Here is a 115,343-nt window from a genome sequence, read left to right on the forward strand (position 1 = left end):
TGATAATCAGTTATTCGACTCTTATGTAAGATTAAATCAGGAGAATTTTAAATTAGCTCAAAAACTGAAGGATACTTCCGCTTTACAAGCATCTACCAAAAATCTTGGTTCTTATTATCTCTATACAGAGCAAATAGACAGTTCATATTATTATTACACTAAGAAATTAGATTATTTTTCGTTCAATGATATTTCTATAGAAAAAGCGGAGACCCTAACAGCTCTAGCAGATATTCAGCAAGAAGAAAAGGCGTATACCGGAGCAGAAGAGGATGTGATAAGTGCAATAAGAATCCTAAATCAATTACCTGAAAATGAAGACTCTCTGTACCTTAATTGGAGTTTATACAACCTTTTAGCTATCATCGCAAAAAATACTCTAAATAAGCAGAAGGCAATTGAGTATTATGATAAATCCATCTCTTTTTCAAAAAAAATGGAAGATGGCTTTGGTTATGAGATATATTCAATTAACAACAAAGCAAACGCCTACAGAGAATTTGGAGAGTATTCTAAAGCTCTCGAGCTTTTCAATGGCTTAGTAGATTTAAAAGTCAAATATGAAAAAGACGAACCCGACTTTTATCCTGCAGTTTTACTAAATATAGCTAAAACAAAGTTTGAATCTAATAAGTATGATTTCAAAGACATAGAAAATCGATTAAAAGAAGCGTATAATTTATTTGTAAAAATCGAAGATAATTACGGGAGAATGGCAACAGCACTCGAGTTCACTCGTTTGTACAAAAAACATTCTTACCTTGATTTAGCAATAAAATTTGGTAATGAAACTTTAGAAATATCGAACGAGGTTTCTAATAACGAATATAAAATGGATGCCCTAATAGAGCTTTCGTATTTATATGACGATGGTAAAGGGAAAGACTTTCTTAGACAACATATTAAACTTCAAGATAGTCTTCAAAAAGAAGAGCGGTTAGTTAAAAATAAGTTCGCCAGAGTTAAATTTGACACAGATCAGATAGAGGCAGAAAATAAGCAAATATCTAGAGAAAATCTTATCCTTTTTATATCGCTTTTAGGGTTATTCGTAGCGGGTGTTTTGATATATATAATTTTATCGCAAAGGGCAAAAAATAAAGAATTACGTCTTATACAAGAGCAGCAGAAGGCTAATGAAGAGATTTATAATTTAATGCTAGGCCAGCAAGATAAGGTAGAAGAAGCGCGAGCGCAAGAAAAGATTAGGGTATCTAAAGAATTGCATGATGGCGTTCTTGGCCGACTGTTTGGAGCGCGATTAAGCCTAGATAGTTTAAATTTTTCAGAAGGAAAAGAGGCCATCATGAATCGTGCAAACTACATTAGTCAGCTTAAAACTATAGAAGACGATATTCGTAAAATTTCTCACGAGATGAATGCCGACTTTGTTTCTGGTTCTGGGTTTATGGATATCGTTTCAGAATTAATCGAAAATCAGACCAAAGCCTACGGTTTCACTTATAACTTTAATTACACAGACGATTTTAGTTGGGAGTTTGTACCAAACAAAACAAAAATTAATATTTATAGAATATTACAAGAGTCCATGCAGAATATCTATAAACATGCAGAGGCAAAACATGTTAAAATTGATATTTTAAGAAATAATGATGAGATTAATATTTACATTGTAGATGATGGTAAAGGCTTCGACACCACTAAATCGAAAAGAGGAATAGGACTAAAAAATATGACATCGCGAGTTACAGAGATTGATGGAAAAATTTCGTTTCGTTCTAAACCAGGAGAAGGCACATCAGTAAAAGTTAAAATCCCCTATAAAGTATAATTAACCTACAAACAATGCAGAAACTTAAAATTCTTATGGTCGACGATCACCCTATTATAATAGAGGGTTATATGAACGTTTTAATGGCTACAAAAAAGGACGACCAAGAATTAACTATAGATACTGCCAATAATTGTGATATGGCAGAAATTATGATTAATAGAGCTTCAAAAGAAGAACATTATGATATCTGTTTTTTCGATATTAGTTTGCCACCATCCCAAGATGGAAAATACACCTCAGGAGAAGACTTAGCCAAACTGGCAAAGAGGGTTTTACCAGATACAAAGATTATAATTTTAACGATGTTTAATGAGTCTTTTAGAATTCATAATATTATTCGAGAAATTAATCCTGATGGTTTTTTAATTAAAAGTGATTTAACCTCGATGGAGTTGGCAGACGCTTTTCAGCATATTCTTAAATCACCACCATATTATAGTAGTACGGTACATAATTTTGTAAAGCAGACCTTTACAAGTGACATTTATGTAGATGATATCAACAGAAAAATATTGTACTTACTATCGCAAGGTATTAAAACCAAAAGCTTACTAGACCACATACCATTGTCTATGAGCGCTATAGAAAAACGAAAAAAGCAACTTAAACTTTTATTTTCTGTTGAAGACGGAAAAGACGAAACATTGCTTGAGGAAGCAAAGCAGAAAGGATTTATCTAAAATAGTTGCTGTTTTTTTAGTCTTAAAAACTACCCGAAAGGTCTGTTATTATTGAAAACTACGGTTTTTCCGCATCATGTTTACGGTTTTTCCGTAACAAAATATTAATACGCTTTACTACATTTACACCAGTCAACAAGAATTAATTAATCCCTCTTAAGCAATTGTTGAATTAATAGCTTTAAAACCTAGTAGTAAATCGACCGATGATTAACTGCTAGGTTTTTTAATACCTTTTACTTTCTTTTTTAACTAAAAAATTAGTTTAAACTAAAATTTTAGTTATATTTACAACATATTCTAATCAAACATTTAGTTCTAATGAAGCAACTTACAAAGGCAGAAGAGGAGATTATGCAGACATTATGGCAATTAAAAAAAGCCAATGTAAAATCTATTATAGATAAGCTACCAGAGCCAAAACCGGCATATAATACAGTGTCTACAATTGTTAGAATTTTAGAATCTAAAGGGTTTGTAGATTATGAAAAACAGGGAAAAGGACATGTTTACTTCCCAATCGTAGATAAAGAGGTTTATAGCAACCAGTCTATAAATAAGTTGGTAGATAATTATTTTCAAGGCTCTTTTAAAAGTATGGTATCGTTTTTTGTAAAAAAGAACGATGTCGATGTTAACGATATTGAAGCTTTATTAAAGGAAATTAATAAACCAGACTAGTCATGCTACATTATATATTACAAATCATAGCGTTTCAGGTTGTATTTCTATTGGTTTACGATTTGTTTTTAAAACGCGAAACGTTTTTTAATTACAACAGAGTTTATTTGTTGGGTACAGCAATACTTTCATTTGTGCTTCCTTTTATAAAGTTAGAAACTATTAAAGCAGTTGTTCCAGACGAGTTTGTAGTGGTATTGCCAGAAGTTATTATTGGCAATATTAACCCACCAACAGAGTTAGATACTCACATAGCCCTACAAACAGGTATTGTTTTGGACGAGCCAAGCATGCCTATCTGGCAAATGGTCTTTTATGCAGGAGCGATTTTAGCAACATTACTTTTTGTCTTCAAATTTATGAAGTTGTATTGGTTAAAATTCAATAATCCAAAACGATGGCGAGGTAATGTACTTATTGTAAAACTGCTTAAAAGTTCCGCTGCATTTTCATTTTTCAACACCATTTTTTTAGGCGAGAAAATTTCTGAAGACGAGCAGCCTACAATATTAAAACATGAGTTAGTACATGTTAAACAACTGCATAGTATCGATTTATTAGTCTTCGAGGTTATGCGAATTCTACTTTGGTTCAATCCTTTGGTTTATATGTATCAAAATAGAATAAAGGTGTTACACGAATATATAGCAGATGACATTGCCGTAAAACAAGGCGGTAAGAAATCCTATTATCAAGATTTGCTTAATCAAGTTTTTGAAACACAAAGTCTTTCCTTTACCAATACTTTTTTTAAATCATCATTAATCAAAAAACGAATAGCTATGTTACAAAAATCAAAATCAAAACAAATAGCATTAGTCAAATACACTTTGCTTATTCCAATAGTATTTGGGATGCTTATTTATACCTCTGCTGAGGTAAAAGCACAGGAACCGGAAAGTAAAACGATTACAGAAGTTATTGAAGTACAAGAGATTTCAGAGAAAGAATTAATAGATAAGTATTACAAGCAAATGAAAGCTATTGAGAAATCAGATGGTATTTCAAAAGTTATGGATCTGATAAATTTTGACATTAGTAAATTTAGAATGTCTTTAGATGAATATGCTAGACTAAGTGCTTTGAATAGAGTTATGCTTATTGATAAAATTGAGAAAAAAATTCTAGAAAAAACAGCTACAAAAAGTGATAAAGAAGCATTAAAGCAGCTTAAGGGTGATTATAAAACTTATGCTGAATATGTGGAAAGAACCAAAACAGAAGATTATGGGCGTAAGTGGGAGACTTTTAGTGACGAAAGCACATTAAGACTTTATGTAAAAGATGTAAAGAACCTTGATGAGTCTGAAAAAGATAGAATGGCAGAAAAGATAGAGTTAATAAATAAAGACAGCTACTGGGACGAACTATTAATTTCCGACGGTAATCAATCGCAACGAATGACATTTCATAAAGAGAATGATGAAGTCGTTTCTGTAGATAATGTAGTTAATAAACCTATAGTTACCGATGCTACTGAAACTGTTGAAGTACCTTATGCAGTTGTAGAAAATATACCAACTTTTGAAGAGTGCAAGGACTTACCTTCTACAGACCGAAAAAAATGTACCTCGCAAAAGATAGCTTCTTTTGTAAATAAAAATTTTAATACAGATTTAGCAACTAAATTAGGTTTGGTAGGTAGACAGCGCATTTCGGTATTCTTTAAAATAAATAAAGAAGGTGATGTCAGTTCTATTGCAGCAAGAGCACCGCATCCAAGATTAGAAGAAGAAGCTAAACGTGTTATTGCCATGCTACCGCAATTTATTCCCGGAACACAAAAAGGAAAGCCTGTGGTTGTACCGTACAGTTTGCCTATACTTTTCCAGGTAAATAATACTCCTATTAATCCGGCACTAAACCCAAATCCAGAAAAAAAAGTTTTAGACTATGACGATGTCGTAGGCAGTGGTGTTGCATACTCTGTTATAGACAAAGCACCTGTATCTATCGAATGCCAAAACCTTGAAAAAGCAGAGGAAAAAAAGAAGTGCACCAGCCAATCCGTTGCAAAGTTTGTCAACAGAAATTTTAATATGGGTATAGCATCAGAACTAGGGTTAGAAGATTGGCAGCGTATTTTTGTTGGTTTTAAAATAGGCACGGATGGGAAAGTGCATTCTGCTTATGCAAGAGCAGTACATCCACGATTAGAAGAAGAGGCAGTTCGAGTGGTTAATGCTTTACCAGCATTTATTCCTGGAGAACAAGAAGGCCAAAAAGTAGATGTATTATACTCTTTGCCAATAATGTTTCAAGTTGCACCAAAAACCACGAAAAACTAAATGCTCAAAAGACTCACAATTCTAATTATATTTATACAATTCAATGCCGAAGCTCAGTCTTCGGCATTACAGCTTGGAGATAGTTTGTACGCCAACGGTAATTATTCTAAAGCCATAAAAGCTTACGAGAAGCACACAAATCAAGATGAAGTTTACGATAAAATAGCCAAAGCATATCTAGCTATAGGGAATAATGGAAAAGCATTAGACAATTATAAAAAAGGTGTCGAAGCCAATCCTAAAGACGCATTAATAAAGTTTGAATATGCCAAGTTATTATCTCGCTCAAAAAAGTATGCCGAAGCTTCAGACTTGTTTGAAGAGCTTATCTATGTCGATTATAAAAATCCTAACTATCACTATCAGAAAGGTGTAGTGTTAGAAAAGTTAAAGGATTCCACCTTTTTAAATCGCTATCTCTCGGCTTATCAATTAGACCCAACACATCAGAAAGCCATTTTCAAAATTGCTAAATATTATCTCATAAAACGCAAGCATCAAACCTCCCATAAGTATATCGATAAGGGTTTGGAGAGTTATGCTGAGAATGTAGAATTAATAAGTCTAAAAGCGCAAAATTACTATCATCAAGATTACATAAAAGAGGCCATTATCTGGTTCAATAAGTTATTAGATTTAGGGGAATCTTCAGAATTTATTCATGAAAAACTAAGTATTTGTTATGCAAAAAACTATGATTACGAGAAAGCCATTTTTCATCGAAAAAAAGTGCTAGACTACAATCCGTACGATGCGACATCAATGTATGTTATAGGAACTTATTATGAGGAGTTGAAAGACTATGAAAAGGCGGAGGAATACATAAGTAAATCATTAAAACTGCAAGACAAACCACTAAATGACGAATACGTTAAACTAGGAAGACTATATAATTTTCAGAAGCAATACGAGAAAGCTATTTCAGCTTTTCAAAAAGCTGTAAAAGAAGATTCGAAGGATATTTTTGCAAAGTTCGCTATTATCCGAACAAAGGACGAATATTACGCAGACAGGAACGCCGTTATAAAACTATATGAAGATTTTATCGAACGAAATTCTGCAAACGAAGTCTATACGCGCTTTGCACAAATTAGACTAAAAGAACTCAAGGAAGAGGGGTTTATGAAAAAAGACTAGTGCGTCTCAGAGTTTTAGCATCTTTTAAGGATTTATTGTACTTTTCGGTTTCACAATTTTATAAATGAAACGATTAGTTGTTTGTGTTTTTATTCTTCTAATTTCTTGTAACTATTTTGAAAATAAAAAAGTCAAGACAGAAGATATTGTTACGCAAGAATTAGAGACTATAGATTGGAAATCGGTAGATGAGTACCCAAGTTTCTCGGTCTGCGATTCTGTTACGGGAAAACAGGCACGCAAGCAGTGTTTCGAAAGTACTATTTTAACCCACGTAAACAACTATCTTTCCAAACAAAGTATTGTAGTCTCTCAAGATGTAGAAGATACCATAGCCATAAAACTCAAGATTGATAATTTTGGTAAAATCTCTATTCTTAACATTAAAACAAAGCAGGAAACTCAAGACATCATCCCTGAGATTGATACGTTGTTAAGAGGAAGTATAAGGTCACTTCCAAAAATATTCCCTGCCGTAAAAAGAAGTCAGAACGTAACTACAGAGTTTGTTCTTCCTGTAGTTGTCTCAATTAAATAGTTGAATTTACCGAAACTTTATAGCAAACTTTTGAAGCAGTCGCAAGGCTTCAACATAGAGCCATATTAGTGTAGCTAATAATCCCCAAGTAGCTAACCACTCTTTTTGTTTAGGTGCCTTATTTTTATAACGCTCTATGTAATCAAAATCTAACAGCAGGGCAAATGAAGCAACTATAGCTGCAAAAATATTAAAGCCAATAGCCCACCAAGATGTACCCCAGATAAAAGTTCTAATGCCAAAAAAACCAAGAATCCATGAAACGATGTAAACAACCATAATGCTTACCGTGGCTGTAATAATAACACTTCTCACTTGTTTAGTTACAACTATAATTCGTGTTTGGTAGAGCAAAAGCATTACAAAAAATGTAATTATAGTTACGCCTATAGCCTGATACGGTAATTCTGGAAAATGCTTATGTGCATAGGCCGAAAAACCACCAAGAAAAAACCCTTTGGCTATGATATAAAGCGGAACTAAAAAACCAGCCCATTGGGTCTTAAAAGAAATGATAATACTAATGATGGCCGCGCCAAGCATACCGCCTAGAGTAAACCAACCAGTGTCCCAACCTTGGGTACTTAATTTCCAGATGTAACCAGTAATGGCAGCAATGACTAAAATGCCAAAAAAAGATTTAACGAAAATTCCAAAAACGGTCATTTTTTTTGATGAATTTCTTCCATCATCCCAAAAGTAATTGTTAAAAATAGGGTTGGACGTTCTAGAAGTGCGTAGACTCATATATTATAAATTGAATTTATAACCCACCATTATATCCATAGGAAAATCGTCGCTATTGTCTAATCCTAAGGCAAAAAAGCGGTCGTAAAGTATGGTTAAATAGCTGTTAGCAGAAATTTTTATATCAGCTCCAATCCCAAAGATAAATGGCACGTCAAATTCTGATTCATTACGTGTTTGAAACTCTATTATAGAGGAAGTTTCGTCAGTAAAAACGGGTCTTTCAATAGAAAAGAAATTAACCGAAGCAAATCTATTCTGTACATACAGATTAAAGCGTTCTTTTCTTAAAATTCTAAACCTGTAACCAAGAGAAAATTCAGTACTTCTGTAATCGTCTTTAGCACCTAGTGTTTGTCTCGCTTGTAACAAGCCAGAATGTCTAGGGTTGTCGGTGTCACCAAATAATTCTAATTCTGTAGCTAATTGAAATGATGAGGTATTATCAATATTTTCGACAAGTGGATGATTGGTAGTACCACCAAAAAAAGCAAGCCTAAAATTAACTTTACTATCGGTATTTCTAATTTTGTAATCAGAATCTTTACGCTTATTGTAGTTGTCTATAAAACGCTTTAGACTGCCTGTTGTTAAACTTACGCGGTCCGGAGATACATTGCTATCAGAAGTTAGATTTTTTAAAACGTCGAGATATTCTTTTTTGTATTTACCATTACTATCTCTTGTGCTTTTAAGTTCAGTAATGGTGCCTTCAGAGGTTCTAACAAAATAACGGTATTTGCCATAAGTTACTGTCCATAGTAAATCAAGTTCGCCTTCAACCTCGGTTTTTAGTTCAAGAGTTTCACCATTTACAGTGTAAGTATTTTGCGCAAATCCTATGGAGATAGAAGCAAAAATAAAGCAGATAAGACCTATTTTTTTCATGGTTTAGTTGTTTTCGGTTTGGGACTTTTGTTAAAGCTACCAAAAATATCTGTAAATCTCTAGTTTTTAAAAGAGCGTCCTTTCCATTTGTATCTAGAAAACGGAAAGCGCAAAGCAATATATATGGTCATAAACGGATGCAGTAAACTCACAAAAACATAAGATAATAATACAGGTTCTTGTTTGTAAAAACGTGCTGTTTTAAAAATAATAAGCAAATCTATACCAAATTTTACAAGGAATAATAGCGTGGCAGTTTTTAAGGTTAAAAATCCTGTTAGGTATAAAGGAATTAAAGTAACAATAATTAAGTTAGTCAGTAATACAATTAATCCTAAAAGCTTTGGAAACCACAACGTATATCGACTAGATTTAGACGCCCATCGTAATCTTTGCTGAATATAACGCGATAAGCTGTCGGTAACTTTAGTAGAAACAATTGCTTTTTCAGATTTTAAAAAATGAACCTGTTCTTTATATGCTTTTACTAATTTTTGAAGTAAAAATACATCATCTCCACTCGAAGACGAATCATTCCCTTTAAAACCGTTAACAGCAAAAAAAGCTGATTTTTTGTAGGCAAAATTGGCACCATTGCACATAAAAGGCTTTTTAATCCCAAAGCCACCAATAGTTGCACCTTGTAAACTCAGCGTGTCTATGATTTGAAACCGATTAAAAAAAGAAGAGAGCCCAGTAAATTTCACTGGACCAGCAATTGCAATAGTATTTTTGGTTTGGATAAACTCATCTAAAGTATCTAACCAATATTTTGGTAACATACAATCGGCATCGGTAGTAACAATCCAATCAAATTGCGCTATTTGTATTGCCGAAGAAATAGCATCTTTTTTTGGGGAGTTTGAAGTTCTGATATTTGAAATAACTCTAATATAATCAGTTCGAGTGTTTCGACGTTTTCGTCGGAATGTATCGAGAACAGATTCCCAATCATCACTAGATTCATCATCTACCAGGATGACTTCAAAATGCGAATTAGGATAATTCAATGCTTTAATTGAATTCAATAAATACGGCAAGTTTTCAGCTTCATTTCTAAACGGAATCACTACCGAAAATTTAGTTTTAGGCTCTAAATCTTGCAGTTTAAAATCTTCAACCTTATTAAACCCATAATTCAGCCACCCTATTACTATGAGGTATATTAAAACAATGATGAAACAAATAATTAATAGCATTAATCTTGAACTTTTGGGAGTCTAAAATTTAGTACAAAGTAACTTCCAAAAATACTTGGAAGCACAAAATTGAGTAACCACATTAATGTTGAAACTGAAAGTATGGTTAACTCATCAATTCCTAAATGACTAAACAGAAATACTGCGGCACTCGTTTTAATTAAGACATCAAATACAGCAAGCGATGGTACAATTGAACTTAAAAAATACATGCTGCTAATAGCAATCATAGCCGTTTTGTAGTCAAGGCTAGTTCCAAAAATCTGCAACAAAAAATAAAACTGAAACGAGAATATAGCATAACGCACCAGCGATAAGATAAACGTTTTTATATGGGTTCTTTGAGGAAGCTGTTTTACAAAATTGATGATTTGTTCTATGGAAAAACCTTTAATCCTAAACCGAGATTGCTTTAGGCCAAACGCTGTGAAAACGGCTAAGACAATTAGTATTACTAGTAGTCTTGAAACTTTATAGAAATTTATTTCTAAATCGTAATTTTTATAAAAGAGTATAAGGCCTATAATCCCAATTATAGTTGTTACTGCCATTTGGTTAACATTCCCAATTAGGTTAAGCAGTATTACCCGCTTCCTGTATTGCTTTGCAAAGTAAATAGCTTTTGCACCATAATCGCCGATGCGGTTTGGTGTAATTAATGATGCAGTTAAACCACCAAGACTTTGTTCTAAGGCTTCAAAAAATGAGATTTTTTTGATTGTTTTTACCAAATTTTTCCATTTTAAGATTTCAAAAAACCAATTAAAAACACTCAAAATGAGTAGAAAAAAGATGTTTTTGGCTGAAAAAACGTTGTTTTTGGTTAAAAGCGAGGTAAATTCAGTAAAATTTAAATTCTCATTGTTTAGCAGTCTGTTATAGATATAATAAGATGCACCAACTATTATACTTAGTTTAATTATTGCAATAAAGAATTGCTTAGTTTTGTATGGAAGGCTTCCTAGCACAATACAAATTAAACCAAATTATTACACTATGCGTTTTAAGTTTGCAAAATACAGCTTAGCTCTACTCTTTTTATTAAGTTCTTTCAATGTGTTTGCGCAAAGAAAAGAAATTAGCACCTGGTCTGCTCAAATTTCTTTGGGACTTAATTCGCCATCCAAAGGTGGATTTGTAGATGGTTTCCCAGCACAGACTTTAAATTTACCAACGGTAAACTTAGGTATTCAGCGCATGTTTAACAGGCAATTTGGGGTTAAATTAGATTACGGGTTTAATAGATTTAAAGGCGAAGATACTTCGCAAGAGTTTAAGGTAAATTATAATAGAATAAACGCTCAGCTAGTATACAATCCATCTGAATCTCTACTTTTTTTGCCACAACCTATGCAATTAGTGGCGCATGCTGGTCCTGGTTTTTCCATAGCAACACCATTGGGTACTTTAGATGAAAATAAGCAGTCTTATCTTAATTTTAATTTAGGGTTTGAGGTGCATTATTCAATTAACAGAAAAGTAAATTTGTTTACCGATATATCTTACATCTACGGCTTTACAAGTTTAGACGATTACAATCCAGAAATTAATGGATTAGGAGCGTTTAACGGAAGTGTTTTTAATGTGTCTTTAGGCGTGTCAATTGCTTTAAGTGGCTGTTATTATTGCGAATAATTTATGGCGACAGAAAAAATAATTTTAGGGATTGACCCAGGAACGACCATAATGGGTTTTGGACTCATAAAAGTTGTGGGAAAGAAGATGGAGTTTATGCAATTAAATGAATTGCAGCTCAAAAAATACGACGACCATTATCTAAAGCTAAAACTCATTTTCGAGCGAACGGTAGAACTGATTGATACGCATCACCCAGATGAAATTGCAATTGAAGCACCCTTCTTTGGAAAGAATGTGCAAAGTATGCTAAAACTTGGTCGTGCTCAAGGTGTAGCGATGGCTGCAGGCTTGTCTCGTGAGGTGCCAATTACTGAGTATTCCCCTAAAAAAATAAAGATGGCCATTACTGGTAACGGTAATGCAACAAAGGAGCAAGTTGCAAAAATGCTACAGAGTTTACTAGACTTAAAAGAGTTACCAAAAAATCTCGATTCTACAGATGGTTTAGCAGCGGCGGTTTGCCATTTTTATAATCAAGGTCGTGTACAAATAGGAAAAAGTTATACGGGTTGGGCGAGTTTTGTAAAGCAGAATAGCCTCCAAACCTCCAAAGGAGGCTTAAAAAAGAATAACCCAATTGTAGATTTACGCAAAAAGAAAAAGCTTTAATCTTCAATAATTTTTGGAATTGAGTCAGCACGCAAGAGTGAGAAAGTAATTAATACATGAGTAAGCAGAGCAGTTCACGGATGAGTAAGCAAAGCAAGAGTAAGCATTCCTCTCCTTCGGAGAGGTTAGGAGAGGCTATTGGCATCTACATCCATATCCCATTTTGTAAGCAAGCTTGTCATTATTGCGATTTTCATTTTTCCACATCTCTTAAGAAGCGTGATGATATGGTTAAAGCTCTGGCCAAAGAAATTGAATTACGTAAAGATGAATTTAAAAATGTGGTCGTCGAAACTATCTATTTTGGAGGTGGTACACCATCTGTATTGACGATTGATGAGTTAAGATTTTTGATTGAGAGTGTATATAATAATTACAATATTTCCGAAAACCCAGAGATTACTTTAGAAGCTAATCCAGATGATTTATCTGAAGACAAAATTATTGAGCTTTCAGAAAGTCCTATTAACCGTCTTTCCATCGGCATTCAATCGTTTTTTGAAGACGATTTAAAACTTATGAATCGCGCCCATAACGCCGAAGAGGCAAAAGCGTGTTTGTCCTTGGCGACACGCTACTTCGATAACATTTCAGTGGATTTAATTTATGGCATTCAAAATTCAACTAACGAAAAATGGCTTCAAAATATAGAAACAGCATTAAGTTTTGGTATTCCACATATTAGTAGTTATGCACTTACGGTAGAGCCTAAAACGGCATTAGCATCCTTTATAAAAAAAGGCGTTGTTGACGATGTTGACGATGAGTTGGCTAATGAGCAATTCAATATTTTAAAAGATAAATTAGAGACAGAAGGCTTTGTGCATTACGAGTTGTCAAATTTTGGCAAGGAAGGCTATTTTAGTAAAAACAATACAGCCTATTGGCAAGGTAAACCGTACATAGGCATAGGTCCTTCGGCACATTCGTTTAATGGTAAACAACGCGGTTGGAATATTAGAAATAATAGCAAATACATTAAGTCAATCGAAGAAGGTGTTTTGCCAATTGAGATTGAAAATTTAACCAAAACAGACCGTTATAACGAGTATGTAATGACGGGTCTTAGAACCATGTTTGGTGTCTCTATCGAGAAAGTTGAAACTGAATTTGGTGAAAGCTACAAAGACTATCTTTTGAAAAATGCTGAAATTTTTATTCAGCAACAATTGTTGTATATTGAAAATAATCATTTAAAAACCACGAAAAAAGGTATGTTTTTAAGTGATGGAATTTCTTCTGAATTATTTAAACTCAATTAATCTTGATAGCAACAATACAATACAATTCTAGAAAATTAAATATAGATTTATCCAAACCCTTAGATATTTCTATCCCCATACGTCACGGCGTAAAAAACGTCAACGCTTGGTATATCGGTCCTCCAAAGATTGAAGCAGAAGTTTTTGATAATGAAACAATTAGCGTTGCTGAAGGCGCTTCAGTTAATTTTAATACAATTACGTTTAATCCGCATGCTCACGGCACACATACCGAAACGGTTGGGCATATTACAGAAAAACCGTATCCGATTACCAAAGTGTTTAAATCGTCTTTTTTTCTAGCTGAAGTCATTAGTGTAGCACCAGAAAAACTAATGAAAGACCACATTATTTCGGCAAAACAATTACAATTTGCTATTGGTAATAAGAAACTAGACGCCTTAATTGTTAGGACATTGCCAAATATAAAAGACAAAAAGACCATGCAATATTCTAATACAAATTGGGTCTATTTTACAGAAGATGCTATTAAGTTATTAGTAAAAAAAGGAATTAAGCATTTGCTTATAGATTTACCAAGTATAGATAGAGAAAGAGATGGTGGTGAACTTAAAGGGCACAATGCTTTTTGGAATACAGCAGGCGAACTCCGATTAGATGCAACAATTACAGAATTTATCTATGTGCCAAACAAAATAGAAGACGGGACTTATATGCTTAATCTTCAAATTGCTCCGTTTGAAAATGATGCGTCCCCAAGTCGTCCAGTTTTGTACAAAATAATTGAGTAAATTAACTTCAAATATAAACCTGTCACCTCGAGCGTAGTCGAGAGGTCTCAATTTTAATAAAAATCTTGGAAACATTTTTCATCATAATCATAAGTATTTTAGTCACTCTAGGCATAGTGACACTGATAAAACAATGGCGAAGTAAAAAGAAAACAAACGAACAGTCTATCATTCTTTTAGATAAGATAAAGCGCGTTTGTAAGTTTATTACGGTCGAAGGCGATTTTGCAGAAATTTACCACTACGAAGACGTAAAAGAGAAGTTTTTGAAGTTAATTTCTAGTAAGAAAAAAGCCCTCGTTGTCATCAATGCTAAAGCGCATGTTGGGTTTGATTTAAGTAAACTTAAAATGAATGCTGATGCGAACTCAAAACGCGTAGTGCTTACCCACTTTCCTCAACCAGAGGTATTGTCTATCGAAACCAACATTAATTATTATGACAAAAAAGACGGTATGTTTAACAAATTTGAAGCTTCAGATTTAACAGACTTACATGTGCAAGCTAAAGCCCATATACAAGAAAAAATACCAGAGAGTGGTTTGTTTAATGTAGCTAGAGGTGAAGCTCTAGAAGCCATTCAACTTATAGAGTCTATTGTAGAAACTATTGGTTGGAAGCTGGATTATTCAGCATTAAAGATTGAAACTGAAGACAAAAAGCTTTTAGAATGAATATCGAGCAATTCCGAAATTATTGTATGAATAAAAAGGAAGTCACTGAGCATTTTCCGTTTGATGAAGATACGCTAGTGTTTAAAGTCTGCAACAAAATGTTTGCCTTAGCGTCATTAAAAAAATGGGAAGAGGGCAATGCGTTTATAAACCTTAAGTGCGACCCAGATTATGCGCAAGAACTTCGTTCGGAATATGACGGCGTTCGGCCAGGTTATCATATGCATAAGCAACAATGGAATTCCGTTTACGTAAATAATGATGTGCCTACAAAACTAATTGCATCGTTGATTGACCACTCTTACGACCTGATAGTTCAGAAATTACCAAAGAAGGATAGAACACGAATACAGTAGCTGTCTTATGTCTTTCGACATAACTGTACTTATTTTTAAGATAAGTAAATGCAATTAAGAAATTGCTTAGTTTCACTACTCAAAAAACAAATAGTATGAGTTCTAAATGGGATGGCGTAATGCCTGCAGTATTTACATGGCTAAAAGAGTCAAAATCTGGTGCTCTTGAGATTGACTTTGGTACAACACAGAAACAGGCAGCAGATGTTTTAAAAACTCAAGGAAATGGTGGTAGCAGAATGAGCGGACTTGTTGGTTCAGGTACGTTAGGAGAGAATAGTTACTTGAGCACAAAACAGCGTCTGTCTTTACTGGAAGCACTTTCTGAGGTTTCTAAAGAATATAATGTTCCTTTAATCAGCGGTGCTGCAGCAGAAACTAAAGAAGAACTTGCCAAAATCGTAGAAGGACTTGCAGAAGTTGGCGTTGATACCGTTATGGTCATGCCACCAAAAACGAAGGCGATTCCTTCTGATAAAGAAATGTATGAGTATTATGCACTTTCTGAAGCAACTGCAAATGATGTTGGTGTAACAATTATGCCTTATAACAATCCTGATGCCGCAGGTTATCACCCGCTATCAACAGACCTCCTTTTAAGGCTTTCTGTTCTTCCTAAGGTAACTGCGCTTAAAATATCGACCATCGATGTTTCAATTATTGAAACGTTGATGTTAGAAAACAAAGATTTAAAAATTTTGGCCGGAGTAGATACAGTTACTGTGCATGCAGGACTTGCTGGAGCTTGTGGGGGAATTACAGGTGTAGGTGTTATTTTCCCAAAAGCAAGTGTTACGATGCAAGAACATATTTCAAACGGCGAATGGGATAAAGCAAACAAAATTTCTCAGGCTTTAAATTCCTTATCTTATCTAGATGCTCAGCCACTGCTGATGGAATATCTTAAGCTTGCTATGGGAATACATCATAACGATATTGCTGGAGGACTGCGTACCTTTGGTAAGAAATTAACTCAAAAGCAAATTGATGATGTCCGAGCTAGATATATTCTGGCAAAAGAAAGGCTTGAAGTTCTGGACTTAATATCTTGATGTTTTCAAATATCCAAATATTAAAAATTAGTAAATATGATTACAGGAAAAAACTATATAGGCTCAAAGCTATCAGCAAAAGGAAGTAAAACGTATAAAACGTTTAATCCAGAATTAAATATTGAAAATGAACCTATTTATACCGAGGCAACGATAAGTGAAATTAATGAAGCAACCCAATTAGCTACAGAAGCTTTTGCAGTGTATAAGACTTATTTAGGACAGCAAAAAGCAAAGTTTTTAAGAGCTATTGCTGATGAAATTTTAGCATTAGATGATACTTTAATTAAGACGTATTGTTCTGAAACAGGTCTCCCAGAAGGAAGAGCAAAAGGCGAAAGAGGAAGAACTGTCGGTCAACTAAGAAGTTTTGCCGATTTGGTAGAAGAAGGCTCTTGGGTAGAAGCATCCATCGATACAGCTCAGCCTAATAGAGAACCAATGCCAAAACCAGACCTCCGAAAACTACTAGTGCCTCTAGGACCAGTCGTGGTCTTTGGAGCAAGTAATTTCCCATTAGCCTATTCAACTGCTGGTGGCGATACAGCCGCAGCACTGGCGTCTGGCTGTCCAGTAATCGTAAAATCGCACCCAATGCATGCAGGAACAGGAGAGTTGGTAGCAAGTGCTATTATTAAAGCAGCTGAGGCCACTGGTATGCCAAACGGGGTGTTTTCTAATATTAATAGCAGTGGTATTGACGTTGGGGCACAACTTGTAAAACATCCGCAGGTAAAGGCAGTTGGTTTTACAGGAAGTATAAAAGGAGGTCGAGCTTTATATGATTTAGCAGCTCAGCGTGAAGAACCTATACCCGTTTTTGCAGAAATGGGAAGTATAAACCCTGTAGTAATGCTGCCCGAAGCACTTAATAACCGAAATGAAGCACTTGCAGAAACTTATGCTAATTCTATCACTTTGGGAACTGGACAGTTTTGTACGAATCCAGGTCTCATTCTTGGAATTAAAAGTCAGTCGCTTTCTGATTTTGTGTCAAGTTTATCCAATGCTATATTAGAAAAAGAACCAACCTGTATGCTGCATCCTAATATTCATGAGGCTTATCAAACTAAAAAAGAAAAAGTAATGTCTCAGACCGATACAGCAATTACGGCTAATCTTAATTCAGATACAAAACCTAATTATGCTAGTCAGGCAGTCGTAACAGTAGATGGCGGAACATTTTTAAAGAATCCAGTATTGCATCAAGAAGTTTTTGGGCCATTTTCTATGGTTGTACAGTGTGATGACGTTGACCAATTAGAAGCCGTGATTTCTAATTTAGAAGGACAACTCACAGGTACGTTAATAGCAGATTCGGACGAAGCTTCAGAATATTCAGGAGTTATTTCTGCGTTACAAAATAGGGTTGGACGTATCATTTATAACGGCGTTCCAACTGGAGTTGAGGTTTGTCCGTCAATGGTACATGGTGGGCCATATCCATCTTCAACAGACAGTCGTTTTACAGCTGTAGGTATTCATTCTATAAAACGATGGGTAAGACCGTTTAGCTACCAAGATTGGCCAAATGAATTACTTCCAGACGAATTAAAAAATGAAAATCCTTTAGGTATTTCTAGATTGGTAAATAATAGTCAAACTAAAGCAGAGATTGAGTAAATGGCTAAAAATACTTTTGTTTGTATAGATGCGCATACCTGCGGAAATCCGGTTAGAGTTGTTAAAAGTGGAGGTCCAGAGCTTGTTGGTGATACAATGAGTGAGAAGCGTCAACATTTTTTAGAAGAATACGATTGGATTCGTAAAGGCTTGATGTTCGAGCCTCGTGGTCATGACATGATGAGTGGCAGTATTTTATATCCACCGCACAATCCAGAAAATGATTTTGCCATTCTATTTATAGAAACTTCGGGTTGTTTGCCAATGTGTGGTCATGGAACTATTGGTACTATTACTATCTCAATTGAAGAAGGTTTAATTAAGCCAAAAACGCCAGGAAAGATAAGAATGGAAGCACCAGCAGGTCTGGTAGAAATCGAATACCAACAAACCGGTGAAAAAGTAGATTGGGTAAAATTAACGAACGTAAAAAGTTATTTGGCAGCAGAAGGATTATCTGTAGATTGCCCAAGTTTGGGTGCGCTTAAATTCGACGTGGCTTACGGTGGTAATTTTTATGCGATAATAGACCCGCAGGAAAATTTTTCAGGTATTCAGGATTATACAGCAAGCGAAATTATTGGTTTTTCTCAAAAACTCAGACCACTTATTAACGAGAAGTATCCTAACTATTTTATTCATCCAGAAAATGAAACCATTAGAGATGTTTCACATCTATTATGGACAGGCACACCTTTAGACAAAAGCTCTAATGGAAGAAATGCCGTATTTTATGGCGATAAAGCCATAGACAGAAGTCCTTGCGGAACAGGGACATCTGCGCGTTTAGCACAACTTTTCGCCAAAGGTCAATTAAAGGTTGGAGAACCCTTTATCCACGAAAGTTTTATAGGAAGTAAATTTATCGGACGTGTTGAAGAGGTTACTAGTCTAGGCGATAAAAAAGCAATAATACCAAGTATTCAAGGTTGGGCAAAAATTTATGGGCATAATACTATTACTATTGATGATGAGGATGACCCATATGCTCATGGTTTTCAAGTGATATAAATATGTCTAAACAAGTAATTATTATTGGTGGTGGAATCATAGGATTATGTTCTGCATATTATCTTCAAAAAGAAGGCTGTAATGTCACGGTAATCGATAAATCAGATTTTTCGTCAGGAGCATCGTACGTTAATGCCGGATACATTACACCAAGTCATTTTATTCCATTAGCACAACCAGGAATTATTACAAAAGGCTTAAAATGGATGTTTAATTCGGCAAGTCCTTTTTATGTAAAACCTCGGCTTGATGTCGATTTTTTAAAATGGGCATGGGCGTTCAAATCCTCTTCAACAAAAGCAAAAGTTGAAAAAGCAATACCAGTAATTAAAGACCTAAATTTATTAAGCCGAAGGCTTTATGAAGATTTAAAAGATTCGGGAGATTTTAATTTTCATTATGACCATAAAGGATTGTTAATGTGCTATAAGTCCGAAAAGGCCGGAGAAGAAGAATGGCAAGTTGGGCAACGTGGCATAAAAGAAGGTCTCAAAGTTGAAAATCTTTCAGTTTCAGAAGTCAAAAAACTAGAGCCAGATGTAGATTTAGATATCAAAGGCGCCGTTTATTTTCATTCTGATGCGCATATGACACCTAATAATTTTATGCGGGATATGTTGAGTTATTTAAAATCAGTTGGTGTCACGTTTTTTGAAAATGAAACCTTAGTTGATATAAAGACAACTGCGAATTCAATAAGCAAAATTATTACAAATAAGCAAGAGCTAGAAACTGATGAGGTTGTGATGGCTGCAGGAAGCTGGAGCCAAAATCTATCTAAAAAACTGGGTATTAAAATTCCGCTTCAAGCAGGAAAAGGCTATTCAATAAATGTTGAAAAAGATACTGGAATTACAATACCTTCAATTCTTTGTGAGGCTAAAGTTGCCGTAACACCTATGGATGGTTTTACGCGCTTCGCAGGGACTATGGAAATTGCTGGCATAAATCATAATATAAATCCTGTACGTGTTAAAGCCATTGCAAAAGCAGCCAAGGCCTATTACCCAAATATTACTATTAGTCCAGACGCTATTGATAATGCCAAATGCGGTTTAAGACCATGTTCACCAGACGGTTTGCCATATATTGGTAAATCTTCAAAATGCGAAAATTTAACTATAGCTACTGGCCATGCTATGATGGGTTGGAGTTTAGGACCAGCCACAGGAAAATTAGTTACTGAGATAATTATGAAAGAGAAATATTCAATGCCAATTGATGCGTTTCATCCGGATAGAAAATTTTAAGATTTCCGCCTTATTATTATATTAAAATTATCTTTGAAGCTTTTAGTAGTTATATGACTTCAGCAAAAGACTTAAAACAGCGTAGCAATAATCAATGCGAGTTGTGTAGTGCAACAGAAGATCTATCGGTTTACGATATTCCCAATGCAAAGGAAAAAGTAATTTATGCCTGTAATAATTGCATAGCGCAAATGGAAGATTCTGAAAAGATAGACCCAAACCATTGGCGCTGTCTTAACGATAGTATGTGGAGCGAGTACGATGCTGTAAAGATTATGGCTTGGCGTATGCTAAATCGTGTAAATCAACCTTGGGCAGAAGATATGTTGGCTATGATGTATTTAGAAGATGAAACACTAGAATTGGCTAAAGCCGCTGGAGATGGAGAGGCTGACGAAAACCAGATTATTCATCGTGATGTCAATGGCGTTGTTTTAGATACTGGCGACTCTGTGGTTTTGGTAAAAGACTTAAAGGTGAAAGGCTCTAGTATGGTTGCTAAACAAGGTACAGCTGTTAGAAACATAAGGCTCGACAGAGAAAATTCAGAATATATTGAAGGTAAAGTCGATGGACAGCACATTGTGATAATCACTAAGTACGTAAAGAAACTATAATGCTAGAAATTAGACCTACTTGCTAGAACTGTAATAAGCGTTAGCCTTTTGATTCTAATTAATATCAAAATTATGTCGATAGTTTTTTTTAAGATGAGAATTCTTCCCCTTAGGGGAAGTTAGATGGGGCTTTGGGCTTCTAACAACTCATATCCGCCACAATCTTCCATTCGCCATTAATCATTTTAAAAATGATGATAAATACACCATCTGCATCACCAACCTCTCGTTTTAAGTGGTACTCACCCATAACCCAGTAATTATTACCGTCAATTTTAGAGACGTCATTAATTACAAAGTTAAGCGTTCCAGTTTCCGCCTTTGTAAGGTAACCACGTTTGTAATTATCTAACGTGTTTTGCCAACCTTTGGTAAGTCCATTGCTGCCATAGAATTTAAGTGAATCGCTTTTCCAATACCCTTGCATAAAACCTTCGAGGTCGCCTTTGTTCCACGCATTTTGTTGGTCATCCATAACTTTTAAAATAGCAGCTTTTGCTGTATTGTAATCTGTTTCTTCGATAACAGTAACGTCGCCAACATCTGCTCTAACACTAATACAAGCGTAAGTTATAAGTGCTAATCCTAGGGCAATAATATACTTTTTCATAAGGTTGAGTTTTATTCAACCTAAAAGTAGTAACTAAATTTTAAAGCGCTTCTTTCTGATTTTTAAAAAATGCATCAGCTTGTAGCTGCATCAACTCGCGCGCTTTTTTGTGCTTATAATTAATAACCTCTTCTTCATCGGCAATGTCGTTATAAACCTTATTGTTAATGTCATTGTCTGTTTTAAGTAACAGTTTACGCTCATTAACCTTCTGCATGGTCCAAGTTTTAATTGTAGTTTCTTGGTCTTGAAGGCGGTAATCAAATTCGCCTTTAGGAGATAATAGTTTAGCAAAAATTGGTGATGTTTCTATAGCTAGAAATAGCAGAAATATAAAAAACGATGGTAGCCATGGCAATTTACCTAGCGCATTAACACGCGCCATTAAACCATCAAAATTATCAATAATGGGTTGCGAATCTGCAACGTTAGTTCTTTGTGTAGTTTGTAGGTCAGCAATCTCAGTCTGTAGAGCTTCTATTTTAGCTTTGTTATCTGTTTTTAGTTGTTGTAATTCAGCAAGTGCAGCATCATGTTTTTCACGCTTTTCTTTATAAACGGGCCCTTTTCCCAAGAGTTGCGTGCCTGCTGTGCCTTCAGCTTCAGAAATGTAAGTATCGTAAAGCATATTAACTTCCGCCTCTTTAGTATCAATTTCAGTTTGAAGTCCAGTAATAGTATTTTGTAATTCAGTAATTTTAGGGATAAACTGTTGCGCAATCTGATTTTGATTGGCTAAGGTTAAATCGTTTTTTTGCTCCAGAAGTACCTGATTGATTTCTTTTTCGAAAATCTTTAATTCTAAAGGCTTAGATATAACAACGGCAATAATCACAGCTAACAAGATACGAGGTGTTGCTTGAAGTATTTCATCTATAACATTATCTCGTTTTTTAATGGTAGAAACGATATAACGGTCTAGATTAAAAATGAGCAAACCCCAAATAATCCCAAAAAATATGGCTGAATAGAGTGTATCAAAAACAGTGTAAAGCGCGTAACTCGCTGCTATAGTAGCCATAAGTGCCGTAAAAAAAACAGTAGCGCCTATTCCTGCATATTTGTTTTGTTCGCCTATGGAACAGTCTTTAAGTATATCGGTGTCTGCACCTGAGCAGATAATAAAAAATTGTTTTAGCATCTGAATTGTTTTTTGATTGATTGTCTATTAGAACGCTAAAAGTTTAGTTTTGTTACAGTTTGAAGGCATAAAAAAACCTCGAGTGATGTCGAGGTTTTGTTATGGTGAAAAATAGATTTAGTTTTTAGTGTTTATATTTTCTGCATTAATTATTAAAAAACCAGCTTTTTCTTTTTTTAAGTTAGGCGAAGAAAATACATAGTAATAAGTACCAGAGATTGGTTTGTCACTACCATCTTGTGCAAAAGATTTTTCTACTGTCCCATCCCAATTATTGTTGTAGTTTTCTTTGGAGTAAATAAGATTTCCCCATCTGTTAAAAACCTGAAATTTGTTTTCTGAATGGTTTTCTATACAATTAATGTTAAGGGTATTTCTGTTTTTTGTAATAAATGATTTTGGGATTACTAGACAGTCATTATAATCTGAAACTATTTCATCTGCATTTGGCCCACCTTTACTTTTGTCCGCTTTTTTTGGAGCAGGTGGCGGAGGTGGTGGTGGCAAAACGTTTCCTTTGTCATCTGTTATGTAACCATCTTTGTTATAATAGATTTTATAGCCTTTGTAAATTCTATAAAAGTGTGATTCTCCATTATCTAAAACCTCATAACCAGATTTAACATCTTTTGGAGTCTCATTAATTATTTGCTGTAACGATTTTCTATCTCCTTTTTTATAGGATTTGGCTTCTATTGGCGGAGGTGGTGGTGGAATATTGCTTTCACTTTTTTGATTTTTTAAGGCCTTCGGAGCAGGAGGTGGCGGAGGTGGAGGCGGAAAGTTAGGCCAGGCTTCTGCCTTACTTTTTTGTGCCTTTGTCATTCTATCGTAAATAGCTTTGTATTTTAGGACTTCTTTATGCTTTACAATTGCATATTCACCGGTTGATTCAGCCGCCTTATTTTTAGTATTTATCTTTTTTGCCCAAGCGTTATAAGCCGTAACTTCTTTTGCGGTTGGTGGGTTTTGTTGCTTGAAAAGAATTAATTTGCTAAAAGTCTCTTTACTTCCATTTAACTTTATATTTAAAATTTGAGCAGGTGAATTTTCAGTGTATTGAGAAACAATCGCCTTGGTTTTTTTATTCAATGTGTTGCCTTGGTTAACTTGTGTCGGATAGCCTTTAAATTTTATAGCAAAACTGGTTACTTCACTTCCAGTGTTTGAGGTTAATTTCATATTAACAAGATCATCCTTAGTTAATTCGCAAGGATCACAATTTTTACCATTGACCAATATAGAAACAGGATTTGTGATTGAAGTTTCAGTGCCTTTAACGTATTCAAATCCTGGAAATGGCATTTCCTCTGCCTTTTGTTTTTGTTCTGCAGACATACTATTATAAATGCCTGCATATTTTATTAAGTTTTGCTCGTCTACCGGAGGAAGTAGTTTCTCACCTGTAGCAAATGTCGTGCTTTTAGCATTTATCTTTTTTGCCCAAGCATTGTAAGCTGCTATTTCTTTAGCTGTAGGTAGTTTTTGTTGTTTTTCGGATTTTTTATTATCCAAGAAAGGTGTATTTCCTTTACTCTTAATAACCTCTTGATTTTTAGTTACTAAACGATGAAATCCGTAATCTTTTAAAGCGTTGTATATAAACCACACTTCTTCATTTGATTCTTCGCCTTCAAACATCAAATGAATATTGATAATTTTATTGCGTACCTCAGTTGATATATCTTGATGTAATTTATTAACTGTAGAGGCCAAAGATGCTTTTTTGGTCTTCATTCCATCTACTTCATAGTTGTTATTGCCTAAAACCTTTATGCTAATACTTCGCGCTGTATGTTCCTTTTCAAGGACTGAAGCATTTTTTTCTGAAATTTCATTTTGTAAAGGAACTTCAACAATTGTACGTTCGCTAAAGCCGTAAAATAAAACCCCTAAAACGGGTAGAATTAATAGGCCAAGTAGCCACTTTCTTTTTTGTGATGTTTGTGTTTTCATAACTGTAAATCGTTTTTTGATGGATGAATAATCTATAGCATTTGCAAGGCTGTAGTCTTGATGTGATGAATAGGATAATAAGGTGTTTTGATAATTAGCAGGTTCAAAGCCTTTATCTATAACGGCTTGGTCTGCTAAAAATTCGTGATTGAGTTTTATACGTTTTTTATAGAGCCAAATAAAAGGCTGAAACCAAAATACAATCTGCATTAACTCTATAAACAAAATGTCTAAACTATGCTTTTGTTTGGCATGCACTTCTTCGTGAAGAAGAACTTCTTTTGGGACTTCGTTTTTCTGGAATTTCAATTTATTCAGAAAAATAAAATTGAAAAACGTATGCGGATTTATCAAACTTTTTAGCAATACGAAGGTGATAGACGATTGCTTTTGTTTTTCGTTAGTGTTTATGGTTTTTACAATGCTGAACAGGTTTTTAATAAACCTTAAACTGAATATAGCTACACCTAGAATATAGACTGACCAAAGAATGTGTTCTAGCGTCAAAAATGGTGTTTCAACAACTTTTAACGACTCATTTATAGAGAAAGGTATAGCGGCATTGCTAAAGTTTAAACCATTAATAGACTCTACATAAACATATTGCGTAATACTTAAAAGAGGAATACAAAATGCAGCAACTATCGAGGTTAGTAAATAAAACCGCTTAAAACGATGCATGTTTTCTTTTTCTAAAAACAAAACATAGAGCATCCAGAATATAGCTAGAATGGCTGTTGATTTTATAAGATAGATTCCCATGGCTATTTCTTTTTAATTTCGTTATCTATCAACTTTTTTAAATCCTCTAATTCAGACTTCGATAAGTCTGTTTTAGTGGTAAAAAACGATGCAAATTGCGAGGCGCTGTCATTAAAAAAGTTCTTTATTAACCCATTTACATGCCTAGAGAAATAATCTTCTTTTTTAACCAAAGGATAGTATTCGCGCGACTTCCCAAAGGTGTTATAGTCAACAAAACCTTTGTCAATCATACGTTTTAAAAGTGTGGCTACAGTAGTCGTTGCAGGTTTTGGTTCTGGATAACTGTCCAACAAATCTTTCATAAAGGCTTTGTTTAACTTCCAGAGGTATTGCATAAGTTGTTCTTCAGTTTTTGAGAGTTGCATGTTCTATATTTTCAGATTAACTTCTACAAATGTAGAAATAAAATTCAATTCTACAAGTGTAGAGTTAATATTTTTTCATATTTGAATTCTTATATTTGAAAAGAATGAACCCAAATCATTTGTTATGAAACGATTTTACATCACTTTATTTGCCGTAATTTTTTCGGCTTTATTTGCCAATGCACAATTCGTTCAAGATGTTGTTAATGCCATAAGACAAGATAGTTTAGAGCGAAAAGTTGCCGAATTATCCGGAGAAACGTCTTCTTTAATAAATGGCACATTGGCTACTATAACTACAAGAATACAAAGCAATAACGATTTGGCTGCAGAGTATATAAAAGACCATTTTGAGGCTTTAAGCAACATAAATATAAACGACCAAAGTTTTAATGCCGGTGCAGGAATTGGAAGAAATATTATAGCCACTCAAATAGGTACAGTAACACCAAATAACATCTATCTCATTTGTGCGCATTACGATTCTGTTGCAGCGTTTTGTGCAGATGATAACGCCACTGGAACATCAGCAGTATTAGAAATCGCAAGAATTTTATCTCAATACGAAACCGAGAATACTATTGTTTATGCACTTTGGGATCAAGAGGAAAATGGACTCCGCGGTTCTAATTTTTATGCCGAACAAGCCAGTGCAAATGGCGATAATATTGTTGCTGTTGTAAACATGGATATGATGGGTTATCAAAACCAAACAGCAAATGATAATAATTTTGATATCGATTTACGTAATATTGGTACTTCTGTACAAATCAAAGACGATTTGTTAGCACTCCAACCAACGTATGCGCCAAACTTGAATCCCATTGTCGTTAACCCAGGAACGCCCGCCAGTGACCATAAACCGTTTTGGGATGAAGGTTATGGCGCGGTTCTAGTTGGTGAATCTTGGGAAACTAATGACCAAACACCTTTTTACCATATGTCATCAGATCGATTGTCTACATTAGATATACCATACTTTTATGAAATGGTAAAACTTGTTGCGGCGTACACGGCAACAAAAGCTGATATTGTACGAGTGCTTTCTAATGATGAATTTAACCGAAATACATTCAGAGTTTTTCCTAATCCAGTCGTTTCAGAATTATATATAGAATCTAATTTATCTGAAACACTAGAACTGGAGTTCTATAATATTGAAGGGAAATTGGTTAAAAAGATGAATTTGAACTCCGATAGGTCAAAATTAGATGTCTCTAGTTTTTCTAGCGGCGTTTATTTTGTAAACATCAAATCTAGCCTAGGAGATAGTACTTATAAGTTTGTGAAGCAATAAGTAGGATACTATTTGTTGTAAGGGCGTTCGTTTATCCAATTAAATCCACGCGAATGTAAATGGAATTCGTTTAAATCCTTTTTCTTTAAGGTTACAAAAATACTATCACTTTCAATTTTACCCCATAATTTAAGAAGATTAGGTTTGGGCAAATCAAACTCAAAATTAAGACTGTCTTTGATGCTGTATTGACTGTAAATAGAAATTTTATTTTCAGTGGTATCTGTTTCAAAAGTGTGTCTTACCAGCTTATCGGTCATAGTCTTTACAACAGCTTTGCCTTTCCGTTCAATTAATAGATAGCGCCAACGATGAGAATCTGTAGTCAATGGCGGAATCGTGTCATTATTTTTTATAAAGGTTTTAGTTTCCCAAATCCCATAGAGTGCAGGTCTATGATTTTGGTCACTAATATTTAGCTGCCCTAAATAACCTAATGCACACCCGGCAATAAGAAGAATAGGAAGTGTTATTTTCTTTATAATAGAAATAGTTTTATGATAACTTTTCGAAGTTTCAGGATGGTAAAAATCATAAGCTTCGGTACTTTTATTTTTTATAAAAACGGCTAGAAACCGTTTAATATCTGTCATAAAAATGATGCTTGCCATCAATATTAAATGAATAGAAAATAGTTTAACAGGTATATCGAACATCAAGTTCATCATAGCTACCTGAGTCATCACACCAATGACAATAAAAGCTCCGAGTGTTGATGTGCGTCTCCAGATTAGTAAAACTCCGCCGAGTATTTCCATAACACCTGCAAACATTCCAAAACCTTTAGAATATCCCATATACGTCCAGGCTAGTCCCATTGGCGAAAACTCACCTAAGGGCTGAAGTAATTTTACAAATGATGGCGGTTGAAACTGGATTTGAAAGACTTTTACAAATCCATATAATAGCATAGCTAGTATTATAAAAACTCTAAGCACAACTAAGAACCAATAAAAGGCTTTATTGTATTCCTTTCTGTTAGGTTTTAGTACTGACCATAAAAAAGTTATAATTACTGCTAGAACAAAATTAACAAATAGTGTTATATAAGCATAGGTGTTATCTCCACTGCCATAACCACTTACATCAAAGTTATAAGAAAACCCAAGCAGCGACTTACCAATCCATTTAAAAGGTGTTTCAAACAAACTACTGGTAAACATCAATAAAATATAGAGTAGAAAGTATGAGAAGATAAACCTGAAAACTAGTTTACTTCTCAGTGACCAAACTTCTCTATACGATTGACTTAGCAGCATTTATTGTTTTAACTCTGTAAAGTATTTATAAAAGTAAGGAATGGTTTCGATACCTTTTAAGTAATTCCAAATACCAAAATGCTCATTTGGCGAATGGATTGCATCACTATCTAAACCAAATCCCATTAGTATAGTTTTGCTTTTTAATTCTTGCTCAAATAGAGATACAATTGGTATGCTTCCTCCGCTACGTTGCGGTATGGGTGTTTTTCCGAATGTTTGCTCGTAAGCTTTCGCAGCTGCTTTATAACCGATACTATCTATTGGTGTCACATAACCTTGACCGCCGTGATGTGGAGTTACTTTTACACTAACTCCTGCAGGAGCAATACTTTCAAAGTGTGTTTTGAATAGTTCCGTAATCTCTTCCCAATCTTGGTTGGGTACCAAGCGCATTGAGATTTTTGCATAGGCTTTACTAGTGATGACTGTTTTTGCACCTTCACCAGTGTAGCCGCCCCAAATTCCGTTAACATCTAAAGTTGGTCTAATAGAGTTACGCTCATTCGTAGTATAGCCTTCTTCACCATAAACAGCATCGATGTCCAAGGCTTTTTTGTAGTCTTCTAAAGAGAATGGCGCTTTTGCCATTTCGGCACGTTCAGCGTCCGAAAGATTTTCTACTTTATCATAAAATCCCGGAATGGTAATATGATTATTTTCGTCATGGAGTGAGGCAATCATCTTCGTTAAAACATTAATCGGATTTGCCACAGCGCCACCATACAAACCAGAATGTAAATCGCGGTTTGGCCCAGTAACTTCAACTTCTACATAGCTTAAACCACGAAGTCCAGTTGTAATAGATGGAACGTCCTTGGCAATCATTCCCGTATCGGAAATGAGAATGACATCGTTCTTTAATTTTTCACGATTTGCTTTTACAAAATGCGATAGATTAACACTGCCGACTTCTTCTTCTCCTTCAATCATAAACTTAACGTTACATGGCAATTCACCATGAGACGTCATATATTCTAAGGCTTTCACGTGCATGTACATTTGGCCTTTATCATCGCAAGCACCTCGAGCAAAAATGGCGCCTTCAGGATGTAAATCTGTATTTTTAATTACAGGCTCAAAAGGAGGTGAATGCCATAAATCTAATGGGTCTGGTGGTTGCACATCGTAATGGCCGTAAACCAATACTGTTGGCAGTTTAGGGTTTATAATTTTTTCGCCATATACAATTGGGTAGCCATCAGTTTTACAAATTTCTACATGCTCGCAACCTGCTTTTTCTAGGCTGGTCTTGATAACTTCTGCAGTTTGAATCGTTTGCTTTTCGTATGCAGAATCTGCACTAATAGACGGGATTTTTAAAAGCTCGATGAGCTCGTCTATAAAGCGTTGTTTATTTGAAGAAATATAAGATTGAATACCAGACATAATTTATAATTTGTGTGTCTAACAAAAATAAGAAAAGCTAAAGGACTATTTATTGTTTTAAAGCTATTTGATTATTGAAAACATTGTTTATATTTGCATCCCGATTTTAAACATAATCGGTCTTATTGCGGGCGTGGTGGAATTGGTAGACACGCTAGACTTAGGATCTAGTGCCGCGAGGTGTGGGAGTTCGAGTCTCCCCGCCCGCACAATAAAAAAGAGCTGACTTATAGAGTTGGCTCTTTTTTTTTTTAGAAGATTTGTAATCATATCAGACGAGAAGTTTACCCTGAGCGCAGTCGAAGGGAGTCTCCCTACGCGCACAAACAAAAAAGCTTCTCATTTGAGAAGCCTTTTTCTACTATATGAACTTGACATTAAAGTTTAATTAGTTTTGAAGTGCTTATTTGATTACTTTCATTTTTCGCCCTTAAAATATAAACGCCAGTTTTTAAACTAGAAATGTCGAACGAATCTGAGCTATTAAAATAACCTTTATACCATTTTATTAACTTGCCTGATAAATCATAGATTTCTACATCAGATATATTTGAGTTTATTTGAAATGATGTATTCGCCGGATTAGGATAAATATTAAAAGTATTAAATGATACATCATTAGTGCTTAATGCAGCTACCGATTGGTTACCAAAGATTCTAAATTGTCCAGCAGGTACAGTTATAGAAGTCGTAGAACCAGGAACAGTTGTTGTTCCAGTTTCGTCCATTAAATCATACCAAGTCGTAACTCCAGCTGTAAATACTGGATCTATATTTTGAGATACAACATCGAAATTAGCGATGATAAAAACATCATTAAGTTCTGTGTTTGCAATACTATTATCAAATACACGAATTGAAGGTGTAAAATCTGTAGAATTCGAGAAAATAGTATAATCGCCTTCAAAAACGTCTTCTGTAGTTTTAAGAGCATGTAGGCGTGCCCAATCACTATAGATTTGAGAGCGCAACGCATCAGAAAGCCAATTATTTGTCCATTGTGGTTGTGGCTTTGTATCTAATTTACAATCACCAGGAGCGGCATCACCTTCTGTATTTACTGTTCCATTTGTGCAAGTAAATATTGAGTTTTCCATACCTAACTCTCCAAAATGCCAAATCATTTTAGGGCCAGGCACCATTACAGAAACTGCTCCTAATGCGGACATTCTAGAAAGTGCTGTATTAAGGTCAGTGACATTATAACCACCAAAATTTTTACCGTTGATAATGTTGTTATACATTAAACGTTCTTCGTCATGACTTTCTGGGTATCCGATAACTCTTGGACCATTAAAACCAGCTCTGTCTTTATGTCCCATGCGTCTTATATCCTTATTTAAATCCTGTCCCATAGTAAGCTCGTTGTAAGGTCCAGTCATTTTACCCCACATCATAACACCTTTACCTTCATCAAGACGGTAATTTGCCCATTCTTTTTCTTCATTATCAGAACCTAAATGCTCAAAAATTGAATAGTGGTCTGGGTCAATTGCCCACAGATGGTCGATATATTCTTTTAAAACGTCTATTCGGTCTTGCTGGTAGTTTTGCGTACAACCAAAATCACCATCAAAAGTGCCATTTCCGCAGTTTTGTGTAAAGCCTTTTGTTAAATCCCAACGGTATCCATCTATTTTGTATTCTTCTATCCAGTAGGCAGTAACTTGCTTAACGTAATCTCTAGTTAATGTATTACTATGATCAAAATCACTACCAACATTAAAAGAATGCGTAGGAAAAACGTTAAAGTAAGGGTTTTCTGTTGATGGGCCACCCCAACCGTCGCCGTCTGGATCATCCATCCACATACGGACGAGAGGATTACGACCAAAAGCATGATTAAAAGCAATATCTAAGATAACGGCAATTCCATTTTGATGACAAACATCAACTAATTCCTTAAATTTTTCTGGTGTGCCATAAAACTTATCTAATGCCATATGGAAGGCTGTATTGTAGCCCCAACTTTCGTTGCCTTCAAACTCCATAACTGGCATTAATTCGATAGCATTCACACCAAGATTTTTGAAATAATCTATCCTGTCTATTATGTCTTGGTAATTTCTGTTAGCATCGAAATCTCTAACTAAAAGTTCGTAAACAATAAGGTCTTCTTCTTTTGGTTTGTTAAAGTTTGTAACAACCCAATTATAAGGTGTTTGTCCCGTTTGTAATACGGTTACTTCGCGTTCTTGCCCAGTAGGATAAGCTGGTAAATTAGGATAAGACGACGCAGGAATAAATGGGTCGTCAAATGGAGATAATACAAGCGTTGAATAAGGATCTGCTACTTTGACTAATACTGGAGAGCCACTAATAGGTGTGGTGTCGTATACCCAATATTGATAAGTTTCAATTTGTCCTGAAGTAAGTCCTGTAATTTCTAACCAATATTTACCAGTAACAGGATCCCGTTTCATAACATCGGATGCTTGAGGTTGGTAATTGTTAAAGCTTCCAGCGACTTCAACAAAATCTTTATTAGGTGCTGTAAGCACTAATGTCGCCTTAGTTGCATCAGTGGAGTCATAATTAATTCCGTCAACTAAACCTGCTGGCAATGCTTCTTCTACAACTGTTGGACTTACTATTACTTCTATGGTACCTTCTATATCGATATTGTTGTTAGAAGGCGGATTGCCTGTAAAAGTAACAGTACCGCTAGATGTTATATTAGTAATTGTATTGGAGCATCTAGGAAAACCACAAGTTCCACTTAAAGGGGTGTTACTTGCTGTACCAGAATAAGAAATAGAATATGTCGCTCCAAATTGGGTGTTTCCTTCAAATTCTATTTCTGTTTCTATAAATAAATCGTCACCAGAATTAAGAATAACGGTATTTTGCGTCGGATTTATAAAAACAATTTTCCCGAGTCCTAAGTCTTTAAAATTATCGCCACTTTGATTACTTCCATCTTGAGATTTTATAAGGAAACCTATTGTTGCTATACCGGTATTGTTAAAAAAATCGGTTGGTATACCAAAATTAAAAGAATATGTACCGTCGTTATTGTTTGTAAATTTTGCAGTTTCAGGAGAGTTACTAAAATCCGTACCTGTAGCTGTAGGGTTGTTTATTTGAGTACCATTATCGGTGATATGCCAAGCCCATAAATAAATATCAGACACACCCCATTCCGTTATTGGATTAAATCCAGAAACAGTTAAAGTAACGTTGTTATCCGTTTCTTCAAAAAATTCAGGAGACCAAGTAAAGGTTTGTGCCTTTACTGTTGCAGATGTATAAATTATACCAATTAGTAATAGTAAAGTTTTTTTCATTTTCATTTTTTTAAAAGAAAAGGCTATGATATCATAGCCTTTTCAGATTCTAATTATTTAGCATAATTATATTTTAATAAACTAAAATTACTCTAGAGTAATTGTTTTATTTACAGTGTCAATAATTGTAAAATATTGGCCAGTTTCTCCAATAAACATGAAGTTATTATCGCCATCCATTGCATTAGTTAATTTAGGATCAATTGTATATCCTGCATCAGCATAGTGAGGATAGTTTAATCCAGACCCCCAATCTGCATTGGCTGTAAAGAATCTAAAGTTAGCATCACCTTCGTTACGGTAATTAACCCATCCTTGGTAAATACCGTTACCTTCGCAAACTAATTGCACAGGAGTTTCCCAAGACCAATCTGCGTCGGTTAATCCAAATCCAACACCATAAAGGATGTCTAAATCACATTCTCCAGTTGCAGTAGGAGCATCTAAAGTTATAGTTTTGTTTACTGTGTCGATAACTAAATAGTACAATCCTGAATCTCCTGTAAACAAGAAATTCTGGTCGCCATCCATAGCATTTTCAAATCTAGAGTCTATTGTATACCCTGCATCAGCAAAGAATGGATAGTTTTGTCCAGAACCCCAATCTGCATTAGCTGTAAAAAATCTAAAGTTCGCGTCATTATCACTTGTAAAAGCAATATTTCCTGAGTATACGCCGTTACCAGAACATTTTGCTTGCTGAGGTGTTTCCCATGACCAGTTTGCAAAAGTTACTCCAGCACCTACTAACCATAGTTGATCTAAATCGCATACCGCAGCATCAGCTCCTGTATTTTCTAACCAAGTTATGGTTATAGTTTGAGTAGGAGAAAAATTAGCTTCTCCACTGCCCACAGTAGATTGTAATCTAAAGTAAACATCCACAGAATTTGGAGCATCTGTGTTTGGGTCATCATCAGAACCAGCTTCAACTGCGTAAGCAACAAAATCACCTACTGTTAGTGCAATCTCGTTACCAGAAGAAGTTCCAACGTTTTCTGCGTCAGTAAAGTCACCTGTAATTGACTTTTGCAATGTATAAACAACATTTGTTGGAACACCAACATCTGCTGATTGCCATGTGAAACGTTCAGCTATGTTAGATGATGTTGCAAAAGAAATTAAATATTCAGATAAAAATGAATTTGTAAAAACTAATTCATCATTGTTATTGGCTATAAAAACTACGTCATCTTCAGACTTACAGCCGTTAAAATTTAATAAGGCAAAGATGAAAAGGCCTATAATTGATAATTTTTTCATTTTATAATCGTGTTTTGTTAATTAGTATCCTGGATTTTGTTGTAAGTTGGTATTAACACCTAAATCATTTGCTGGCAGTGGCATTAAATCTCTAAATGCACTAGTTGTAGTACCTTGTGGAACTCCACCTTTCCATGCCCATGTTCCTTGAGTAGAGAAGCGACCGTATCTTATTAAGTCGGTTCTTCTATGTCCTTCCCAATATAATTCTCTCGAACGCTCGTCTAGAATAAAATCTAAAGTCAAATCAGAAGCTGATATATTGCCACTTGAGTCGCCATATGCGCGTTCTCTTATTTCGTTTACAAAGCCTAAAGCAGTAGACATATCACCGCCGCCACCTCTTAGATGGGCTTCAGCATACATTAAATACACGTCTGCTAGTCTAAACATAGGGAAATCTATATCTGCGTGCTCGCCTGATGGATCGTTACCTTGGTTACCATTTACATCGACGTTTTTCCATTTTGTTACAGCGTATCCATTAGTAAATGAGCCTATGTCTTCAATTTCTTTGGATTGTCCACTAGTGAAAAATAAAGCTCGCTGATCGGCTGAGTTTTCTTCACCTGGAAATTGTTCTACAAAAGTTGGCGTAGTTCTTAGACCACCCCAGCCTCCATTGATACCAAATTCAGAAGGAGACATTGTTCCACCAACAGGTGCATGAACCAAGAAAGTAGTTCCTGCATAGGACTGAATATTTAAGCCGTCAAATGGCACAGTAAAAATAACTTCTTCTTCGGCTCCGTTTCGGTCGTTATCTGCCAAGAAAGAATATTGATATGGGATTTGAGGAATGGTATATCCAGAACCTATAATTTGATTTGCATAGGTAATAACATCACTATATCTAGCGGTTCCAGTATATACTTCGGCATTCATGTATAGCTTAGCTAAAAGCATCCAAACTGCTGCTCTGTCTGCTCTTCCGTATGCGTTAGATCGTGGTGCTGGGATTTCAGATTCGATAGCTAACAATTCAGATTCAATAAAATCGAATAAATCTGAACGCATAATTTGTGGAGGTAAGAAACTTCCAACAGGGTCGTCCTCTGTAACAAAAGGAACATTACCAAATAAATCCATAGCATGATAGTAGGCAAGTGCTCTTAAGAAACGAGCCTCCACTCTATATCCGTTTACAACAGCTTTAAATTCATCTGTTTCACCACGTGCGTCTAATTTTTCAGGAGTAGTCTGTCTTAAGAACTCATTGACCAAAGTTACTTGGAATATAGTTCTATTATAAGCTGCTCTAGTAAAGTCATTACCAGCTGTCCAAGTTTGGGTGTTTAAAGCTCTAATACCACCATCATTCCAACCAATAATAGCTTCATCTGTTGGTAATTCTTGACATTTCCATATGGATCTGATGTATCCAGAGGCACCTTCGTCATCAGAGACAATATCTGGTTGCCCTGTAGTATTCTGCCCAGTCACAGCCAAACCTGCATATAATTTAGCAAAAGCTTGTTCGTAGCCTTCTTCTGTGGCAAATGCAGCTTCCGCAGTAAGACGGTTGTCTTCTGGGACTAAATCTAAACGACTTTCACACGATTGCATAAAGGCAATAATGGTCAAAGACATAAAGATTGTCTTAATTGATTTTAATCTTAACATAGCATTTTCAATTTATAATTAGTCTTCATTTTTTTTAGAATGTAAGGTTTAATCCAAACACAACACTTCTTGCTCTTGGATAAAAGTTGTTATCGATACCGTTAGCAATTTCCGGGTCTAATCCATCATAATCTGTAATCACAAAAAGGTTTGTTCCCGTAAGAGATGCTCTAACTTTAAGATTTTCGAATGGTAATTGGTATCCCAAAGAAAGGTTGTCTAACCTAACAAAATCAGCACGTCTTACGTAGTAATCAGAGAATAATTGCTGATTCGCAAACCCTGTGTATAAATAGCTTGCATTAACATTTGGTTGAAAGGCTCCTGGTGCATTTATGGCAGTCGCAAGAGCGCCATTACTAGAAGCTACGTTATTATATACATAGTTTCCAAAACTTCCTCTAAAAGTAAAGCTTAAATCAAAAGCCTTATAACTAAAATTATTGGTGAAACCAATAAACGCATCTGGAGTCGCTTTTTTATAAGCTTGTCTGTCTGCAGTAGTGATTTGGTTATCTCCATTAACATCAACATAAGCACCTTCTATAGGGTTTCCATCGGTGTCGTATACTTGCCTGAAAACAAAAAATGTAGATGGATCAAAACCTGGTCTTAAAATTTGAATAGTATTTCCTGTACCACCAGAAATACCTCCAGTTGGTATAGAAAAATCTGGATTATCAGTTAAACTTAGATTTTCAACCTCTACGTCTTGGAATGTTATATTGAAGTTAGTATCCCAATTTAAATTGTCTGATTGAATAATTTTACCATTCAAATTTAATTCTATACCTCTACTTGTTAATTCACCAACATTTGTAAGAATTTGGTCGGTAAGGTTTGAGCCAGCAGGTACTGGTACAAAAGATAATAAGTCCTTTGTTTCATTATAATAAGCATCTACTGAACCTGTTAATCGGTCATTGAATAATCCAAAATCTAAAGCGAGGTTGTAGTTTGTAGTTTCTTCCCATTTTAAATTTTCATCGAATCCATTTGGACGTAATGTAGGAATAAACTGCCCGTTGTTGAAGAAGCTTACTTGGTCATTAATAGCAGGCGTATAAACACCCAAGTATGCGTAGTTATTACCTACTTCTTGGTTACCGGTTACACCCCAACCACCTCTAAGTTTTAAGTTAGAAATAAATGAGTCTTTCATAAAGTCTTCGTTGCTGATTTTCCAACCAAATGATGCTCCAGGGAAATAACCTGTACGATTATCCGGAGAGAAGCGAGAAGAAATATCCGCTCTGTAACTTAAAGATAATAAGTATTTATCATCGTGATCAAAACTAGCTCTTGCAAAATAAGATTCTAAGCCGTTTCTATTAATTATTTCTGGATTAGTAATTAAAGCACCACCAGCACCAGTTAAGGTTTGATTAGAACTAATGTAAAACTCTTGATAAGCATGTCCAGCTGTAAGGTCTACCACAGTATTTATCGACTCAACATCTTTCTTATAGTTAAAATAAAAGTCAAGTGACGTATTTCTGTTTAATCCAGAATAGAAATTTTGAAAAGCAAAAGCGTTAGGATTATTAGGATTAGCTATATTAAATTGTTTTCCGTCATTCTCTGCGTAATCAATACCAGCATTTAAGTTAAAACGTAAATCTTTTAAAAACCAAAATTTATAATCGATGTTGAAGTTTGATATTAAACGCTTCGAGCGGTTATTATTTTGATTATCTTCTAATAGAGATAGAGGATTTCTAGGAGCCAAGTTGTCTCCTAATTCCGTGAAATTACCATTTTGATCAAAAATCGGTTGCGTTGGATCAAAGGCTACAGCAGCCCCGATGGCACCTGTATCTGCATAAGAATACTCATCAATAATACCTTTTGCAGTTAATGTTAATTTTAAATCATTATCTAATAGGCGCTGTACAAATGCAGTATTTAAAGCATTTCTTTCGTATAAATCCGTTCTAAGTGTACCTTGTTGAGATACGTGGTTAAGATTAACTCTAAAATTAAAGTTTTCGTAACCCTTAGAGGCAGTAACATTGTGTATTGCTCCTGTAGCTCTTTGATAAATTTCATCTTGCCAGTCGGTATTAGCATTGCCTGTCAAAGAAGTATCAAAAGCGGGTGAGATGTTAGCTAAGTTTCTGTACTGATCAGCACTTAAAACGTCTACTGTGTTGGTGACCTCTTGTACAGAAGCTTTTAAATCATACTCGATTTCTAATGGAGAATTTGTCTTACCCTTTTTGGTTGTAATTAAAATTACACCGTTAGAGGCTCTAGATCCATAAATAGCTGTAGCAGATGCGTCTTTAAGAACCACAAAATCTTCAATATCTGCTGGGTTAATAGCATTCAATGCGTTTCTTACACCTTGAACACCTCTTTGGTCTAAAGGTAATCCATCGACGACAATTAGTGGAGATTGATTAGCCGATAAAGACGATATACCACGGATTTGAATTTGAGAACCTTCACCTGCGGCACCACCGTTATTTGTAATCCTAACACCTGCAGATTTACCAGCTAATAATTGTTCTGGAGCCACAATTGCTCCACGGTTAAAGTCTTCGTCAGAAACTTTGTCTACGGCTCCAGTAGCATCTTGCTTGGTAGTAGAACCATAACCTATTAATACAATTTCATCTAGTTGTGCAGCGTCCTCTTGTAACACCACGTCAATTTTAGATTGTCCATTGTAAACTATTTCTTGATTAACGAAACCAACGAAAGAAAATACTAAAGTATCGCCGTTATTTACACTTAGGCTATACTTACCATCGAAATCTGTCGACGTTCCAGTGGTAGTTCCTTTAATAATGACATTTACTCCAGGTAATGGCATTGAGTTAGAACCATCTGTTACAGTTCCTGATACAGTGGATTGTGCAAACAGAGTTGCAGGTACCAAAAGAACACAAAACAAAATGGCATTTAAAAATGTTTTCATAAATTATTTTTAAGTTAATTGCTTTAGTTTATTTAACCATATTTTCACTTCTCGGGTTAAATTTATGTAAATTTAGAGCGTCGATTGTGTTAAAAAACATGACAAGCATCACGAAAACGTTTTCGTGTTAAAAACTTTTTGATAAAAGAAACTTGATGCATAATTTCAGAAAAAAATAAGAATTTCACAATAGCGAATATGTTAAATTATCAGGTCTACATTTATAAAATGGAAATAGAAAGGCTGATTTCGTAAATTTGAAATCTAAAAGTTAACTTAATGAAAAGAAAAATTACGCTTAAACAAATAGCTAAAGAATTAGATGTTTCTATATCTACTGTTTCTAAAGCATTACGTAATAGTGTTGAAATTAGCGAGGATACCAAGCAAAAGGTCCAAGCTTTTGCCAAGCTCTACAACTACAGACCAAATAACATTGCTTTAAGTCTTAAAAACCGCAAAACAAATACTATAGGTATAATTATACCCGAAATTGTGCATCATTTCTTTTCTAAAGTTATCCGAGGTGTAGAACTTGTGGCAAATCAACGTGGCTATAACGTAATTGTAGGTTTATCTAATGAGTCTTTTGCTAAAGAGGTTATTAATATGGAAATGTTGGCTAACGGAAGTATAGACGGCTTTATAATCTCACTCTCTAAAGAAACATTACGTCAACAAGATTACCATCATTTTAATGAAACAATCAATCAAGGAATGCCTATTGTTATGTTTGATAGAGTGGTGAATGAAATTCAGTGCGATAAGGTAATTGTTGATGATTTTGAAGGCGCGAAAAACGCCGTTGATAAGCTTGTAAATAACGGTTGCAACAACGTAGCGTTAATAACAACTAAAGATTATGTAAGCGTTGGAAGATTAAGAACACAAGGGTATATAGAATCTCTTAAAAATCATAATTTAGAATTAAAATCAGAGTTAATTCTAAAATTAGACGACAATATAGACTACGAAGTTAATCTTGATGCGTTAGAAAAAGAGATTCAACAGCTGTTTAAGGCTAACAAAACTATTGATGGTATTTTTGCTGTTAACGAATTATATGCACTTACTGCAATGCGAGTAGCAAGCAGGTTAGGTTTTAATGTTCCTAACGATATACAGGTAGTTGGTTTTACAGATGGTGTTTTATCTAAGCATTCTACCCCAAGTCTTTCTACAGTAAGTCAGCATGCACAATTAATGGGTGAAAAAGCGGCTACGTTGTTAATTGACCGATTAGAAAATGATGATGATTATGAAAACTACCAAACACAGATTATAGCCTCAGAACTTATTGAGCGTGAATCGACGAAGTAATGTTAACTTATTTGGCTGTTTCATATTCTTTACTACCTTTGTAACCATATCAAAACTAATATTTTCACTTCTCAAACGAAAAGTTTTGATAAGATAAGCTTATCAGAATAGTATTAATTTAAACATGCTATTAATGAAAAAGCGTATGCTAGGTTTCTGGGAAATTTGGAACATGAGTTTCGGTTTCTTAGGAATTCAATTTGGCTTTGCCCTTCAAGGCGGCTTTATGTCTCGAATATTTCAAACCCTTGATGCTAGTAAGGAAGATATCCCATTACTATGGATTGCGGCACCTTTAACGGGTTTAATTGTACAGCCAATTATAGGTTATTTAAGCGACCGTACTTGGCACAGAAAATGGGGACGAAGACGGCCTTATTTTTTAATTGGTGCAATTCTTAGTTCATTAGCATTATTTTTCGTGCCGTATTCTCCAGCACTTTGGATGGCCGCAGGTTTTCTTTGGATTCTTGATGCTTCCATTAATATTTCAATGGAGCCGTTTAGGGCTTTAGTAGCTGATAAGTTGAACGAAGCGCAGCGTACTTATGGTTTTGTAGTGCAAACTCTAATTATTGGCATCGGTACTTGGGTAGCGAGTAACTTACCTTGGTTGGTTTCGCAACTCGGTGTTAGTGATTCTGCAGATTTAGGTGTTGTGCCAAATTCTGTAAAAGTTGCTTTTGCTATTGGTGCTTTTGTCTTTTTAATCAGTATTCTTTACACAGTCTTTACAACTTCGGAATATCCTCCAGAAGATATGGAAGCCTTTGAAAGAGAACGCAAGCAGAAAAGCAGTTTCGTCTCAGACATTATAAATAATATTGGCAATATGCCAACCACAATGAAAAAACTTGGAGTGATTCAATTTTTTAGTTGGTTCGCCTTTTTCACAATGTGGAGTTTGGCAAATCCATCGTTGACAGAGCATATCTTTAAAACACCTGCGCCAGTACAATCAGATTTTAATATGGAAATTTCAGAGGATAAAGAGGCTTTTAATATCCAGAATACTGCATTCCAAAAATCATCAAATTTAGTAGGTTCTGCAATGGGTGTTTACGGATTATCTTCAATGGCATTCGCATTGATTTTAGTGGTTTACACTTCGAAAAGAAGATTGAATAGAAAGTATACACACATGATTGCACTCGCCATTGGTGGTGTTGGCTTTTTAATGATGAAATACGTTTCGCCAGAACAACTGAAATACTGTTTTATTTTAATAGGAATTTCTTGGGGAAGTATTCTATCTATGCCTTACGCCATGTTATCAAGTTCGGTAGATGAGAAAAAAATGGGAATGTTTATGGGATTATTCAATATGTTTATTGTAATTCCACAAATTATCGCAGCTCTTGGCGGCGTAAATTTTGTTTCCGGTCTATTAGGTGAAGAAGCTATTAATGCCATGACTGTCGCAGGAATTAGTTTAATTATTGCTGGCTTATGTAATTTCTTAATTACTAACAAATCGGCGATATCATATCAGCCAACAGAAGCTTAAAAATGAATAAAAAAGGATTCATATTTGACCTAGACGGTGTTATTGTAGACACAGCTAAATACCATTTCCTCGCATGGCGAAAACTTGCTAATGGACTAGGTATAGATTTTACTCATGAAGAAAACGAACAACTTAAAGGCGTAAGCCGTGTTCGCTCTCTCGAAAAAATATTAGAATGGGGCGGAAAAACCCTAAGCGAAGAAGAGTTTACAAGACTAATGGCAAAAAAGAACGAAGAGTATCTGGGATACATCAATAAGATGGACGCTTCAGAAATTCTTCCAGATGTCAATCGTGTATTAGAATTCTTATCTGAAAAAAATCAGGGTGTTGCATTGGGTTCTGCTAGTAAAAATGCTAGACCAATTTTAGAGAAAGTTAATCTCCTAGATAAATTTAATGCTATTGTAGATGGTAATGACGTATCTAAAGCCAAACCAGACCCAGAAGTTTTTCTCATAGGAGCAAAACTATTGAATATGAGACCAGAGGATTGTGTGGTTTTCGAAGATTCAGTTGCTGGTATTCAAGCTGCAAATAAGGCCGATATGATATCTATTGGTATTGGAGAAAAAGACGTTCTGCACGAAGCAGATTATGTATTTAAAGATTTTACAGAAATGTCTGAAGAGTTTATAGAGGCTATTGTTTCTGATAAAGTGACTAAAAAAATCAATTAAATCAGTTCATCACTGATATTACAATTAAGACAATGAATAATAATTATATAAAAGCGAATCCTTGGTCTATCATCGAAGAAGGATGGGATGCAAGCCGAGTAAAATCATCGGAAAGCCTAATGAGTTTAGGGAACGGAGCGATGGGTCAGCGTGCTAACTTCGAGGAATATTACTCAGGTGAAACCTTTCAAGGAAGTTACGTTGCAGGTGTTTATTATCCAGATAAAACACGTGTAGGTTGGTGGAAAAACGGATATCCAGAATATTTTGCAAAAGTACTCAACGCTCCTAATTGGATTGGAATTAATGTACACATTAACGACAAGCGTTTAGATTTAGCAACCTGTAAATCCGTAGAAAATTTTAGAAGGGAGCTCAACATGAAAGAAGGTTGGTTATCTCGAAGCTTTACGGCGACACTTCAGAACGATATTACAGTTAAAGTCGAAACAAGACGATTCCTAAGTTTAGATATCGACGAAATTGGTGCAATAGAATACAACGTTACACCCTTAAATGCAGATGTAAAGATAGAATATGCACCATACCTAGATAATGGCATCACCAATGAAGATTCTAACTGGGACGATAAGTTTTGGGATGTGCTAAGTGTAGATTTTGAAGACAATCAAGCGTTTATCGTGTCTCGTACCATGAAGACAGATTTCTACGTCTGTACCTATATGCAAGCCGAATTAGCCTTAAATGGTAAGACTATCAATACTGCTCCAGAAGTAGATGCCTACAAAGACATGATTTCTTTCGCTTACAGTCAAAATGTTTCGGCAAATCAAACCTTTACCATTACAAAATATGGTGGATACAATTCAGATAGAAATCACGATAGAAACCAATTAGTAGACGTTGCAAAAAAGACGCTTAATCATGTTTCAGAATTAGGGTTCAACACGCTTTTAGATAATCAAAAACAGGCTTGGGCAGAAATCTGGAATATGTCCGATATTACTATCGATGGCGATGTTGCAGCACAGCAAGGTATTCGTTTTAATATCTTTCAATTAAATCAGACTTATCTAGGAAAAGATGCGCGATTAAACATCGGACCTAAAGGATTTACTGGCGAAAAATATGGCGGAAGCACCTATTGGGATACAGAAGCCTATTGTATTCCGTTTTATATGGCAACCAAAGATCAGAGTGTTGCCAAAAGTTTGTTAGAATACCGTTACAAACACTTAGATAGAGCTATAGAAAATGCCGAAAAGCTAGGTTTCACTAACGGAGCAGCGCTATATCCAATGGTAACTATGAATGGTGAAGAATGCCACAACGAGTGGGAAATTACGTTTGAAGAAATACACCGAAACGGCGCCATTGCATTTGCTATTTTTAATTATCACAGATATACAGGTGATTATAGTTATATTCCTGAAAAAGGTCTTGAGGTGCTTATAGGAATTGCTCGTTTTTGGCAGCAACGTGCTAATTTTTCTACCGCAAAGAATAAGTATGTTATTCTTGGTGTTACAGGACCAAATGAATACGAGAATAATATTAATAACAATTGGTACACTAACTATATCGCAAAATGGTGTATTGATTATGCGATAGAAAATATTGAAAAGGTGAAGTCTGAATGCGCTTCAGATTATAACCGAATCATGGCAAAAGTTAATTTGTCTGAAGACGAATTGTCAAAATGGAAAGCCGTTGCTGGCAATATGTATTTTCCTTATGATGAAGAACGAAATATCTACTTACAGCAAGATGGATTTTTAGATAAAGAATTAATAACTGTAGCAGATTTACCAAAATCAGAAAGACCAATTAATCAAAAATGGTCATGGGATAGAATTCTACGTTCACCATATATAAAGCAAGCGGATACACTTCAAGGATTTTATTTCTTCGAAAACCATTTTACAGATGAAGAATTAGAGCGTCATTTTGATTTTTACGAACCATTTACACTTCACGAAAGTTCGTTATCACCTTGTGTACATAGTATTCAAGCAGCTAAACTTGGGCGTATGGACCAAGCATATGAGTTTTATTTAAGAACGTCTCGCTTAGATTTAGACGATTACAATCACGAAGTAGAAGAAGGATTGCACATTACGTCTATGGCAGGAACTTGGATGAGTATTGTTGAAGGTTTTGGTGGTATGCGTATTATAAATGATACCTTGTCTTTTGAGCCTAAAATTCCTGAGCAATGGGAAGCGTATTCCTTTAAAGTGAATTTTAGAAACCAAATACTTAGAGTTAATGCTTGTAAAGGACATACCCACTTTGAGTTAGAAGGTGACCATGACCTTAATATATTGGTAAACGGAAAACCAATTACAATTACAGCTAATAGCTTAGTTACAGTGTAAATAATTATAAGCCTTACAAGAAATTCTTGTGAGGCTTTTTTAATACAACTTCATATGAAATCATCTAATTCTCACTTTCTAATCATAATGTTTTTGTCGCTGTTAGTATGTGTGTCATGTAAGAAAAACAAGACCGAAGAAACTATTGAAAACCAAACTGAAGTTGTAGACCAAAACGATATAGAACGTGTAGAGCCGCCACATTGGTGGGTTGGTTTTAAAAGTGATAGTCTACAGTTAATGATTCATCACGATAATATTGCTGATTTTTCACCAAGTATTTCTTACGAAGGTGTAACCGTAGAAAAAGTTTCGAAAGGCGATAATAGCAATAACTATTTGTTTATTGATTTAGATATTTCAAAAGCAAATTCGGGGAAATTCAATATAAAATTTGAAAACGAAAATGCTGAAACCTTATTAGCAACATACGAGTTAAAAGAACGATTAAGGCCATCTGAGGATTATGTAGGTTTTAATAGCAGTGATGCTATTTACCTAATTACACCAGACCGTTTTGCAAATGGCAATGTGGCTAACGATTCACCTTCAGGTATCGAAGGACAGCCAGAACTTTTAGAGCGTACCGTTGATAGAACAAATAGTTATGCTAGACATGGCGGCGATATTTCAGGAGTTATTCAGCATATAGATTACATTAAAAATCTTGGTTTTACAGCTGTTTGGCCTCAGCCACTATTAACTAATGATATGCAAGAAGGGTCTTATCATGGGTATGCCATCACAGATTTATACCAAATAGATCCGCGTTTTGGAACCAATGAAGAGTATCAGCTATTATCTAAAAAACTACAAGAAAATGGCATGAAACTCATTATGGACCAAGTGGCAAACCATTGCGGCTTGTACCATTGGTGGATGAAAGATTTACCTTTTAAAGACTGGCTAAATCTTCAACAAAATTTTGAAGAAAATAGAGAAAACTGGGGAAATTCCTTCACAACATATTCCAACCACAGGCGTACAACTAATCAAGATATTTATGCCTCCGAAGCGGATAGAAAAGGAAATAACCAAGGTTGGTTTGTGGCAACCATGCCAGACTTGAATCAGCGTAATCCGTTTATGGCAAGATACATTATTCAAAATAGTATTTGGTGGATTGAGACCGCTCAGTTAGGAGGCATCCGTCAAGACACGTATCCTTACCCAGACAAACAGTTTATGAGTGATTGGGCTGGCGCGATTATGACAGAATATCCTAATTTTTCTATTGTTGGTGAAGAATGGAGCTATAATCCGTTACTTATTGGCTATTGGCAAGAAGGCGCAAAAAATAACGATGGTTACGATTCTAACCTCAAATCTACTATGGATTTTGCTATGCAGCAAAAAGTGGTTGATGCCATTAAAGAAGAAGAATCTTGGGATAAAGGTTTGGTTAAAATCTACGAAGGCCTAGCTAATGACTTTCATTATGCCAATCCAAAAGACATTATGATTTTTGAAGGCAATCATGATATGAGTCGCATTTTTACACAAATGGATGGCGACGTAACCAATACAAAAATGGCTATGGCAACGTATGCTGTTATGCCGCGTATCATTCAAATGTACTACGGAACAGAAATCTTAATGGATGATTTTGAAATTCCGGGAGACCACGGTTTAATTCGTACTGATTTTCCTGGTGGTTGGCAAGGCGATACGGTAAATGCATTTACTGGCGAAGGTTTAACGGAGGACCAAAAGGATATGCAAGCGTTTATTACCAAATTATTCAATTTTAGAAAAAATAGTAAAGCCATTCATGATGGTAAAACCGTTCATTTTGCACCTTTTGTAGGAACATACTTTTTGTATAGAACTCTAGGCGATGAGACCGTTGTTTTAATCCTAAATAAAAACGAAAAGCCAATTACGATAGACCTTAATTACCAATCTGAAATGGGATTAAAAGGAAAAACGCTTACAAATGTAATAACAGGAGAGTCTCAACTTTGGGGAGATGTTTTGGAGCTAAAGCAAAAAGGCGTAACGCTTTTAACCACTAAAATGAATTAAAAATTAAAGCGTCATGCTAAACTGTCACACTGAGCGCAGTCGAAGTGTTGTTTCAGCATCACATAATTTAGAACAAAATATGAAATACATCATCTACATTTTTACGTTTCTATTTTTTGCGATAAGTGTTAATGCACAAGAAAGCTTAGAATTTAAAAAACTCGAAAACGCAGTTTTAGCTGGCGGTACTTTACTTCGTGTTGAAGCATTTCCTTCAGAAAATATAAAGCCAAGGCCAGTTGACGTTTGGTTGCCAGAAAACTATACTGCGGATAAAAAATATGCCGTGCTTTATATGCACGATGGGCAAAATTTATTTGATGCCACCACCACTTGGAACAAGCAAGAATGGATGGTAGACGAATGGGCAACAAAATTGATGAATAGTGGCGAAGTTAAAGATTTTATTGTAGTAGGTGTTCACAACATTCCGCAAATACGTTGGCAAGATTTATACCCAGAAAAAGCTATGAATTTTATGCCAACTAAGGTTAGAGATTCATTAATAACTATAGCAAAGGAAAGTAACTTTAATGTCAATTTTAAGGGCGATGAGTATTTAAGTTTTCTCGTTGATGAACTAAAGCCAGTAATAGATAATCAGTTTTCTGTACTGAGCGATAAAGAAAACACATTTGTTGCAGGCTCTAGTATGGGCGGCTTAATGTCTATGTATGCAATATCAGAATATCCAGATGTTTTTGGCGGTGCTGGGTGTTTGTCAACGCATTGGCCAGGCGCAATGCCATCACCAAATAATCCGCATCCTGTAGCCATTTTTGATTATATGAAAAAAAATCTACCAGAAGCAGGAACGCATAAGTTGTATTTCGATTATGGTAACAAAACCTTAGACCAATATTATCCGAAGTATGCGCCAAATGTAGATGAGATTTTAAAGGAAAAAGGGTACACAGATAACGATTCTAAAAATTTGTTTTTTGAAGGTACAAACCACTCAGAGCAGTCTTGGAATCAACGTTTAAACCAACCATTAGTATTCCTATTAGGGAAGTAATTTAATTTTTTTGTCATGCTGAATTTAATTCAGCATCTCATCGTTCTTATGAAGAAATCAATATATACACTTTTAGCGCTTTTACTATTCCACTTTGTAAGTGCCCAAAACCCAAACCGAGTTTACCAATCACATAACGAAGAAAACGATGTATTTTCTGTGGTAACAAATGATGGCGAATACCAGTTTCGATTCTATTCTCAAACTATTATTGAAACGACATTTATACCGAGTGGAGAAAATCAGAATCTAAACTCTCATGCTGTGGTTTTAAAGCCGCAAAATATTGATGCAAAATACAAGTATGTTGGTAACGTCATTTCATATTCGAGTAAATCGCTCTCAGTAAATGTAACAACCGAACCATTTCAGGTTTCCTATTCTTATCAAGGTAAACCAATCATCTCCGAAAAAAGAGGTTATTACAAAAGCGCTCACCAACCCATGGAAATGGTCAAAGGCAACATCATCGCCGATGAAACGGAAAAAATAGAATTTAATCTTACGCCAGACGAAGTGTTGTACGGTGGCGGCGCTCGAGCTTTAGGTATGAATCGTCGAGGACATCGTTTACCACTTTTCAACAGAGCACATTACGGCTACGAAACCGAATCTAAATTGATGAATTTCACCATGCCTATTGTAGCATCATCTAATCAATACATGATTCATTTCGATAACGCACCAATTGGCTATCTAGATTTAGACAGCAAAAAGGATAATACACTAACTTACGAAACGGTTTCTGGACGTAAAACTTATCAAATCATAGCTGGAAATTCTTGGTACGACATCATCGAAAACTACACCAACTTAACAGGTAAGCAGCCCATGCTTCCACGTTGGGCTTTAGGGAATTTTTCAAGCCGATTTGGTTATCATTCCCAAAAAGAGGTCGAAGCAACTATAGCCAAGTTTAAAGAAGAGAAAATTCCTGTAGATGCTATAATCTTAGATTTGTATTGGTTTGGTAAGGACATAAAAGGCACAATGGGTAATTTGGAAGTATTTAGAGATTCCTTCCCAGATTTTGAAGGCATGGTAGCGCGACTTAAAACTAAAGGCGTAAAAACCATTCCTATTACAGAGCCTTTTGTATTAACCACATCCAAAAAATGGGACGAAGCTGTACAGAAAGATATTTTAGCAAAAGACTCCATTGGTAATCCTGCGCGTTACGATTTTTACTTTGGCAATACAGGCATCATCGATATTTACAAACCAGAGGGCGAGGCTTGGTTTTGGGATATTTATAAAGGTTTGGCTGATAAAGGTGTTTCAGGTGTTTGGGGTGATTTAGGCGAACCAGAAGCACATCCAAACTGGGTACAACATCATACGGGTTCGGCTGCAGAAGTTCATAATATTTATGGTCACGATTGGGCTAGATTGGTCTATGAAGGTTATAAAAGAGATTTCCCTAACCAGCGGCCATTCATTTTAATGCGTGCGGGATATTCGGGTTCACAACGCTACGGCATTGTGCCTTGGTCTGGCGATGTTAATCGTACTTGGGGTGGATTGCAAAGTCAACCCGAAATTGCCTTACAAATGGGACTACAAGGTCTAGCTTATATGCACAGCGATTTAGGTGGTTTTGCAGGAGCAAACTTAGACGACGAGCTATATGCGCGTTGGTTACAATACGGCGTTTTTCAACCAATTTTTAGACCTCATGCACAAGAAGATGTGCCTAGTGAGCCAATTTACAGAAGCGAAAAAGTAAGGCGTTTAGCCTCTTTTGCCATAGAAATCCGCTATAGATTATTGCCTTACAATTATCATTTAATGGCTTTAAATCATATTGAAGGGACACCGTTAATGCGGCCGCTGTTCTTCGAAGAGCCAGAGAATATAGAGTTATACACATACTCCAAAACCTATTTATGGGGACAAGATATTTTGGTGTCTCCTGTTTTGGAAGCAGGACTAAAAACGCAAGAGGTTTATTTTCCAAAAACTGCTAATTGGTTTAATATAGAAACTGATGAAATTATTGAAGGCGGACAAACCAAAGCCATAGAGTTACATCCTGCATATATCCCAACTTATGTGCGTGCTGGTTCTTTTATACCATTAGCTAAGACCATGCAATCTACGGAAGACTATGATGTTAATACGTTTCAACTTCAGTATTATCATGACGCATCTGTAAAAGAATCAGAACGTGAGTTTTATTTCGATGATGGAAAAACAGCAAATGCAATTGAGAAAGGAATGTATGAACTTTTAGAATTTGAAGCTGAGCAAAAAGGGGCTTGGCTAAACATCGAATTTGAAGCTGAGATAGGAGACAATTATAATTCAGAAGCAAAACAGATTTCGCTAACAGTTCACAATATTCAGAAACAACCAAAGCGAATTAAAATTGATGGCAAAAAGCTTGAAGGTAAATATAATTCAGAATACAAAACCTTAACATTAGATGTTGTTTGGGATACGTCGAAAGAAAAAGAAATTAGAATAAAGTTGAATAAATAATTCAAGAATGAAAAAACTAAAAGTTATTATAGCTACTATAGTTTTAATAGGTTTTTACAGCTGTAAAAATGAAACTGAAGAGGCATCTCAGACAAAAACTAATGTTGAAGATATCAAAACAAATATGAAGAAAAAAGAAGTCGTTTATCAAGTTTTTACAAGACTTTTTGGAAATACAAACACTACAAACAAGCCATGGGGAACTATTGAGGAAAATGGCGTTGGGAAGTTTAACGATTTTACCGAAAAGGCATTAAAAGAGATTAAGGATTTAGGCGTCACTCATATTTGGTATACAGGCGTGCCGCATCATGATGTCATTACCGATTACACTAAATATGGCATTTCTAACGACGACCCAGATATTGTAAAAGGTCGAGCAGGTTCACCTTATGCCGTTAAAGATTATTACAATGTTAATCCAGATTTGGCAGTAGATGTTAACAACCGCTTGCAAGAGTTTGAAGCCTTAATTGAAAGAACACACAAAGCGGGACTTAAGGTTATCATAGATATTGTTCCTAATCATGTTGCACGAAACTATAAAAGTATTACAAATCCAGATGCTTCAACAGATTTCGGAGCTGAAGATGATACATCCGTTGCGTATCATGTTAACAACAACTTTTATTACAATCCTGGTGAAGCATTTAAAGTACCCGAGTGGAAAAATGGGTATCAACCTTTAGGAGGTGAAAATCATCCAATGGCAGATGGTAAGTTTGAAGAAGTGCCTGCAAAATGGACAGGTAATGGTTCTAGGGCATCACAGCCAGATATGTACGATTGGTACGAAACGGTGAAGGTTAATTACGGTGTTTCGCCAGATGGAAAAAAGGATTTTGATGAATTGCCAGAAGGTTATGATAATGAAGGCTACAGAATACATTTTGAATTTTGGAGTAATAAAAATGTGCCGCATTCTTGGATAAAATTCAAAGATATTGCGTTGTATTGGACCGCTAAAGGTGTTGATGGTTTCCGATTTGATATGGCAGAAATGGTGCCCGTTGAGTTTTGGAGTTATATGAACTCAGCTATTAAAATGAAAAATCCCAATGCCTTTTTATTGGCAGAAGTTTACAATCCAAGTTTATATCGTGATTATATCAAAAAAGGAAAGATGGACTATTTGTACGATAAAGTTCAATTGTATGACACTTTGAAACACGTTATGCAAGGGCATGGAAAGACAGATAATATTCCACCAATTTTCGAGGACTTATCAGATATTGAGCATCACATGCTTCATTTTTTAGAAAACCATGACGAGCAACGTATTGCGAGCCCAGATTTTGCCGGCAATGCTGAAAAAGGAAAGCCTGCTATGGTGGTTTCTGCAACAGCAACAACAGCGCCTACGATGGTTTATTTTGGTCAAGAATTTGGAGAGCCAGGCGCAGAAGATTTAGGTTTTGGCGACCCAACCCGAACTTCAATTTTCGATTATGGAAGCGTTCCAAGTCTAGTGCGTTGGGTAAATGATAAAAATTTTGACGGCGGACAATCTACAAAAGAGGAGTTAGAGTTACGAGATTTCTACAAAAGGCTACTCAACTTTACGATTAATAGCTCAGCGCTAATGGGCGAGTATTACGATATTCATTTGTATAACCGGCAGAATACTGAGTGGTATAATGACAAGGTGTTGAGTTTTGTGCGTTGGTCCGATGAAGAAAAACTGATTATTGTCTCAAATTTTAATGATGAAAACACCTATGGTTTTGACTTGCAATTACCAGAAGATTTAATTTCAAAATTAAAATTAACTGATGGTTTGTATGAAGTAGAAGACCAATTGTACGGTAATTATGCTTCAAAATTAAAAGTCGAAAACGGAAAGGCTTCAGTACGCATAGATATTAAGCCTTTAGAATCGTTTGTATTAAAAATTAAACAGTAAACAGATGAAAAAATTAATCCTGGTTATAGTTGCCATTACAGCATTTAGTTGCAATAATTCAAAAACAGAAGCAAATAAATCTGAAACTTCAACAGCAAAATCTGAGACAGAAACAGTAAGTGAAAATGTGTTTCCTTGGGAAGCAGCTAACATCTATTTTCTGTTAACCGACCGTTTTAATAACGCTGATACGTCTAACGATTTAATGTACGGAAGACAAGATGATGCCGCGGTTTTACGCGGATATAAAGGTGGCGACTTAAAAGGTGTTACTCAAAAAATTAACGAAGGCTATTTTACAGACTTGGGTATTAATGCCATTTGGATGACACCGATTGTAGAGCAAATTCACGGCAGCACAGATGAAGGTACCGGAAAAAGTTATGGCTTTCATGGGTATTGGACAAAAGACTGGACGGCTATCGATGCTAATTTAGGAACGCGAGAAGATTTAAAAGCATTGGTGGATGCTGCGCATAGCAAAGGTATCCGCGTTGTATTAGATGCTGTAATTAATCACACTGGACCAGTCACCGAAAAAGACCCTGTTTGGCCAAGCGATTGGGTGCGTACAGAGCCGCAATGCCAATACACAAATTACGAAAATACCACATCGTGTACGCTCGTTAAAAATCTTCCAGACATAAGAACTGATAGTAACGAAAATGTAGAATTACCACCACAACTTGTAGCTAAATGGAAAGCCGAAGGGCGCTATGAGCAAGAGGTAAAAGAACTTGATGCCTTTTTTGAGCGCACAGGTCATCCACGTGCGCCGCGTTTTTACATCATGAAATGGTTAACGGATTACATTACCGATTTTGGAATTGATGGTTACCGTTGTGATACTGTAAAACATACGGAGCCTTATGTGTGGCAAGAATTCAAAACCGAGTGTGATTATGCATTTGCACAATACAAGACTAATAATCCTGATAAGGTTTTAGATGATACAAACTTTTATTTGGTAGGCGAAATTTATAACTACGGGATTAGTGGCGGAAAACTATTCGATTTTGGAGATAAAAAAGTGAACTTTTACGACGATAAGTTTTCGAGTCAAATAAATTTTGAATTTAAATGGAACGCCAAACAAATGCCTGCAAATGACGTATTTAAAAAGTATGATGATATCCTTCAAAATGAATTAAAAGGGTACAGTGTACTCAATTACATGTCATCTCATGACGACGGACAACCATTTGATAAAACTCGCGAAAAACCATACGAAACAGCAACCTTACTTTTCTTAACGCCAGGCGCGTCACAAGTGTACTATGGTGATGAAATTGCCAGAGAGCTTGTTGTTGATGGCGCCACAGGAGATGCCAATTTACGCTCGTTAATGGATTGGGATAAAGCAACAAATAATCCTGAAACTCAAAAGATTTTAACCCATTGGCAAAAGTTAGGGCAGTTTACAGCAACACACCCAGCGGTTGGTGCAGGGAAGCATCAATTAATATCTGATGATAACGGATTGATTTTCTCTCGTGTAAGACATGATGATAAAATTATAGCAGGAATTAACCTTTCTAAAGGTAACAAATCAATTAAAGTGTCTTCGATATTTGAAGACGGTACTAATTTGAAAGATTTTTATTCGGGTAAAGAGATGAAAGTTGAAAACGGCGCTGTTACTGTAGATTCCCCATTCGATATCGTATTATTAGAAGAGAAATAACGATGAAACTACAAGCCTTTTCCATAGCATTAATTGCTTTATTGTGTTTCTCCTGTAATTTGAGAAATGATAATTCAGCAAAATTAAAAGTTGAATCACCAAATGGTAAAATAGCTGTTCAGCTTGAATTAGATAAACTAGGGCAACCATTTTATCAAGTACAATTCAATAATAAAAAAGTTGTAGATACGTCTTATTTAGGATTTGAATTTGTAGATGCAGAACCATTAAAAGGTAATCTAAAAGTCATTAGCGCTAAGGTGAATAGCTTCAATGAAACATGGGAAATGCCATGGGGCGAACAAGGAAAAGTTGAGAATAATTACAGATATCTTACGATTCAACTTGAAGAAACTGTAGCACCAAACCGAAAAATCGGATTAACCTTTAAAGTTTACGATGACGGTATTGGCTTTAGATACGAGTTTCCAGAACAAGACGGTTGGGATGAAGTTTTAATTAAAGAGGAAGAAACTCAATTCAATCTTACAGAAGACTACACAACATTTTGGATTCCTGGCGATTGGGATATTTACGAGCACTTATACAGTACAACAAAATTATCAGAAATTGATGCGCCTCAATACGCAGAGCATGTCAATTTAGCTCAAACATATATCCCAGAAAATGCCGTAAATACGCCTGTAACACTGGTAGGCAAAGATGGTGTGCATTTAAGCTTTCATGAGGCAGCTTTGGTGGATTACTCTGGTATGACTCTAAAAGTTGACACAGAGAATTTAAGTTTAAAAAGCCACCTAGTTGGCTCTGAAAATACAGATTACAAAGTAAAACGACAATTGCCCTTCAATACACCTTGGCGTACTATTCAAATTACAGATAATGCACCAAATCTAATAGCGTCTAAACTCATTGTTAACCTTAATGAGCCAAATAAGTTAGGTGATGTTTCTTGGTTTAAACCTATGAAATATACAGGTGTTTGGTGGGAAATGCATCTTGGTAAATCGTCTTGGGATTACGGCATGGAAATGGTTGATGGCCAATGGACAGATACAGGAAAAGCACATGGACGCCATGGCGCAACAACAGAAAATGTAAAGCGTTTTATAGATTTTTCTGCCAAGAATAATATTGGTGGTGTTTTAGTCGAAGGTTGGAATACAGGTTGGGAACGTTGGATTGGTTTTGATGACCGCGAAGGTGTTTTCGATTTTGTAACACCTTATCCAGACTATGATTTGGATGAGGTTACCAGATATGCTAAGGAAAAAGGCGTTGAGATTATAATGCATCACGAAACTTCTGCGGCAACTGAAACCTACGAAAAACAACAAGATACGGCATATGCGCTTATGCAGAAATACGGAATGCACGCTGTTAAATCGGGTTATGTTGGTAAGATTCTACCAAAAGGCGAATACCATCACGGACAATACATGGTCAACCAATATAATAATGCGGCAATTAAAGCAGCAAAATATGAAGTTGCCGTAAACGCGCATGAGCCTATAAAAGCTACAGGACTTCGCAGAACCTACCCGAATATAATTTCTAGAGAAGGTTTGCGAGGTCAAGAGTTTAATGCTTGGGCAGAAGATGGTGGTAATCCGCCAGAGCATTTGCCAATTGTTGCATTCACTAGGATGTTAGCTGGGCCAATAGATTTTACACCTGGTATTTTCAATATTAAATTCAACGAGTATAAGACTCAAAATCAAGTTAATACAACTCTAGCTCAGCAATTAGCGTTGTATGTTGTGATTTATAGTCCAATACAAATGGCTGCAGATTTGGTTGAGCATTACGAAGCAAATCCAGAGCCACTTCAATTTATAAAAGATGTTGGTGTAGATTGGAGCGACACCAAGGTTTTAAATGGTGTTGTTGGCGATTATGTGACGATAGCTCGAAAAGAAAAAAACACTGGTAATTGGTTTGTTGGTGGCATTACAGACGAAAATGCTAGGGATATTGATATAGATTTTAGTTTTTTAGATAAAAACGAAGATTACGACGTTCGTATTTATAAAGATGGGGCTAATGCACACTGGGATAAAAACCCATTAGATATCAAAATTGAAAAACTAAAAATCGACTCAACTTCAACTTTAAAAATTCATCTCGCAGAAGGTGGCGGTTTTGCAATCTCTTTAATTAAAAAATAATTATCTAAATCTCGTAACAAATTGAAACTAAGATAGTCTTAGTATAAACGACTATTTTAATTATTCGTAACTTTGCGCTTAGAAATTATTTACGGTTTTGGATATAAACGAACATATAGAATCGCCTTTTGTGATTAAAATTAGCTTCGAGAAGCTACTTGATCAGTACAAAACGCTTATCAATGCAGATAATGATTTTATTGCTGCCAACGCAAAGCGCGTACTTAAAATTGCAGAGAAAAACCCAGTATTAAGAGATGGTTTTAGCGATATTACTTATTTCAAAACCTATGAAACTGAGATTGAAGGAATTTTACAAGACGCTTTTAGTCCACTTCTTACGCACAATGAAATAAAAACGGCAACTGTCCCTTTTCAGGATATTATTTTTAACGCGTCAGAGCGTTTTAAGTCTATTTTAGCAACGGCAGGTAAAGATTTTGATTTAAAAATCAAAAACATGCCCGAAGACCAGACTTACATTATTGCCTGTACTATAATTCTTAATTTTTGCTACGGATATAACATCAATTTTAAGCGACCGTTTCTTTACGAAATCCCTGATGAAAAAGGAGTTATGCGCTATTATAAGATATTGTACAATGGCGATTTTATAAATATAGTTCCTAAGCCAGAGGCACCAAAGATTACTCAAGACGATTTTGAAGAACTCCTAGATAATTTTGAAAATATCGAATTATGGAAATCTAAATTCCCTCCAAATAGTTACGAATTTAAGGGTTTTATAATATCTAATATGTTCGATGTTACGGACGACCAATCCATTTCGAACATAAAATCTTCACTTATTGGAGAAGATAAGCGAAAAAACGAAGGTTTTATGGAAGAATTTCATGAAGTCTTTAGATCATTACTCGGTTTAAAAAATATTAAAGTAGGTTTCTCTATTTACAATAAAGACGAGGATACGTTCGAGCGAGTTTATGGCGCAGGAATGACCAGCTATTTACTCAACGATTTAGAAGCAAAACAATGTACCGATGCGTTATGTAAATGGTCTTACAGTAGATTATTAAAAGAAAATAAATACTTCTCTATTTCTGATGTAGAAAAAGCATATGCCAAAGGCCAATCCTGTGCTCCGCATATAAAAGTGCTTCAAAAGCAAGGGATTAAAAGCGCCATTTTTGCGCCGATAGCCAATGACGAAGGTCTTATGGGTATTTTAGAAATTGTTTCAGAAAAACCCAAAGTTCTTAACAGTATTAACGCTAACAAGTTAATAGATGTAATGCCGTTTATAGTATCGGCTGTAGAACGAAGCAAGAAAGAGGAAGAAAATTTAATTGAGGCTATAATTCAGAAAGAATGTACCTCTATACATTCTAGTGTTCACTGGCGTTTTGTAAAAGAGGCTAGAAATTTCATTAAAGATCAACTAAATGGAATAGAGCCTAATTTTAGTCAAATAGCATTTAACGATGTCTATCCGCTTTATGGACAAATAGATATCAAAGGGTCATCACAAGCTAGGAATTCTGCTACTCAAAAAGATTTAACACTTCAGCTTAATAAAATCAAAGCGTTAATTCAAACAGCCTCAGATTTAGATAATTTACCGGTGTACGAGCAGTATATTTATCAGATTGGACGATTTTTAGACGACTTAAATACAAATTTCCAAGTAGATAGCGAACAACGTATATCGCGATTTATAAAAGAAGACATAAAACCAATTCTTAAGCACCTTCAAACAAAAGATAGCCTGAGTGAGCTTGTGGACGATTATTATAAGTCTATCGATAAGCAAACAAATACAATCTATCACTACAGGAAGAATTACGATGATGCTATTTCTATGATTAATAGAGAAATGGCATCGCTTCTAGACCAAAAACAAATTGAAGCACAAAAAATGTATCCACATTATTTTGAGCGTTACAAGACAGATGGTGTAGAGCATAATATGTACATTGGAGAGTCTATTACTAAAGAAAATAGTTTTAATCCTATTTACCTTTATAATCTAAGGTTGTGGCAACTCCAGATTATGTGTGAAATGGAGAACACCTATTATCAGATGCAAACACGTTCTAAGTTTCCAATACATCTAGATGTGGCCTCTATGATATTAGTATTTAGTCAACCATTGTCTATAAGCTTTAGAATGGACGAAAAGCAATTTGATGTAGATGGTACTTATAATGCCCGATACGAAATTGTAAAGAAACGTGTGGACAAAGCTTTTATAAAAGGCACTAACGAGCGCGTTACTCAAAAAGGAAAGATAACCATCGTTTATTCGCAAAAAGATGATGAACGTGAGTATCTAAGATATATAAGATTCTTACAGTCCAAAAATTATTTAGATACTGATGTTGAAATTGTAGAGTTAGAAGATTTACAAGCTGTCACAGGTTTAAAAGCCATACGTGTTAGTGTCCTGTATCACAAGAGTGATAACGATAAGTCATATTATACATACGACGATTTAATGAAGGAAATTAACGCTTAATCTAAGCGACTTCTGCAATCGAAAATGACACAGCAAAAGCAATAACACTGATTACTAAACCCACAATAAATACAGTGTAAGTCGTTCGTAAAAGATTGTATTTTCGGTTAAGAACAAGCCCTAGGAAATATAAATCTTTAGTCAGTGAACCGTAGAGGTATTCTTTGTCTTTCATCATTTCTTGCATAGCCCATTCGAATTCATCGAGTTTCATTTGATGAAAATTTCCAAAGAATAAGAGATTAACCTTTCTGTCAGCAACATCTTCTTTAGTAAACTTTCCTTTGGTTACATTTGGCCGCGTCGCCATAACCGAAAGGATTATAGAAGCAACTGTAGATATCATAAAGATAAGTGTTGGGTAAATTAGATAGGTATTCGATGGATTATCTAATTTAGGCAGCAAGTTAGAAATTGCTACAGATATAATAATAGCATTCACAGAGAGTAAAATATTGGCTTTGGTATCTGCAATATCACTTAAAGTAATATGATTTCTAAGCGCCACTCTAAACATCGTTTCAATACCTCTGTCTGGTAATTCTAGTTTTTCTTGCTTAAACTTAAGCTCTGCTTTTTTCTGTTTTAGCTTTTCTGTTCTAGACTTAATCTTGTTTTGACTCTGAATAAGCTTAGCCAAATTTTTACCTTTTCGGCTTTCCCATTTGCTTGTAGCAATAGCTGTATAAAACGTATGATTACTTAAAAATTTAATGTTTTCTTCTAACCATTCAGATTTCGAAAATTTTTTGTTCGAAGTAAGCTCCCACTCTTTTCGCAACAAGGATGCATAGTTTGCATAATTCTTACTTGATATATGGGCGGAGTCAGCATCTCTAATTAAGCCTTCTAGTTCATTTTTAGGCTCATAACTCATTTCCGTAGCCATAATAATAGCAGCTACTCCATCAATATTTTCTTGTGAAACATCTTTCGATACTAAAAATTTTGTAGCAATTTTTACGCTCTCTTTTTCATGATTTTTTATCTGTTTCGTAAAGCCAACATCGTGAAACCAAGCCGCAATTCTTAGCTGTAATTTTTCATTTTCAGAAAGCTTACTGTCTTCTATAAGTTCTTCAACTTTACTAACTACACGTTGCGTATGTGCTAAATTATGATAGACAAAATTAGGGTCAAGATGGTCGTTTAAATAGTGTGTAACAAAGCTTTCAGCATCTTTAATAAGTGTCTCCATAAAAATAAATTATACACGAATTTAAGAATTATTTGTGAGCAAAAAATGTGGTATTATCATAACTTTAGATTTGGTGCTATTTTGAAAGGTTTTGAGGAGTAAATCGACCAAGTAAGTATCATTAATTTTAGAGTGAAATGAAAGCAATTTGGAATAACACAATAATAGCCGAAAGCGAGGATACTGTTGTCATAGAAGGCAACCATTATTTTCCGCACGAAAGTATAAAGTCAGAATATTTTAAGCCAAGCAATACACATACAATTTGTCCTTGGAAAGGTACGGCGTCTTACTACACTTTAAATGTAGAAGGAAGCGAAAATAAAGATGCGGCATGGTACTATCCAGAAGTTTCAGAGCTGGCAAAAGGTATTAAAAATAGGGTAGCATTTTGGCGAGGTGTTACAATTGAGAAATAACTTGCACCAACATGAAAAATCAAAGACTTAAAATAAAAAATAGAAAGGGATTGTTGCTTAATGCACAGTTAGAATTGCCAGCTAATCAGAAACCAAATTACTTTGCCATTTTTGCACACTGCTTCACATGTAATAGTAACCTAAATGCCGTAAGACATATTAGTCGTGCATTAACCCAAGATGGTTTTGCGGTAGTAAGATTTGATTTTACGGGCTTGGGTCGAAGTGAAGGTGAGTTTGCTGATAGTCATTTTTCGGCTAATGTAGAAGATTTAGTAGATGTGCATAATTACATTTCACATAATTTTATAGCCCCAAGTTTACTTGTAGGTCATTCCCTCGGAGGTGCGGCCGTTTTGGTAGCGGCTTCCCAGATTGAAGCTGTAAAAGCGGTTGCAACTATTGGTGCACCTGCAGATGTATCTCATGTAAAGCATCATTTTTCTCATGGTTTAGAGGCTGTAAAAGAAAAAGGCGAGGTAGAAATAAATATCGGAGGCAGACCCTTCAAAATTAATAAAGATTTTGTCAAAGCTTTTGACGATACAGATTTACCAAAAGTTGTAAAATCATTACGAAAGCCTATTCTTGTAATGCACTCACCACTAGATAAAATTGTAGCTATAGAGAATGCAAAAAAAATATATGATAGTGCAATGCATCCAAAGAGTTTTGTGTCTTTGGATGATGCAAATCATTTACTCACCGAAGAAAAAGATAGTAAGTATGCGGGCGAAGTAATTGGAACATGGGCAAAACGCTATTTCCCTAAAGCCGAAAATAAAATGCTAGATACCCAAGGCGAACAACTTGTAGGGCATCTAAATATTATAGAAGATAACTTTACGACGTCTATTCAAACCAAAAACCATACAATGATTGCTGATGAACCTGCAAGTATAGGTGGTGCCGATTTTGGGCCATCACCATACGAATATCTTAATGCAGCTTTAGCAGCGTGTACAGTCATGACCTTAAAGATGTATGCCGAAAGAAAAAAATGGGATTTACAAGAAGTATTTGTCTATATATCACATTCTAGAAAACACAGCCAGGACTTAAACATCGAGTTAGAAAAACCAAAATATTTAGACCACATAACTAAGAAATTAAAATTTGTTGGTAACTTAGAAGACCAGCAAAAAGAAAGATTAAAAGAAATTGCATCCCGTTGTCCAGTCCACAAGACTATAGAAAACGAAGTAATTTTCGACACTACAATACTAGACGAATAACCAGTGCACGTACTAACAAAACAACCCAACATAAAAAAGAGATTTTTAGAAATTAGAAAGCATACAGAGTCGATATGTGTTTCATTAGAAAAAGATGATTTCTCAGTGCAACCTGTGGCATTTGTATCACCACCAAAATGGCATTTGGGTCATACCACTTGGTTTTTTGAGCAATTTGTACTTTCTATTTACAAAGAAGGTTACACACTGTTTAGTGATGATTTTGCCTTCTATTTTAATAGTTACTATAATAGTCTAGGCGACCGCATTTTACGAGTTAACAGAGGTAACATGACGCGACCTACAATAGATGAGGTTCTAAAATATAGAACATACGTCAATGCGCATTTATCTGAGTTTCTTTCCAACGACGTTGCCCAGGAGATTTTAGATAGCGTTGAAATTGGTTTACAACACGAGCAACAGCATCAGGAGCTTTTGATGTATGATATTAAATACATATTTGGCAATCAGCCTGCTTTTCCAACCCTAGAAACAGATAGTTGTTTAAAGCCTGAAAAAGAGAACGGATTTGTGGACATCAAAGAAGGTGTTTACGACATTGGACATAAAGAAGATACGTTCTGCTTTGATAACGAATTAGGTCTTCATAAGGTTTATCTTCAAGAATGTAAGATTTCAAAAAACTTAGTTACCAATGGTGATTATTTAGAATTTATCGAGGCTGGAGGCTATAACAATTTTAATCTTTGGCATGCCGATGGTTGGGATTGGGTGCAAAACAACAAAATTCAAGCACCCTTATATTGGCATAAGGTTAAAGACACATGGAAGCAATACACCTTAAAAGGACTACGAATATTAGATTTAAACTTGCCTGTTAGCCACGTAAGTTTTTACGAGGCTTGGGCATTTGCAGAATGGAAAGGTATGCGGTTACCAACAGAATTCGAGTGGGAAATTGCTTCGAGAAATCTAAACTACGGTCAGCTCTGGGAGTGGACAAATAGTGCGTATTTGCCTTATCCAAACTACCAGAAAGCCGAAGGTGCCTTGGGCGAATATAATGGTAAGTTTATGATAAATACTATGGTTATGCGAGGCGCATCGATAGCCACTCCAAAACACCACTCAAGACCAACATACCGAAACTTTTTTACACCAGAAACCAGATGGCAATTCTCTGGTATAAGATTAGCCAAATAAAATGACAAATACATTTGCAAAAGACGTACTTGCTGGACTAACAGCAGAAAAAAAGTACTTGTCTTCTAAATATTTTTATGACGATAACGGAAGTCGCATATTCCAAGAAATAATGAATATGCCTGAGTATTATCTCACCGATGCCGAGTTCGAGATTCTCTCTATGCAATCCAAACAAATTATAGATGCACTTAATTTCTCCCAACCATTTAATATTATAGAACTTGGTGCTGGAGATGGTCTTAAAACATTTAAGCTACTAGAATATCTCTTAAATAACAACATCGATTTTAAGTATGTGCCAATAGATATATCTCAAGAAGCTATGGATATTCTAACTGCTCGCTTAAAAGAGCGTTTACCCAATATAAATATCAGACCTAAAGTTGGTGATTATTTTGAAATTTTAAAGGTGAATAAAGAAAGTGATTATCCCAGTTTGTTACTCTTTTTAGGGTCTAATATTGGTAATTATAAACAAGAAAGAGCTGTAGAACTTTTAGGGCTTTTTAACGAGAATATGAAAGATGGCGATAAGCTTCTATTGGGTATGGATTTAAAGAAAAATCCAATTTCAATTCACAATGCATATTTCGATAAACATGGCGTTACAAAGCGATTTAACCTTAATCTTTTATTACGAATAAACCGTGAGCTGGATGCCGATTTTAAAATAGACGATTTCGATTTCTACTGTCATTACAACCCGGATACAGGTGAAGTAAAAAGCTATATTGTAAGCCTAAGAAATCAAAAGGTACATATAAAAAAGCTAGATGCCATTATAGACCTTGGATACGGAGAATTAATTTGGACGGAGCTTTCAAAAAAGTATGATGTCCCTGAGATTGAAGACTTAGCGATGGCTTCAAATTTTAAAGTTAATCACAATTTTATGGATTGTAAACATTTATTTACAGACAGCCTTTGGGAAAAATGAATTTAAAAATGTAGTATCTTCGGGATGAAAAAAAAGAATTAATGAAGCAATATAACACCTCATTCTTATCAATTCTAATATTAATATTGCTTAGCAGTTGTGCAACCTTTAACCTTCAAAAGGAAGCATCGAAAGAAATGTCTTTTCCTGTTAACAAGGAAATTTTACATACGTTTTATTTATTAGGCGATGCCGGAAATTCAGAACTTGGAGAAACCGATAAAGCTATCGTAGATTTTGGTAAGGCATTAAGCAAGGCAGATGAAAATAGTACAGCAATTTTCTTAGGCGACAACATTTATCCAGTAGGGTTTAATTCTAAAAATAAAAAGAAAGAGGAATTATCAGAACATCGAATTAAGGTTCAAACAGATATCGCAAAAGATTTTAAAGGACGACCAATTTTTATTCCTGGTAATCACGATTGGTATAGCAAAGTGAAAGGCTTAAAAAAACAAGAGAAATTTGTTGAGGATGAGCTTGGCAAAAACACCTTTTTGCCAGAAGATGGATGCCCAATCGAAGATATAGAGATTTCAGACGATATTGTGTTGATTATAATAGATTCGCATTGGTATATTACCAATTGGGATAATCATCCGACCATAAATGATGATTGCGAAATTAAAACACGTGCAGATTTTTTAGAAGAATTAGGAAGCGAAATAAAGAAAGCTAGAGGGAAAACAACGATAATCGCTTTGCACCATCCAATGTTTAATAACGGTTCTCATGGCGGGCAATATTCGCTAAAAAGCAACTTAAAACCTGTCCCTGTTATTGGTACTCTTAAAAACTTAGCAAAAAAAACAGGAGGTATTATCAATGTAGACTTGCAAAACAAGATGTACAATGAGCTTAAAAAACGAGTGGTTAGTCTAGCACGACAAAACGATAAAGCTATTTTTGTATCTGGTCACGAGCATAATCTTCAGTATATCGTTAATAATAATCTACCACAGATAATTAGTGGTTCTGGCTCAAAAAAAAGTGCAACACGTCTAATTGGCAATGGACAATTTGCTTATGGTGCCAATGGCTATGCTAGATTAGATGTGTTTAAAGACGGCTCGTCATTTGTGCGTTTTTACGAAGCAGAAAATGAAGATGTTGTGTTTCAAACACAAGTGCTAAAACCCAATAGAGATATTGACTTAAGCCAATATCCCGATACGTTTCCTCAACAAAAAACAGCGTCGATTTATACAGATGAAGAAGTAGAAAAATCTGGATTTCATAAGTTTTTATGGGGCGACAGATATAGAAAACAATTTGGAACAAAAGTTAAAGCGCCTACTGTTAACTTAGATACGCTTTTTGGTGGTGTTATTCCTGTAAGAAAAGGTGGAGGAAATCAATCTAAATCGTTACGTTTAGAAGATAAACAAGGTCGACAATACGTAATGAGGGCTTTAAAAAAACAAGCATCTCAATACCTGCAAGCCATTGTTTTTAAGGATAAATACATAGACGATAAGCTAGATGGCGGTTTTGCCGAATCGTTATTGTTAGATGTATTTACCGGAGCTCACCCTTATGCGCCATTTGTTGTGGGAGATTTAGCAGATGCCATAGGCGTATACCATACAAATCCGGTGTTGTATTATGTGCCTAAGCAAAAGGCTTTGGCTGGATTTAATAACGATTTTGGTGATGAGTTGTATATGATTGAAGAACATACCTCTGAAGGGCACGACGACAAAGCCAGTTTTGGTTTCCAAAACGAGCTAGAGGATACTAGAGATATGATAAAAAAGCGTCATAAAGACGAAGATATTGTTATAGACGAAGCCTCGTACATAAAGGCACGGTTATTCGACATGCTCATTGGCGATTGGGATAGGCATCAAGACCAATGGCGTTGGATAGAATTTAAAGAGAACGGAAAAAAAGTGTATCGACCATTACCAAGAGACAGAGACCAAGCATTTTCTAAAATGAGTGATGGATTTTTGCTTACTGCTGCCGTTAATCTCATTCCGACTGCTGGATTGCTTCGAGAATACGACGAAGAACTTAAAAATGTAAGACGTATCAATGTGGAGCCCTATCCGCTGGATATGGAATTAATTCAGCAATCAGATAAATCAGTCTGGGATGCCCAAGTAAAATACATTCAAGATAATATTACAGATGAGGTCATCGAAAAAGCATTTTTAAATTTTCCTCCAGAAGTAAGAGATAACGATGCCGAAGAAATTAAAAGATTATTAAAAGCGAGACGAAAAAATCTTCAAAATATTTCAGACAGGTATTACGATGTTATTAATAGATATGCGGTAATCAAAGGAACAAACAAGGATGATTGGTTTGATATTGAAAGACTGCCAGAAGGAAAAACCAAAATAACAGCGTACAGAATTAAAGATGATAAGAAGGCAGACATCTTTCACGAGCGTACATATAGTAAGGATGAAACTAAGGAAATATGGGTTTATGCCTTAGACGACGATGACGTGTTTCATGTCCATGGCGATGGCGACCGCCTTATAAAAATTAGACTTATCGGTGGGCAAAATAACGATGTCTATGATATTCAAAACGGAAAGAAAATCAAATTTTACGATTATAAATCCAAAAAGAATACGATAGTAACTAATAAAGGACTCAAGAAAATAACGGACGACTATGAGACCAATGTTTATAACTATAAAAAATTAAAAAATAATACGTTACAGTCATTGCCATCTCTTGGTTTTAATCCCGACGATGGTCTTAGCTTTGGTTTTACAAGTACCTTTACAAACTACGCTTTTGAGCGTAATCCGTTTTCGTCTCAGCATACCTTCTCAGCAGGATATTTCTTAGCAACTAACGGTTTTGATTTTAGATATACTGGCGAATTCGCCAATATTGTTAAGTCGTCGAACTTAAGAATTGAAGCTAAATTTACAAGTCCAAATTTCGCAAGAAACTTTTTTGGTTTTGGTAACAGTACGCCAAATCTAGAGCCAGATAATGATGCTATTGATATGGATTTTAATCGTGTAAAGATTAGAACACTATCAATTGCACCGTCTTTAGTTTGGAAATCTCAATATGGCTCTGAGTTTGAGATTGGCGCAAGTTACGAGTCTAATGAGGTAGAACGCACATCTGGGCGTTTTCTCGAAACAATAACAGCTCCTACTGATGCAGTGTTCGATAAACAAGATTTTTATGGCGCCCATGCGAAATTTGTATATGATGTTAAAGATGATGCTAACTTCCCCACCTTAGGAATGTTACTGTCAATTGAGGCAGGCTTTAAGAATAATCTTAGTACATCCAAAGGCTTTAGCTATTTAATCCCGGAGCTTGGGTTCGACTATAAGCTAACCAATAGAGGCACAGTGGTTTTGGCGACTAAACTGAGAAGTCAGCTAAATTTTGGAAATAATTTTGAATTTTTTCAAGCAGCAACACTCGGTGATACCGAAGGACTTCGAGGATATAGAAGAGAACGTTTTGCTGGTAAACGCTCGTTTGTTCAGAGTACGGATGTACGCTTTAATTTAAGACGGAAATCTTCTAATTTTTTACCATTTAATATCGGTTTTTACGGTGGCTTTGATTATGGTCGAGTCTGGGTAGACGATAGCAGAATTAGTTCTGGCGACCCAATAATTTTTAATCAAGATACTTGGAATACATCAGTCGGAGGTGGCTTGTTTTTTAGTGCTTACAGCATGATTACAGGAAATTTATCAGCCTTTAGTAGTGATGATGGTTTACGTTTAGCGTTTAGGCTAGGTTTTGGGTTTTAGTTGATTTTAAACTCATACAAATTACCGCCTTGAGTGCCTAAATATTCATCGGCAATATAAAGCGTACTGTCGTTTTTAAAAAGCACACTTTCTTTTTGTGAATTATAGTCAAATTCATAACGCTTAAACTTAGACTTAAAAAAATCCTTTTTGTTCAATTCTGAAAAAACAAATACTGAGTTTTCAGTTAAGAGCGCCAATTTATCTCCATTTTCATTGATGTCTGCCGAGGTTACCCAACATTCCGACTTATCACAAGTATTAAAGGTGTCTAATAATTTAGCTTTGTAGGTGCCTGATTTAGAAGGGAGTAGATATAAATTTGTTTTTCCTTCTTCTTTAGGCGAGCGACTTTTGGTAAATAGATAAAGATTGTTTTCAAAGAAGAAAAACGCCTCACAATCAAAATGACGGTCTTTCTTTTTTGGTGGAAATTTTTCCTGTTCAGGATAATTAAACCTGATAACTTCTGGGGTAATTTCTGACTTATTACTTGCTATGGAATCTGCATGAATTTTTAGTATTGAAAGATTTTCGCTGTCATTGTCGTTATTCCCAAAATTACCTATGTAGACCGTTCCTTCTGCATCTGTAGTTAAATCCTCCCAATCGCGATTTTTTGCTTTTATTTTTATTTCACGTTTAATAGAGCCATCTAAATCCAATCCGTATAAGATAGGTTTATTGCCACTATCGTTGACCATCCAAATTAGACCAGTTTTTTTATCAATTTCAATGCCCGAAACTTCATAGAGTGCCATAGGTATATCCATAATTACTTTTAGGTCACCTGTATCGCAGCTAAATATTAAAAGTATGGCAATTAAAAAAAAACGTCGCATTAATAGTTTAAATTTTCAAAAGGTTAAATTTACAGTGCTAAAATTAATACTATAACTTTTTTGCCCAATTTTAAGACAGATTTAGACATAATTATCGTCGGTGGCGGCGCAGCAGGCTTTTTTGCAGCAATAAATATTGCTAAAACCAATCCAGAACGTTCAGTGGCTATTTTAGAACGTGGAAAAACTGGATTGCAAAAGGTAAAGGTATCTGGCGGTGGTCGTTGTAATGTAACACATGCCGAGTTTATACCTTCTGAATTAGTGACGAACTATCCTCGTGGGGAAAAAGAATTGCTCGGACCGTTTCATACGTTTATGACAGGTGATACTATCTCTTGGTTCGAGGAGCGTGGTGTAGAACTAAAGATTGAAGACGATGGGCGTATGTTTCCTGTATCCAATTCGTCTCAGACCATAATAGATTGTTTCCTGTCTGAAGCTAAAAGGCATGGAGTTGAGGTTTTGTACAATTATAGTTTGAAAAATATTGAGCTGTCACCTCGAGCGGCGTCGAGAGGTTTTGAATCAAACTTCAAATTAGAAACGAGCCAAGGGAATTTTAGATGCAAAAAATTAATCATTGCCACCGGAAGCAATCCTAAAATCTGGAATCTTTTAGAAGACTTAGGACACACCATTGTTCCGCCTGTACCGTCTTTATTTACATTTGACATTAAAGACGAGCGTATAAAAGATATTCCCGGTGTAGTTGTAAAACATGTAGCGATTAAGGTTCTTGGCACCCATTTAGAATCTGATGGTCCACTTTTGGTAACACATGTTGGGATGAGTGCGCCTTCAATTTTAAAACTATCAGCTTTTGGTGCTGTAGAATTAGCAAAGCTGAATTATAATTTTAAAATTAGTATCAATTTTATGCAGCAAGACACTGATGATTGTATTGATAGTTTGAAGACATTAAAGCTAGATTTGGCGAAGAAATTGGTTTATAATGCACCGCAATTCGATTTGCCAAAACGCCTTTGGAAGAAATTGGTTTTAGCAGCAAAAATTAAGGAAGATTCACGTTGGGCAGATTTAAATAAAACACAGTTAGAAGCTTTGGCTGAGCAGTTGACCAATGCTATTTTTCAAGTCACTGGTAAAAGTACATTTAAAGAAGAATTTGTCACAGCTGGCGGCGTAGATTTAAAAGAAATTAACTTTAAAACCTTTGAGAGTAGACGTATTCCTAATCTGTTCTTTGCTGGGGAAGTTATTAATGTAGATGCTGTTACTGGTGGATTTAATTTTCAAAATGCGTGGACAAGTGCTTATATTGTTTCTCAATCAATTAATAGCTGACTATGAAATATATTGTATTAACGCTCCTTTTTTCGAGTTGTCTTTTTGCTTAAGACACTAAGGCGCATCTTTGGAAAGAGCGTGTTATTGTTATTTCTGGTAATGAAGTTGCCCGCGGTACTATTGATGCTCAATTTCAACTGTTCGAGAATCAATTACAAAAATTAAAAGATAGGAAATTGGTCATTTATAGATGCATTGGTAAAAAATGTACTTACTATGATTCAAAATCAAAACAAAAAATGTTTAATCGTGAAGAAACATCTGAAAACTTCAGCATTAGTTTATTTGGTTTAGATGGTGGAAAGAAATTTTCTTCAACTGAAATTGTAGAGTCCAATGTGATTTTTAACCTCGTCGATAGTATGCCAATGCGAAGACAAGAACTTAGAAATAAACAAAATTGACATGAGTATTTTTGTTGTTTTACTCAGAGGTATCAATGTTGGTGGTCATAGAAAAGTACCAATGTCTGAGTTACGAGAATTACTCGCAAATTCTGGTTATGCCAATGTGCAGACTTACATTCAAAGCGGAAATGTGGTTTTGCAATCTACCTTAAATTCTGAAGAAATAAAGCTTCAAATTGAAGAAACCATCTTAAATCATTTTGGTTTTGAAGTCACCGTTTTGGTAAAAACTAATGATGAATTAAAAGCCATTTTTAATGCTTGCCCTTTTCAGAATGAAGAAAAAGAGAAAAGCTATTTTATGATTTTAGATGCTGCTCCAAATGCTGAAGGATTTGACGAAGTTTTAAACTTAGAATACTGTGGTGAGAAAGTTCACATCACTGAAAGTTGTATTTACTTCTTTAGCGCCAATGGTTACGGACGTACAAAATTCAACTCCAACTTCTTTGAACGAAAGCTGAAAATAAATGCTACAGCCAGAAATCATAAAACCATGCTAAAATTATTAGCAATGGCAGAAGAAGCAGAAACTAAGCTCTAGAATTTACCTATTTTTGCATCAGAATTTAAACGCATGACAGAGCAAGATTTTATTCTTAAAGATTATAAAACCAACGTTGAAAGCGGAAAAGTAAAATGGGAATCGCCAAGTAATATCGCCTTGGTGAAATATTGGGGAAAGCGCGAAAACCAAATTCCAGAAAACCCTTCAATTAGTTTTACATTAAGTAATTGCAAAACCATTACAGAGCTGATTTACCGAAAAAAGGCGGGAAACGACTTTAGTTTTGATGTCATTTTTGAAGGCAAAAAAAATGAAGCTTTTAAACCAAAAATTCAAACGTTTTTTGAGCGTATTGAAGCATATGTTCCATTTTTAAGAGATTATCATTTCACGATTGAAACATCCAATACCTTTCCGCATAGTTCAGGCATTGCGTCTTCTGCTTCTGGAATGAGTGCTTTAGCTTTGTGTTTAATGAGTATTGAGCAAGAGGTGAAAGAAAATGTCACCTTGAGCGCAGTCGAAAGGTCTTCATATTTCAACCAAAAATCCTCATTTTTAGCGCGATTAGGTTCAGGAAGCGCATGTCGTAGTATCGAGGGAGAGCTTGTGGTTTGGGGAAAAAACGCATCCACTGAAAGTTCGGATTTGTTCGGAGTTAGATTAGCAGAAGATATTCATCCCAATTTTAAAAATTATCAAGACGCCATACTACTTGTAGATAAAGGCGAAAAGCAGGTAAGTAGTACTGTTGGTCATAAATTGATGTTTGGTCATCCGTTTGCTGAAAAACGTTTTCAACAGGCTCATGAAAATCTGGCCGAATTAAAAGATGTGCTCATTTCAGGCAATCAAAAACGATTTATCGAAATTGTTGAGAGTGAGGCATTGACCTTACATGCCATGATGATGACGAGCATGCCGTATTTCATTTTAATGAAGCCAAATACACTACAAATCATCAACAAAATATGGGAGTTTAGAGCAAAAACAGACGCTAATATTTGTTTTACTTTAGATGCAGGAGCCAACGTGCATGTCTTATTCCCTGAGGGTGAGCGAGAGAAAGTTTATGAATTCATTAAGACCCAGTTGGTTGCGTATTGCCAAAATGGTCACTATATTTGTGATACGGTTGGTAAAGGTGCTAAAAAATTAGTTTAAGTTTTCCAATCCTAAGATAGCTATGAAAGGTCCCCTATTTTATTCCAAGATTTTATTATTCGGAGAATACGGAATTATTAAAGATTCTAAAGGTTTATCAATTCCCTATAACTTTTACAACGGCGCTCTTAAATTAGATGGCAATACGTCTGAAAGTGCGAAGAAGTCAAACGAAAGTTTAAAGAAGTTTACGGAATATTTAAAGAACCTAGATGCCGATTTAGTAATCTACGATATAGAAAAACTTCAGGCAGATGTTGACGCTGGTATGTATTTTGATTCGTCAATTCCTCAAGGGTATGGTGTAGGTAGCAGTGGCGCTTTAGTTGCTGCGATTTACGATAAATATGCGACAGATAAAATTACGGTTTTAGAAAATTTAACGCGGGAAAAACTATTAAAGTTAAAGTCGATTTTCTCAGCAATGGAGTCGTTTTTCCATGGAAAGTCTTCAGGTTTAGACCCATTAAATAGTTACTTAAGTTTACCTATTTTAATTAATTCAAAAGATAATATTGAGGCAACAGGGATTCCTTCTCAGAAAAGTGATGGAAAAGGCGCTGTATTTCTTCTAGATAGTGGTATCGTAGGCGAAACAGCTCCGATGGTAAGTATCTTTATGGAAAACATGAAGAACGAAGGTTTTAGAAGTATGCTTAAGGAACAATTTATAAAGCATACAGATGCTTGTGTCGATGATTTCCTTAAAGGCGATATTAAATCTTTATTTAAAAATACAAAACAACTTTCTAAAGTCGTATTAAATAATTTTAAGCCCATGATACCTCAACAATTCCATGACTTATGGAAGAAAGGTATTGAAACGAACGACTATTATTTAAAACTATGTGGTTCAGGTGGCGGTGGCTATATTCTTGGATTTACAGAAGATATAGATAAAGCCAAAGAAGCACTTAAAGGTCAAAAATTAGAGGTTGTATATAACTTCTAATTTGTCATGCTGAACTTGACTCAGCATCTCATCATTTTTTCAACCAATGCTATCGAGACAACAAAAACATATTTTTTTAAAGGTTTTTAGTCTTTTTTCTATTGTTCGTGGTTACAATATCCTAGTCGTAATTTTAGCGCAATATTTAGCGTCGATTTATATTTTTGCTCCAGACTTACTTCCTAAAAATGTATTATTCGATATAAACTTACTTATGCTAGTGCTAGCATCGTCTGCAACAATCGCTTCAGGCTATATTATCAATAATTTTTATGACTCTGAGAAGGATTTAATCAATCGACCAAATAAAAGTATGTTAGATAGATTGGTCAGTCAAAACACCAAGTTATCGATTTACTTTACTTTAAATTTTTTGGCGGTAATATTTGCAAGTTATGTCTCGTTTAGAGCCGTACTATTTTTTGCACTTTATATTTTTGCCATTTGGTTTTATTCGCACAAACTAAAAAAAATGCCCATTACTGGGAATTTAGTGTCTGCCATCTTAACGGTGACACCATTTTTTGTGATTTTTATTTATTACAAAAATTTCGACTTAGTGGTATTTATACATGCCTTGTTCTTGTTCCTTTTAATATCAATGCGAGAACTAACTAAGGATTTAGAAAATATTAAGGGAGACTTGGCGCTTAATTATAGAACAGTTCCTGTGGTATATGGCGAAAAAATTTCAAAATATTTATTGACGGGTGCTTTAATAATTACCTGTGTTACAGCAATGATACTTGTCTTTTATTTTGAAATAGGACAGATGTATTATTTCTTCTACGCGAGTGTAATTTTACTATTTGTTTTCCTACTACTACTTTGGAAATCCAACAACAAAACACATTACTTATGGCTTCATAATATTTTGAAGTTTATAATTGTGGCAGGTGTTTTTTCCATTGTACTCATAAATATAAATCTTGTTTTAAACCGACTCTAAAAATGAATACGACTCTAAAAATCGCGATGGCGCAAATAGCACCAGTTTGGTTAAATAAATCAGCAACACTTCAAAAAATTGAAAATTCTATTATTGATGCTGCAAAAGAAAATGCCGAACTTATTGTTTTTGGAGAAGCATTATTACCGGGTTATCCATTTTGGTTGGCCTTAACAGGTGGTGCCGAATGGAACACAGACGTCAATAAAAAGTTGCATGCACATTATGTAAGCAATTCTATTTGTATTGAGAAAGGCGAATTAGATTCGGTTTGTAAATTGGCAAAAGAACATAATATTGCGATTTATTTGGGCATTATGGAACGTCCTGAAAATCGCGGTGGACATAGTATTTATGCATCATTAGTTTACATAAATCCAAAAGGTAGTATAGAATCGGTACACAGAAAGTTACAACCAACATATGATGAACGCTTAACTTGGGCGCCAGGCGATGGAAACGGTTTAAAGGTTCATCCATTAAAAGCGTTTACAGTTGGTGGGCTAAATTGTTGGGAAAATTGGATGCCACTGCCAAGAACAGCGTTGTATGGTCAAGGCGAAAATCTTCACATTGCAGTTTGGCCAGGAAGTGACCATAATACAAAAGATATTACACGATTTATAGCAAGGGAGTCGCGGTCTTACGTGGTTTCTGTATCAAGTTTAATGTCTAAAACTGACTTTCCAAAACAGACTCCATATTTCGAGGATATTGTAAAAAATGCACCCGAAACCTTAGCAAACGGAGGAAGTTGTATTGCTGGTCCGGATGGCGAGTGGATTGTAGAACCTGTGCTTCACAAAGAGGGTTTAATTTACCAAACCATTGATTTTAATCGTGTGCTAGAAGAACGTCAAAACTTTGACGTAGTTGGTCATTACTCTAGACCCGATGTGACTAAATTAACTGTAAACACAGAACGCCAAACTACTGTAGAAATTAAGTAGTTAGTGTTAACTATTGTATTACCTTTGCAAAAAATTTAAGTATGTCAAAACAGCAAGGTAAAAAAGGGCAAGGAAAGAGAGACGGAAAGCAAAAATCCGATGGAGGACAGAGACCTTTTTCTAAAAGACATTCTGCGCCTAAGAAAAAAACTACTCCTAAAAAAGCGTCTAATTCAGATGAAATTCGTCTTAATAAATATATAGCCAATTCTGGGATGTGCTCTCGTCGTGAGGCAGACGAAAATATTTCTATTGGTTTGGTAACTGTAAATGGCTCTGTGGTTACAGAAATGGGTTATAAGGTAAAACCAACAGACGAAGTCCGTTTCGATGGTCGCCGTATCAATCCAGAGCCAAAAACATATGTACTCTTAAATAAGCCTAAAGGATTTGCTACAACAACAGCAGAAGGAAAGGGAAGAACAGTAATGGATTTGGTTGCTAATGCAACTTCTGCAAGAATTAAGCCTATTGGCCGTTTAGGACGGAACTCCTTAGGATTATTATTGTTTACCAATGACGATGAGATTATTCAGAAATTTACAAATTCTAAGAACGGAGTGGCACGCCTATTTCAAGTTGAACTTGATAAAAATTTAAAATTTGAAGACTTAAAGAAAATACAAGAAGGCTTTAAAGTACAAGGAAAACTAATTACCGTAGAAGAAATAAGTTATATCGAAGGTGAACCTAAAAATAAAATAGGTATAAAAATCAAAAACACTGGGAATACCATTCTACGTACTATTTTTGACGAATTAAAATACGATTTGGTTAAAATAGACTGTGTTGCTATAGGTCATTTAACAAAAAAAGATATTCCAAGAGGGCATTGGAAACATCTAACAATACAAGAAGTAAACACGCTTAAAATGCTTTAAGCCTGTCTTAAAATTTTATCCATTTTTCTTCCTTTTGCTAATTCATCAACTAATTTATCCATATATCTAGCATATTTAGTGACTGGTGTTTCAATGTCTTCTATTCTGTAGCCACAGATTACGCCTTTTATTAAATGTGCATTGGGATTGATGTTTGCATTAGCGAAAAACGCTTCCATTGTTGCTTTTTTTTCAATAAGGTTTTCTAGTTGGTTCTCATCATAACCAGTTAACCAGGTTAATACTTGGTGTAATTCTTCTTTTGTCCTACCTTTTTTCACTATTTTGGTTATATAATGCGGATAGACAGAACCAAAAATTAGTTTTGCCACGCGGGCATCGTGTTCTGGTGTTGTACTCATGATTTAGAATTTTTAGTTAGTGTTATAGTTCAAAAATATCGTTGATTTTTGCGATTTTATAACCTTTTTCATTAACTAATTTACTCGCTTCACTCAGCGGATTTAATAATGGATTGGTATGATTAAAGTGAATAAATATAACCTTCTCTTTTTCGGTACGAGGAAGATTATCAAATAAATCCAAACTCTCAATTACAAAAGGATGAGGGATTTCGCTGATATCCCTATTATTAATTTCCTTTCCGCTAAAAAACGTTGCATCAACGAAAGCATAATCTACTTTTTTAATTTCATCAATTATATTTTTGTTCCATTTATCCCATTTGTCGATGTCTGGAATAAACAAAGCTGTTTTATTCGGCCCTTTTATTCTGTAACCAACAGTTTCAGAAAACTCATCTCTATGCGGCACAAGTATTGGGGTTACTTCAATAGTTTTGGAGAGCTTTACAGGTTTTTCATTTTCAATTTCAATTAGTGTAATGTTTTCTCTCGTAACAAGCTGACTCCATGGTCCGTTATCTGTTAAAAAACGCTTCATTTGCGGCATGGTATAAACAGGTGTTTTTGTAGCATCTATTGCTTCTTTTCCTAAATACATAAGTCCTGTGTAATGTCCTATGTGGGCATGAGTTAGAAAGATGCCATCAACCAATTCGTTTTCATTTTGTGTTTCGTAGGTTGTAATCATTTTCATTTGCGAGGTTATATCAGGAGTGGCTTCAAATAAATAGGTTTTATGATATTCAGTATCAATGAGTCCAAGTGAAACAACTTTTCGAATAGCTTCAGGGTTTTTGAATAGCTTAGAACAACACCTTTTTTTACAGCCTATTTGTGGAGAACCGGCATCTTGTGCTGTGCCCAGAATAACAATGGAGGTATTTTCGATAGAGATATTAGAATCCATTGCCGCTAGTTCTTTCGAATATGGTTTTTTAGAACATGATATAATTATTAAAATCAAGCATATAGTTATAAATCTCTTCATTGTAGTTTAATAAATTAGGAGTTGATTATTCTAGCCGAGTGCAATACGCATTTTCATAAAATTACAACAAATAATTAAAGAGTAGTATGGTAAGTTTTTGGCTGACGCAATAAATAAAAGTGAAGTAACCTACCAATCATTAATAGAGTTTATTAAATTTACCCTTCTAATAATTTTAATCGTGATTTCGCAAAATACCATAGCTCAAGTTTTTGAAACAGCCCGTGTAGAGGAGGTTATAGGCGATTTTGTGCAATTAAAAAAATCGGGAAGTAATTTTAAAGGCCTAAGTCCTTTTAGTGAGGAAAGAACGCCAAGCTTCATGGTGTCTCCCGTAAAACAAATTTGGAAAGATTTTTCTACAGGCAAAGGCGGTAATGCAGTTACCTTTTTAATGGAGCACGAGCATTTTACTTATCCTGAAGCCATAAAATATTTGGCAAAAAAGTATAACATTGAAATTGAAGAGACCGAGCGTACTAACGAAGAAAAGGAAAAAGCAGATACAAGAGAAAGTCTATATCTAGTTAGTGAGTATGCAAACGACTATTTTCAGAAAATTTTACATAAAACAGATAAAGGAAGAGCTATTGGCTTAAGCTATTTTAAAGAACGTGGTTTTACAGAGGAAACTATCAAGAAATTTCAATTGGGCTACGCTTTGGACGAGTGGCAAGCCTTTACAGATGAAGCCTTAAAAAATGGTTATAAAATTGAGTTTTTAGAAGGTACTGGTTTAACCATTGTTAAACCAGAAAAACATTTCGATAGATTTAAAGGCCGCGTGATGTTCCCCATACATAGTATGAGTGGGCGTGTTTTAGGTTTCGGAGGTCGAATCTTAGGAAATGACAAAAAAGCTGCCAAGTATCTAAACTCTCCAGAAAGCGAAATTTACCATAAAAGTAAGGTACTTTATGGCTTGTATTTTGCTAAACAATCTATAGCCAAGGAAGACAATTGTTATCTGGTCGAAGGTTATACAGATGTTATCCAGTTTTATCAAAGAGGAATAACAAATGTTGTTTCATCCTCGGGTACCGCGCTAACATCAGAGCAAATACGTCTTATAAAAAGACTAACAAATAATATTACTGTACTTTTCGACGGCGATGCAGCAGGAATGCGCGCTTCTATACGTGGAATAGATTTAATACTCGAGCAAGGCATGAACGTTCGGGTATGTACGTTTCCGGATGGAGAAGATCCGGACAGCTTTTCTAAAAACAACACCTTACAAGACGTAACGGATTACCTAAAGGAAAATTCTAAAGATTTTATTCAGTTTAAAGCATCATTACTTTTTGAAGACAGTAAAAACGACCCTATAAAAAAGGCAGAAACTATAAGAGATATTGTAAATAGTATTGCTAAAATTCCAGACCAGATAAAAAAAGAGGTTTACATACAAGAGTGCGCTCGTATTATGGATATAAGCGAATCTGTATTGTTTAGTACACTTGCTCAAATAAATAAAAAGGCGAATAGCGATGCTAATAAAAAGTTTGGCCAGGAACAGAAAGCATTTAATGTTATAAAAGCTGAGCCTAAGCCATTAAAAAAGGTAGATATTCAGTATGAGTTGGAGAAAAAAATCATTGAAATCTTATTACTCTACGGTAATAAAACCGAAAAGTTTGAAGACTTAGTGCTTAAAGAAGATGAGGTTACGGGAGATTTAGTTTTGGAACCTGTAGTACAAGAAGCACGAGTTTTCGAAAAAGTGTATTTGGATTTACAAGAGGATGAAATGCAGTTTTCTGACGAACGATTTAAAACCTTATACTATTCAATTGTTGACCAATTAAGTCAAAATGAAAATTTTTCTGCTACGGATTTTATTAATAATCTCAACCCAGAAATGGCGCCATTGGTAACAAGTATAATAATGGATAACGAAAAATACAGTCTCGATGATTGGGCGCGAAACAATATCATTCCAAAAGAGAAAGAGCATACTATTGCTCAGCTAGTAAGTCAGACCATATTGCATCTTAGAGGTTTGCTAATAGAACAAAAATTAAAGGATTTATCGGACGAAACTTTAAAAGAAGACTATGACTACAAAGAAATTTTAGAGAATAGTCAAGAATATAATAAACTAAAAGTTTTGTTAGCCAGAAAGTTAGGAAGAGTAGTTAATCATTAAGCTAGGTCATGATGCTTAGCTTGGTGTACTAAATCGATAACGTTGTCTACATTTAATTTTTTAAATAGTCGAGCCTTATAAGTACTTACTGTTTTTTCGTTAATGTCCAATTCGTCTGCGATATGCTTATTTTTCTTACCGATAGATAATAATTTTAAGACCTCTACTTCTCTTGTAGATAAACGCTTAAATAGGCGAGTTCTGCTTTTTGATGTATTGGTATATCTGTAATGCTTATCCATTTTTTCGCTTAAATAAACCTCGCCACTAACTACCTTTTGTATGGCTTTAAGTATATCATCTGGATTTGCATTTTTAGATAAATAACCAGAAGCTCCTGCTTTTAACGTACTAATTGCATAAATTTCTTCTGGTTGATGGCTAAACATTATAATTTTTATAGACTTGTGCTCCTTTTTAATAGCACGCAAGGCGGTAATTCCGTTAAGTTCGGGTAAGTCAATTTCAGAAATAATTAAGTCGACATGATTTGTGCGAACAAACTCGAATATTTCGATGCCACTACCTAAGCCCGCTATTATTTGATAATCTGGGGTTTTATTAATAATAGCCCGTAAACCTTCGCGCACTACAGGATGACTATCGACCAATAGAATTTTTATCATAACCACTTAATTTTGTAAAATTAAAATTAGGATAACCCAGTAAGGATTATTGAATTAATTAGCTTATTAAACAAAAATACAAAATCGAGAAGCTAAAACAATAAATATTTAAGTAAAATTGCAAAAAAATAAAAATATGATAAAAATTACATTATTTCTTTAGGAATAACGCAAATTGGGATAGGTATCATCTTATGTTTGTTTGATCTATTGTATCTTAAAAAGATATCGAAAACCTCTTTTTTGCGTCCTGTAAAATCTTCAGAGGTTTTACCCTGGTCATTCATTTTCATGGCCCATTCTAATTCTGGATAGGATGCGCCAATTTGGTCTTCGTCACTTCTAGCATCACCAAATAGACCGTCACTAGGAGCAGCTTTCATAATTGACTCTGGAACTTTAAGCATTTCACCCAAGGCATAAACTTCAGATTTAAGCAAGTCGGCAATAGGGCTTAAATCTACACCGCCATCACCATATTTAGTATAAAAACCAACACCAAAATCTTCTACTTTATTGCCTGTTCCTGCAACAAGTAGGCCTAAAAGACCTGCATGGTAGTAAAGTGTGGTCATTCTTAATCTTGCTCTAGTATTAGCCAAGGCCATATCTACCGTTGCCTGCTTTCCTTCAAGGCTTACTTCTGTTTTAAATTCTTCAAAGACTGGAGTTAAGTCAACACGCGCATCACTGACATTAGAGAACCTTTGCTTTAGCTGAGCAATATGTTCTTGTGCCCTCGTAACATGACTTGGAGCTTGATGGATAGGCATTTCTATACACAAAACATCTAGTCCTGTCTTTGCACAAAGTGTCGAAGTCACTGCAGAGTCGATTCCGCCAGAAATTCCGACAACAAAACCATTAACTTTTGCGTTTATAGCGTAATCTTTAAGCCAATTTACTATATAATCTATTACTTTTTCTGTTTGCATATACCGTTTATTTTAGGGTAAGAAGTGTACCTTTGTAAACAAAAATAACCGAAATATCCTTAAGAATGAAAATGAAATATATTCATTTATTATTTATGGTTGCAATCTTCTTAGTCTCTTGTGATGATGCACAAAAAGCAGAGAAAGAGATATCTAAGATTGATGTTAATTTGCAAGTCGAGCGTTTTGATGTGTTATTGGCAAATGCCAAACTTTCTAACATACCTTCAATACAAAAAGATTTTCCGTTTTTATTTCCAAAAGAAATAGATTCTAGTTGGATAGAGCGTTTTAATAGTCCTTTACAGAAGCAAATATTTGAAGAAGCTCAAGAGAAGTTCAATGATTTCAGCGGGTACGAGGAAGACATTAGGCACCTTTTTCAGCATATAAAATACTACGATAAGGCTTTTAAAATTCCACAAGTTATCACAGCAGCAGACTACGTGGATTACAGGAATAAGTTAGTGCTTGAAGCGGATTTGCTAATTATTAATCTTATTAATTATCTTGGTGATAATCACGAATTTTATCAAAATATTCCTAGATATTTTGCTGAGAACATGAAGCCTTCTCAAATAATTCCAGACGTCGCAGAATCCTACGCAAAACGTTTTGTGTACCAAAACCAGAGAAAGACGTTTTTAGATGAGATAATATATTACGGAAAGTTGCTTTACTTTAAAGATGTAATGATACCAGAGTATTCAGATGAAGATAAAATCGGATATTCTACTGAAGATTTAAAATGGGCAAAAGAGAACGAAGCTCAGATTTGGAGCTATTTTGTAGAGAAAGAACTACTTTTCAGTACGGATAATAAGTTATTAAGTCGCTTTACCGTGCCAGCACCATTTTCTAAATTTTATCTAGAATTAGATAACGAGTCTCCGCCACGGTTAGGGCAGTATATTGGTTGGCTAATTGTAAGAGCTTATGCGGAAAGAACTAATGCCGATGTAATGACCATAATGACAACAGAGAGTGACGAAATTTTTAATAAATCTAAATATAAACCAAAGCGATAATGGGTAAAACAATGAAATCTAAAATAGAGCTAAATGTAGAACTTGATGAAAACCGAGTGCCAGAAAAGCTTAGTTGGTCGGCACAAGATGGTGGCGTTAAAGAGGAAGAAGCTAAAGCGGTAATGTTATCAGTTTGGGATAGTAATGCTCAAGAAACACTGCGTATTGATTTATGGACAAAAGATATGCCTGTTGACGAGATGAAATTGTTTTTTCACCAGACTTTAGTAACTATGAGCGATACCTTTATGCGTGCAACACAAGATGAAAAAATGACCGCTACAATGAAAGACTTTTGTGACTATTTTGCAGAAAAGTTAGAGTTAAAAAAGAATAAATAGTCCGTTATATTACTCATGCAAATAAGAAAAATATTGCCGAATGTTTCTGATGCTTTTTTGTTATCTTAGTATATGAAAAAATTTCTTTTCGGCATCATTCTTGCCATAACCGTTTTACTGGTTTATAAGCAATGCACGTATCAGCCTAGAGTTGTTGTTAATAATACTTCGGACGTTATTCAAGAGCAACTAAAAAATGTGAGTAAACTCGTAGTAACAGAAGGCAATTTCTCAGAGGTATTTAATTATGAAAATTCAAAAGAAATTTTTGGAGAATTTCTCACTGCAGAGAAAAAAGCATTAGTGGTCGTTAATGCTAAAGTAAATGTCTCCTACGATTTAAAGCAGTTGAAATATAAGTTAGATGAAGCTACTAAAACACTTCAGATTCTTTCAATTCCAGATTACGAAATCTCGATAAATCCAGATTTACAGTATTACGACATTCAGGCAGATTTTTTAAATCCTTTTGAAGCAGAAGACTACAATGACATTAAAAAAACGATTAACGCCGATTTAATGAAAAAAATAGAAGGGTCGTCCTTGGTTACCAATGCACAAAATAGACTGCTCAGTGAACTTTCTAAATTTTATATTCTTGCAAATTCTTTGGGATGGAAATTAGAGTATAAGGGCGAACAACTGAACGCACAAGACGATTTCGAAAAGTTATTACTCTAATGCTTTACGCATGGCAGAAATACCACCGCCATTCATAGCTTCAATACCATTTGCTTTTAAAATTTGAACGGCCTGCGCCGAACGAATTCCACTTGCACAATGCGCAATAACAGGTTTATTTAATGTTTTAATTTCTTCAATCCTTCTCTTTAATTCAGAAACCGGAATGTGAATAGCATTATCTATATGATTGGCATCATATTCGTTTTGGGTGCGTACATCCAAAATCACAGCGTTTTGGTCTAAATAGGTTTGAATGTTGTTATTTTTTTTACCGAACAAAAAACTGAATAAGCCCATATTATTTTGAGTTGTTTTTTATAATTTCTAAACCGTCATCGATAAGATGCGCCACCTTTGGTAATTTAGATTTTTGATTTTGAAGATAGTTTAAAAGTTCTATTTTTAATTCAGATAAGTTAAACTTTTCAGCCAATTCAAATAGTTCTAAAACGAGGAGCCAGTCGTTATTATGCTCATGTTTTAATGTATTGAAAATAGCTTTTAATTCCGAAGTTTCAACTGATGTGTTATTTCGTAAATCTCTAACGTTTTGGTACAAATTTTCAAGATGAAGTTTTTGATGATTCGTTTCAGATTTCAAGGTTTTATTTTCAGAAACATGATATAAATTTTCAAAAGAGCGGTAATCTGCGCTTCCAGCATAAGCCGAAACAATAGAGGAGCCAACAGCTAAATCAAAAGTGCCGTCTTTTGGTGAAAATAACACCTCGTCATTATATTTTACGGTGCAATCTTCAAACTGTATTAATATCAATTTTCCTTGTAGATTTCTAATGCCTGTAATATTTAAACCTTCCACAGTGATACCACTTTCGTATTCAAATGCAATACGTTTGTTATCATAAAAGTTGTAGGCTTTTAAATCACGAGGTCCCATATCTTCAATGGCCAAATTAATCCCCTTTAATTTGCCTATTGGCGAACTAAATCCGTTAGGATGCGTTTCTGTACCGTGGCCAATCAATTCTTTTTCACGATTTGCCAATGCTGTTGGTCCTTCGGTTTTAAAGAACACAACGTTGTTGTCTTCATCTCTAATCATTCGTGTAAACACACCAGAAATTTGTAAACCTGTATTCAACTCAATTGTGCCAATTTTTTTAGAATCTATTAATTTATTCAATCCGCGCCAACCGCCTTTTCTGAGCGCCATAGTATTACTAAACTCGTCCAAAACTTCCATTAAATAGGCAAAATCTGGCGTTACAAAAAGCTGAGGTTGTGGCTTGGTAATATCAAATTCGGTTTCTGCAGCTTTTATAGAATACGGTAGTTTTTCAACCTTATCAGATAGGCACCATTTGCTTTCGCCAATAGAGGATAACAAACCAGCGCCGTATAATTTTGGGTTGTCTAGCGTGCCAATTAAGCCATATTCTACAGTCCACCAGTGTAAGTTGCGTATTTGTGCCATTTCAGATAATGGTACTTTTTTATTTTGAAGTTGGTTGACTTCCGTTTCTGCCTTATCAATATCTTCCTGCTTAGAGCCTTTAGCTTCTTTTAGAATAGATAATTTTCGTACGGCTTCATACATGGCATTATCATGTGAGGATAAAATGGCTTTTGCGCCTATTTCACCGAAACGCCTTAGGTATTCTGCATAGTCTGGATTGGCTATAATCGGAGCATGTCCTGCAGCTTCGTGTATGATGTCTGGTGCAGGTGTGTACTCTATATTTTCGAGCTGTCTTATATCACTAGCAATCACCAAAACTTTGTATGCTTGAAATTCCATAAAAGCATTCGGTGGTATAAACCCATCAACAGCCACAGCTGCCCATCCAATCTCTTTAAGAATACGATTCATGCCATACATACTCGGAATTTCATCAATAGAAATGCCAGTCATTTCAATACCTTTTAAGTAACTGTGATGCGCTACTTTGCTTAGGTAGTTAATGTTTTTGCGCATCACAAAACGCCAAACAGCTTGGTTTATAGGTGTGTAATCCTCGTAATTTTGAGGTTTGATAAATTGCTTTAAATGTGGTGGTAATCTATCGATTAGTGGATTAGATTCAATATGGCTCGTCATGCTTATATTTGTGTTGGGTAAAATTATTAATTATTAACTGTGATTAATAACGATACTTTATTAAATAACATTTTTTTAGTTTTTAGTTAATGCTTAAAGAAACTCGAAAACAAGAAATCGTCCGTGTAGCTGCTAAACTTTTTAAAAAGAAGGGGTTTAGTGCCGTGACTATGCGGGATTTAGCCAAAGAAATGGGTATAAAGGCAGCGAGTTTGTATAATCATATAGACTCAAAACAGGCTATTTTACAAGAGATTGTTATTGCCATTGCCGAAGATTTTACAACTGGTATGCAAAGCATTATTGCCTCAGATTGCAGTAGCTTAGAAAAATTAGAACAGATTATACAACTCCATGTAAAGATTGCGATTGAAAATACGGATGGCCTATCTGCTTTAAATTCTGACTGGATGCATTTAGAGAGTAAACTAGAGTATTACTTAAAGCTTCGACAAGATTACGAAAGTAATTTTCGACACATTATTGAGACAGGCATAGCTTCAAAGGAAATAAGGACTGTAAATCCCGATGTGCTTATGTTTTCAATGCTATCCACGTTGCGTACATTGTATTTATGGATTCCAAAAAAAGGCAATGTAAATCCTAAAGAATTATCTGCATCTTTAGCTCAAATTCTCATTAAAGGAATTAACATCTAGTTAAGAATTTAATTTATTATCTTTGTTTTATAAACTAACAATTGTTAGTTAGAGTTGGTATTATGGATTTTTACATCATAAGAATTAAAGATATTTACAAGGAAACGGATGATACATCGGTCATAACTTTTGATATTCCAGACACGTTGTATAGCACGTTCGCTTTTAAACAAGGGCAGCATTTAACTCTAAAAGCTGATATAAATGGAGAGGATGTACGTCGTTCGTACTCTCTTTGTTCTTGTCCGTCAGATAATATTTGGCAAGTCGCTGTAAAACAAATTCCAGGCGGTAAGTTTTCGACTTTTGTTAATGAGAAATTAAAATCTGGAGATACTCTAGAGCTAATGCCTCCAAGTGGTGTCTTTGGTGTAGATATTCAGCCTAAAAAGGCAAAGAATTACCTTTTTTTTGCCGCTGGTAGTGGTATAACGCCTGTACTTTCTATGTTGAAAGCCCATTTACGTGCAGAGCCCAACTCTACTTGCAAACTGTTCTATGTGAATAAGACCGCAAAATCTATTATCTTTAAAGAGGAGTTGGAGCAATTACGGAACACTTATTTTGGTAGGCTAGAGATTTATTATTTTCTTACCAAGGAGCGCAGAGATATCGAATTGTTTAATGGACGTTTTGATGAAGAAAAAATGCAAATTCTTACCAAAACTTTTATTGATGTCCCTGATACGGATGATGTGTTTTTATGTGGTCCCGAAAGCATGATTAATTTTGTTAGTGACTATCTCATTAACTCAGGTTTATCAAAAGATTTGATACATTTTGAATTGTTCGTTAAGGGACTTTCCGAAGAAGATATTAAACGCGCCGAGCGACTTTCAAAACAAAATGTAGAAGGTACCGAAGTGGTAATTGTAGACGGTGGAAAAGAATTTTTATTCACCATGACTAAAGAGTTTGATAATATTCTGGATGCGGCATTAAATGCTGGTGCCGATTTGCCATTTGCTTGTAAAGGTGGTGTTTGTAGTACCTGTAAATGCGAAGTGAAAGAGGGCGCTGTTGAAATGAAAATCAACTATGCCTTAGATGAAAAAGAAGTCAGTCAAAATCTGGTGCTTAGCTGTCAAGCGGTACCAACAACCGATAAAGTAGTTGTAGATTTTGATGTCTAGAAAATAAAATTGAAAAAGAAAAATTAACTCGCTTGTGGCCTAAAGCCAACAGCTAAAAGCTAAAACTATGAGTGAAGAACAAATTAGAAGTTTAGAGCGTCAATTTGATGAAAAGATTGCTCGTGACGAAAAAATTGAACCAAAAGATTGGATGCCAGAAAAGTATCGTCAGACGCATATTAGGCAAATGTCTCAGCACGCGCATTCTGAAATTGTAGGAATGCTGCCAGAAGGTAACTGGATAACAAGAGCACCATCTTTAAGACGAAAAGTAGCATTGTTAGCTAAGGTTCAAGACGAAGCTGGTCATGGATTGTACTTGTATTCAGCAACAGAAACTTTAGGAATTTCTCGTGAAGAAATGTATGAGCAGTTGCACACCGGTAAGGCAAAGTATTCAAGTATATTTAATTATCCAACATTAACTTGGGCAGATATGGGTGCTATAGGTTGGTTGGTTGATGGCGCAGCCATCATCAATCAAGTGCCATTATGTAATACGTCTTACGGACCATATGCAAGAGCTATGATTCGCGTGTGTAAAGAAGAAAGTTTTCACCAAAGACAAGGTTTCGAAATCATGCTAAAATTAGCGAACGGTACACCAGAACAAAAAGAAATGGCGCAGGATGCTTTAAATCGCTGGTGGTGGCCAAGTTTAATGATGCTTGGACCTACAGATGATAAATCTGTACATACGGAGCAGTCTATGAAGTGGAAATTGAAGCGCAAAACTAATGATGAGTTGCGCCAACAATTTATAGACCAGACTGTGCCGCAAGCAGATATTTTAGGTTTAACAATTCCGGACCCAGATTTAAAATGGAACGAGGAGCGTCAAAGTTATGATTTTGGTGAAATTAATTGGGATGAATTTTGGCAAGTAGTCAAAGGTCACGGTCCAATGAACAAAGAACGAATGAAAGCTAGAGTAGGTGCCTGGGAACGTGGTGAATGGGTTAGAGATGCCGCTATGGCTCATGCAGAGAAAAAACAAGCAAGGAAAGAGAAACAAGCGGTTTAAAACTAAATATTATGTCAACTAAAAATTGGCCCCTTTGGGAAATCTTCGTTAGAAGTAAAAATGGATTAGAACACAGGCATTGTGGTAGTTTACACGCTGCAGACTCTGAAATGGCGCTAGAAAACGCACGTGATGTATATACTAGACGTAATGAAGGTGTGAGTATCTGGGTTGTAGAATCCAAACACATCACTGCCTCAAATCCAGAGAACAACGGAGAGTTATTTGAACCTGCTCAGGATAAGGTATATCGTCATCCAACATTTTATGATTTACCAGATGAAGTAAAACACATGTGATGAAAAACGAAAACTTATACAATTACATATTAGGTATTGCAGACAACAGCTTAATTCTTGGACAAAGAATGGGCGAGTTATGTGGGCATGGACCAAGTTTAGAGACAGACATCGCTTGTACTAATATCTCATTAGATTTATTTGGGCAGGTACGTAGTTATTTTCAGTATGCAGGCAAAATAGCAGGTGATGGAAGAACAGAAGATGATATCGCAATGCTTCGTAAGGAACGCGAATACAAGAATGTATTATTGGTAGAGCACCCAAATACAGACTTTGCATATACAGTTGGACGTCAATTTTTATTTGATGTGTATCATTTAGCATTTTTAAAAGAACTTCAAAAAAGTACAGACTTAACCTTGTCAGCAATTGCAAATAAATGTGTGAAAGAGGTAAGTTACCACGAACGTTTTTCTTCAGACTGGGTTAAACGTTTAGGAGATGGTACTTCGGAAAGTAAAGAAAAAATGCAAAATGCAATTGACGACCTATGGACATACACTGACGAATTATTCCATCAAACTGAAGCAGATAAAGCAATGGTAGCAGAAGGAATTGGTGTAGACGTAACTAAGCTTAAAGAAGCATATTATAAAAATGTAAGTGAGCTTTTAGAAGAGGCAACTTTAAAAGTTCCTGATTTAAAGTACTTTCAAAAAGGAGGTAAACAAGGAATTCATACAGAGCATATGGGCTATTTACTTGCTGATTTACAATACATGCAACGTGCTTATCCAAATATGGAATGGTAATAAATCTTTGATTTGTCATTCTGAACTGTCACACTGAGTGCAGTCGAAGTGTTGTTTCGGAATTTCATTTCAAAATTAAATGATAAAATGAATCAAAATGTCACTCTGAGCTTGTCGAAGAGTCTCAATAATATGACAACAACAGAACAAAATATCGATACTATTCTTTTACCAATCTTGGAAAAAGTGTCAGACCCAGAAATTCCGGTTCTTTCCATAATGGATATGGGTGTTGTGCGTTCTGCTGTTATCATTGATAATGTCGTTAAAGTTGAAATCACCCCAACCTATAGCGGCTGCCCAGCAATGGACGTGATTGGAGATGATATCAAAAAAGCATTGAAAGAAGCTGGCTATAATGCAGAAGTTGATTTGATTTTACACCCAGCTTGGACAACCGATTGGATTACACCAAGAGGACGCAAAGCCTTAGAAAATTACGGAATCGCCGCACCTTTAGATGCTGAAGCTGATAAAGATGTACTATTGAATGGAAAGCGTATTGTAAAATGTCCGCAGTGTAAGTCCACTAATACGAAACTAGTAAGTCAATTTGGTTCAACAGCGTGTAAAGCACAATTTCAATGTGATGATTGCCAAGAGCCTTTTGATTATTTTAAATGTTTGAAGTAACTTATTCTAAATCCTTAGATTGTCCTCTTGAGGGTACTTTAAGGGTGTTTTAAAGAAAAACAAATATGAGCTCAATCCTTCTTAAGGTTGAAAATAAAATAGCAACCATAACATTAAATCGACCAGAAGTGTTTAATAGCTTTAATCGTGAAATGGCTCTAAGTCTTCAAGGAATTCTCGACGATTGCGAAACTAACGAAGACGTTAGAGCTATTGTTTTAACAGGGAATGGAAAGGCATTCTGTGCTGGTCAAGATTTAAAAGAAGTTACAAATCCAAAACTTAATCCTGGTTTCAAAAAAATACTTGAAGAACATTATAACCCAATAATTTCTCGAATCCGTAATATTGAAAAACCAATAATCGCAGCAGTTAATGGTGTTGCTGCAGGAGCAGGAGCAAATATTGCACTGGCTTGTGATGTAGTCATTGCAGATGAAAAAGCCAGTTTTATACAAGCATTTAGCTTAATTGGACTAATCCCTGACAGTGCAGGAACCTTCTTTTTACCAAGATTAATTGGCTTTCAAAAGGCTTCGGCTTTGGCTATGCTAGGCGATAAAGTATCAGCAGAAGAAGCCGAACGTATAGGTATGATTTATAAATATGTACCTTCGGAAGAATTCTCAAATACTATAGATAGTATTGCTGCTAAAATGGCAAATTTACCAACTGTCGCTCTCGGACTTATAAAAAAGACATTCAATAAATCACTTACCAATAATCTCACGGAGCAGCTGGCTTTAGAATCTAAAAATCAAATTGAAGCAGCAGGAAGTGAAGATTATGCAGAAGGCGTATCTGCATTTATAGAAAAACGCAAGCCTAATTTTAAAGGGAATTAATTGAACAAAGAAACCCTCATAGAAGTTCACAATAGAATAAAGCCATTTATTCACAAAACACCTGTTTTAAGTTCTAGCTTGATTAATGAAATGGTTGGAGCCGATATTGTGTTTAAATGTGAAAACTTTCAAAAAATGGGAGCCTTTAAAATGCGTGGTGCAGCCAATGCGATTTTGTCTCTATCTAAAGAAGAAAGACAACGAGGCGTAGTTACACATTCTTCAGGAAATTTTGCTCAAGCGGTTTCTTTAGCAGCTCAAAAATTAAATGTTAAGGCTTATATTGTAATGCCAGAAAACGCACCACAAGTTAAAAAAGATGGTGTAAAAACATATCAAGGTGAAATTATAGAATGCGAATCTACACCTCAAGCGAGAGAAACTACAGCAAATAGGATTAAAGAAGAAAAAGGAGCTTCCTTTTTACACCCATCTAACCAAGATGAGGTGATTTATGGCAATAGCACAGCTGCGATGGAACTATTAGATGAGTATCCAAATTTGGACATGATTCTCACACCAGTTGGTGGTGGCGGACTCATCGCAGGTACTGCATTAGCGGCGCATTATTTTTCTGATAATTGTAAAGTGATTGGAGGCGAACCAATGGAAGCAGATGATGCGTATCGTTCTTTATTTTCTGGTAAAATAGAAACCAATAATAGTTTCCATACGGTTGCCGATGGTTTGCGTACGCATTTAGGAGACCGTAATTTTCCGATTATTCAAAAATACGTAGACAAGATTATTCGAGTAGAAGAAGATGAAATCATTAATGCAATGCAGCTCATTTGGGAACGAATGAAGATTATAATTGAACCATCATGCGCCGTTCCATTTGCGGCGCTTCTAAAAAACAAGCAAGAATTCAAAAACAAAAAAATAGGCATTATCTTGTCTGGCGGAAATGTAGATGTCAAAAATCTACCATTTTAATAAAAAACTATGAACGTAGGAATTATAGGTTCTGGAACCATGGGAAGTGGTATTGCGCAAGTTGCTGCTACTGCTGGTTGTCAAGTGAAATTATACGATACCAATCAAGCTGCTTTAGATAAAGCGAAAGTAGCATTAGAAAAAATATTAAATCGTTTGATTGAAAAAGGTCGAATTGATGCAGGCGAAAAGGCTAGGATTCAATCTAATATTAGTTATGTAGATACTCTGAAAGATTTATCAGATTCAAACTTAACAATTGAAGCGATTATCGAAAATCTCGACATAAAAAAGAAAGTCTTTTCAGAGTTGGAAAGCTATGTTGCTGACGATTGTATTATAGCATCAAATACTTCTAGTTTATCTATAGCATCAATTGCTGCATCATTACTAAAACCAGAGCGTTGCATTGGTATTCATTTTTTTAACCCGGCACCCTTAATGAAACTGGTTGAGGTAATTCCAGCAATTCAAACATCGAAAGAGGTTCTTGATAAATCTGTACAAATCATTTCCGATTGGAAAAAAACCGTTGCTGTTGCTAAAGATACACCTGGTTTTATCGTTAACAGAGTAGCAAGACCATTTTATGGAGAGGCTTTACGAATCTATGAAGAGGGAATTGCGGATTTTACAACCATCGATTGGAGTTTAAAAACTATTGGTGGATTTAGAATGGGACCTTTTGAGTTAATGGATTTTATTGGTAACGATGTCAATTACACAGTTACTGAAACTGTTTTTACAGCATTTTATTTCGATTCAAGATACAAGCCTGCGTTTACACAAAAGCGTTTCGCAGAAGCAGGTTATCTAGGACGAAAATCTGGGAAGGGTTATTATGATTATTCAGAAAACGCAACGAAACCCAGCCCAATAGAAGATGAAGTACTAGCAGAAAAAATTTTCAACCGTGTTTTAGTCATGCTTATCAACGAAGCTGCAGATGCACTATTTTTAAATATTGCCTCAGCTCAAGATATTGATAATGCTATGACCAAGGGCGTGAATTACCCTAAAGGCTTATTAGCTTGGGCAGACGAAAAAGGAATCGATTGGTGCGTTTCAGAATTAGACGCATTATATAACGAATATCATGAAGATAGATACCGTTGCAGTCCGTTATTGCGTAAAATGAATAGAGAACATAAAACATTCTTTTAATTGAAAGGCGAAGAAATTCCATATAAAATGCTATCACAAGATGCCTTTAGTCAATGGTTGGGTATTGAGATTTTAGAATGTGAAATTGGGCGTTGTAAACTTGGAATGACCATTAGAAAGGATATGCTTAACAGTATGAATAAAGCTCATGGAGGAATAAGCTATGCGTTAGCAGATACAGCGTTTGGTTTTGCCGCAAATACACATGGTAAATATGCAGTTTCCATTGAAACTAGTATTAACCATATCGAAGCATTAAATGAAGGTGATGAGTTGGTGGCGGAATCTGTAATTGAAAAAGTAAATAATAAACTCGGCTTCAATATCATTGAAGTCAAGAGAGGTAAAGAATTAGTGGCACTTTTTAAAGGTGTGGTGTATAGAACTCAAAAAAATTGGGAAGAATAAAACAAGAAATGAAAGAAGCATATATCATAGACGGCATAAGAACTCCAATAGGTAATTATAAAGGCACCTTATCTGCAGTTCGCACAGACGATTTGGGAGCATTGGTGATTGCAGAAGTTGTGAAGCGAAATCCAAACATCCCAAAAGATGCCTATGACGATGTGATTATGGGTTGCGCCAATCAAGCCGGTGAAGATAATCGTAACGTAGCACGTATGTCATCATTATTGGCAGGATTGCCATTTACGGTGCCAGGAGAAACTGTAAACCGTCTATGTAGTTCAGGATTATCAGCAATCATTCATGCCAATCGCGCTATAAAAGCAGGAGATGGTGATATTTTTATTTCAGGTGGTGTTGAGAATATGACACGTGGACCATATGTCATGGCAAAACCAAGTTCAGCATATGGAGGAGATTCTAAACTATATGATTCTACTTTTGGATGGCGTTTTATCAATCCGAAAATGCATGAGATGTATGGAACCGATGGTATGGGAAATACTGCTGAAAACTTAGTGGAGAAGTATAATATTTCAAGAGAAGACCAAGACAAGTTTGCCTATTGGAGCCAGATGAAAGCATCCAAAGCACAAGAAAATGGACGTTTAGCAAAGGAGATTGTAACGGTAGAAATTCAGCAACGTAAAAAAGACCCAATTCAGTTTTCGAAAGACGAATTTGTAAAACCAAATACCTCACTTGAAGTATTAGGAAAACTTCGTCCAGCATTCAAAAAAGAAGGCGGAAGCGTAACGGCAGGAAATTCCTCAGGATTAAACGATGGAGCTGCGGCAACCATTATCGCTTCAGAAGATGCCGTAAAAAAATATAACCTGAAACCATTAGCGAGAATTGTAAGTTCTGCTGTAGTTGGAGCAGAACCAAGAATCATGGGGATTGGTCCAGTACAAGCATCTAATAAAGCATTAGAAAAAGCAGGATTGACCATGGATGACATGGATGTCATTGAACTTAACGAAGCGTTCGCAGCACAAGTCTTAGCATGCACTCGTGCTTGGGGATTGGCAGATGATGACCCAAGATTAAATCCAAATGGAGGTTCTATAGCAATTGGTCATCCCTTAGGAGTAACAGGAGCACGTATTGCTTATTCAGCAGCTTTAGAATTACAGGAGCAAAATAAAAGATATGCATTAGTAACGATGTGCATTGGAGTTGGACAAGGTTATGCAGCAATTATAGAACGCGTTTAATTATGGAAAAAATACAACACTACGTTCAAGGACAATGGACAATAGGTAAAGAAGAAGGTACTCCAATCTTAGATGCAGTTACTGGTGAAGCATTTACAAGTGTGGCAATTGAAGGTTTAGATATTCCAGAAATTCTTAACTACGGAAGAACAAAAGGAGGCGAAGTTCTTCGTAAAATGACCTTTCAAGAAAGAGGAAACATGCTCAAGAAATTAGCATTATATCTCACCAAACGAAAAGATACGTTTTACGAATTGAGCTACCGAACTGGTGCGACAAAAGTTGATAGTTGGATAGATATTGAAGGTGGCTTTGGAAACTTATTCGCCAATGCTTCGTTAAGAAAATTATTTCCTAATCAACCTTACCATGTAGAAGGAGATGCTATCGATTTATCTCGTGGTGGACGTTTTATTGCGCATCACATCATGGTACCAAAAAGAGGTGTTGCAGTTCATATCAATGCCTTTAACTTCCCGGTATGGGGAATGTTAGAAAAGTGTGCCGTCAACTGGATGGCAGGAGTTCCTGCTGTAGTTCTACCAGCACCTTCATCGTCATATTTAGCGGAAGCGGTAGCTAGAACAATTATTGATTCTGGTATTTTACCTGAAGGTGCACTACAGATAATCAATGGAACAGTTAAGACTATTTTGGATACCGTAGAATCTCAAGATGTAGTGACCTTTACAGGTTCGGCGCAAACAGGCCGATTGCTAAAGGCACATCCACGATTGATTCAAGAATCTGTGCCATTCACCATGGAAGCGGATTCATTAAACGCTTCTATTTTAGGGGAAGATGCAGTACCAGGAACGCCAGAATTTGATTTATTTATCAAAGAAGTCCGAAAAGAAATGACAGTGAAGGCTGGTCAAAAATGTACAGCAATCCGAAGAATTATTGTTCCAGAAAATTTAGTTGAAGATGTTCAAATTGCGTTAGGAAAAGCACTAGACAAGGTCACTATTGGCGACCCAAGACTCAAAGAAGTCCGAATGGGCTCACTTGTTAGTAAACAGCAAGTTCAGGCTGTCAAAGATTCAGTAAATGATTTAGCTAAAGAAGCTCAAATTGTTTATGGCGATTTAGATAAAATTAAAACTCTTGGAGCAGATGCTAAAAAAGGCGCTTTTATAAGTCCAATCTTATTACGAGCAGACCATCCATTTCAAAATACTATCATCCACGAACGTGAAGCCTTTGGACCAGTAAGTACCATAATGCCTTATAAAAATTTAGATGAAGCGATTACCCTAGCGCAAATGGGTAAAGGCTCATTAGTATCTTCAATTGCGACTAACGACGATAAAATAGCTAAAGATTACGTGGTAAATGCAGCATCCCATCACGGACGTATTTTAGTATTGAACAGAGAAAGCGCTAAAGAAAGTACAGGTCATGGTTCACCATTACCATATTTGGTACATGGAGGTCCAGGACGTGCTGGTGGTGGCGAAGAAATGGGTGGTATGCGTGGTATTAAACATTATTTGCAACGTACAGCTATTCAAGGTTCGCCAACAACAATTACGGAGATTACGGGTATTTATCAGCAAAATGCAAAATATACCGAAGCCGAACAGCATCCATTCAAATACCACTGGGAAGACATTCATCCAGGTATGTCACTTAAAACCCATAACCGTACAATTACGGATACGGATATCATGAATTTCGCCAATCTAACGTGGGACCATTTCTACGCACATACCGACATTACGTCTTTAGATGGAAGTATTTTCGAGAAAAGAACTGCTCACGGTTATTTCATTATATCTGCAGCGGCGGGCTTATTTGTATATCCAAACAAAGGGCCAGTTGCGGCTAATTACGGTTTAGATAGTATCCGTTTTTTACGACCATTATATCATAACGACACCATTAATGTACGCTTAACGTGTAAAGAAAAAGTAGATAGAGATGTAGCTACAGACGAACATCCGAGTGGTATCGTAAAATGGCACGTTGAGGTGTTTGATGCTAATTTTGAAAATCGACCAAAAAGTCAAAAAACAGATAAGGATAGTCCGCTAGTTGCAGTAGCAACCATATTAACTATGGTTGAGAAAAAGCAAGAAACTTTCGTGGAGATGACAGATGAAAAGATAGATGAATGTTTATCAAAACTTTCTGAGGATACAAAGCCAAAATGGGGAATCATGACACCGCAACACATGATTGAGCATTTGGAATACACCTATAAAATTGCGGCTGGCGAAATTCAAGATTTTGAAATTTCAACACCAGAAAAGATTTTAGAAAAGGTGAAAAACAGTCTTTGGAATTATGATAAATTCCCAAAAAACAGTCAATTTCCATTACTGGAAAACAACACGCTTGATGATTTAAAACATGAAAATTTAGCAACGGCAATCGGAAAGTTTAAGTCACAACGTGAGAAATATTTAGAATACTTCAAAGAAAATCCAGATGCCACGTTACGTAACATGGTATTTGGAGAATTAAATAGATACGAGTGGTATTTATTAGAGCGTAAGCATTTAAATCATCATTTTGAACAATTTGGATTAATATAATTATGGCAGAGCAACAACCATACGTAAAACAAACCATAGAAAACGAAGTAGGATATATCGAATTTTTTCATCCTGCGCACAACTCACTTCCTGGAGATGTTTTAACTGAATTAGCAAATACAATTACAGAAGCTGGGAAAAACGATGCCATTAAAGTAATCGTTCTTAAAAGCGGAGGTGACCGTACCTTTTGTGCTGGAGCAAGCTTTAATGAGTTGATTAACATTAATGATGCGGCGACAGGAAAAGTATTCTTTTCAGGTTTTGCCAATGTCATCAATGCCATGCGTAAATGTCCCAAATTTATTATTGGACGTATTCAAGGTAAAACCGTTGGCGGAGGTGTGGGTCTTGCGGCCTCAACGGATTACTGTATGGCTACTAAATTTGCCGCTATAAAGTTGAGTGAACTCAATATTGGTATTGGACCTTTTGTCGTTGGCCCAGCTATTGAGCGTAAGATAGGATTAAGCGCAATGTCACAAATTGCAATTGATGCCAATTCATTTTATCCCGCAGAATGGGCAAAGCAGAAAGGTTTATTTACACATGTTTTTGAAAGTACAGAAGCACTAGATGAAGCGGTTAAGAAAACAGCTGAACATTTATGCACTTATAACACGGAGGCCATGCTAGAAATGAAAAAAGTATTCTGGAAGGGCACAGATGATTGGGATGAACTATTGGCAGAACGTGCAGCAACTAGTGGTCGATTAGTCTTATCGGATTTTACAAAAGAGAAATTAAAAGAATTTAAATGATTTACGAATCACGGTTTTAGATTGGCGATTTTGCAATGTTGAGCAATTCTTAAATAGTAATTCAAACATCAAAAATTATATGATTTATAGTTTTAAAGGCTTCATACCAGTCGTTCATGAATCCAGTTTTGTACATCCTTTGGCTGCAGTTACAGGAAACGTTATCATTGGTAAAAACTGTTATATAGGCCCAGGAGCTGCTATTCGTGGTGATTGGGGGCAAATTATTTTAGAAGATGGTGTCAATGTACAAGAAAACTGTACCGTGCATATGTTTCCTGGTAAGTCAATTACCCTAAAAGAAAGTGCTCATGTTGGCCATGGTGCCATTATACATGGTGCGAATTTGGGGAGGAATTGTTTAATTGGTATGAATGCTGTGATTATGGATGATGCCAAAATAGGCGATGAATCTATTGTTGGAGCCATGGCATTTGTAAAGGCCGAAACTATAATTCCTAAACGAAGTTTGGTCGTCGGAAATCCTGCAAAAGTAATTAAGCAAGTTTCTGATGAAATGATAGCTTGGAAAACAAAAGGAACGGAACTTTATCAGCAATTACCAACGGATTGTCATGAGTCTTTAAAAGAAGTTGAGCCACTTCGAGAAGTGCCTAAAGATTTACCGACTCAGGAAGAAGCCTACAAAACATTACGCGAAACTTTCAAAAAATAAATCAGCCTTAACAAATTTTAGACTCTACTCAAATCAATCTCATTGGTTTCTTTCCCTGTAGATAGAGTAATTAAACTCTGAACATTTCCTAAATAGGGAAGAAGTGTCAGTTTTGAAATGATAAAGGTTTCGTAGGCTTCAATGTCTTCAACTACTAATTTTAGCAAATAATCAAAGTTTCCGCTAACGCGATGACACTCTACAATTTCAGGAAAGTTATTAATCTCTTTTACAAATTTTTCGAGATAGCTTCTTGTATGTCCTTGGAGCGTAATTCCGATGAAAACAGTAAGCTTTAGCCCTATTTTTTTATTGTCTAAAACGGCGACATATTTTTTAATGTAGCCTTCTTTTTCAAGTTTTTTAATGCGTTCAAAAATAGGAGATGTGGTCATTCCAAGTTCGTCTGCAATGCTTTTTGTAGTGCGGTTACTATTGTTTTGAAGCATTGCTAATATTTGTGTGTCGATATGGTCTAAAGTGTGCGCCATCAGAAAAAAAATAGAATATTTTATTGTTTTTACTATTGTAAAAGTATTAAATTCTTATTTAATATCTATTTTAAGAATATAATTCTGTTTAATTATAATTAAAAAGTTTTTAACATCTTAAAAGGGTGTTTGTATTTATATTTAATACTTTAAAAATATAAATGTTTTCTATTGGAAAAGTTTGATTTAAAAATGCCCAAAATGGGTGAAAGCATCACTGAAGGAACTATAATCAACTGGTTAATTTCTGAAGGTGATTCTTTTGAAGAAGGCGATATTATCTTAGAGGTTGCAACCGATAAAGTTGATAACGAAGTCCCAGCTCCAGCTTCAGGAACATTAGTAAAAACGTTGTTTAAGGCAAAGGATGTTGTTCCAGTTGGCGAGGTTATAGCAATTTTAGAAGTTTCTGAAGAGAAGAAATTGAATTCGAACTCAAACCTTAAATCGAAAGAAAATTTCACACTGAGCGCAGTCGAAGTACCACAAAAAGAAAAATTAAGGAATAAAAATAAAAACCAATCTGCTCCACAATATTCAGTACCGAGTGTTTCTTCCCCTTTGGGGAAGACAGATAGGGCTTCCTTTTTTTCATCACTAATCATTTCCATAGCCAAAGAACATCATATCAGTTTTGAAGAACTAGCGCGAATTCCTGCTACAGGAAATGAGGGACGATTACGCAAAAGTGATTTGTTTCAATATATCGAAGATGGAAGACCGTACAAATTTGCGCAACCTGTTCAACAAGACCCAACGGCGTATAGAATTCCACAGTTATCTTTCGACAAAGGCAAAGGTAAAATCATTGAGATGGACCGCATGCGTCAGATGATTGCTGACCACATGGTATATTCCAAGCATACGTCACCACACGTAACGGCTTATGTTGAGGCGGACATGACCAATATGGTGAATTGGCGTAATGCTAATAAAAAAGCCTTTCAAGAAAAGTACGGTGAGCGTTTAACCTTTACACCATTATTTGTCGAAGCAGTTGCAAAAGCAATAAAAGACTTTCCAAATATTAATGCCTCCGTTGATGGTAACAATATCATTGTAAAAGAGGATATAAATATTGGTATGGCAACAGCATTACCTAGTGGAAATCTTATCGTTCCTGTGGTGAAAAATGCGGATACAAAAGATTTAAAGGTTTTAGCTTCTAACGTTAATGAATTGGCTGCAAAGGCAAGAGATAATAAACTTGGTGGAGATGATATTAAGGGAAGTACGTTTACAATTTCCAACGTAGGAACTTTTGGCAGTGTCATGGGCACACCTATTATTAATCAGCCAGAAGTAGCCATACTCGCGCTCGGCATCATAAAAAAACGTCCTGAAGTCATTGAGTCGGAAAGTGGTGATGAAATCGCGATTAGAAGCATGATGTATCTTTCACTATCGTTCGACCATCGCGTCGTTGACGGTTTTTTAGGCGGAAGCTTTGTGCGTCGTGTGGCAGATTATTTCGAGCAGTTTGATACGAATAGAAAAATATAAAAATTTGTCATTCTGAACGGTCACACTGAGCGCAGTCGAAGTGTTGTTTCAGAATCTCGTAAAATTACACAATTATGAGCTACAACATATCAATTACAAAAGTTGAAAAATCGCAAGTTGAAAACTTAGATTTCAACAACATCCCTTTAGGAACCACTTTCACAGACCACATGTTTATCTGTGACTATGAAAATGGCGAATGGACTAACCCAAGAATTGAACCTCTAAAGCCTATTCCAACGCATCCTGCGGCAATGGCATTGCATTATGGACAAGCTATTTTTGAAGGTATGAAAGCCTATAAAGACACTGATGGCGAGCCAATGTTATTTAGACCTGCTAAAAATGCAGCTCGGTTAAACAAGAGTGCTGACCGTATGGGCATGCCTCACGTACCTGAAGATTTATTTGTTCAGGGATTAAAAGAGTTAGTGAGTTTAGAGCATAATTGGATTCCGCCACAGCAAGGCAGTGCGTTATACTTAAGACCTTTTATGTATGCCGATGAGCCTTTTATTGGTATGCGTGCAGCCACGCACTATAAATTTATTATTATGGCTTCACCTGCAGGTCCATTTTTTAGTAAACGCATTAAACTTTGGGCGGAGAAGCAATACATAAGGGCAGCTCATGGCGGAACAGGAGAAGCAAAGGCAGCTGGAAATTATGCCGCAGCAATTAGACCCACGGAACTGGCAAAAGCCAAAGGATATGACCAAGTCTTGTGGTTAGACGCGGTGGAGCATAAATATATTCAGGAAGTTGGGACTATGAATATTTTCTTTAAAATCAATGGTGAATTTATTACACCAGAATTAGACGGTTCAGTGCTACATGGTATTACAAGAGCTAGTGTTATAGATATGCTTCGTGCGATGAATTATTCAGTTACAGAACGAAAAATTACTATCGACGAAATTATTAAAGCTTCCAAAAACGGAACGCTCGAAGAAGCTTTTGGGACAGGAACTGCTGTTGGTATTGCCTACATTCAAGAGATTGGACTAAAAGGCGAAACAATTCACGTTTCAGACAAAAGTCCTGTAGGACTGGAAGTCAACGATACATTAAATGCAATTAAAACAGGACAACTCGAAGATAGATTTGGTTGGATGGTAAAAACAAGAAAGCAATTCGCTTAGATGAAAAAAGATATACTTAAAAAAGGATTTTCTAAACTCTGTACCGCTAAGGCTATGGCAGAGTTGTATGAAGAGAATTTCAAGCAAGTTTCAAAATACGTACATGCGACTTCTAGAGGTCATGAAGCTATTCAAGTGGCTTTAGGTATGCAATTATTGCCTCAAGATTATGCATTTCCATATTATAGAGATGATGCGATGTTATTGTCATTTGGGTTAGAGCCTTACGATTTAATGTTGCAACTTTTAGCTAAGAAAGATGACCCGTTTTCTGGTGGTAGAACCTACTATTCCCATCCAAGTTTAAAAGATGATGATAAACCAAAAATTCCGCATCAATCTTCAGCAACAGGAATGCAAGCGATTCCGGCAACAGGTGTTGCTATGGGAATGCAGTATAAAGAATTACAAGGTCTGAATGATTCATCTATTGAGAATCCAATTTCAGTATGCTCATTAGGAGATGCCTCAGTTACCGAAGGTGAAATAGCCGAAGCGTTTCAAATGGCAGCATTAAAGCAAATGCCAATTTTGTATTTGGTGCAAGATAATGGTTGGGATATTTCTGCAAATGAAGCCGAAACGAGAGCGCAAAACGCAGCGGAATATGCAGCGGGATTTCATGGTTTAGAAGCTGTCAGTATAGACGGCGCTAACTTTATTGAAAGCTATGAAGCTATTGAAAAAGTCATCGCGACTATCCGAAAAGAGCGCCGTCCGTTTTTAGTCCATGCTAAAGTTCCGTTATTAAATCACCACACATCAGGTGTACGTATGGAATGGTACCGAGATGATTTAGACGAAGCGCAATCTCGTGACCCTTATCCGGTATTAAGACAACAACTTTTGGACAATGGTTTTACAGAAAAGGAAGTCGATGAGATTGAAGATGAAGCAAAAAAGAAAGTAGCTTCAGATTTTCAAAAAGCATTGAAGGCTGAAGACCCAAAACCAGAAGATTTATTTACTAACGATTTTGTGCCAACTCCAATCACTGAAGAAAAAGGAACACGTTCTCCCGAAGGCGCAGATAAAGTGGTGATGGTTGACTGTGCCTTGTTTGCAGTTGAAGAGCTCATGAGAGAACACAAAGAGTGTTTGTTATACGGGCAAGATGTTGGCGGAAGACTTGGCGGCGTATTTAGAGAAGCTGCGACACTAGCCCAGAAGTTCGGAGACGACAGAGTCTTTAATACGCCAATACAAGAAGCCTTTATCGTAGGTTCTACGGTAGGTATGTCAGCAGTTGGCTTAAAACCAATTGTTGAGGTGCAATTTGCAGACTATATCTGGCCTGGGTTAAATCAATTATTTACAGAAGTAAGTCGCAGTTGTTATCTGTCTAATGGAAAATGGCCGGTAAGTATGATACTTCGCGTTCCTATCGGCGCTTATGGTAGTGGCGGTCCTTATCATTCATCTTCTGTAGAAAGTGTGATAACTAACATTCGTGGAATTAAAATTGCTTATCCGAGTAATGGGGCTGATTTAAAAGGGTTGATGAAAGCCGCTTATCACGACCCAAACCCAGTTGTAATTTTAGAACACAAAGGTTTGTATTGGTCTAAAGTTCCAGGAACCCAAGGTGCAACTTCGGTTGAGCCAAGCGAAGATTATGTTTTGCCTTTCGGAAAGGCTTGGGTGCTCCAAGAAATTTGGAAACAAGAATCGGTTGAGACGCTGACTATAGTTACCTACGGTATGGGTGTGCATTGGGCTATGAATGCTTCAAATGAATTAGGAATGCAAGACCAAATTGAAGTCATTGATTTACGAACGCTCTATCCTTTGGATGAAGAAACTGTGATGAAATCTGTAAAGAAAACTGGCAAGTGTTTGGTCGTGACTGAAGAGCCTTCAAACAACAGTTTTGCAAGAGCGTTAGCAGGAAAAATTCAGGAAGAATGTTTTAAATATTTAGATGCGCCCGTTATGACTATCGGAAGTGAAAACATGCCTGCAATTCCTTTAAATTCAACTCTAGAGCAAACCATGATTCCGTCAACTGAAAAAGTGAAAGCTAAAATTGAAGAGCTTCTTGATTATTAATCGAATTAGTTTGGTGTAAGATTTTCTGTATCTTAGGTTCAACTAAACGCAATTAAATGCTTACCAAAAAAAGATACTCGGTCAAAGACATGGTCTTATGGACTAGAGGAGAAACCTTAATCTATCTGCTCTATGCAGGAATCATCACTGTTCTTTACAAGGTATTTGGATTTACTTTTTTAAATGTTCCATGGACTCCAGTAGCTTTAATTGGTACTGCGGTTGCATTTTTGGTGGGTTTTCAAAACAATTCAGCATATGGTCGTATTTGGGAAGCCCGAATGATTTGGGGAGCTATAGTAAATACATCGAGAACTTGGGGCATGAAGGTGCAAGATATGGTAACTAATGACCATAGAGAAAATCCAGTATCCAAAGAAGAACTTAAAAAAGAAAAAAAGATTTTAATATACAGGCACATTGCATGGATGACTGCTTTAAGATATGCTATGCGAACTAGAAAATCTTGGGAAACACAGCATACGTCTAGAACCAATAGGGAATGGCGGAATATGATTCATATTCCAGAAGAAGTCTCTTCGTTAGACGATAATCTTAAATGTTATTTATCGGATGAAGAACGGCATTACGTAATGAGTAAATCTAATAAACAAACAGCTTTACTTTATCTTCAATCTGCACATATACGTAGATTAAAGGAAGCTGGCTTAATTTGGGAATTTGCTTTCTTAGAGTTGGAAAATGTTTTAGAAAGTTTGTTCACACATCAAGGTAAATCAGAACGAATAAAGAATTTTCCTTATCCACGACAGTATGCAAGTTTATCGCTCTACCTCACGAGAGTATTCGCTATTTTATTGCCATTTGGATTAATTCCAGAATTTGCAGAGATAGGAGAATCCATGGTTGATAGCTTTTATTTAGTTGGTAAATATTTTATCTGGGTAGCAGTTCCGTTTTGCGCTGTGGTATCTTGGGCGTTTCATACTATGGAGCGGATGGCAAGAGTTGGCGAAAACCCTTTTGAAGGCAATCCAAACGATGTTCCTATTTCTACAATTTCTAGAAGTATAGAGATTAATTTACGAGAGATGTTAGACGAACATCCGGATGATATTCCGACTCAGTTTCCTGAAGATAAAAATGTACAGATGTAAATAAGAAAGCCTATCGTAATTACGATAGGCTCTGTCTTTAAAAAGATTGTAAGGTATATAATTATATAACTTTTACATTAACTGCGTTTAACCCTTTTTTTCCTTCGGCTAAATCGAATTCTACATTATCTCCTTCTCTAATCTCATCGACTAAACCAGAAACGTGTACAAAATGCTCTTTCTCTTGTCCTTCTTCTGTTATGAATCCAAAACCTTTAGAGTCATTAAAAAATTTTACTGTACCAGTACTCATATTAAAATATATTAAATTAAAGCAGCAAGGTAGTCTAATTAATTGATAATCAGTTATTTTTACTGTTAATTTAGAAAAAACATATAAATTAGTGTAAAAGGCTAAGGCTTAAGTTAATAACCAGTAAAAAAATGTTTTATATGTTGTATTCTGAAAGTGGTTTGGTAAATTTTTCAGGGTCAGCAGCTAAATGGTACCTCGGGTCGTCAATATCTTCAACAATAACTTCTTTGAATTTAGGACTTGCTTTGTACATCAAGTTTTTACAGTCTGTACTTAAATGTTTCAGCTTTATATTTTTGCCGGCAGCTTCATATTTATTGACTAAATTAAAAATGGCCTCCATAGCAGAGTGATCACTTACGCGAGACTCAACAAAATCGATTTCAACGTTATCTGGGTCATTTTTCACATCAAATTTTGAATTGAAATTCTGGATAGAGCCAAAGAACAAAGGCCCCCAAATTTCATAAGTCTTTGTACCATCTGCTTGAATGCGTTTTCGAGCGCGAATCATAGTTGCATTTTTCCAAGCAAATACTAATGCCGAAATAATAACACCCGCAATTACAGCCACAGCTAAATCTTTCCAAACCGTAATCGCAGAAACAGCAATTAAAACTATTGCATCGGATAACGGAATCTTTCTAATAATTCTGAAACTAGACCAGGCAAATGTTCCTATAACAACCATAAACATAACACCGACTAGTGCAGCAATTGGGATTTGTTCTATTAGAGGTGCGCCAAACAATACAAAGCAGAGCAAAGCAATAGCTGCTACCGCACCAGAGAGTCTTCCACGACCTCCAGAATCTACATTGATTATAGATTGTCCAATCATAGCACAACCGCCCATTCCGCCGAACAGTCCATTTAAAATATTGGCACTTCCTTGAGCAATACACTCTCGGTTTCCATTTCCACGAGTTTCTGTTATTTCATCAACAAGATTAAGCGTCATTAACGACTCTATTAAACCTACAGCAGCTAAAATAAAAGCGGTAGAAAGAATTAAATCCCAATGACCTTGAAGGGTAGAGAATAATCCAAATATTTGGTCTTGAAATGTTGGTAAACTACCTTGTAAGCCTTCGCCTCCGCCATCTCTAATAAAAGAGCCAACGGTGCTCACATCTAATTTCCCTAGAATTGTTATTGCTGCAACAATAATTATTGCTGTTAAGGCTGCAGGAATCTTTTTAGTTAATTTTGGTAAACCGTACATAATAGCCATTGTTAAGGCTATTAAGCCAAGCATTGTCCAAAGCGCAGCACCAGTCATAAATACTTTTTCGCCATTAACAGTTTCTTTAAAAAGTCCTAATTGCGATAAGAAAATTACGATTGCTAAACCATTAACAAAGCCCATCATTACGGGATGAGGAATTAATCTCACAAACTTTCCGAGTTTAAAAACACCAGCTAATATCTGAATACCACCAACAAATAATAGTGTTATAAATAGCCACTGTAATCCTAGATTATCAATAGGCGTGTCTAAAGCTATACCTATTTCGTTTCCTTTACTTATTAGGTGAACCATAACAACAGCCATGGCTCCAGTTGCTCCAGATATCATTCCTGGACGTCCACCAAAAAGAGCAGTAACAATACCCATCATAAATGCGCCGTAAAGACCAACTAATGGATCTACACCAGCAACGAATGCAAATGCTACAGCTTCAGGTACCAGTGCTAACGCAACGGTTAATCCTGAAAGAATATCATTCTTTGGATTTTGTGTAAAATTTTTTCGAGTGGTTTGACCTAAAATCATAATGCTTTGCCTTAAAAGTGGGCAAAGATACACTTTTATAAAACATCACATTTTTTAAGTTTGGGTAAAAAAAAAAGAGCATTCAGAAATGAATACTCTTCTTTATGTAAATTTGAAATTCTTCTATTTAGTATCTTTCTCTGGTGGATATTTTGTCATCATTTCAGAGACAAATTCATTTATTCGGGCTTCTTTCTTTTCAACATTTCTTGTAACTAAGTAACCAGTTCCGGAACCTTGCCAGATGAGTTGCTTTTTATTAGCATCAATAAAATCTACAAAAAGTATACCTTCTGTTCTGGTAGAAACATTATTTCCGCCCCAGCCAAAACCAGGTCCCCAAGCACCCCATCCAGGTCCCCAGCCCCAACGTCCGAATCCACCCCAGCCCCAGGCACCAACACCCCAAGCATTGTTGTAGATATCTACACGTTGGTTTGATTTTGTAAATATACTAACAAGCATATCTGGATTTTCGGATTTTGTCATCCCTTTAGCCATTAATTCTGATTCTATAGCTCTAAGGATTCTGCGTTTATCAATATCACTAATCTCTGCTTTATCAATACCAGGTTTAAAGAAGGCAAAGGTTTTGTAATTACTGAATTCTGTTTCTTTATCGTAGTCTGAAGCGACACGTACAGAGCTACATGAAGTCAATACAATGGCAATGAATGCCAACGGTAAAAGTTTTAAAATTGTTTTCATAGCTTAATTTATTTGAGTTCGAGTCCGTTTAATAATTTATCATCAACCATATTCGGTATAGTCACTCTCAAGTTAGGTTCACTTTCCATGGCGCGTTTTATAGCAAAAATAGCGCCTTCATTTCTAGCCCAACTTCGTCTTGATATACCATTGTTTACATCCCAAAATAACATCTGTTTCAGACGTTTAGATGCTTCTTTAGTACCATCAAGAACCATACCAAAACCTCCATTTATCACTTCTCCCCAGCCAACACCGCCGCCATTATGTATACTTACCCAAGTTGCACCTCTAAAACTATCGCCAATGACATTGTGTATAGCCATATCTGCTGTGAATCTTGAGCCGTCATAAATATTGCTAGTTTCTCTATATGGTGAATCTGTTCCAGAAACGTCATGATGGTCTCGCCCTAGAATTACATAGCCAATTTCTCCTTTTTCAATAGCATTATTGAAGGCTTCTGCAATTTTCATTCGGCCTTCAGCATCTGCGTACAGTATTCTTGCCTGTGAGCCTACAACTAATTTGTTCTCTTGAGCACCTTTAATCCACTGAATATTATCCGACATTTGTTGTTGGATTTCTACTGGAGCGTGTCTCATTAATTCTTCAAGTACTTTGCAAGCAATTTCATCGGTTTTTTGTAAGTCTTCAGGTTTTATGGAAGCACAAACCCAACGAAAAGGTCCAAATCCATAATCGAAACACATTGGTCCCATGATATCTTGGACATAGCTAGGGTATCTAAATTCCCGACCTAGCGTTGGATTTTTGTTCATAATGTCAGCACCAGCACGTGATGCTTCTAATAAAAAGGCGTTGCCATAATCAAAGAAATAGGTGCCTTTTGCTGTATGTTTATTAATGGCTTCAGCATGTCTTCTTAAGCTTTCCTGAACTTTTTCCTTAAATAATTCAGGCTTTTCGGCCATCATAATATTAGCCTCTTCGAAAGATAAATCAACGGGATAATAACCTCCAGCCCATGGATTATGAAGTGATGTTTGGTCACTCCCTAAGTCTATATGGATATTTTCTTCATCAAATTTCTCCCAAACGTCAACCACATTACCTAAATAAGCGATAGAAATAGTTTCTTTATCAGCTTTTGCTTTAGTTACTCGATATACTAGCTCATCTAAATCCGTGATTTTTTCATCTATCCAACCTTGATTTAAACGCACCTGTGTTATTTTTGGGTTCACTTCGGCACAAACGGTAATGCAACCTGCAATATTTCCTGCTTTGGGTTGTGCACCAGACATCCCGCCTAAACCAGAAGTGACAAAAAGATTGCCTTTAGGTGATTTTCTTATTTTTCTAAAGCCATTTAAAACTGTAATTGTGGTACCGTGGACAATGCCTTGTGGACCAATATACATATAGCTACCTGCAGTCATTTGACCGTATTGCGTAACGCCAAGCGCATTAAATTTTTCCCAATCATCAGGTTGCGAGTAATTAGGAATCATCATCCCATTGGTCACCACAACGCGAGGCGCTTCTTTATGACTAGGGAATAATCCCATAGGGTGCCCAGAATACATAACCAGTGTTTGCTCATCCGTCATTTCGGCTAAGTACTTCATGGTTAGCCTATATTGCGCCCAGTTAGAAAAGACACCACCGTTTCCACCATAGGTAATCAACTCGTGTGGATGTTGCGCTACTGCATAGTCCAAATTATTCTGAATCATTAGCATTATTGCTGCAGCCTGCTTTGATTTTGCAGGATAATCATCAATTGGTCGCGCATACATTTTGTAGTCTGGACGAAAACGGTACATGTAAATACGACCATAAGTTTCGAGCTCGGTTTTAAATTCTTCAATTAAAACTTTATGATGTTTTTTGTCGAAGTATCGTAATGCATTCTGAAGTGCTAATTTTTTCTCTTCCTTCGATAAAATATCCTTACGGATTGGCGCATGATTTATAGAAGGGTCATAAGGTTTTGGCTGAGGTAATTCAGAGGGAATTCCTTCTAAAATCTGTTCGGCAAATGACGTTTGCGTAGCTTGCATTATTTTGTTTTTTGTTTGTCTTTATTAAATCCGTACGGGCAATGTCTACAGCCGCTTTCGCAACAATAACCGCGTTTTAGATGGTATTGTTCTGTAAAACAGCGATAGCCTTCTGGCGTTAAATAGTAATCACCATCTTCGATTGGGACGTATTTTTTCATGGCCTTTCCCTAACCCTTTCCAAAGGAAAGGGAATTTGTTCTGTTCATTGTTCAAAGTTCTGGGTGGCAGAATGATTTTATTAATTATTCCGCGTCATTAGCAAAGATAACTTATTTTGGATTGATTTTTGAATGTAGATACTTGTGATTATAGTTTCAAAATACATCGTTCCAAAGGGCTATTTTGGCTTAACTCTGTTTCCGTTTATAGTTTTAAAGCGAAAAGAATTGTTGTTTAATAAAATCTTAGTCAATCACGAAAAAATTCATTTAAGACAGCAGCTTGAGCTTCTAATTATTCCTTTTTATCTGTTATATTTTATTGAATTTATAATTAGATATGCAAAACTTAAGGATTGGCAACAAGCCTACAGGTCTATTTCTTTTGAAAGAGAAGCTTATATTAATGAGCAAGATTCTAAGTTTTTAAAAAAGCGACCATTTTGGAATTTTATAAACTATTTTTGAAACCGAAATGCAATCTCCAATAGAGCAAATTCATATTAAAAACGATAAAAATATTCAGCTTTTTATTAAGCGCGAAGATTTGTTGCATCCTTTTGTTTCGGGGAATAAATTTAGAAAACTAAAGTATAATTTACTTGAAGCGAAAAAACAAAATCAAGATACGATTTTGACTTTCGGTGGTGCTTTTTCAAATCATATTGCTGCGACTGCTTATGCTGCAAATAGTAATGGATTTGAGTCTGTTGGTGTAATTAGAGGAGAGGAATTACAATCTCAAATAGTATCTAATCCAACTTTAAAATTTGCTCAAGAACAAGGTATGCAGTTTTATTTTGTATCACGTGAATCTTATAGAGATAAGAATTCAGAATCTTTTCAGGAGGAATTAAGGAATGAATTTGGAGCGTTTTATTTGGTACCCGAAGGCGGAACAAATGATTTGGCTGTAAAAGGTTGTGAGGAAATTTTGAATGAAGAAACCTCTCATTTTGACTATATCTGTACTTGTGTTGGTACTGGCGGAACCATTTCAGGATTAATTAATGCTTCAAAAAATCATCAAAAAATATTAGGTTTTCCTGCCCTGAAAGGTGATTTTTTACAGGATGAAATTCGTAAATTTGCAAAGCAAAATAATTGGGATTTAATTACTAATTATCACTTTGGAGGTTATGCAAAAATAAATGAGCAATTAATAACGTTCATTAATGATTTTAAATCAGAATTCAAGGTGTTATTAGACCCTGTTTATACCGGTAAAATGCTATTTGGACTTTTAGACATGATTTCTAAAGGGCAGTTTGAAGAAAATGCAAAAATATTAGCAATCCATACTGGAGGGCTTCAAGGCATAGCTGGTATGAACCAGCGATTAAAATCTAAGTCTATGCCTTTAATTAACATATAAATGAAATTAAGATTATTCATTATAATTCTTTCACTTTTAGTGGTTTCGTGCGGCTCTAAAAAAGGTGTAGTTACTAAAAAGGAAAAATCTAAAACTAAAACAGAAGAGGTTATTATTAAGGATAAGCCTGTTGAGGAAAAACCAACTGCTCCTGTGACTAAGTCATCAAGAAAACGAACTTCAGTCGATGTTTATATTGATACCTATTCTGCTATTGCTATGTCAGAAATGCGTACTTCAAAAATTCCAGCTAGTATAACACTTGCGCAAGGAATTTTAGAGTCTGGCTCAGGAAATGGGCGTTTAGCAAAAGAAGCAAATAACCATTTTGGAATAAAATGTCATGGATGGAAAGGCGAAAAAATCTATCACGATGATGACCGCTCTCAAGAATGTTTTAGAAAATATAAAGAAGCTTCTACTTCTTATAAAGACCATTCAGATTTTTTAGTCGGAAGAAAGCGCTATGCAGGCTTATTCAATCTAAAACCTGATGACTATAAAGGTTGGGCTAGAGGTTTGCGAGCTGCAGGCTATGCTACAGATAGGAAATATCCAGAAAAATTAATAAGTCTTATTGAACGTTATGAGTTGTATAAATATGACGCTCAAGTTTTAGATAAATCTCAAGATTTTGGTGAGCCAATTAAGGTAGCTAAAGAGGTTATGCATACAATAGTGAAAGGAGATACATTGTATTCATTGAGTAGAAAATACGGTATCCCCGTTGAAGAAATAAAGAGAAAGAATAATTTAAAATCAAACAATTTGTCGATAGGACAAATTTTAAAAATAAACTAAGTTTAACTTATGTTATATCAAAGAAGTAGTGCGCTTTTTAAAGAAGCGCAAAACGTAATTCCTGGCGGTGTTAATTCGCCTGTGCGAGCATTTAAAGGTGTTGGAGGTACTCCTATTTTTGCAAAATCGGCCAAAGGAGCATACGTGTATGATGAAGATGGAAATAGATATATAGATTATATAAATTCTTGGGGTCCTATGTTATTGGGGCATGCTTTTGAGCCTGTGGTAGAAGCTGTTAAAGCCAAAGCTGAATCCGGGACGTCTTTTGGGATGCCCACCGCCTTAGAAACTGAAATTGCACAATTAGCTGTTTCCATGGTGCCTAATATTGATAAAATTCGTTTTGTAAATTCTGGTACAGAAGCATGTATGAGTGCCATTCGTTTGGCTCGTGGATTTACAAAAAGAGACAAGATTATTAAGTTTTCTGGTTGTTATCATGGGCATAGTGATGCGTTTTTAATTGCGGCCGGAAGTGGTGGCGCTACTTTTGGAACACCAAATAGTCCTGGCGTTACACAAGGTACTGCTAAAGATACTTTACTTGCAGGTTACAATAATCTTTTAAATGTAGAAGAACTTATCGCAGCCAATCCTGATGAAATCGCAGCTATAATCATTGAACCAGTCGCTGGAAATATGGGATGTATTCCGCCACAAGAAGGATTCTTAGAAGGACTACGAAACTTGTGTGATACGAATGGGATTTTGCTCATTTTTGATGAGGTTATGACTGGCTTTCGTTTAGCTAAAGGTGCTGCACAAGAATTATATAATGTCAATGCAGATATTGTTTGTTTTGGGAAAGTTATTGGTGGCGGATTGCCTGTAGGTGCTTTTGCGGCTAGAAACGAAATTATGGACTATCTCGCCCCTAATGGACCAGTTTATCAAGCAGGAACACTCAGTGGAAATCCTCTAGCTATGGCCGCTGGATTGGCCATGTTAAAAGCTATTAATTCTGATGAGGGATTGTTTAAACGACTAGAAGAAAAAACAGCTTATCTGCATAAAGGTATGGCAAAAGTACTTTCTAGCTACAATATTGAACATACGATTAATAGAGTTGGTAGTATGATTTCTGTTTATTTCCATAAAGACCCTGTTTATGATTTTGAAACAGCTGCAAATGGAAATAACGATACCTTTAAAGCTTTTTTTCATAGTATGCTTAATCAAGGAATTTATATTGCACCTAGTGCATTTGAAACCTGGTTTATCACAGATGCATTATCGTATAAAGACTTAGATGAAACTATTTCGGCTGTCGAAACGTTTGCAAAAAGTTTATAAATTAAAAAAGAGCGCAATTTGCGCTCTTTTTTGTTACTATAACTATTAATTAATTTCTTTTTCCTTTCATTCCTGGGCCTCCACGTCTTTTCATTTGGCGCTCCATCATCTGAGAATATTTGGCATATTGCTCATCATTTAAAATGTCTTTCATTTTAGCTTTAAGCGCAATTTGTGCATCTAGCCGTTCAGTTTGCATTTTGTGACGGTCTTCATCACTCATTTCTTTTCTATTCTTTTTATTTGCATCCATTTTACCTTCTACTTGAGCATAGTGAGATGTTAGTACGTCTAGCACTTGTGTTTGCTGTTGTTCGCTTAAATCAAGTTTTAAGGTTAACTGCTTAGCTTGAATTTCGGCACGTTCTTGTGGTGTCCTTGTTTTAGTTAGGCGCTCCATTAGCGCTTTTTTCTTTTCTGGATTGTTCTGTTGTGCAAAGCCTAAAAATGTGCAAAGACTTAACGCTAGAATTAATAATTTTTTCATGGTTTTAGATTTTATTGTTTTTTAATTGATTGAGATTTAGATAGAACCTATCTTCTCAAGTTTTAAATTCTCTTTTTGGACTTTAAAAATTTCAAAGCGTTTAAAAGTAACACTTTTTTTAACACAAGATTTAACAATTAACGGTTTTAGTTCATAATTGTATATTATGGAAGATTCTAGTTACTCAGTTTAGATTGATATTTAGTATATTAGTGTTTCAACCGCTTTAGATTAGATGCAGTACTGGGTTTCAACTATCTTATTAATTTTAGGAATTTATATCGCCATAAGTATTGCGTTATATTACATCCAGGATTATGTGTTGTTTAAGCCTGAAAAGCTTCCAAAAGACTTTCAGTTCGATTACGAGAATCAAGAAACCAAAGAATATAATTTAGAGACAAGAGATGGTGCTGTAATTAATGGTCTTCGGTTTTTTCCAAAAGGCGAAAGTAAAGGTGTAGTTATCTATCTTAAAGGAAACTCAAAGAGTATAAAAGGTTGGGGAAAGTTTGCTGTAGATTTTACGAGGCATGGGTATAATGTGTTGATGGTAGATTATCGAGGATTTGGAAAAAGTACGGGAAAACGCTCTCAAAAAGCTATAAAACGCGATTTACAAGTGGTTTATAATAAAGTAAAGGAGAAAACCACTGAAGACAGAATAATACTTTATGGGCGCTCTCTAGGCTCTGGCTTTGCGACTAAACTTGCGTCTATGAACAACCCCAAAATGCTTATTCTTGATGCGCCTTACTACAGTTTAACCAAGGTCACGGGACGTTATATGCCATTTATGCCCTTATCTATTTTGCTTAAGTATCCTTTGCCTACTTATAAATGGTTAAAATACGTCCAATGTCCTATACACATTATTCATGGCACACATGATAAGTTAATACCATATAAGTCGAGTGTAAAATTGTCTCAGATAAATGCCAAGTTAACTAAACTACACACTGTTATAGGTGGTGGACATAAAAACCTAAATAATTTTGAATCCTATCACAACATGCTTGATGATATCTTAAATAGTGAGCCAAAAACAATTGATTTAGAAACCACAAGTATTAACGTTATCCACAGTGCAAAAAAGACTAAAAAGAAGGCTTAAAAGAACTATATACGTTCTTACGGCAGTGTATCTCATGATTGGAGCAGCTCTATATTTTTTTCAAGAAAAGTTAATGTTCTTCCCCACTAAACTAGACCAAAATTATGAGTTTCAGTTTGGTCATCCTTTTGAAGAATTGTTTTTTAAAACTGAAGAAAACGCCTTAATAAATGCACTAAACTTTAAAACAGAAAACCCCAAGGGTGTTATCTTATATTTTCATGGTAATGCAGGCGATTTAAGTCGTTGGGGAAAAATTACAGAATACTTTGTTGAGAAGAGCTATGATATTTTAGTTATGGATTATAGAACTTACGGTAAGAGTATAGGTGAATTAAGTGAAGCTGCATTCTACAAAGATGCTCAGTTTTGTTATAATTATCTCTTGAACCACTATACTGAAGATGAAATAACACTCTACGGACGCTCTTTAGGCACGGGAATAGCATCTTATTTAGCTGTGGAAAATAACCCGAAGCAATTAATCCTTGAAACACCATATTATAGTATTGAAGATGTAGCCAAAAGTAGGTTTCCCATTTTTCCCGTTAAACATTTATTGAAGTACAAGTTTCCAACATATCAGTTTTTACCAAAAGCAGATTGCCCAATAACAATTATTCATGGGACAGATGATGCTGTTGTGCCATATGATTCTTCAATCAAGCTTCGTAAATTAGATATTAGAAATCTAGACTATATTACTGTCAAAGGAGGAAATCATAATAATCTCGTTGAGTTTGAAGAGTATCACAAGGCTATTAATAGAGTTTTAAAATAAAAAGCCCCAAACTAAGTTTGGAGCTTTTTAAAAAACATATTATTCTTAGCTTATTTTGGGTCTAAGATATCATTTACGCGTTCTAGGGCGTCTGCAATGTGTATTCTACTCATAGAGTCTGCGCCACGAGCGTTTCTTAACTGAGAACGAAGCGATTTTAACTCTGCTCTTACAACAGCTCTAATATCCGATTGGCTCACATCTACCGAAGTGCCTCCAAAGAAACGTCTAAATTGAGCAGGAACAGCTGGTTGTTCATTCTTCATAATATATTCCATACGCTCAATATATGCACGTTGAAGATTACGTCTATAAATATCTATTTTCTTACCAGTACGTAACTCGCTGAATAGACCGCGACGCAAATCTTTCATCATGTCGTATAGTCCATAAGCACTATCACCATTTATAGATTCGTTTTCTAAAAGACGTTGCATTCTTCCAAAATCCATCATATTATTTAGCGTACGTGTTTGGATACCTCTTACACGCTCTATATGTCCAGCACTTTCAATTTTATTAAAGATATTGTTATCTAACATCCAATCTGGCGTTGTAAATAATTGGTCTTGTAAAAATTGCATTGCTTTTTTCTGATGGTCTGTGGCAACATGTGTATATACAGCCCCATCTTGGTCGTACGTTTTATAATATTCGTAAACGCCACCAATGTTAGACGCAACGTGTCCCATATAACGGTTAAACTGGCCTAAAACTTGGCCGTACATGGTTTCTAAATCATCATAGTTTTTTCCGTCTTCTGCAGTCCATTCGATTAGGTTTGGTACTATGCGCTTAAGGTTTTTAATACCATATTCACTTGCTAAAACGGCATCATCTCCTAAATCCTCAGTTTGTGAACTTGGGTCAATAACACCAAATTGTTGTCTTCCGAAACGGTACATTGGGTCACCAGCTTTTTCTAAAATCCAGCTATCTAATGTTTTCTTTTCGTCTTCTGCAGTTTCTGCATCTAAAATTGGCTTATAACCCCACATGATTGCATACTTATCGTAAGGTCCAATATTTGGCATTAAGGCAACACCTTCATCACCTGGCTGAGCAACGTAGTTAAAACGTGCATAATCCATAATTGATGGCGCTGTACCATATTTTTTTGTAAATT

General features: G+C 35.6%; 99 protein-coding genes, 1 tRNA gene and 1 pseudogene (2 of these 101 only partly in view). 71 read left to right on the top strand and 30 right to left on the bottom strand.

Annotated elements, in window-relative coordinates; genetic code table 11:
* The 6 genes from DFQ05_RS11685 to DFQ05_RS11710 form a co-directional block, all read left to right on the top strand.
* Positions 1-1,792, top strand: partial view of a tetratricopeptide repeat-containing sensor histidine kinase gene (locus DFQ05_RS11685; RefSeq protein ID WP_132705591.1) — the 3' portion only. It extends 236 nt beyond the left edge of the window; 1,792 of the gene's 2,028 nt are visible here — the last part of the coding sequence; its start codon lies beyond the left edge, outside the window; the stop codon is at positions 1,790-1,792.
* Between the two features lie 14 nt (positions 1,793-1,806).
* The gene (locus DFQ05_RS11690) at positions 1,807-2,475 is read left to right on the top strand and encodes a response regulator (RefSeq protein ID WP_132705592.1); all 669 of its coding nucleotides are present in this window, start codon (positions 1,807-1,809) and stop codon (positions 2,473-2,475) included.
* 321 nt (positions 2,476-2,796) lie between these two features.
* Positions 2,797-3,156 (top strand): BlaI/MecI/CopY family transcriptional regulator, encoded by a 360-nt coding sequence (locus DFQ05_RS11695; protein ID WP_132705593.1) that lies wholly within the window; start codon positions 2,797-2,799, stop codon positions 3,154-3,156.
* Positions 3,157-3,158: 2 nt separating this feature from the next.
* Positions 3,159-5,444, top strand: a complete 2,286-nt coding sequence (locus DFQ05_RS11700) for a M56 family metallopeptidase (protein ID WP_132705594.1) — start codon at positions 3,159-3,161, stop codon at positions 5,442-5,444.
* Positions 5,445-6,581: a tetratricopeptide repeat protein gene (locus DFQ05_RS11705; protein ID WP_132705595.1), complete on the top strand. Its 1,137-nt coding sequence runs from the start codon at positions 5,445-5,447 to the stop codon at positions 6,579-6,581.
* 64 nt (positions 6,582-6,645) lie between these two features.
* Positions 6,646-7,119: a hypothetical protein gene (locus DFQ05_RS11710; protein WP_132705596.1), complete on the top strand. Its 474-nt coding sequence runs from the start codon at positions 6,646-6,648 to the stop codon at positions 7,117-7,119.
* 6 nt (positions 7,120-7,125) lie between these two features.
* Here DFQ05_RS11710 and DFQ05_RS11715 read toward each other — a convergent pair whose 3' ends face one another.
* The 4 genes from DFQ05_RS11715 to DFQ05_RS11730 are packed head-to-tail and all read right to left on the bottom strand — an operon-like array spanning position 7,126 to position 10,921.
* Positions 7,126-7,866: a Bax inhibitor-1/YccA family protein gene (locus DFQ05_RS11715; RefSeq protein WP_132705597.1), complete on the bottom strand. Its 741-nt coding sequence runs from the start codon at positions 7,864-7,866 to the stop codon at positions 7,126-7,128.
* Positions 7,867-7,869: 3 nt separating this feature from the next.
* Positions 7,870-8,754 (bottom strand): hypothetical protein, encoded by an 885-nt coding sequence (locus DFQ05_RS11720; protein ID WP_132705598.1) that lies wholly within the window; start codon positions 8,752-8,754, stop codon positions 7,870-7,872.
* A 59-nt stretch (positions 8,755-8,813) separates the two neighbouring features.
* A complete protein-coding gene (locus DFQ05_RS11725; protein ID WP_132705599.1) occupies positions 8,814-9,953 on the bottom strand; it encodes a glycosyltransferase family 2 protein in 1,140 nt (379 codons plus the stop codon).
* Positions 9,953-10,921 (bottom strand): lysylphosphatidylglycerol synthase domain-containing protein, encoded by a 969-nt coding sequence (locus tag DFQ05_RS11730; protein WP_132705600.1) that lies wholly within the window; start codon positions 10,919-10,921, stop codon positions 9,953-9,955. The genes DFQ05_RS11725 and DFQ05_RS11730 overlap by 1 nt, the downstream gene beginning before the upstream one ends.
* A gap of 28 nt (positions 10,922-10,949) precedes the next feature.
* Between DFQ05_RS11730 and DFQ05_RS11735 the strand changes: the two genes are divergently transcribed.
* The 11 genes from DFQ05_RS11735 to DFQ05_RS11785 all read left to right on the top strand — a co-directional run bounded on the left by DFQ05_RS11735 (position 10,950) and on the right by DFQ05_RS11785 (position 20,797).
* Complete coding sequence (locus DFQ05_RS11735) at positions 10,950-11,588, top strand: outer membrane beta-barrel protein (protein WP_132705601.1); 639 nt, start codon at positions 10,950-10,952, stop codon at positions 11,586-11,588.
* A gap of 3 nt (positions 11,589-11,591) precedes the next feature.
* Entirely contained in the window at positions 11,592-12,200 is a 609-nt protein-coding gene (gene ruvC / locus DFQ05_RS11740) for a crossover junction endodeoxyribonuclease RuvC (protein ID WP_241974261.1), read from the top strand.
* Between the two features lie 80 nt (positions 12,201-12,280).
* Positions 12,281-13,462, top strand: coding sequence for a radical SAM family heme chaperone HemW (gene hemW, locus DFQ05_RS11745; RefSeq protein WP_132705602.1), 1,182 nt, complete (start codon positions 12,281-12,283; stop codon positions 13,460-13,462).
* A gap of 2 nt (positions 13,463-13,464) precedes the next feature.
* Positions 13,465-14,214 carry a cyclase family protein gene (locus tag DFQ05_RS11750; RefSeq protein ID WP_132705603.1) on the top strand — a complete coding sequence of 250 codons (750 nt, stop codon included), beginning with the start codon at positions 13,465-13,467 and terminating at the stop codon, positions 14,212-14,214.
* Between the two features lie 65 nt (positions 14,215-14,279).
* A complete protein-coding gene (locus DFQ05_RS11755; RefSeq protein WP_132705604.1) occupies positions 14,280-14,888 on the top strand; it encodes a DUF4230 domain-containing protein in 609 nt (202 codons plus the stop codon).
* A complete protein-coding gene (locus DFQ05_RS11760) occupies positions 14,885-15,244 on the top strand; it encodes an MmcQ/YjbR family DNA-binding protein (RefSeq protein ID WP_132705605.1) in 360 nt (119 codons plus the stop codon). The genes DFQ05_RS11755 and DFQ05_RS11760 overlap by 4 nt, the downstream gene beginning before the upstream one ends.
* A 95-nt stretch (positions 15,245-15,339) precedes the next feature.
* Positions 15,340-16,296 carry a dihydrodipicolinate synthase family protein gene (locus DFQ05_RS11765; protein WP_132705606.1) on the top strand — a complete coding sequence of 319 codons (957 nt, stop codon included), beginning with the start codon at positions 15,340-15,342 and terminating at the stop codon, positions 16,294-16,296.
* A 36-nt stretch (positions 16,297-16,332) separates the two neighbouring features.
* Entirely contained in the window at positions 16,333-17,919 is a 1,587-nt protein-coding gene (locus tag DFQ05_RS11770; RefSeq protein ID WP_132705607.1) for an aldehyde dehydrogenase (NADP(+)), read from the top strand.
* Positions 17,920-18,930: a 4-hydroxyproline epimerase gene (locus tag DFQ05_RS11775; protein WP_132705608.1), complete on the top strand. Its 1,011-nt coding sequence runs from the start codon at positions 17,920-17,922 to the stop codon at positions 18,928-18,930.
* A 2-nt stretch (positions 18,931-18,932) separates the two neighbouring features.
* Positions 18,933-20,180, top strand: coding sequence for an NAD(P)/FAD-dependent oxidoreductase (locus DFQ05_RS11780; RefSeq protein ID WP_132705609.1), 1,248 nt, complete (start codon positions 18,933-18,935; stop codon positions 20,178-20,180).
* Between the two features lie 53 nt (positions 20,181-20,233).
* Positions 20,234-20,797: a PhnA domain-containing protein gene (locus DFQ05_RS11785; protein WP_132705610.1), complete on the top strand. Its 564-nt coding sequence runs from the start codon at positions 20,234-20,236 to the stop codon at positions 20,795-20,797.
* 139 nt (positions 20,798-20,936) lie between these two features.
* On the opposite strand, the gene DFQ05_RS11790 is transcribed toward DFQ05_RS11785, so the two are convergent.
* The 4 genes from DFQ05_RS11790 to DFQ05_RS11805 form a co-directional block, all read right to left on the bottom strand.
* A complete protein-coding gene (locus DFQ05_RS11790; RefSeq protein ID WP_132705611.1) occupies positions 20,937-21,407 on the bottom strand; it encodes a YybH family protein in 471 nt (156 codons plus the stop codon).
* A 40-nt stretch (positions 21,408-21,447) separates the two neighbouring features.
* Positions 21,448-22,548 (bottom strand): DUF4407 domain-containing protein, encoded by a 1,101-nt coding sequence (locus DFQ05_RS11795; RefSeq protein ID WP_132705612.1) that lies wholly within the window; start codon positions 22,546-22,548, stop codon positions 21,448-21,450.
* A 117-nt stretch (positions 22,549-22,665) separates the two neighbouring features.
* The gene (locus DFQ05_RS11800; protein WP_132705613.1) at positions 22,666-25,266 is read right to left on the bottom strand and encodes a T9SS type B sorting domain-containing protein; all 2,601 of its coding nucleotides are present in this window, start codon (positions 25,264-25,266) and stop codon (positions 22,666-22,668) included.
* A gap of 2 nt (positions 25,267-25,268) precedes the next feature.
* Positions 25,269-25,634, bottom strand: a complete 366-nt coding sequence (locus tag DFQ05_RS11805) for a BlaI/MecI/CopY family transcriptional regulator (protein ID WP_132705614.1) — start codon at positions 25,632-25,634, stop codon at positions 25,269-25,271.
* Positions 25,635-25,758: 124 nt separating this feature from the next.
* Here DFQ05_RS11805 and DFQ05_RS11810 point away from each other — a divergent pair, with 124 nt between their 5' ends.
* Complete coding sequence (locus tag DFQ05_RS11810) at positions 25,759-26,931, top strand: M28 family peptidase (RefSeq protein ID WP_132705615.1); 1,173 nt, start codon at positions 25,759-25,761, stop codon at positions 26,929-26,931.
* 8 nt (positions 26,932-26,939) lie between these two features.
* Here DFQ05_RS11810 and DFQ05_RS11815 read toward each other — a convergent pair whose 3' ends face one another.
* Both DFQ05_RS11815 and DFQ05_RS11820 read right to left on the bottom strand, forming a co-directional pair.
* The gene (locus DFQ05_RS11815) at positions 26,940-28,094 is read right to left on the bottom strand and encodes a DoxX family protein (protein ID WP_132705616.1); all 1,155 of its coding nucleotides are present in this window, start codon (positions 28,092-28,094) and stop codon (positions 26,940-26,942) included.
* A 96-nt stretch (positions 28,095-28,190) separates the two neighbouring features.
* Entirely contained in the window at positions 28,191-29,579 is a 1,389-nt protein-coding gene (locus DFQ05_RS11820) for a dipeptidase (RefSeq protein WP_132705617.1), read from the bottom strand.
* Between the two features lie 127 nt (positions 29,580-29,706).
* Between DFQ05_RS11820 and DFQ05_RS11825 the strand changes: the two genes are divergently transcribed.
* A tRNA-Leu gene (locus DFQ05_RS11825) sits at positions 29,707-29,788 on the top strand.
* A gap of 168 nt (positions 29,789-29,956) precedes the next feature.
* On the opposite strand, the gene DFQ05_RS11830 is transcribed toward DFQ05_RS11825, so the two are convergent.
* The 4 genes from DFQ05_RS11830 to DFQ05_RS11845 form a co-directional block, all read right to left on the bottom strand.
* The gene (locus tag DFQ05_RS11830) at positions 29,957-32,866 is read right to left on the bottom strand and encodes an alpha-amylase family glycosyl hydrolase (RefSeq protein ID WP_132705618.1); all 2,910 of its coding nucleotides are present in this window, start codon (positions 32,864-32,866) and stop codon (positions 29,957-29,959) included.
* A gap of 87 nt (positions 32,867-32,953) precedes the next feature.
* Positions 32,954-34,129, bottom strand: a complete 1,176-nt coding sequence (locus DFQ05_RS11835; RefSeq protein WP_132705619.1) for a SusE domain-containing protein — start codon at positions 34,127-34,129, stop codon at positions 32,954-32,956.
* A gap of 21 nt (positions 34,130-34,150) precedes the next feature.
* Entirely contained in the window at positions 34,151-35,719 is a 1,569-nt protein-coding gene (locus tag DFQ05_RS11840) for a RagB/SusD family nutrient uptake outer membrane protein (protein ID WP_241974262.1), read from the bottom strand.
* 67 nt (positions 35,720-35,786) lie between these two features.
* Positions 35,787-38,675, bottom strand: a complete 2,889-nt coding sequence (locus DFQ05_RS11845) for a SusC/RagA family TonB-linked outer membrane protein (RefSeq protein WP_132705621.1) — start codon at positions 38,673-38,675, stop codon at positions 35,787-35,789.
* Between the two features lie 279 nt (positions 38,676-38,954).
* Between DFQ05_RS11845 and DFQ05_RS11850 the strand changes: the two genes are divergently transcribed.
* From DFQ05_RS11850 to DFQ05_RS11900, 11 genes are all read left to right on the top strand, one after another.
* Positions 38,955-39,995, top strand: a complete 1,041-nt coding sequence (locus DFQ05_RS11850; protein WP_132705622.1) for a LacI family DNA-binding transcriptional regulator — start codon at positions 38,955-38,957, stop codon at positions 39,993-39,995.
* 133 nt (positions 39,996-40,128) lie between these two features.
* Positions 40,129-41,502, top strand: coding sequence for an MFS transporter (locus DFQ05_RS11855; RefSeq protein WP_132705623.1), 1,374 nt, complete (start codon positions 40,129-40,131; stop codon positions 41,500-41,502).
* Between the two features lie 2 nt (positions 41,503-41,504).
* Positions 41,505-42,182 carry a beta-phosphoglucomutase gene (gene pgmB / locus DFQ05_RS11860; RefSeq protein WP_132705624.1) on the top strand — a complete coding sequence of 226 codons (678 nt, stop codon included), beginning with the start codon at positions 41,505-41,507 and terminating at the stop codon, positions 42,180-42,182.
* 32 nt (positions 42,183-42,214) lie between these two features.
* Positions 42,215-44,521: a glycoside hydrolase family 65 protein gene (locus DFQ05_RS11865; protein ID WP_132705625.1), complete on the top strand. Its 2,307-nt coding sequence runs from the start codon at positions 42,215-42,217 to the stop codon at positions 44,519-44,521.
* Positions 44,522-44,575: 54 nt separating this feature from the next.
* Entirely contained in the window at positions 44,576-46,546 is a 1,971-nt protein-coding gene (locus DFQ05_RS11870; protein ID WP_132705626.1) for a glycoside hydrolase family 13 protein, read from the top strand.
* A gap of 79 nt (positions 46,547-46,625) precedes the next feature.
* Positions 46,626-47,564 (top strand): alpha/beta hydrolase, encoded by a 939-nt coding sequence (locus tag DFQ05_RS11875; protein WP_132705712.1) that lies wholly within the window; start codon positions 46,626-46,628, stop codon positions 47,562-47,564.
* Between the two features lie 48 nt (positions 47,565-47,612).
* Complete coding sequence (locus tag DFQ05_RS11880) at positions 47,613-50,045, top strand: TIM-barrel domain-containing protein (RefSeq protein WP_132705713.1); 2,433 nt, start codon at positions 47,613-47,615, stop codon at positions 50,043-50,045.
* A gap of 7 nt (positions 50,046-50,052) precedes the next feature.
* Positions 50,053-51,948: an alpha-amylase family glycosyl hydrolase gene (locus DFQ05_RS11885; protein ID WP_132705627.1), complete on the top strand. Its 1,896-nt coding sequence runs from the start codon at positions 50,053-50,055 to the stop codon at positions 51,946-51,948.
* Between the two features lie 4 nt (positions 51,949-51,952).
* Positions 51,953-53,632: an alpha-amylase family glycosyl hydrolase gene (locus tag DFQ05_RS11890; protein ID WP_132705628.1), complete on the top strand. Its 1,680-nt coding sequence runs from the start codon at positions 51,953-51,955 to the stop codon at positions 53,630-53,632.
* A gap of 2 nt (positions 53,633-53,634) precedes the next feature.
* Entirely contained in the window at positions 53,635-55,761 is a 2,127-nt protein-coding gene (locus tag DFQ05_RS11895) for a glycoside hydrolase family 97 protein (RefSeq protein WP_132705629.1), read from the top strand.
* A 97-nt stretch (positions 55,762-55,858) separates the two neighbouring features.
* On the top strand, positions 55,859-58,237 hold the full coding sequence (locus tag DFQ05_RS11900; protein WP_132705630.1) for a GAF domain-containing protein: 2,379 nt from the start codon (positions 55,859-55,861) through the stop codon (positions 58,235-58,237).
* A gap of 1 nt (position 58,238) precedes the next feature.
* Here DFQ05_RS11900 and DFQ05_RS11905 read toward each other — a convergent pair whose 3' ends face one another.
* Entirely contained in the window at positions 58,239-59,435 is a 1,197-nt protein-coding gene (locus DFQ05_RS11905) for a Pycsar system effector family protein (protein WP_132705631.1), read from the bottom strand.
* A gap of 137 nt (positions 59,436-59,572) precedes the next feature.
* Between DFQ05_RS11905 and DFQ05_RS11910 the strand changes: the two genes are divergently transcribed.
* From DFQ05_RS11910 to DFQ05_RS11930, 5 genes are read left to right on the top strand one after another with little or no spacing between them, the layout of a single operon-like run.
* Positions 59,573-59,854: a DUF427 domain-containing protein gene (locus DFQ05_RS11910; RefSeq protein WP_132705632.1), complete on the top strand. Its 282-nt coding sequence runs from the start codon at positions 59,573-59,575 to the stop codon at positions 59,852-59,854.
* An 11-nt stretch (positions 59,855-59,865) separates the two neighbouring features.
* The gene (locus tag DFQ05_RS11915; RefSeq protein WP_132705633.1) at positions 59,866-61,089 is read left to right on the top strand and encodes a bifunctional alpha/beta hydrolase/OsmC family protein; all 1,224 of its coding nucleotides are present in this window, start codon (positions 59,866-59,868) and stop codon (positions 61,087-61,089) included.
* A 3-nt stretch (positions 61,090-61,092) separates the two neighbouring features.
* Entirely contained in the window at positions 61,093-62,256 is a 1,164-nt protein-coding gene (egtB, locus tag DFQ05_RS11920; protein ID WP_241974263.1) for an ergothioneine biosynthesis protein EgtB, read from the top strand.
* A 1-nt stretch (position 62,257) separates the two neighbouring features.
* On the top strand, positions 62,258-63,196 hold the full coding sequence (locus tag DFQ05_RS11925; RefSeq protein WP_132705634.1) for an L-histidine N(alpha)-methyltransferase: 939 nt from the start codon (positions 62,258-62,260) through the stop codon (positions 63,194-63,196).
* Between the two features lie 41 nt (positions 63,197-63,237).
* Positions 63,238-66,942, top strand: coding sequence for a metallophosphoesterase (locus tag DFQ05_RS11930; protein WP_132705635.1), 3,705 nt, complete (start codon positions 63,238-63,240; stop codon positions 66,940-66,942).
* Here the strand turns inward: DFQ05_RS11930 and DFQ05_RS11935 are convergent.
* Positions 66,939-67,784, bottom strand: coding sequence for a hypothetical protein (locus DFQ05_RS11935; protein WP_132705636.1), 846 nt, complete (start codon positions 67,782-67,784; stop codon positions 66,939-66,941). The genes DFQ05_RS11930 and DFQ05_RS11935 overlap by 4 nt on opposite strands.
* A 60-nt stretch (positions 67,785-67,844) precedes the next feature.
* On the opposite strand from DFQ05_RS11935, the gene DFQ05_RS11940 reads away from it, so the two are divergent.
* The 8 genes and pseudogenes from DFQ05_RS11940 to DFQ05_RS11975 all read left to right on the top strand — a co-directional run bounded on the left by DFQ05_RS11940 (position 67,845) and on the right by DFQ05_RS11975 (position 74,906).
* Entirely contained in the window at positions 67,845-69,092 is a 1,248-nt protein-coding gene (locus DFQ05_RS11940; protein ID WP_132705637.1) for a BaiN/RdsA family NAD(P)/FAD-dependent oxidoreductase, read from the top strand.
* Between the two features lie 74 nt (positions 69,093-69,166).
* Positions 69,167-69,499: pseudogene (locus tag DFQ05_RS11945) on the top strand (DUF4174 domain-containing protein); the annotation flags it as partial.
* Position 69,500: 1 nt separating this feature from the next.
* On the top strand, positions 69,501-70,046 hold the full coding sequence (locus tag DFQ05_RS11950) for a DUF1697 domain-containing protein (protein ID WP_132705639.1): 546 nt from the start codon (positions 69,501-69,503) through the stop codon (positions 70,044-70,046).
* A gap of 33 nt (positions 70,047-70,079) precedes the next feature.
* Positions 70,080-71,174, top strand: coding sequence for a diphosphomevalonate decarboxylase (locus tag DFQ05_RS11955; RefSeq protein ID WP_132705640.1), 1,095 nt, complete (start codon positions 70,080-70,082; stop codon positions 71,172-71,174).
* Between the two features lie 22 nt (positions 71,175-71,196).
* Positions 71,197-72,126 carry a mevalonate kinase family protein gene (locus DFQ05_RS11960; RefSeq protein ID WP_132705641.1) on the top strand — a complete coding sequence of 310 codons (930 nt, stop codon included), beginning with the start codon at positions 71,197-71,199 and terminating at the stop codon, positions 72,124-72,126.
* 46 nt (positions 72,127-72,172) lie between these two features.
* A complete protein-coding gene (locus tag DFQ05_RS11965; RefSeq protein ID WP_132705642.1) occupies positions 72,173-73,075 on the top strand; it encodes a geranylgeranylglycerol-phosphate geranylgeranyltransferase in 903 nt (300 codons plus the stop codon).
* Between the two features lie 2 nt (positions 73,076-73,077).
* Positions 73,078-74,025: a carbon-nitrogen hydrolase family protein gene (locus tag DFQ05_RS11970; RefSeq protein WP_132705643.1), complete on the top strand. Its 948-nt coding sequence runs from the start codon at positions 73,078-73,080 to the stop codon at positions 74,023-74,025.
* A 41-nt stretch (positions 74,026-74,066) separates the two neighbouring features.
* On the top strand, positions 74,067-74,906 hold the full coding sequence (locus DFQ05_RS11975; protein WP_132705644.1) for a pseudouridine synthase: 840 nt from the start codon (positions 74,067-74,069) through the stop codon (positions 74,904-74,906).
* On the opposite strand, the gene DFQ05_RS11980 is transcribed toward DFQ05_RS11975, so the two are convergent.
* Together DFQ05_RS11980 and DFQ05_RS11985 are read right to left on the bottom strand one after the other, a co-directional pair.
* Complete coding sequence (locus DFQ05_RS11980; protein WP_132705645.1) at positions 74,903-75,268, bottom strand: DUF2200 domain-containing protein; 366 nt, start codon at positions 75,266-75,268, stop codon at positions 74,903-74,905. The two genes, DFQ05_RS11975 and DFQ05_RS11980, sit on opposite strands and share 4 nt — an antisense overlap.
* 22 nt (positions 75,269-75,290) lie before the next feature.
* Positions 75,291-76,259, bottom strand: coding sequence for an MBL fold metallo-hydrolase (locus DFQ05_RS11985; RefSeq protein ID WP_132705646.1), 969 nt, complete (start codon positions 76,257-76,259; stop codon positions 75,291-75,293).
* A gap of 181 nt (positions 76,260-76,440) precedes the next feature.
* On the opposite strand from DFQ05_RS11985, the gene dnaG reads away from it, so the two are divergent.
* Positions 76,441-78,408 carry a DNA primase gene (gene dnaG, locus DFQ05_RS11990; protein ID WP_132705647.1) on the top strand — a complete coding sequence of 656 codons (1,968 nt, stop codon included), beginning with the start codon at positions 76,441-76,443 and terminating at the stop codon, positions 78,406-78,408.
* Here the strand turns inward: dnaG and DFQ05_RS11995 are convergent.
* The gene (locus DFQ05_RS11995) at positions 78,405-79,034 is read right to left on the bottom strand and encodes a response regulator (RefSeq protein ID WP_132705648.1); all 630 of its coding nucleotides are present in this window, start codon (positions 79,032-79,034) and stop codon (positions 78,405-78,407) included. The genes dnaG and DFQ05_RS11995 overlap by 4 nt on opposite strands.
* Before the next feature lie 146 nt (positions 79,035-79,180).
* Positions 79,181-79,969: an NAD(+) synthase gene (gene nadE / locus DFQ05_RS12000; RefSeq protein WP_132705649.1), complete on the bottom strand. Its 789-nt coding sequence runs from the start codon at positions 79,967-79,969 to the stop codon at positions 79,181-79,183.
* A 65-nt stretch (positions 79,970-80,034) separates the two neighbouring features.
* Between nadE and gldB the strand changes: the two genes are divergently transcribed.
* The 3 genes from gldB to DFQ05_RS12015 all read left to right on the top strand — a co-directional run bounded on the left by gldB (position 80,035) and on the right by DFQ05_RS12015 (position 82,019).
* On the top strand, positions 80,035-80,997 hold the full coding sequence (gene gldB, locus DFQ05_RS12005; RefSeq protein WP_241974264.1) for a gliding motility lipoprotein GldB: 963 nt from the start codon (positions 80,035-80,037) through the stop codon (positions 80,995-80,997).
* Positions 80,997-81,338 (top strand): gliding motility protein GldC, encoded by a 342-nt coding sequence (gldC, locus tag DFQ05_RS12010; RefSeq protein ID WP_132705650.1) that lies wholly within the window; start codon positions 80,997-80,999, stop codon positions 81,336-81,338. The genes gldB and gldC overlap by 1 nt, the downstream gene beginning before the upstream one ends.
* 72 nt (positions 81,339-81,410) lie before the next feature.
* On the top strand, positions 81,411-82,019 hold the full coding sequence (locus DFQ05_RS12015) for a DUF4230 domain-containing protein (RefSeq protein WP_132705651.1): 609 nt from the start codon (positions 81,411-81,413) through the stop codon (positions 82,017-82,019).
* On the opposite strand, the gene DFQ05_RS12020 is transcribed toward DFQ05_RS12015, so the two are convergent.
* Both DFQ05_RS12020 and DFQ05_RS12025 read right to left on the bottom strand, forming a co-directional pair.
* On the bottom strand, positions 82,011-82,319 hold the full coding sequence (locus DFQ05_RS12020) for a rhodanese-like domain-containing protein (protein ID WP_132705652.1): 309 nt from the start codon (positions 82,317-82,319) through the stop codon (positions 82,011-82,013). The genes DFQ05_RS12015 and DFQ05_RS12020 overlap by 9 nt on opposite strands.
* Position 82,320: 1 nt before the next feature.
* On the bottom strand, positions 82,321-84,081 hold the full coding sequence (locus DFQ05_RS12025) for an aromatic amino acid hydroxylase (RefSeq protein WP_132705653.1): 1,761 nt from the start codon (positions 84,079-84,081) through the stop codon (positions 82,321-82,323).
* Between the two features lie 89 nt (positions 84,082-84,170).
* Between DFQ05_RS12025 and DFQ05_RS12030 the strand changes: the two genes are divergently transcribed.
* The 14 genes from DFQ05_RS12030 to DFQ05_RS12095 all read left to right on the top strand — a co-directional run bounded on the left by DFQ05_RS12030 (position 84,171) and on the right by DFQ05_RS12095 (position 97,131).
* Positions 84,171-84,740, top strand: a complete 570-nt coding sequence (locus DFQ05_RS12030; protein ID WP_132705654.1) for a TetR/AcrR family transcriptional regulator — start codon at positions 84,171-84,173, stop codon at positions 84,738-84,740.
* Between the two features lie 62 nt (positions 84,741-84,802).
* Positions 84,803-85,873 (top strand): 2Fe-2S iron-sulfur cluster-binding protein, encoded by a 1,071-nt coding sequence (locus tag DFQ05_RS12035; RefSeq protein ID WP_422398653.1) that lies wholly within the window; start codon positions 84,803-84,805, stop codon positions 85,871-85,873.
* Positions 85,874-85,940: 67 nt separating this feature from the next.
* Positions 85,941-86,897 carry a 1,2-phenylacetyl-CoA epoxidase subunit PaaA gene (gene paaA, locus DFQ05_RS12040; protein ID WP_073084871.1) on the top strand — a complete coding sequence of 319 codons (957 nt, stop codon included), beginning with the start codon at positions 85,941-85,943 and terminating at the stop codon, positions 86,895-86,897.
* Between the two features lie 11 nt (positions 86,898-86,908).
* A complete protein-coding gene (paaB, locus tag DFQ05_RS12045; protein WP_132705655.1) occupies positions 86,909-87,196 on the top strand; it encodes a 1,2-phenylacetyl-CoA epoxidase subunit PaaB in 288 nt (95 codons plus the stop codon).
* Positions 87,196-87,951: a 1,2-phenylacetyl-CoA epoxidase subunit PaaC gene (gene paaC, locus DFQ05_RS12050; RefSeq protein ID WP_132705656.1), complete on the top strand. Its 756-nt coding sequence runs from the start codon at positions 87,196-87,198 to the stop codon at positions 87,949-87,951. Before paaB ends, paaC begins: the two co-directional genes overlap by 1 nt.
* Positions 87,952-88,083: 132 nt before the next feature.
* A complete protein-coding gene (paaD, locus tag DFQ05_RS12055; RefSeq protein WP_132705657.1) occupies positions 88,084-88,584 on the top strand; it encodes a 1,2-phenylacetyl-CoA epoxidase subunit PaaD in 501 nt (166 codons plus the stop codon).
* A gap of 65 nt (positions 88,585-88,649) precedes the next feature.
* Complete coding sequence (locus tag DFQ05_RS12060; protein WP_132705658.1) at positions 88,650-89,429, top strand: enoyl-CoA hydratase-related protein; 780 nt, start codon at positions 88,650-88,652, stop codon at positions 89,427-89,429.
* Positions 89,430-90,365, top strand: a complete 936-nt coding sequence (locus DFQ05_RS12065; RefSeq protein WP_132705659.1) for a threonine ammonia-lyase — start codon at positions 89,430-89,432, stop codon at positions 90,363-90,365.
* A 9-nt stretch (positions 90,366-90,374) separates the two neighbouring features.
* The gene (locus tag DFQ05_RS12070; RefSeq protein WP_132705660.1) at positions 90,375-91,529 is read left to right on the top strand and encodes a 3-hydroxyacyl-CoA dehydrogenase NAD-binding domain-containing protein; all 1,155 of its coding nucleotides are present in this window, start codon (positions 90,375-90,377) and stop codon (positions 91,527-91,529) included.
* A complete protein-coding gene (locus DFQ05_RS12075; RefSeq protein WP_132705661.1) occupies positions 91,530-91,937 on the top strand; it encodes a PaaI family thioesterase in 408 nt (135 codons plus the stop codon).
* Between the two features lie 8 nt (positions 91,938-91,945).
* On the top strand, positions 91,946-93,154 hold the full coding sequence (gene pcaF / locus DFQ05_RS12080) for a 3-oxoadipyl-CoA thiolase (RefSeq protein WP_132705719.1): 1,209 nt from the start codon (positions 91,946-91,948) through the stop codon (positions 93,152-93,154).
* 2 nt (positions 93,155-93,156) lie between these two features.
* On the top strand, positions 93,157-95,694 hold the full coding sequence (gene paaZ, locus DFQ05_RS12085; protein WP_132705662.1) for a phenylacetic acid degradation bifunctional protein PaaZ: 2,538 nt from the start codon (positions 93,157-93,159) through the stop codon (positions 95,692-95,694).
* A gap of 2 nt (positions 95,695-95,696) precedes the next feature.
* Positions 95,697-96,455: an enoyl-CoA hydratase/isomerase family protein gene (locus tag DFQ05_RS12090; RefSeq protein WP_073084890.1), complete on the top strand. Its 759-nt coding sequence runs from the start codon at positions 95,697-95,699 to the stop codon at positions 96,453-96,455.
* A 79-nt stretch (positions 96,456-96,534) separates the two neighbouring features.
* On the top strand, positions 96,535-97,131 hold the full coding sequence (locus DFQ05_RS12095; RefSeq protein WP_132705663.1) for an acyltransferase: 597 nt from the start codon (positions 96,535-96,537) through the stop codon (positions 97,129-97,131).
* A 17-nt stretch (positions 97,132-97,148) separates the two neighbouring features.
* Here the strand turns inward: DFQ05_RS12095 and DFQ05_RS12100 are convergent, their stop codons facing one another.
* Positions 97,149-97,622: an Lrp/AsnC family transcriptional regulator gene (locus DFQ05_RS12100; RefSeq protein WP_132705664.1), complete on the bottom strand. Its 474-nt coding sequence runs from the start codon at positions 97,620-97,622 to the stop codon at positions 97,149-97,151.
* 201 nt (positions 97,623-97,823) lie between these two features.
* Between DFQ05_RS12100 and DFQ05_RS12105 the strand changes: the two genes are divergently transcribed.
* The 4 genes from DFQ05_RS12105 to DFQ05_RS12120 all read left to right on the top strand — a co-directional run bounded on the left by DFQ05_RS12105 (position 97,824) and on the right by DFQ05_RS12120 (position 103,434).
* The gene (locus DFQ05_RS12105; protein WP_132705665.1) at positions 97,824-99,125 is read left to right on the top strand and encodes a dihydrolipoamide acetyltransferase family protein; all 1,302 of its coding nucleotides are present in this window, start codon (positions 97,824-97,826) and stop codon (positions 99,123-99,125) included.
* 74 nt (positions 99,126-99,199) lie between these two features.
* On the top strand, positions 99,200-100,267 hold the full coding sequence (locus DFQ05_RS12110) for a branched-chain amino acid aminotransferase (protein WP_132705667.1): 1,068 nt from the start codon (positions 99,200-99,202) through the stop codon (positions 100,265-100,267).
* Complete coding sequence (locus DFQ05_RS12115; protein ID WP_132705669.1) at positions 100,268-102,316, top strand: alpha-ketoacid dehydrogenase subunit alpha/beta; 2,049 nt, start codon at positions 100,268-100,270, stop codon at positions 102,314-102,316.
* Between the two features lie 56 nt (positions 102,317-102,372).
* The gene (locus DFQ05_RS12120) at positions 102,373-103,434 is read left to right on the top strand and encodes a bestrophin family protein (RefSeq protein ID WP_241974265.1); all 1,062 of its coding nucleotides are present in this window, start codon (positions 102,373-102,375) and stop codon (positions 103,432-103,434) included.
* Positions 103,435-103,495: 61 nt separating this feature from the next.
* Here the strand turns inward: DFQ05_RS12120 and DFQ05_RS12125 are convergent, their stop codons facing one another.
* The 5 genes from DFQ05_RS12125 to DFQ05_RS13625 form a co-directional block, all read right to left on the bottom strand.
* On the bottom strand, positions 103,496-103,687 hold the full coding sequence (locus DFQ05_RS12125) for a cold-shock protein (RefSeq protein ID WP_073084907.1): 192 nt from the start codon (positions 103,685-103,687) through the stop codon (positions 103,496-103,498).
* A gap of 136 nt (positions 103,688-103,823) precedes the next feature.
* A complete protein-coding gene (locus DFQ05_RS12130; RefSeq protein WP_132705671.1) occupies positions 103,824-105,467 on the bottom strand; it encodes a SulP family inorganic anion transporter in 1,644 nt (547 codons plus the stop codon).
* A gap of 123 nt (positions 105,468-105,590) precedes the next feature.
* Positions 105,591-106,175 carry a DUF4136 domain-containing protein gene (locus tag DFQ05_RS12135; protein ID WP_132705673.1) on the bottom strand — a complete coding sequence of 195 codons (585 nt, stop codon included), beginning with the start codon at positions 106,173-106,175 and terminating at the stop codon, positions 105,591-105,593.
* Between the two features lie 8 nt (positions 106,176-106,183).
* Positions 106,184-108,202 carry a urocanate hydratase gene (locus DFQ05_RS12140; RefSeq protein ID WP_132705675.1) on the bottom strand — a complete coding sequence of 673 codons (2,019 nt, stop codon included), beginning with the start codon at positions 108,200-108,202 and terminating at the stop codon, positions 106,184-106,186.
* Positions 108,202-108,363 (bottom strand): C1orf53 family protein, encoded by a 162-nt coding sequence (locus tag DFQ05_RS13625; protein WP_158281916.1) that lies wholly within the window; start codon positions 108,361-108,363, stop codon positions 108,202-108,204. The genes DFQ05_RS12140 and DFQ05_RS13625 overlap by 1 nt, the downstream gene beginning before the upstream one ends.
* Before the next feature lie 144 nt (positions 108,364-108,507).
* On the opposite strand from DFQ05_RS13625, the gene DFQ05_RS12145 reads away from it, so the two are divergent.
* From DFQ05_RS12145 to hemL, 4 genes are read left to right on the top strand one after another with little or no spacing between them, the layout of a single operon-like run.
* Positions 108,508-108,831: a hypothetical protein gene (locus DFQ05_RS12145; RefSeq protein ID WP_132705677.1), complete on the top strand. Its 324-nt coding sequence runs from the start codon at positions 108,508-108,510 to the stop codon at positions 108,829-108,831.
* Between the two features lie 7 nt (positions 108,832-108,838).
* Positions 108,839-109,738 carry a 1-aminocyclopropane-1-carboxylate deaminase/D-cysteine desulfhydrase gene (locus DFQ05_RS12150; protein ID WP_132705679.1) on the top strand — a complete coding sequence of 300 codons (900 nt, stop codon included), beginning with the start codon at positions 108,839-108,841 and terminating at the stop codon, positions 109,736-109,738.
* Complete coding sequence (locus DFQ05_RS12155; RefSeq protein ID WP_073084918.1) at positions 109,739-110,539, top strand: glucosaminidase domain-containing protein; 801 nt, start codon at positions 109,739-109,741, stop codon at positions 110,537-110,539.
* Between the two features lie 9 nt (positions 110,540-110,548).
* Entirely contained in the window at positions 110,549-111,835 is a 1,287-nt protein-coding gene (gene hemL / locus DFQ05_RS12160) for a glutamate-1-semialdehyde 2,1-aminomutase (RefSeq protein WP_132705681.1), read from the top strand.
* A 49-nt stretch (positions 111,836-111,884) separates the two neighbouring features.
* Here hemL and DFQ05_RS12165 read toward each other — a convergent pair whose 3' ends face one another.
* Entirely contained in the window at positions 111,885-112,322 is a 438-nt protein-coding gene (locus DFQ05_RS12165) for a hypothetical protein (RefSeq protein ID WP_132705683.1), read from the bottom strand.
* A gap of 235 nt (positions 112,323-112,557) precedes the next feature.
* On the opposite strand from DFQ05_RS12165, the gene DFQ05_RS12170 reads away from it, so the two are divergent.
* Positions 112,558-113,436, top strand: coding sequence for an alpha/beta hydrolase (locus DFQ05_RS12170; RefSeq protein WP_132705685.1), 879 nt, complete (start codon positions 112,558-112,560; stop codon positions 113,434-113,436).
* Between the two features lie 73 nt (positions 113,437-113,509).
* Positions 113,510-114,217 carry an alpha/beta hydrolase gene (locus DFQ05_RS12175; RefSeq protein WP_241974266.1) on the top strand — a complete coding sequence of 236 codons (708 nt, stop codon included), beginning with the start codon at positions 113,510-113,512 and terminating at the stop codon, positions 114,215-114,217.
* 50 nt (positions 114,218-114,267) lie between these two features.
* On the opposite strand, the gene DFQ05_RS12180 is transcribed toward DFQ05_RS12175, so the two are convergent.
* A protein-coding gene (locus tag DFQ05_RS12180; RefSeq protein ID WP_422398654.1) for a zinc-dependent metalloprotease crosses the window boundary here: on the bottom strand, positions 114,268-115,343 show its 3' end. The gene runs 1,369 nt beyond the window's last position; 1,076 of the gene's 2,445 nt are visible here — the last part of the coding sequence; the start codon falls outside the window, past its right edge — the gene reads right to left on this strand; its stop codon occupies positions 114,268-114,270.

This window comes from Winogradskyella wandonensis, assembly GCF_004346845.1.
Taxonomy (GTDB): domain Bacteria; phylum Bacteroidota; class Bacteroidia; order Flavobacteriales; family Flavobacteriaceae; genus Winogradskyella; species Winogradskyella wandonensis.

Coding starts and splice junctions, on each gene's coding strand:
- DFQ05_RS11785 (WP_132705610.1), top strand. CDS start 20,234: ATGACTTCAGCAAAAGACTTAAAACAGCGTAGCAATAATCAATGCGAG.
- DFQ05_RS11985 (WP_132705646.1), bottom strand. CDS start 76,259: ATGAAGAGATTTATAACTATATGCTTGATTTTAATAATTATATCATGT.
- DFQ05_RS11715 (WP_132705597.1), bottom strand. CDS start 7,866: ATGAGTCTACGCACTTCTAGAACGTCCAACCCTATTTTTAACAATTAC.
- DFQ05_RS11695 (WP_132705593.1), top strand. CDS start 2,797: ATGAAGCAACTTACAAAGGCAGAAGAGGAGATTATGCAGACATTATGG.
- DFQ05_RS11870 (WP_132705626.1), top strand. CDS start 44,576: ATGAAATCATCTAATTCTCACTTTCTAATCATAATGTTTTTGTCGCTG.
- DFQ05_RS12020 (WP_132705652.1), bottom strand. CDS start 82,319: ATGGGCTTATTCAGTTTTTTGTTCGGTAAAAAAAATAACAACATTCAA.
- DFQ05_RS12115 (WP_132705669.1), top strand. CDS start 100,268: ATGAAAAAAGATATACTTAAAAAAGGATTTTCTAAACTCTGTACCGCT.
- DFQ05_RS12070 (WP_132705660.1), top strand. CDS start 90,375: ATGAACGTAGGAATTATAGGTTCTGGAACCATGGGAAGTGGTATTGCG.
- DFQ05_RS11885 (WP_132705627.1), top strand. CDS start 50,053: ATGAAAAAACTAAAAGTTATTATAGCTACTATAGTTTTAATAGGTTTT.
- DFQ05_RS11795 (WP_132705612.1), bottom strand. CDS start 22,548: ATGCTAAAACAATTTTTTATTATCTGCTCAGGTGCAGACACCGATATA.
- DFQ05_RS12155 (WP_073084918.1), top strand. CDS start 109,739: ATGAAATTAAGATTATTCATTATAATTCTTTCACTTTTAGTGGTTTCG.
- DFQ05_RS11850 (WP_132705622.1), top strand. CDS start 38,955: ATGAAAAGAAAAATTACGCTTAAACAAATAGCTAAAGAATTAGATGTT.
- DFQ05_RS11915 (WP_132705633.1), top strand. CDS start 59,866: ATGAAAAATCAAAGACTTAAAATAAAAAATAGAAAGGGATTGTTGCTT.
- DFQ05_RS11700 (WP_132705594.1), top strand. CDS start 3,159: ATGCTACATTATATATTACAAATCATAGCGTTTCAGGTTGTATTTCTA.
- DFQ05_RS11775 (WP_132705608.1), top strand. CDS start 17,920: ATGGCTAAAAATACTTTTGTTTGTATAGATGCGCATACCTGCGGAAAT.
- DFQ05_RS11760 (WP_132705605.1), top strand. CDS start 14,885: ATGAATATCGAGCAATTCCGAAATTATTGTATGAATAAAAAGGAAGTC.
- DFQ05_RS11875 (WP_132705712.1), top strand. CDS start 46,626: ATGAAATACATCATCTACATTTTTACGTTTCTATTTTTTGCGATAAGT.
- DFQ05_RS11720 (WP_132705598.1), bottom strand. CDS start 8,754: ATGAAAAAAATAGGTCTTATCTGCTTTATTTTTGCTTCTATCTCCATA.
- DFQ05_RS11855 (WP_132705623.1), top strand. CDS start 40,129: ATGAAAAAGCGTATGCTAGGTTTCTGGGAAATTTGGAACATGAGTTTC.
- DFQ05_RS12125 (WP_073084907.1), bottom strand. CDS start 103,687: ATGAGTACTGGTACAGTAAAATTTTTTAATGACTCTAAAGGTTTTGGA.
- gldB (WP_241974264.1), top strand. CDS start 80,035: ATGAAAATGAAATATATTCATTTATTATTTATGGTTGCAATCTTCTTA.
- DFQ05_RS11765 (WP_132705606.1), top strand. CDS start 15,340: ATGAGTTCTAAATGGGATGGCGTAATGCCTGCAGTATTTACATGGCTA.
- DFQ05_RS11865 (WP_132705625.1), top strand. CDS start 42,215: ATGAATAATAATTATATAAAAGCGAATCCTTGGTCTATCATCGAAGAA.
- DFQ05_RS12170 (WP_132705685.1), top strand. CDS start 112,558: ATGCAGTACTGGGTTTCAACTATCTTATTAATTTTAGGAATTTATATC.
- DFQ05_RS11810 (WP_132705615.1), top strand. CDS start 25,759: ATGAAACGATTTTACATCACTTTATTTGCCGTAATTTTTTCGGCTTTA.
- DFQ05_RS11910 (WP_132705632.1), top strand. CDS start 59,573: ATGAAAGCAATTTGGAATAACACAATAATAGCCGAAAGCGAGGATACT.
- paaA (WP_073084871.1), top strand. CDS start 85,941: ATGAGTGAAGAACAAATTAGAAGTTTAGAGCGTCAATTTGATGAAAAG.
- DFQ05_RS11935 (WP_132705636.1), bottom strand. CDS start 67,784: ATGCGACGTTTTTTTTTAATTGCCATACTTTTAATATTTAGCTGCGAT.
- pcaF (WP_132705719.1), top strand. CDS start 91,946: ATGAAAGAAGCATATATCATAGACGGCATAAGAACTCCAATAGGTAAT.
- DFQ05_RS11815 (WP_132705616.1), bottom strand. CDS start 28,094: ATGTTTACCAGTAGTTTGTTTGAAACACCTTTTAAATGGATTGGTAAG.
- DFQ05_RS12025 (WP_132705653.1), bottom strand. CDS start 84,081: ATGACGAGCCATATTGAATCTAATCCACTAATCGATAGATTACCACCA.
- DFQ05_RS12130 (WP_132705671.1), bottom strand. CDS start 105,467: ATGATTTTAGGTCAAACCACTCGAAAAAATTTTACACAAAATCCAAAG.
- DFQ05_RS11835 (WP_132705619.1), bottom strand. CDS start 34,129: ATGAAAAAATTATCAATTATAGGCCTTTTCATCTTTGCCTTATTAAAT.
- nadE (WP_132705649.1), bottom strand. CDS start 79,969: ATGCAAACAGAAAAAGTAATAGATTATATAGTAAATTGGCTTAAAGAT.
- DFQ05_RS12150 (WP_132705679.1), top strand. CDS start 108,839: ATGCAATCTCCAATAGAGCAAATTCATATTAAAAACGATAAAAATATT.
- DFQ05_RS11905 (WP_132705631.1), bottom strand. CDS start 59,435: ATGGAGACACTTATTAAAGATGCTGAAAGCTTTGTTACACACTATTTA.
- DFQ05_RS12165 (WP_132705683.1), bottom strand. CDS start 112,322: ATGAAAAAATTATTAATTCTAGCGTTAAGTCTTTGCACATTTTTAGGC.
- DFQ05_RS11830 (WP_132705618.1), bottom strand. CDS start 32,866: ATGAAAAAAACTTTACTATTACTAATTGGTATAATTTATACATCTGCA.
- DFQ05_RS11895 (WP_132705629.1), top strand. CDS start 53,635: ATGAAACTACAAGCCTTTTCCATAGCATTAATTGCTTTATTGTGTTTC.
- DFQ05_RS11925 (WP_132705634.1), top strand. CDS start 62,258: ATGACAAATACATTTGCAAAAGACGTACTTGCTGGACTAACAGCAGAA.
- DFQ05_RS11800 (WP_132705613.1), bottom strand. CDS start 25,266: ATGGGAATCTATCTTATAAAATCAACAGCCATTCTAGCTATATTCTGG.
- pgmB (WP_132705624.1), top strand. CDS start 41,505: ATGAATAAAAAAGGATTCATATTTGACCTAGACGGTGTTATTGTAGAC.
- paaC (WP_132705656.1), top strand. CDS start 87,196: ATGAAAAACGAAAACTTATACAATTACATATTAGGTATTGCAGACAAC.
- DFQ05_RS12120 (WP_241974265.1), top strand. CDS start 102,373: ATGCTTACCAAAAAAAGATACTCGGTCAAAGACATGGTCTTATGGACT.
- DFQ05_RS12110 (WP_132705667.1), top strand. CDS start 99,200: ATGAGCTACAACATATCAATTACAAAAGTTGAAAAATCGCAAGTTGAA.
- DFQ05_RS11820 (WP_132705617.1), bottom strand. CDS start 29,579: ATGTCTGGTATTCAATCTTATATTTCTTCAAATAAACAACGCTTTATA.
- DFQ05_RS11965 (WP_132705642.1), top strand. CDS start 72,173: ATGCTATCGAGACAACAAAAACATATTTTTTTAAAGGTTTTTAGTCTT.
- paaB (WP_132705655.1), top strand. CDS start 86,909: ATGTCAACTAAAAATTGGCCCCTTTGGGAAATCTTCGTTAGAAGTAAA.
- DFQ05_RS12175 (WP_241974266.1), top strand. CDS start 113,510: ATGTTCTTCCCCACTAAACTAGACCAAAATTATGAGTTTCAGTTTGGT.
- paaD (WP_132705657.1), top strand. CDS start 88,084: ATGACAACAACAGAACAAAATATCGATACTATTCTTTTACCAATCTTG.
- DFQ05_RS11880 (WP_132705713.1), top strand. CDS start 47,613: ATGAAGAAATCAATATATACACTTTTAGCGCTTTTACTATTCCACTTT.
- DFQ05_RS12105 (WP_132705665.1), top strand. CDS start 97,824: ATGGGTGAAAGCATCACTGAAGGAACTATAATCAACTGGTTAATTTCT.
- DFQ05_RS11770 (WP_132705607.1), top strand. CDS start 16,333: ATGATTACAGGAAAAAACTATATAGGCTCAAAGCTATCAGCAAAAGGA.
- DFQ05_RS11970 (WP_132705643.1), top strand. CDS start 73,078: ATGAATACGACTCTAAAAATCGCGATGGCGCAAATAGCACCAGTTTGG.
- DFQ05_RS11735 (WP_132705601.1), top strand. CDS start 10,950: ATGCGTTTTAAGTTTGCAAAATACAGCTTAGCTCTACTCTTTTTATTA.
- DFQ05_RS11890 (WP_132705628.1), top strand. CDS start 51,953: ATGAAAAAATTAATCCTGGTTATAGTTGCCATTACAGCATTTAGTTGC.
- gldC (WP_132705650.1), top strand. CDS start 80,997: ATGGGTAAAACAATGAAATCTAAAATAGAGCTAAATGTAGAACTTGAT.
- DFQ05_RS11960 (WP_132705641.1), top strand. CDS start 71,197: ATGAAAGGTCCCCTATTTTATTCCAAGATTTTATTATTCGGAGAATAC.
- DFQ05_RS11790 (WP_132705611.1), bottom strand. CDS start 21,407: ATGAAAAAGTATATTATTGCCCTAGGATTAGCACTTATAACTTACGCT.
- DFQ05_RS12095 (WP_132705663.1), top strand. CDS start 96,535: ATGATTTATAGTTTTAAAGGCTTCATACCAGTCGTTCATGAATCCAGT.
- DFQ05_RS12015 (WP_132705651.1), top strand. CDS start 81,411: ATGAAAAAATTTCTTTTCGGCATCATTCTTGCCATAACCGTTTTACTG.
- DFQ05_RS11980 (WP_132705645.1), bottom strand. CDS start 75,268: ATGAGTACAACACCAGAACACGATGCCCGCGTGGCAAAACTAATTTTT.
- DFQ05_RS11975 (WP_132705644.1), top strand. CDS start 74,067: ATGTCAAAACAGCAAGGTAAAAAAGGGCAAGGAAAGAGAGACGGAAAG.
- DFQ05_RS11930 (WP_132705635.1), top strand. CDS start 63,238: ATGAAGCAATATAACACCTCATTCTTATCAATTCTAATATTAATATTG.
- hemL (WP_132705681.1), top strand. CDS start 110,549: ATGTTATATCAAAGAAGTAGTGCGCTTTTTAAAGAAGCGCAAAACGTA.
- DFQ05_RS11725 (WP_132705599.1), bottom strand. CDS start 9,953: ATGCTATTAATTATTTGTTTCATCATTGTTTTAATATACCTCATAGTA.
- DFQ05_RS12140 (WP_132705675.1), bottom strand. CDS start 108,202: ATGCAAGCTACGCAAACGTCATTTGCCGAACAGATTTTAGAAGGAATT.
- ruvC (WP_241974261.1), top strand. CDS start 11,592: ATGGCGACAGAAAAAATAATTTTAGGGATTGACCCAGGAACGACCATA.
- DFQ05_RS11805 (WP_132705614.1), bottom strand. CDS start 25,634: ATGCAACTCTCAAAAACTGAAGAACAACTTATGCAATACCTCTGGAAG.
- DFQ05_RS12090 (WP_073084890.1), top strand. CDS start 95,697: ATGGCAGAGCAACAACCATACGTAAAACAAACCATAGAAAACGAAGTA.
- DFQ05_RS12135 (WP_132705673.1), bottom strand. CDS start 106,175: ATGAAAACAATTTTAAAACTTTTACCGTTGGCATTCATTGCCATTGTA.
- paaZ (WP_132705662.1), top strand. CDS start 93,157: ATGGAAAAAATACAACACTACGTTCAAGGACAATGGACAATAGGTAAA.
- hemW (WP_132705602.1), top strand. CDS start 12,281: ATGAGTAAGCAAAGCAAGAGTAAGCATTCCTCTCCTTCGGAGAGGTTA.
- DFQ05_RS13625 (WP_158281916.1), bottom strand. CDS start 108,363: ATGAAAAAATACGTCCCAATCGAAGATGGTGATTACTATTTAACGCCA.
- DFQ05_RS12100 (WP_132705664.1), bottom strand. CDS start 97,622: ATGGCGCACACTTTAGACCATATCGACACACAAATATTAGCAATGCTT.
- DFQ05_RS11710 (WP_132705596.1), top strand. CDS start 6,646: ATGAAACGATTAGTTGTTTGTGTTTTTATTCTTCTAATTTCTTGTAAC.
- DFQ05_RS11690 (WP_132705592.1), top strand. CDS start 1,807: ATGCAGAAACTTAAAATTCTTATGGTCGACGATCACCCTATTATAATA.
- DFQ05_RS11845 (WP_132705621.1), bottom strand. CDS start 38,675: ATGAAAACATTTTTAAATGCCATTTTGTTTTGTGTTCTTTTGGTACCT.
- DFQ05_RS11995 (WP_132705648.1), bottom strand. CDS start 79,034: ATGATAAAAATTCTATTGGTCGATAGTCATCCTGTAGTGCGCGAAGGT.
- DFQ05_RS11955 (WP_132705640.1), top strand. CDS start 70,080: ATGACAGAGCAAGATTTTATTCTTAAAGATTATAAAACCAACGTTGAA.
- DFQ05_RS12060 (WP_132705658.1), top strand. CDS start 88,650: ATGAGCTCAATCCTTCTTAAGGTTGAAAATAAAATAGCAACCATAACA.
- DFQ05_RS11780 (WP_132705609.1), top strand. CDS start 18,933: ATGTCTAAACAAGTAATTATTATTGGTGGTGGAATCATAGGATTATGT.
- DFQ05_RS12035 (WP_422398653.1), top strand. CDS start 84,803: ATGGATTTTTACATCATAAGAATTAAAGATATTTACAAGGAAACGGAT.
- DFQ05_RS11705 (WP_132705595.1), top strand. CDS start 5,445: ATGCTCAAAAGACTCACAATTCTAATTATATTTATACAATTCAATGCC.
- DFQ05_RS12030 (WP_132705654.1), top strand. CDS start 84,171: ATGCTTAAAGAAACTCGAAAACAAGAAATCGTCCGTGTAGCTGCTAAA.
- DFQ05_RS11950 (WP_132705639.1), top strand. CDS start 69,501: ATGAGTATTTTTGTTGTTTTACTCAGAGGTATCAATGTTGGTGGTCAT.
- DFQ05_RS11840 (WP_241974262.1), bottom strand. CDS start 35,719: ATGTCTTTGACCATTATTGCCTTTATGCAATCGTGTGAAAGTCGTTTA.